At 60.0% G+C, this 115343-nt stretch carries 94 protein-coding genes (2 of these 94 running past the window's edge); 43 read left to right on the top strand and 51 right to left on the bottom strand.

Annotated elements, in window-relative coordinates; genetic code table 11:
• Window positions 1–130: the 3' portion of a L,D-transpeptidase family protein gene (locus tag JFT58_RS04365; RefSeq protein ID WP_054897776.1), read on the top strand. 1472 nt of this gene lie to the left of the window's left edge; 130 of the gene's 1602 nt are visible here — the last part of the coding sequence; the start codon falls outside the window, past its left edge; the stop codon is at window positions 128–130.
• A gap of 123 nt (window positions 131–253) precedes the next feature.
• On the opposite strand, the gene JFT58_RS04360 is transcribed toward JFT58_RS04365, so the two are convergent.
• Together JFT58_RS04360 and JFT58_RS04355 are read right to left on the bottom strand one after the other, a co-directional pair.
• On the bottom strand, window positions 254–1645 hold the full coding sequence (locus JFT58_RS04360) for a sensor histidine kinase (protein WP_034125702.1): 1392 nt from the start codon (window positions 1643–1645) through the stop codon (window positions 254–256).
• Window positions 1623–2306, bottom strand: a complete 684-nt coding sequence (locus JFT58_RS04355) for a response regulator transcription factor (protein ID WP_003191687.1) — start codon at window positions 2304–2306, stop codon at window positions 1623–1625. The genes JFT58_RS04360 and JFT58_RS04355 overlap by 23 nt, the downstream gene beginning before the upstream one ends.
• 375 nt (window positions 2307–2681) lie before the next feature.
• Between JFT58_RS04355 and JFT58_RS04350 the strand changes: the two genes are divergently transcribed.
• Window positions 2682–3587 carry a hypothetical protein gene (locus JFT58_RS04350; RefSeq protein ID WP_054897777.1) on the top strand — a complete coding sequence of 302 codons (906 nt, stop codon included), beginning with the start codon at window positions 2682–2684 and terminating at the stop codon, window positions 3585–3587.
• A 199-nt stretch (window positions 3588–3786) separates the two neighbouring features.
• Here JFT58_RS04350 and JFT58_RS04345 read toward each other — a convergent pair whose 3' ends face one another.
• Window positions 3787–4695 (bottom strand): MurR/RpiR family transcriptional regulator, encoded by a 909-nt coding sequence (locus tag JFT58_RS04345; protein ID WP_054897778.1) that lies wholly within the window; start codon window positions 4693–4695, stop codon window positions 3787–3789.
• 284 nt (window positions 4696–4979) lie between these two features.
• Here JFT58_RS04345 and JFT58_RS04340 point away from each other — a divergent pair, with 284 nt between their 5' ends.
• From JFT58_RS04340 to JFT58_RS04280, 13 genes are all read left to right on the top strand, one after another.
• On the top strand, window positions 4980–6917 hold the full coding sequence (locus JFT58_RS04340; protein ID WP_054897779.1) for a bifunctional 5-dehydro-2-deoxygluconokinase/5-dehydro-2-deoxyphosphogluconate aldolase: 1938 nt from the start codon (window positions 4980–4982) through the stop codon (window positions 6915–6917).
• 148 nt (window positions 6918–7065) lie between these two features.
• Entirely contained in the window at window positions 7066–7953 is an 888-nt protein-coding gene (gene iolE / locus JFT58_RS04335; RefSeq protein WP_019817189.1) for a myo-inosose-2 dehydratase, read from the top strand.
• A 3-nt stretch (window positions 7954–7956) separates the two neighbouring features.
• A complete protein-coding gene (gene iolB / locus JFT58_RS04330) occupies window positions 7957–8745 on the top strand; it encodes a 5-deoxy-glucuronate isomerase (RefSeq protein WP_054897780.1) in 789 nt (262 codons plus the stop codon).
• 26 nt (window positions 8746–8771) lie between these two features.
• Window positions 8772–9593: a TIM barrel protein gene (locus JFT58_RS04325; RefSeq protein ID WP_054897781.1), complete on the top strand. Its 822-nt coding sequence runs from the start codon at window positions 8772–8774 to the stop codon at window positions 9591–9593.
• A 149-nt stretch (window positions 9594–9742) separates the two neighbouring features.
• A complete protein-coding gene (gene iolD, locus JFT58_RS04320; protein WP_054897782.1) occupies window positions 9743–11674 on the top strand; it encodes a 3D-(3,5/4)-trihydroxycyclohexane-1,2-dione acylhydrolase (decyclizing) in 1932 nt (643 codons plus the stop codon).
• A 19-nt stretch (window positions 11675–11693) separates the two neighbouring features.
• The gene (locus JFT58_RS04315; RefSeq protein ID WP_054897783.1) at window positions 11694–12704 is read left to right on the top strand and encodes a Gfo/Idh/MocA family protein; all 1011 of its coding nucleotides are present in this window, start codon (window positions 11694–11696) and stop codon (window positions 12702–12704) included.
• Between the two features lie 150 nt (window positions 12705–12854).
• Window positions 12855–13883: a Gfo/Idh/MocA family protein gene (locus JFT58_RS04310; protein WP_054897784.1), complete on the top strand. Its 1029-nt coding sequence runs from the start codon at window positions 12855–12857 to the stop codon at window positions 13881–13883.
• 126 nt (window positions 13884–14009) lie between these two features.
• The gene (locus JFT58_RS04305; RefSeq protein ID WP_003191673.1) at window positions 14010–14186 is read left to right on the top strand and encodes a hypothetical protein; all 177 of its coding nucleotides are present in this window, start codon (window positions 14010–14012) and stop codon (window positions 14184–14186) included.
• Window positions 14187–14235: 49 nt separating this feature from the next.
• A complete protein-coding gene (locus tag JFT58_RS04300) occupies window positions 14236–15171 on the top strand; it encodes a sugar ABC transporter substrate-binding protein (RefSeq protein WP_034125692.1) in 936 nt (311 codons plus the stop codon).
• Window positions 15172–15235: 64 nt separating this feature from the next.
• On the top strand, window positions 15236–16789 hold the full coding sequence (locus tag JFT58_RS04295) for a sugar ABC transporter ATP-binding protein (RefSeq protein WP_054897785.1): 1554 nt from the start codon (window positions 15236–15238) through the stop codon (window positions 16787–16789).
• A 26-nt stretch (window positions 16790–16815) separates the two neighbouring features.
• Window positions 16816–17838: an ABC transporter permease gene (locus tag JFT58_RS04290; RefSeq protein ID WP_003191668.1), complete on the top strand. Its 1023-nt coding sequence runs from the start codon at window positions 16816–16818 to the stop codon at window positions 17836–17838.
• A gap of 390 nt (window positions 17839–18228) precedes the next feature.
• Window positions 18229–18633: a TraR/DksA family transcriptional regulator gene (locus tag JFT58_RS04285; RefSeq protein WP_003191666.1), complete on the top strand. Its 405-nt coding sequence runs from the start codon at window positions 18229–18231 to the stop codon at window positions 18631–18633.
• A 157-nt stretch (window positions 18634–18790) separates the two neighbouring features.
• Complete coding sequence (locus JFT58_RS04280) at window positions 18791–18994, top strand: hypothetical protein (RefSeq protein ID WP_034125690.1); 204 nt, start codon at window positions 18791–18793, stop codon at window positions 18992–18994.
• On the opposite strand, the gene JFT58_RS04275 is transcribed toward JFT58_RS04280, so the two are convergent.
• From JFT58_RS04275 to JFT58_RS04265, 3 genes are all read right to left on the bottom strand, one after another.
• Window positions 18995–19237, bottom strand: a complete 243-nt coding sequence (locus JFT58_RS04275; protein ID WP_034125689.1) for a DUF2789 domain-containing protein — start codon at window positions 19235–19237, stop codon at window positions 18995–18997. It lies immediately after the preceding gene.
• 68 nt (window positions 19238–19305) lie between these two features.
• Window positions 19306–19536, bottom strand: a complete 231-nt coding sequence (locus JFT58_RS04270; protein ID WP_034125688.1) for a hypothetical protein — start codon at window positions 19534–19536, stop codon at window positions 19306–19308.
• Between the two features lie 110 nt (window positions 19537–19646).
• Entirely contained in the window at window positions 19647–19922 is a 276-nt protein-coding gene (locus JFT58_RS04265) for a hypothetical protein (RefSeq protein ID WP_032872432.1), read from the bottom strand.
• 394 nt (window positions 19923–20316) lie between these two features.
• Here JFT58_RS04265 and JFT58_RS04260 point away from each other — a divergent pair, with 394 nt between their 5' ends.
• The gene (locus JFT58_RS04260; RefSeq protein ID WP_052199932.1) at window positions 20317–20766 is read left to right on the top strand and encodes a hypothetical protein; all 450 of its coding nucleotides are present in this window, start codon (window positions 20317–20319) and stop codon (window positions 20764–20766) included.
• A gap of 131 nt (window positions 20767–20897) precedes the next feature.
• The gene (locus tag JFT58_RS04255; RefSeq protein WP_054897786.1) at window positions 20898–21905 is read left to right on the top strand and encodes an ABC transporter substrate-binding protein; all 1008 of its coding nucleotides are present in this window, start codon (window positions 20898–20900) and stop codon (window positions 21903–21905) included.
• Window positions 21906–22062: 157 nt separating this feature from the next.
• On the opposite strand, the gene JFT58_RS04250 is transcribed toward JFT58_RS04255, so the two are convergent.
• Window positions 22063–24189: a TonB-dependent receptor gene (locus tag JFT58_RS04250; protein ID WP_054897787.1), complete on the bottom strand. Its 2127-nt coding sequence runs from the start codon at window positions 24187–24189 to the stop codon at window positions 22063–22065.
• Between the two features lie 91 nt (window positions 24190–24280).
• Window positions 24281–24670, bottom strand: coding sequence for a DUF2946 domain-containing protein (locus JFT58_RS04245; RefSeq protein ID WP_034125684.1), 390 nt, complete (start codon window positions 24668–24670; stop codon window positions 24281–24283).
• A gap of 93 nt (window positions 24671–24763) precedes the next feature.
• Here JFT58_RS04245 and JFT58_RS04240 point away from each other — a divergent pair, with 93 nt between their 5' ends.
• The 6 genes from JFT58_RS04240 to JFT58_RS04215 all read left to right on the top strand — a co-directional run bounded on the left by JFT58_RS04240 (window position 24764) and on the right by JFT58_RS04215 (window position 33652).
• On the top strand, window positions 24764–25201 hold the full coding sequence (locus tag JFT58_RS04240; RefSeq protein WP_054897788.1) for a DUF3995 domain-containing protein: 438 nt from the start codon (window positions 24764–24766) through the stop codon (window positions 25199–25201).
• Between the two features lie 317 nt (window positions 25202–25518).
• A complete protein-coding gene (locus JFT58_RS04235) occupies window positions 25519–26685 on the top strand; it encodes an efflux RND transporter periplasmic adaptor subunit (protein ID WP_054897789.1) in 1167 nt (388 codons plus the stop codon).
• A complete protein-coding gene (locus JFT58_RS04230; protein ID WP_034125681.1) occupies window positions 26682–29858 on the top strand; it encodes an efflux RND transporter permease subunit in 3177 nt (1058 codons plus the stop codon). Before JFT58_RS04235 ends, JFT58_RS04230 begins: the two co-directional genes overlap by 4 nt.
• A complete protein-coding gene (locus JFT58_RS04225) occupies window positions 29855–31306 on the top strand; it encodes an efflux transporter outer membrane subunit (protein WP_032901662.1) in 1452 nt (483 codons plus the stop codon). The genes JFT58_RS04230 and JFT58_RS04225 overlap by 4 nt, the downstream gene beginning before the upstream one ends.
• Window positions 31307–31888: 582 nt before the next feature.
• Window positions 31889–32995, top strand: a complete 1107-nt coding sequence (zapE, locus tag JFT58_RS04220; RefSeq protein ID WP_198834300.1) for a cell division protein ZapE — start codon at window positions 31889–31891, stop codon at window positions 32993–32995.
• A gap of 165 nt (window positions 32996–33160) precedes the next feature.
• Window positions 33161–33652: a GNAT family N-acetyltransferase gene (locus JFT58_RS04215; protein WP_034127723.1), complete on the top strand. Its 492-nt coding sequence runs from the start codon at window positions 33161–33163 to the stop codon at window positions 33650–33652.
• 100 nt (window positions 33653–33752) lie between these two features.
• Here the strand turns inward: JFT58_RS04215 and JFT58_RS04210 are convergent, their stop codons facing one another.
• The 4 genes from JFT58_RS04210 to JFT58_RS04195 all read right to left on the bottom strand — a co-directional run bounded on the left by JFT58_RS04210 (window position 33753) and on the right by JFT58_RS04195 (window position 38548).
• A complete protein-coding gene (locus JFT58_RS04210) occupies window positions 33753–33965 on the bottom strand; it encodes a hypothetical protein (RefSeq protein WP_034127722.1) in 213 nt (70 codons plus the stop codon).
• A 140-nt stretch (window positions 33966–34105) separates the two neighbouring features.
• Entirely contained in the window at window positions 34106–36343 is a 2238-nt protein-coding gene (locus tag JFT58_RS04205) for a TonB-dependent siderophore receptor (RefSeq protein ID WP_054897792.1), read from the bottom strand.
• A 128-nt stretch (window positions 36344–36471) separates the two neighbouring features.
• Window positions 36472–38214, bottom strand: coding sequence for a phosphoethanolamine transferase CptA (locus JFT58_RS04200; RefSeq protein ID WP_032892095.1), 1743 nt, complete (start codon window positions 38212–38214; stop codon window positions 36472–36474).
• 157 nt (window positions 38215–38371) lie between these two features.
• Window positions 38372–38548 carry a DUF6026 family protein gene (locus tag JFT58_RS04195; protein WP_198834001.1) on the bottom strand — a complete coding sequence of 59 codons (177 nt, stop codon included), beginning with the start codon at window positions 38546–38548 and terminating at the stop codon, window positions 38372–38374.
• A 259-nt stretch (window positions 38549–38807) separates the two neighbouring features.
• Here JFT58_RS04195 and gnd point away from each other — a divergent pair, with 259 nt between their 5' ends.
• The 3 genes from gnd to JFT58_RS04180 are packed head-to-tail and all read left to right on the top strand — an operon-like array spanning window position 38808 to window position 42132.
• Complete coding sequence (gene gnd, locus JFT58_RS04190) at window positions 38808–39791, top strand: phosphogluconate dehydrogenase (NAD(+)-dependent, decarboxylating) (protein WP_019817573.1); 984 nt, start codon at window positions 38808–38810, stop codon at window positions 39789–39791.
• Complete coding sequence (gene zwf / locus JFT58_RS04185; RefSeq protein ID WP_103299562.1) at window positions 39788–41311, top strand: glucose-6-phosphate dehydrogenase; 1524 nt, start codon at window positions 39788–39790, stop codon at window positions 41309–41311. The genes gnd and zwf overlap by 4 nt, the downstream gene beginning before the upstream one ends.
• A complete protein-coding gene (locus JFT58_RS04180; protein ID WP_034127719.1) occupies window positions 41308–42132 on the top strand; it encodes a Cof-type HAD-IIB family hydrolase in 825 nt (274 codons plus the stop codon). Before zwf ends, JFT58_RS04180 begins: the two co-directional genes overlap by 4 nt.
• 66 nt (window positions 42133–42198) lie before the next feature.
• Here the strand turns inward: JFT58_RS04180 and JFT58_RS04175 are convergent, their stop codons facing one another.
• A complete protein-coding gene (locus JFT58_RS04175) occupies window positions 42199–42459 on the bottom strand; it encodes a hypothetical protein (protein WP_034127718.1) in 261 nt (86 codons plus the stop codon).
• A gap of 344 nt (window positions 42460–42803) precedes the next feature.
• Here JFT58_RS04175 and JFT58_RS04170 point away from each other — a divergent pair, with 344 nt between their 5' ends.
• Window positions 42804–44126 (top strand): sigma-54 dependent transcriptional regulator, encoded by a 1323-nt coding sequence (locus JFT58_RS04170; RefSeq protein WP_034127717.1) that lies wholly within the window; start codon window positions 42804–42806, stop codon window positions 44124–44126.
• Between the two features lie 496 nt (window positions 44127–44622).
• Here JFT58_RS04170 and JFT58_RS04165 read toward each other — a convergent pair whose 3' ends face one another.
• The 7 genes from JFT58_RS04165 to JFT58_RS04135 all read right to left on the bottom strand — a co-directional run bounded on the left by JFT58_RS04165 (window position 44623) and on the right by JFT58_RS04135 (window position 50627).
• On the bottom strand, window positions 44623–45930 hold the full coding sequence (locus JFT58_RS04165; protein ID WP_054897484.1) for a hypothetical protein: 1308 nt from the start codon (window positions 45928–45930) through the stop codon (window positions 44623–44625).
• A 49-nt stretch (window positions 45931–45979) separates the two neighbouring features.
• Window positions 45980–46723, bottom strand: a complete 744-nt coding sequence (locus JFT58_RS04160) for a hypothetical protein (protein WP_034127715.1) — start codon at window positions 46721–46723, stop codon at window positions 45980–45982.
• A 37-nt stretch (window positions 46724–46760) separates the two neighbouring features.
• Window positions 46761–47441 carry a C39 family peptidase gene (locus tag JFT58_RS04155; protein ID WP_019817800.1) on the bottom strand — a complete coding sequence of 227 codons (681 nt, stop codon included), beginning with the start codon at window positions 47439–47441 and terminating at the stop codon, window positions 46761–46763.
• Between the two features lie 60 nt (window positions 47442–47501).
• Window positions 47502–48236, bottom strand: coding sequence for a hypothetical protein (locus JFT58_RS04150; RefSeq protein ID WP_003190893.1), 735 nt, complete (start codon window positions 48234–48236; stop codon window positions 47502–47504).
• Window positions 48237–48304: 68 nt separating this feature from the next.
• Window positions 48305–48856, bottom strand: coding sequence for a hypothetical protein (locus JFT58_RS04145; protein ID WP_054897483.1), 552 nt, complete (start codon window positions 48854–48856; stop codon window positions 48305–48307).
• Window positions 48856–49314, bottom strand: a complete 459-nt coding sequence (locus tag JFT58_RS04140; RefSeq protein ID WP_054897482.1) for a hypothetical protein — start codon at window positions 49312–49314, stop codon at window positions 48856–48858. The genes JFT58_RS04145 and JFT58_RS04140 overlap by 1 nt, the downstream gene beginning before the upstream one ends.
• A gap of 314 nt (window positions 49315–49628) precedes the next feature.
• A complete protein-coding gene (locus tag JFT58_RS04135) occupies window positions 49629–50627 on the bottom strand; it encodes a FecR family protein (RefSeq protein ID WP_054897481.1) in 999 nt (332 codons plus the stop codon).
• Between the two features lie 148 nt (window positions 50628–50775).
• Between JFT58_RS04135 and JFT58_RS04130 the strand changes: the two genes are divergently transcribed.
• On the top strand, window positions 50776–51045 hold the full coding sequence (locus JFT58_RS04130) for a PepSY domain-containing protein (protein WP_014718736.1): 270 nt from the start codon (window positions 50776–50778) through the stop codon (window positions 51043–51045).
• A 19-nt stretch (window positions 51046–51064) separates the two neighbouring features.
• On the opposite strand, the gene JFT58_RS04125 is transcribed toward JFT58_RS04130, so the two are convergent.
• Entirely contained in the window at window positions 51065–56206 is a 5142-nt protein-coding gene (locus JFT58_RS04125; RefSeq protein ID WP_054897480.1) for a dermonecrotic toxin domain-containing protein, read from the bottom strand.
• Window positions 56207–56376: 170 nt separating this feature from the next.
• Between JFT58_RS04125 and JFT58_RS04120 the strand changes: the two genes are divergently transcribed.
• Entirely contained in the window at window positions 56377–57411 is a 1035-nt protein-coding gene (locus JFT58_RS04120) for an Ldh family oxidoreductase (protein ID WP_054897479.1), read from the top strand.
• A gap of 31 nt (window positions 57412–57442) precedes the next feature.
• Here JFT58_RS04120 and JFT58_RS04115 read toward each other — a convergent pair whose 3' ends face one another.
• On the bottom strand, window positions 57443–57763 hold the full coding sequence (locus JFT58_RS04115) for a DUF883 family protein (RefSeq protein ID WP_019817806.1): 321 nt from the start codon (window positions 57761–57763) through the stop codon (window positions 57443–57445).
• Window positions 57764–57927: 164 nt separating this feature from the next.
• On the opposite strand from JFT58_RS04115, the gene JFT58_RS04110 reads away from it, so the two are divergent.
• Window positions 57928–58182 carry a hypothetical protein gene (locus tag JFT58_RS04110; protein ID WP_003190904.1) on the top strand — a complete coding sequence of 85 codons (255 nt, stop codon included), beginning with the start codon at window positions 57928–57930 and terminating at the stop codon, window positions 58180–58182.
• Here the strand turns inward: JFT58_RS04110 and JFT58_RS04105 are convergent.
• Complete coding sequence (locus JFT58_RS04105) at window positions 58154–59074, bottom strand: LysR family transcriptional regulator (RefSeq protein WP_054897478.1); 921 nt, start codon at window positions 59072–59074, stop codon at window positions 58154–58156. The genes JFT58_RS04110 and JFT58_RS04105 overlap by 29 nt on opposite strands.
• Window positions 59075–59165: 91 nt before the next feature.
• Here JFT58_RS04105 and JFT58_RS04100 point away from each other — a divergent pair, with 91 nt between their 5' ends.
• Window positions 59166–60092: a carbon-nitrogen hydrolase family protein gene (locus tag JFT58_RS04100; RefSeq protein ID WP_054897477.1), complete on the top strand. Its 927-nt coding sequence runs from the start codon at window positions 59166–59168 to the stop codon at window positions 60090–60092.
• A gap of 117 nt (window positions 60093–60209) precedes the next feature.
• On the opposite strand, the gene JFT58_RS04095 is transcribed toward JFT58_RS04100, so the two are convergent.
• Together JFT58_RS04095 and JFT58_RS04090 are read right to left on the bottom strand one after the other, a co-directional pair.
• Entirely contained in the window at window positions 60210–60671 is a 462-nt protein-coding gene (locus tag JFT58_RS04095) for an LEA type 2 family protein (protein WP_003190908.1), read from the bottom strand.
• Window positions 60672–60683: 12 nt separating this feature from the next.
• Window positions 60684–62114, bottom strand: a complete 1431-nt coding sequence (locus JFT58_RS04090; protein WP_054897476.1) for a nucleobase:cation symporter-2 family protein — start codon at window positions 62112–62114, stop codon at window positions 60684–60686.
• A 233-nt stretch (window positions 62115–62347) separates the two neighbouring features.
• Here JFT58_RS04090 and JFT58_RS04085 point away from each other — a divergent pair, with 233 nt between their 5' ends.
• Window positions 62348–63973: a methyl-accepting chemotaxis protein gene (locus tag JFT58_RS04085; RefSeq protein ID WP_020301098.1), complete on the top strand. Its 1626-nt coding sequence runs from the start codon at window positions 62348–62350 to the stop codon at window positions 63971–63973.
• A 534-nt stretch (window positions 63974–64507) separates the two neighbouring features.
• Here the strand turns inward: JFT58_RS04085 and JFT58_RS04080 are convergent.
• From JFT58_RS04080 to JFT58_RS04060, 5 genes are all read right to left on the bottom strand, one after another.
• Window positions 64508–65485 carry a 2-hydroxyacid dehydrogenase gene (locus tag JFT58_RS04080; protein WP_054897475.1) on the bottom strand — a complete coding sequence of 326 codons (978 nt, stop codon included), beginning with the start codon at window positions 65483–65485 and terminating at the stop codon, window positions 64508–64510.
• Window positions 65482–66774 carry an MFS transporter gene (locus tag JFT58_RS04075; protein WP_054897474.1) on the bottom strand — a complete coding sequence of 431 codons (1293 nt, stop codon included), beginning with the start codon at window positions 66772–66774 and terminating at the stop codon, window positions 65482–65484. The genes JFT58_RS04080 and JFT58_RS04075 overlap by 4 nt, the downstream gene beginning before the upstream one ends.
• 45 nt (window positions 66775–66819) lie before the next feature.
• Window positions 66820–67761 (bottom strand): sugar kinase, encoded by a 942-nt coding sequence (locus JFT58_RS04070; RefSeq protein WP_054897473.1) that lies wholly within the window; start codon window positions 67759–67761, stop codon window positions 66820–66822.
• On the bottom strand, window positions 67754–68536 hold the full coding sequence (locus tag JFT58_RS04065) for a sugar phosphate isomerase/epimerase family protein (RefSeq protein ID WP_054897472.1): 783 nt from the start codon (window positions 68534–68536) through the stop codon (window positions 67754–67756). Before JFT58_RS04065 ends, JFT58_RS04070 begins: the two co-directional genes overlap by 8 nt.
• Before the next feature lie 95 nt (window positions 68537–68631).
• Entirely contained in the window at window positions 68632–69711 is a 1080-nt protein-coding gene (locus JFT58_RS04060) for a LacI family DNA-binding transcriptional regulator (RefSeq protein ID WP_274129321.1), read from the bottom strand.
• A 248-nt stretch (window positions 69712–69959) separates the two neighbouring features.
• On the opposite strand from JFT58_RS04060, the gene JFT58_RS04055 reads away from it, so the two are divergent.
• The 3 genes from JFT58_RS04055 to JFT58_RS04045 all read left to right on the top strand — a co-directional run bounded on the left by JFT58_RS04055 (window position 69960) and on the right by JFT58_RS04045 (window position 76536).
• The gene (locus JFT58_RS04055) at window positions 69960–71909 is read left to right on the top strand and encodes a hypothetical protein (RefSeq protein ID WP_054897471.1); all 1950 of its coding nucleotides are present in this window, start codon (window positions 69960–69962) and stop codon (window positions 71907–71909) included.
• 154 nt (window positions 71910–72063) lie between these two features.
• Complete coding sequence (locus tag JFT58_RS04050) at window positions 72064–74058, top strand: hypothetical protein (RefSeq protein ID WP_054897470.1); 1995 nt, start codon at window positions 72064–72066, stop codon at window positions 74056–74058.
• A 222-nt stretch (window positions 74059–74280) separates the two neighbouring features.
• Window positions 74281–76536: an autotransporter outer membrane beta-barrel domain-containing protein gene (locus JFT58_RS04045; protein WP_306664369.1), complete on the top strand. Its 2256-nt coding sequence runs from the start codon at window positions 74281–74283 to the stop codon at window positions 76534–76536.
• Window positions 76537–76611: 75 nt separating this feature from the next.
• Here JFT58_RS04045 and JFT58_RS04040 read toward each other — a convergent pair whose 3' ends face one another.
• From JFT58_RS04040 to JFT58_RS04025, 4 genes are all read right to left on the bottom strand, one after another.
• Complete coding sequence (locus JFT58_RS04040; RefSeq protein ID WP_140915203.1) at window positions 76612–77955, bottom strand: hypothetical protein; 1344 nt, start codon at window positions 77953–77955, stop codon at window positions 76612–76614.
• Between the two features lie 138 nt (window positions 77956–78093).
• A complete protein-coding gene (locus JFT58_RS04035; RefSeq protein ID WP_054897468.1) occupies window positions 78094–78735 on the bottom strand; it encodes a DUF1345 domain-containing protein in 642 nt (213 codons plus the stop codon).
• A gap of 148 nt (window positions 78736–78883) precedes the next feature.
• Window positions 78884–81973, bottom strand: a complete 3090-nt coding sequence (locus JFT58_RS04030) for an efflux RND transporter permease subunit (protein ID WP_054897467.1) — start codon at window positions 81971–81973, stop codon at window positions 78884–78886.
• A gap of 6 nt (window positions 81974–81979) precedes the next feature.
• On the bottom strand, window positions 81980–83122 hold the full coding sequence (locus JFT58_RS04025; RefSeq protein ID WP_054897466.1) for an efflux RND transporter periplasmic adaptor subunit: 1143 nt from the start codon (window positions 83120–83122) through the stop codon (window positions 81980–81982).
• 171 nt (window positions 83123–83293) lie between these two features.
• Here JFT58_RS04025 and JFT58_RS04020 point away from each other — a divergent pair, with 171 nt between their 5' ends.
• Entirely contained in the window at window positions 83294–83995 is a 702-nt protein-coding gene (locus JFT58_RS04020) for a response regulator transcription factor (RefSeq protein WP_054897465.1), read from the top strand.
• A gap of 3 nt (window positions 83996–83998) precedes the next feature.
• On the top strand, window positions 83999–85300 hold the full coding sequence (locus JFT58_RS04015) for an ATP-binding protein (RefSeq protein ID WP_054897464.1): 1302 nt from the start codon (window positions 83999–84001) through the stop codon (window positions 85298–85300).
• Here JFT58_RS04015 and JFT58_RS04010 read toward each other — a convergent pair whose 3' ends face one another.
• The 3 genes from JFT58_RS04010 to JFT58_RS04000 form a co-directional block, all read right to left on the bottom strand.
• Window positions 85301–85975 (bottom strand): anti-sigma factor, encoded by a 675-nt coding sequence (locus JFT58_RS04010; RefSeq protein WP_054897463.1) that lies wholly within the window; start codon window positions 85973–85975, stop codon window positions 85301–85303. It abuts the gene before it with no gap.
• A complete protein-coding gene (locus JFT58_RS04005; protein ID WP_034127671.1) occupies window positions 85972–86502 on the bottom strand; it encodes a sigma-70 family RNA polymerase sigma factor in 531 nt (176 codons plus the stop codon). Before JFT58_RS04005 ends, JFT58_RS04010 begins: the two co-directional genes overlap by 4 nt.
• A gap of 86 nt (window positions 86503–86588) precedes the next feature.
• The gene (locus JFT58_RS04000) at window positions 86589–87110 is read right to left on the bottom strand and encodes a DUF3455 domain-containing protein (protein WP_054897462.1); all 522 of its coding nucleotides are present in this window, start codon (window positions 87108–87110) and stop codon (window positions 86589–86591) included.
• Window positions 87111–87303: 193 nt separating this feature from the next.
• Between JFT58_RS04000 and JFT58_RS03995 the strand changes: the two genes are divergently transcribed.
• Both JFT58_RS03995 and sfnG read left to right on the top strand, forming a co-directional pair.
• Window positions 87304–88089, top strand: a complete 786-nt coding sequence (locus JFT58_RS03995) for a sulfite exporter TauE/SafE family protein (protein ID WP_054897461.1) — start codon at window positions 87304–87306, stop codon at window positions 88087–88089.
• Between the two features lie 655 nt (window positions 88090–88744).
• A complete protein-coding gene (sfnG, locus tag JFT58_RS03990) occupies window positions 88745–89869 on the top strand; it encodes a dimethylsulfone monooxygenase SfnG (RefSeq protein WP_054897460.1) in 1125 nt (374 codons plus the stop codon).
• Window positions 89870–89906: 37 nt separating this feature from the next.
• On the opposite strand, the gene map is transcribed toward sfnG, so the two are convergent.
• Entirely contained in the window at window positions 89907–90677 is a 771-nt protein-coding gene (gene map, locus JFT58_RS03985) for a type I methionyl aminopeptidase (protein ID WP_054897459.1), read from the bottom strand.
• Window positions 90677–90877 carry a ParD-like family protein gene (locus tag JFT58_RS03980; RefSeq protein WP_003190946.1) on the bottom strand — a complete coding sequence of 67 codons (201 nt, stop codon included), beginning with the start codon at window positions 90875–90877 and terminating at the stop codon, window positions 90677–90679. Before JFT58_RS03980 ends, map begins: the two co-directional genes overlap by 1 nt.
• Before the next feature lie 369 nt (window positions 90878–91246).
• On the opposite strand from JFT58_RS03980, the gene JFT58_RS03975 reads away from it, so the two are divergent.
• Window positions 91247–91516 carry a DUF1652 domain-containing protein gene (locus JFT58_RS03975; protein WP_054897458.1) on the top strand — a complete coding sequence of 90 codons (270 nt, stop codon included), beginning with the start codon at window positions 91247–91249 and terminating at the stop codon, window positions 91514–91516.
• A gap of 70 nt (window positions 91517–91586) precedes the next feature.
• Here the strand turns inward: JFT58_RS03975 and JFT58_RS03970 are convergent, their stop codons facing one another.
• From JFT58_RS03970 to JFT58_RS03915, 12 genes are all read right to left on the bottom strand, one after another.
• Entirely contained in the window at window positions 91587–94187 is a 2601-nt protein-coding gene (locus JFT58_RS03970) for an autotransporter family protein (protein WP_054897457.1), read from the bottom strand.
• 143 nt (window positions 94188–94330) lie between these two features.
• On the bottom strand, window positions 94331–95269 hold the full coding sequence (locus JFT58_RS03965; protein WP_054897456.1) for a carbohydrate kinase family protein: 939 nt from the start codon (window positions 95267–95269) through the stop codon (window positions 94331–94333).
• 12 nt (window positions 95270–95281) lie between these two features.
• On the bottom strand, window positions 95282–96763 hold the full coding sequence (xylB, locus tag JFT58_RS03960; RefSeq protein WP_054897455.1) for a xylulokinase: 1482 nt from the start codon (window positions 96761–96763) through the stop codon (window positions 95282–95284).
• A 138-nt stretch (window positions 96764–96901) separates the two neighbouring features.
• Entirely contained in the window at window positions 96902–98383 is a 1482-nt protein-coding gene (locus JFT58_RS03955; RefSeq protein WP_054897454.1) for a mannitol dehydrogenase family protein, read from the bottom strand.
• A gap of 18 nt (window positions 98384–98401) precedes the next feature.
• Entirely contained in the window at window positions 98402–99505 is a 1104-nt protein-coding gene (locus tag JFT58_RS03950; RefSeq protein WP_054897453.1) for an ABC transporter ATP-binding protein, read from the bottom strand.
• A 23-nt stretch (window positions 99506–99528) separates the two neighbouring features.
• Window positions 99529–100359 carry a carbohydrate ABC transporter permease gene (locus JFT58_RS03945; protein WP_054897452.1) on the bottom strand — a complete coding sequence of 277 codons (831 nt, stop codon included), beginning with the start codon at window positions 100357–100359 and terminating at the stop codon, window positions 99529–99531.
• Window positions 100360–100369: 10 nt separating this feature from the next.
• A complete protein-coding gene (locus tag JFT58_RS03940) occupies window positions 100370–101260 on the bottom strand; it encodes a carbohydrate ABC transporter permease (protein ID WP_034127650.1) in 891 nt (296 codons plus the stop codon).
• 176 nt (window positions 101261–101436) lie between these two features.
• The gene (locus tag JFT58_RS03935) at window positions 101437–102759 is read right to left on the bottom strand and encodes an ABC transporter substrate-binding protein (protein WP_054897451.1); all 1323 of its coding nucleotides are present in this window, start codon (window positions 102757–102759) and stop codon (window positions 101437–101439) included.
• A gap of 434 nt (window positions 102760–103193) precedes the next feature.
• Complete coding sequence (locus tag JFT58_RS03930) at window positions 103194–103628, bottom strand: hypothetical protein (protein WP_034127648.1); 435 nt, start codon at window positions 103626–103628, stop codon at window positions 103194–103196.
• Between the two features lie 146 nt (window positions 103629–103774).
• Window positions 103775–108133: a dermonecrotic toxin domain-containing protein gene (locus JFT58_RS03925; protein ID WP_198834299.1), complete on the bottom strand. Its 4359-nt coding sequence runs from the start codon at window positions 108131–108133 to the stop codon at window positions 103775–103777.
• 151 nt (window positions 108134–108284) lie between these two features.
• Window positions 108285–109214 (bottom strand): AraC family transcriptional regulator, encoded by a 930-nt coding sequence (locus JFT58_RS03920; protein ID WP_034127646.1) that lies wholly within the window; start codon window positions 109212–109214, stop codon window positions 108285–108287.
• A 72-nt stretch (window positions 109215–109286) separates the two neighbouring features.
• Entirely contained in the window at window positions 109287–110576 is a 1290-nt protein-coding gene (locus JFT58_RS03915) for a glycosyltransferase (RefSeq protein ID WP_054897449.1), read from the bottom strand.
• 159 nt (window positions 110577–110735) lie between these two features.
• On the opposite strand from JFT58_RS03915, the gene tpx reads away from it, so the two are divergent.
• The 3 genes from tpx to JFT58_RS03900 all read left to right on the top strand — a co-directional run.
• Entirely contained in the window at window positions 110736–111236 is a 501-nt protein-coding gene (gene tpx / locus JFT58_RS03910; RefSeq protein WP_003190967.1) for a thiol peroxidase, read from the top strand.
• A 231-nt stretch (window positions 111237–111467) separates the two neighbouring features.
• On the top strand, window positions 111468–112766 hold the full coding sequence (locus JFT58_RS03905) for an MdtA/MuxA family multidrug efflux RND transporter periplasmic adaptor subunit (RefSeq protein ID WP_054897448.1): 1299 nt from the start codon (window positions 111468–111470) through the stop codon (window positions 112764–112766).
• Window positions 112763–115343: the 5' portion of an MdtB/MuxB family multidrug efflux RND transporter permease subunit gene (locus JFT58_RS03900; protein ID WP_014718694.1), read on the top strand. It continues 521 nt past the right edge of the window; 2581 of the gene's 3102 nt are visible here — the first part of the coding sequence; the start codon lies at window positions 112763–112765; its stop codon lies off the right edge, out of view. Before JFT58_RS03905 ends, JFT58_RS03900 begins: the two co-directional genes overlap by 4 nt.

The raw sequence follows: 115343 nt of genomic DNA, 5'->3' as shown, positions 1-115343 counted from the left end.
CGCCACGCCGGTACCGGTGCTGTTGGGGTATTGGACGGTAGAAGTGGATCGCCAGGGCGAGTTGGTGTATGCGCCGGATATTTATGCGCGTGACCCGGTGTTGATCAAGGCCATGGGCAGCGTGTTATAGCGTCAGATGGCTTGATATGAATGTAGGAGCGAGCTTGCTCGCGAAAAACGCCAACGATAACGCGTGCTTCCTGAATGAACGCGGCGTCTGTGAGTTTTTCGCGAGCAAGCTCGCTCCTACGTTCTATTCCGGCATCAGTTGCTGGCGGCATTCCAGCACCAGGCGGGCGCCGCCCAACTCACTGGTGCCGACCTCCAGCTTGAAGCCATGCAAGTTGATGATCGCCGCCACAATCGACAGGCCCAGCCCAAAGCCGCCTTGCTGATCACTCTCATCGACCCGATAGAAACGCTGGAACACCGACGCGCGCTCGGCGGCTGGAATGCCTGGCCCGGAGTCGAGCACTTCGATGCGCGTACTCCCAAGGTCGTTGACTGCTCGCAGGATCACCTTGCCATTGGGCGGGGTGAACTTGATCGAGTTACTCAGCAGGTTGGCCAGGGCTTCAAATAACAGCGCACGGTCACCAGTAATCCACGGCAGTGAGTCAGGCGCCTGCAACACCAACTCCAGTTCGCCTTCTTCGGCCAGGGGCAGGTAGAAATCATGCAGTTCGCGTAGCAGCGGCAGCGGGTCCAGCACCAGGAAGCCTGAGCGACGCTGGTGGTCTTCCAGTTCCGAGATGCGCAGCAGCCCGCGAAAACGCGCCATCAGCGTGTCGGTTTCGGCGATGGCGTCATCGAGTTTTACCGCGTGGGCCGAGTCTTCCTCGGCTTGTTGCTTGATGCGGTAAAGCTGGGCGCGCAAGCGAGTGAGCGGGGTGCGCAGGTCGTGGGCGATGTTGTCGCACACGCCCTTGACCTCGTTCATCAGTTTTTCGATGCGGTCGAGCATGGCATTGACGATGGCGGCGAGCATGTCCAGCTCGTCGCGCCGGTTGGACAGCGGCAACCGGTGCGTGAGGTCGCCGGCGACGATGGCCTCGGCGCTGGCCTGGATCCCGCGAATGCGCCGCAACGGGCGGCGGCGCAGCAGGTGCCAGCCGGCAGCGCCAGGAATGATGGTCAAGGACAGCGCCCACAGCAGGGCGTGCCAGATAATCCGCGTTACCCCGAACAACGAGCCGTTGGCGCGTACCAACACCAGCCAGCGGCCGTCTTCGGTGTGGGTGGCCACGGCGTCGCAGCTGTCCTTGGGCAGTTTGGGGTCATCGGATTGCACGCAATTGGTCAGGGCGTAAATCTTGCCATCCAGCGGCAGGTCGGGTGGTACGGCGCGGATCGGCCCGCTCAAGGGGCGAAATTGCTCATCGAACAGGCCATAGGCGTCAACACCCTTCATGTCGAAGGTCATGCTGGTGGTCAGCGCTTCCACCAGTTCTTCGCCGTCGAAACGCTGGAAAAGATGCTGGCGCTGCAACAGGGAATGGCGCGACAAGTCGCTGAGGTAGCCTGAGACCTCGTAGTACAGCACCCCCATGAGGATGCAACTCCACGCCACGAACAACGAACTGTACAGCGCCAGCAAGCGGCTGCTGGAAGAGCGCCAGCCTTTAGAGGGGTTCAGCAATGACATAGCCCGAGCCTCGTACCGTGCGGATCAGCGGCGTGAGGCCCGGTGGGTCGATTTTCTTGCGCAGACGGCCGATGTGCACGTCGATCAGGTTGGTGCCGGGGTCGAAGTGATAGCCCCAGACTTCCTCGAAAATCATCATCCGCGACAGGATCTGCCCGGTGTTGCGCATCAGGAATTCCAGCAGTTTGTATTCAGTGGGCAGCAGCGTCAGCGGCTGGTCGGCCCGGCTGGCTTCGCGGCTGATCAGGTTCAGTTCCAGGTCGGCCACGCGCAGAGCGGTTTCGAATTCCTGAACGGTGCTTTTACGCCGCAGCAGCACCTCGACACGGGCGGCCATTTCATCCGAGGCGAACGGCTTGGTCAGGTAGTCATCACCGCCGGCACGCAGGCCGCGCACGCGCTCGTCGACATCGGAGAGGGCGCTGATCATCAGGATCGGCGTAGACACCCCAATGGTGCGCAACGTGGTGACGATGGCCAGGCCATCCAGCTCGGGCAGCATGCGGTCGAGGGTGATCAGGTCGTAATCCCCACTCACGGCACGGACCAGGCCCTCGCGGCCGTTGTCCACCCAATCTACGTCCAGTCCATGGCTACTCAGCTCGGCGACAATCTCGCGGGCCGTTACGGCGTCATCCTCGATGGTCAAAATGCGGGTCATAGGATTACCTGGTGAGCGTTCACACTAGAAGTGACGACATTTTGCCAAGAAGTTGCTGAATGTTTCCTAAATAAAACTTCATCTTCTTCAAACCGACATCGCCCTGTGGGAGCTGGCTTGCCTGCGATGGCGGCTTACCTGCTGGCATATTCGTTGGCGGTCATGCCGCTATCGCAGGCAAGCCAGCTCCCACAGGGGAGTGCATTACGCCCGCCTAATATCGCCGTTTATTGCAACCTGCATGATCTGGCTAAGTTCAATTTAAATAAATCATTGAAATTAAAGGAATTTAATTTTAATCGCCGCTGGCACGCTGCCTGCACTGTCCGTTTTGAGACTTGTAACATCATTTTTCGTGCCTGGAGCAAAACAACAATGATCACATCCTCAACCACGCTGCAAGAGTCAAGCACGCTCTCCGGGGTTTCCTGGGGGGCGATTTTCGCCGGTGCCGCTGCGGCGGCTGCACTGTCATTGATCCTGGTATTGCTGGGCTTCGGCCTGGGCTTTTCGGCGGTGTCGCCTTGGGCTGACAGCGGTATCAGCGCCAAGGGCCTTGGCATTTCCACAATTGTCTGGCTGGCGTTCACCCAGATCGTTGCGTCGGGCCTGGGCGGTTATATCGCCGGTCGTTTGCGGGTGAAGTGGGCCAATATGCACGGGGACGAGGTGTACTTTCGCGACACCGCCCATGGCTTCCTGGCTTGGGCAGTGGCCACATTGATCACGGCGATGCTGGTGGTTGGCTCGGTCAGCAGTGTGGTCAGCGGCGGCGTGAAAGCTGGCGCCAGCGTGGCATCGGGCGCCGCCAGCGGCCTCACCCAAGCTGCGGGCAGCGCGGCAAAAGGTGCCGACAGTGGTGACTTCGGTTATTACGTCGACAGCCTGTTTCGCGATGATCGCCCAGCGGCGGTCAGCGATGATGCAGCCCACGCCGTGGTCGGTCGTATCCTGACGCGTACGTTGAGCAACGACGGCCAACTGGCAGCGGAAGATCGCGCCTACCTGGCCCAACTGATCAGCCAGCGCACCAACCTTAGCCAGGCCGATGCCGAAGCCCGTATCGACAAGGTCTATGGCGACGCGCGCAAGGCCGTTGAAGACGCCAAGCTCAAAGCCAAACAAGCCGCTGACACCGCTGCGAAAGTAGCGGCCTACACCTCGCTGTGGACCTTCGTGGCCCTGCTCATCGGTGCGTTCTTCGCCAGCTTCGCCGCCACCTTCGGCGGTCGCCGCCGGGATGCCGTGGTGTATGTCGAAACCGAAAACTACGTTCGTTAATTCAAGGAGAACATGATGCGCTCATTACTGCTGTGGTTCCTCGGCGTGCCGATTCCGGTGATCATCCTGATCGCGATTTTCATGCACTAATTGTAGGAGCGAGCTTGCTCGCGAAGAACTGCTGGGCGCCGCGTTCATTCAAAATGGCCGCGGCGTTCTTGCGTTTTTCGCGAGCAAGCTCGCTCCTACAGTTGGAGGTTCAGTCGTCGAACCCGACCTGTTCGTGAATCTCATCCACCTTGAGTTCCAACCGATACGCCACCGCAATAAACAGCGCCTGGCACAGGCACAGCGTGGCGCTCAGCGAGCGGAAAGCAAACGAGGAACCTTCATTGACCAACAACACCGCATTCGCCCGCTTGGCCAGGGGCGACAGGTTGCTGTCGGTGATGATCAGGGTCTTGGCCTGGTGATGCTGCGCGATGCGCAGGCAGTGCTGGGTCTCTTTGCCGTAGGGCGTGAAGCTGATGGCTATCACCAGGTCATTGGCGCGCACGCTGCGCATCTGCTCGCGATAACTGCCGCCTAGCCCCGAGATCAGGTGGATGCGCTTGTTGGTGTGCTGCAGGTTGTAGACCAGGTAGTCGGCCACCGCAAAGGAGCGGCGCACGCCGACCACGTAGATGTTGTCGGCATTGACTACCAGGTCCACGGCTTTCTCGAAGGCAGCGTCGTCCAACTCCAGCCCCAAGCGTTCGATGCCCGACAGGGTGGCGTTGACGCACTCGCGCGCCAGGTCGCCGCCGCTGGCCTTCTGGGACTTGTTGGCGATCATGCTGCGAATGCGCTGCTGGTAGTTTTGCACCGGCGTGGTCTTGTGCGTATACGCCTCGCGAAACAGCGCCTGCATCTCACTGAACCCGCTGAAACCGAAGCGCTGGGAAAACCGCACGATGGCCGAAGGGTGCACTTCGCATTCCCGGGCGATGTCGCTGATCCGGTCGACCATGATCCGGTCACTCTGCTGACTCATGTAGCTGGCGATACGCTTGAGCTGGCGCGGCAGGCTCTCGTATTCGTCGGTGATCAGCTGCAACAGGCGTTCGGCATTGATCGGAGGGCTGGCGATAGTTTCTTCCAGGGTAGTCTCGGGACCGGTGCGGGACATGGGCAATCCTTCTGGCGTGTTCGTCTGATGCGCTGATAGGTGGCGCAAGTCTACAGGGTAGGCACAAAAAAATACCCCGGCATCGCGGCCCGCGTGGCCTGCTGAAACGATGCATGGGCGCTGGCGTGCCACTATCCTGAGGTATTGGAAAAAATATTCCACTAAAAATAATTATGGAATAAATATTGATTGCTGCCAGCGGACGTTCTAGTCTGCTCCCACCAAGAGCGTTTGCCGTCGCCACGGCGGCACAACGCAGGCTGATAAAAATAACAGGAGCCAGCATGGGCCAGACTCGTTTTGCCAGTGGGCGTCAATTGGATCTGATTTGCCTCGGGCGCCTGGGCGTCGATCTTTATGCGCAGCAAGTCGGTGCGCGGCTTGAGGATGTGTCCAGCTTCGCCAAGTATCTGGGCGGTTCTTCCGCCAATATCGCTTTCGGCACGGCCAGGCTTGGGCTCAAGTCGGCGATGCTGAGCAGGGTGGGTGATGACCATATGGGCCGTTTCCTGGTGGAATCCCTGGCCCGTGAAGGCTGTGATGTCAGCGGCATCAAGGTCGACCCGGAGCGCCTCACCGCCCTGGTGCTGCTGGGCCTCAAGGACCGCGAAACCTTCCCTCTGGTGTTCTACCGCGAAAACTGCGCCGACATGGCCCTGCGCGCCGAAGACATCAGCGAAGCCTTTATCGCCTCCAGCAAAGCGTTGTTGATCACCGGTACGCATTTCTCCACCGACGGCGTGTACAAGGCCAGCCTCCAGGCCCTGGATTACGCGGCCAGGCACAACGTCAAGCGCGTGCTGGACATCGACTACCGCCCCGTGTTGTGGGGCCTGGCCGGCAAGGCCGATGGCGAAACCCGTTTCGTCGCCGACCAGAATGTCAGCCAGCATGTGCAGAAGATCCTGCCGCGTTTCGACCTGATCGTCGGCACCGAAGAGGAATTCCTGATTGCCGGCGGCGGTGAAGACCTGCTCACCGCCCTGCGCACCGTGCGTGAACTGACCCCGGCCACCCTGGTGGTCAAGCTCGGCCCCCAGGGCTGCACGGTGATCCACGGCGCAATCCCGGCGCGCCTGGAAGACGGGGCCATCTATCCTGGCGTGCGGGTTGAAGTGCTCAACGTGCTGGGCGCAGGCGATGCTTTTATGTCGGGCTTTCTCAGCGGCTGGATCAATGACGCCAGCGATGAGCGTTGCAGCCAGTTGGCCAATGCCTGTGGCGGCCTGGTGGTATCGCGCCACGCCTGTGCGCCAGCGATGCCGACCCCCGCCGAACTCGATTACCTGTTCAACAGCCCCGTGCCCATCACCCGGCCGGACCAGGACGTGACCCTGCAACGCCTGCACCGTGTCACGGTGCCGCGCAAAGCCTGGAAGCAACTGTTCGTCTTTGCCTTCGACCACCGCTGGCAATTGGTGGAGCTGGCGCAAAAAGGCGGCCAGGCCCCTGAGCGTATCAGCGACATCAAGCAGTTGTTTATCCAGGCCATCGAACGCGTGGAGCGCAAACTCAGCGAGCAGGGCGTCGAGGCGGATGTGGGCCTGCTCGCCGACCAACGCTTTGGCCAGGATGCACTCAACGCCGCCAGCGGTCGCGGCTGGTGGATCGCTCGCCCGGTGGAAGTGCAGAACTCGCGGCCCCTGGCGTTCGAGCACGGGCGTTCGATCGGCAGCAACCTGATTGCCTGGCCCCAGGAACACATCATCAAGTGCCTGGTGCAGTTTCACCCCGATGACGAGCCGATGCTGCGCCTGGAACAGGAAGCGCAACTCAAGGCGGTGTACGAGGCGTCGCTGGTCAGTGGCCACGAACTGCTGCTGGAAGTCATCCCACCCAAGGATCACCCGTCCACCTACCCGGACGTGCTCTACCGCAGCCTTAAACGCCTGTACAACCTTGGCATTTACCCGGCCTGGTGGAAGATCGAAACCCAATCGGCCGAAGACTGGAAAAAGCTCGACGAACTGATCCAGGAACGCGACCCCTACTGCCGTGGCGTGGTGTTGCTGGGCCTGAATGCTTCCCCCGAGTTTCTCGCCGATGGCTTCAAGCAAGCCAGCCAGAGCAGCACCTGCCGTGGGTTTGCCGTGGGCCGCACGATCTTCCACGAGCCGAGCCGGGCGTGGATGGCGGGGGAGATTGATGATGAAACGCTGATCCAGCAGGTGCAGGCGACCTTCGAACAGCTCATCAATGCCTGGCTCAGCGCCCGACAGTAAATACGATCAAATGTGGGAGCTGGCTTGCCTGCGATAGCAATCTATCCGTTGCAAATGTATTGCCTGACACACTGCTATCGCAGGCAAGCCAGCTCCCACACAAAGCAGATCCCAGTGAATTCTGAAGATAAAAACAAAAGGTGCAGCCATGCCCGCAATCCGAATTGGCATCAACCCGATCTCCTGGAGCAACGACGACCTCCCGGCCCTCGGCGGTGAGACCCCGCTGAGCACGGCCCTGAGCGAAGGCAAGGACATCGGCTACGAAGGTTTTGAACTCAACGGCAAATTCCCCAAGGATGCCAAGGGCGTCGCTGACGTGCTGCGTCCTTATGACCTGGCGCTGGTGTCCGGTTGGTACTCCAGCCGTCTGGCCCACCGTTCGGTGGCTGAAGAAATCGAGGCGATTGCCGCCCATGTCGAACTACTCAAACACAACGGCGCCTCGGTACTGGTATACGGCGAAGTGGCTGACTCGATCCAGGGCTCGCGCATCCGCCTGATCGAGCGCCCGCGTTTTCACAGTGAACAGGCTTGGCAGGCTTACGCCGACAAGCTTACCGAGCTGGCGCGTTTCACCCTGTCCCAGGGCGTGCGCCTGGCCTATCACCACCATATGGGCGCGTACGTCGAATCCCCCGAGGACATCGACCAGTTGATGAAACGCACGGGCCCGGAAGTCGGCTTGCTGTTCGATTCGGGCCACTGCTACATGGGCGGCGGCGAACCCATCGAGGTGCTGCGCAAGCATATCGACCGCGTCTGCCATGTGCATTTCAAGGATGTACGCAAACCCGTGGTGCAACTGGCGCGTAACCAGATGTGGAGCTTCCCGGACTGCATCGTCAACGGCACTTTTACCGTGCCCGGCGATGGTGATATCGACTTCGCACCGTTGCTGGATGTGTTGCTCGCGGCGAACTACAAGGGCTGGCTGGTGGTGGAAGCCGAGCAGGACCCGGCCGTGGCGCCCAGCTATATCTACGCGAAGAAGGGTTACGACACCCTGCGTGCGCTTCTCAACCAGAGGACTTGAGTGATGAGCTTGTTGGTCAAAAGCAGCAAACGCGGGCAAACCATGGTTGCCCTGGAGGCGGGTCGCCTGGAGTACGTAGGCTTTGCCGCGTACCGCCTGAGCCTGGGTGAAACCCTGCCGGTCAGTGCGGGCGATCAGGAACTGTGCCTGGTGCTGCTCAGCGGTCGGGTGACGATCGAAGGCTCGGGTTTCAGTTGGCAGAACCTCGGTGATCGCCAGTCGGTGTTCGAAGACAAGTCACCGTTCGCCGCCTATTTGCCGCCGGGCACTGACGCCCGAGTCACGGCCCTGAGCGACGTGCAGATTGCCGTCTGCGCAGCGCCGGGTGCTACGGGTTTTGCCCCGCGTTTGATCCGCCCCGAGCAGTGCAAGCGCAGTGTGCGCGGCAAAGGCGCCAATACCCGTTACGTGTGCGACATCCTGCCCGACAGCGAGCCGGCTCATTCGCTGCTGGTGGTGGAAGTGCGCACGCCGTCGGGGCATTCTTCCAGCTACCCGCCGCACAAGCACGACACCGACGACCTGCCGCACCAGAGCTTTCTGGAAGAGACCTACTACCACCAAGTCAACCCGCCTCAGGGCTTCGTGTTCCAGCGCGTGTACACCGACGATCGCAGCATCGACCAGGCGATGGCCGTGGAAAACAGTGACCTGGTGGTGGTGCCCAAGGGCTATCACCCGGTCAGCGTGCCGTATGGCTACGAGTCTTATTACCTGAACGTGATGGCCGGCCCCAAGCGTGCCTGGCATTTCCATAACGACCCGCAGCACAGCTGGCTGCTGGACCTGTAAACGGTGTTGCACGGAGAACAAAAACAATGAAGTCGCCGCTACGTTTTGCCCTTAACCGCATGGTCGCCCCCAACCTGTCCCTGCCAGATTTCATCCAGTTGGCGGCGGCTCTCAACTGCGAGGCCATTGAGATCCGCAACGACCTCAAGAACCGTGAAATCGAATACGGCACACCCGCCAGCCGCGTGCGTGAATTGTGCGCAGCGCAGGGCATCAAGGTGTTGTCGATCAACGCGCTGTACCCCTTTGATGTGTGGAATGACGAACGCCGTGCCCAGGCAATCGAACTGGCCACCTACGCCCGTGAGTGCGGGGCCGAAGGCTTGGTGATGTGCCCGTTCAATCAGCCTGGCGATACGCGCAACGACGCGCAGCGCGCGGCTGGTTTGCGCACGGCGTTGAGCGAACTGGCGTTGATCCTGCGCGAGTACGGGATTCTGGGTTTCATCGAGCCCCTGGGCTTCACCGTATCCGCCCTGCGCCGCAAGCGCGTGGCAGTGGATGCAATCAAGGCCATCGGCGGCCTGGATGTATTCCGGGTGGTGCACGACACCTTTCACCATCACCTGGCCGGCGAGCATGAGTTCTTCCCGGAACTGACCGGGCTGGTGCACATCTCCGGGGTGGAAGACCGCGAGGCGCCGCTGGACTCGATCCGCGACGGCCACCGCGTGCTGGTGGGCGAGGACGATATCCTCGGGAATGCGGCGCAGATCGACACCTTGCTGAGCACCGGCTACAGCGGCTATCTGTCGTTCGAACCGTTTGCCGAAAGCGTGCACGGGTTGGCGGATATCCGGCAGGCGTTGGGCAGCAGCATGGCGTATTTGCAAAAGCCCTTGCCATAACGCGATCAAAAATGTGGGAGCTGGCTTGCCTGCGATAGCGGTGTGTCAGGCAATACCTGTGCAACTGATAGACCGCTATCGCAGGCAAGCCAGCTCCCACAGTGGATCGGTGTTGAACATTCCAATTGCATTCATACAAGGTGCAAGTGATGACCACAACAAGATTGACCATGGCCCAGGCCCTGGTGAAGTTCCTGGACAACCAATACATCGAAGTCGACGGCGTACAGAGCAAGTTTGTCGCCGGGGTCTTCACTATTTTCGGGCATGGCAATGTGTTGGGCCTCGGTCAGGCTCTGGAGCAGGACAGCGGCGACCTGGTGGTGCATCAGGGCCGCAATGAGCAAGGCATGGCCCACGCCGCCATCGGGTTCGCCAAGCAGCACCTGCGCCGCAAGATCTATGCGTGCACGGCCTCGGTCGGGCCGGGCGCGGCCAATATGCTCACCGCCGCAGCGACTGCCACCGCCAACCGCATCCCGTTGCTGCTCTTGCCCGGCGATGTCTATGCCAGCCGTCAGCCCGACCCGGTGTTGCAGCAGATCGAGCAGTTCCACGACCTGAGCATCAGCACCAACGATGCCTTCCGCTCCGTGAGCAAATACTGGGACCGCATCAACCGCCCCGAGCAACTGATGACCGCGGCGATCCATGCCATGCGCGTGCTGACCGACCCGGCCGAAACCGGCGCAGTGACCCTGGCCTTGCCCCAGGATGTACAAGCCGAAGCATGGGACTATCCCGACTATTTCCTGCAAAAACGCGTGCACCGCATCGACCGACGCCCGGCCACCAGCGCCATGATCGGCGACGCGCTGGCTGCGTTTCGCGGCAAGCGCAAGCCGCTGATCATTTGCGGCGGCGGGGTCAAATACTCCGCCGCCAACCAGGCACTGCAAGCCTTTGCCGAGCGTTTCGATATTCCTTTCGCGGAAACCCAGGCGGGCAAGAGCGCCGTGGTGTCCAGCCATCCGCTGAACGTCGGCGGCATCGGCGAAACCGGCTGCCTGGCGGCTAACCTGCTGGCGCCTGAGGCGGACTTGATCATCGGTGTCGGCACCCGTTATACCGACTTCACCACCTCCTCAAAATCGCTGTTCAAGCACCCCGAGGTGAAGTTTCTCAACCTCAATATAAGCCCCTGCGATGCGTTGAAGCTGGACGGCGTGCAAGTGCTGGCCGATGCAAAAGTCGCCCTTGAAGCACTGGCCGATGCCCTGGGCGATTACCGTTCGGGCTGGGGCGAGCAGATCGCCGACGCCAAGGCGCAACTCGACGCTGAAGTGGACCGCGTGCATCAGGTGCACTACCAGGGCGATGAGTTTGTCCCCGAAGTCGACGACCACCTGGACCGTGCCGTGCTGCGGGAATTCATCGAGCTGACCGGTTCGTGCCTGACCCAGAGCGCTGTGCTCGGCGTGCTCAATGCACGCCTGGCCGATGACGCAATCATCGTGGCCGCCGCTGGCAGCCTGCCCGGCGATTTGCAGCGTGCCTGGCGCAGCAAGGGCGTCAACACCTACCACGTCGAGTATGGCTATTCATGCATGGGCTACGAGATCAACGCTGCCCTGGGCGTGAAGCTGGCCGAGCCAAGCAAGGAGGTGTACGCCCTGGTTGGGGATGGCTCCTACATGATGCTGCACTCGGAGCTGGCCACCTCGATCCAGGAGCGCCGCAAGATCAACGTGGTGCTGTTGGACAACATGGCGTTCGGTTGCATCAACAACCTGCAGATCGGCAACGGCATGGACAGCTTCGGTACCGAGTTCCGCTTTCGTAACCCCGAGAGCGGCAAGCTCGACGGCGGCCTGGTGCCGGTGGATTTCGCCATGAGTGCGGCGGCCTATGGCTGCAAGACCTACAAGGTCGGCACGGTAGAGCAGCTGGAAGCGGCCCTGGCCGATGCGCGCACGCAAACCGTCTCGACCCTGATCGATATCAAGGTGCTGCCCAAGACCATGATCCACGGCTACCTGTCGTGGTGGCGGGTGGGTGTGGCGCAAGTGTCCACCAGTGAACGCACGAATGCAGCGGCAAAAAAACTCAATGAACACCTGGCCAAGGCCCGGCAGTACTAACAACAAGAGGAGTGTTTGCATGTCTTTGAAACTTGGAGTGATTGGTACGGGCGCCATTGGCCGGGACCATATTCGTCGTTGCAGCCAGGCCTTGCTCAACAGCCAGGTGGTGGCCGTCACCGACATCAACCTTGAGCAGGCGGCCCAGGTGGTGGCGGACTTGAAGCTGGACGCCGAGGTGTACCCGGACGGCCATGCGTTGATCAACTCGCCAGAGGTCGAAGCGGTACTGGTGACGTCCTGGGGGCCGAGCCACGAAGAGTTTGTGCTGGCCGCGATTGCTGCCGGCAAACCGGTGTTCTGTGAAAAGCCGCTGGCGGTGACGGCCGAGGGCTGCCGCAACATTGTCGAGGCCGAAGTGGCACACGGTAAGCGCCTGGTCCAGGTGGGTTTCATGCGCCCGTACGACCAAGGCTATCGTGCCCTCAAGTCGGTGATCGACAGCGGCCAGATTGGCGAGCCGTTAATGCTGCACTGCGCGCACCGTAACCCCACGGTGGGCGAGAACTACAACACCGGCATGGCGATCACCGACACCCTGATCCATGAGTTGGACGTGCTGCGTTGGCTGCTCAACGACGACTACGTGTCCGTGCAGGTGGTGTTCCCGCGCAAGACCAGCAAGGCGCTGGCGCACCTGCGCGACCCGCAGATCGTGCTGCTGGAAACTGCCAAAGGCACGCGTATCGACGTGGAAGTGTTTGTGAACTGCCAATACGGCTACGACATCCAGTGCGAAGTGGTAGGGGAGAGCGGCATCGCCAGGTTGCCGGAACCATCTCAGGTGCAACTGCGCAGCGACGCGAAGCTGTCCAACGCAATCCTGATGGATTGGAAGGATAGGTTTATCGGTGCCTATGACGTGGAGTTGCAGGCGTTTATCGACAGCGTGCTGGCCGGGCAGGTCGGCGGGCCGTCGGCCTGGGATGGGTTTGCGGCGGCGGTGGCGGCGGATGCGTGTATTGAAGCCCAGGGCAGTGGGCAGATTGTAAAAGTCAGCCTGCCGGATCGCCCGCGCTTCTACGGCTAACTCACTGCAGAAAAGTGGTTGACACTGTGGGAGCTGGCTTGCCTGCGATAGCGGTCTATCAGTGACAGATTGATTGCCTGACTCACTGCTATCGCAGGCAAGCCAGCTCCCACAGTTGATTGGGTTTCCAAATCAATTCTGGAGTTGAGCATGCGAATCGGACTAGTGGGCTACGGCCACGGCGGGCGCTTTTTTCATGCGCCGTTGATTGCTACCCTGCCTGGCGCCACCTTTGTCGGCGTGGTGACGCGTTCACCCGAACGTCGCAAGCAACTGAGTACTGACCTTCCGGGTGTCAAAGCCTTCGACTCCATCGGCCAGATCGTCGAAGCCGGCGTCGATGCCCTGGTGATTTCCACCACCCTCAAAGGTCGCCCGGCCCTGGTGCTGGAAGCCATCGAGCACGGGGTAGCGGTGGTCAGCGATAAACCCTTTGCCGCCAACGCCGAACAAGCCCAGGCCCTGATTACCGCTGCCGAGCGCCAGGGCTCGCTGCTCAGCGTCTACCAGAATCGGCGCTGGGATTCGGATTACCTGACCCTGCGCAAACTGATCGACGCTGGCGCCCTGGGCACCATCACCCGCTTTGAATCCCGCGTGGAACGTTACAGTCCGCAGGCCGTGGGCAATGCCAGCGGTGGAGGATGGCTGCGTGACCTGGGCAGCCATCTGGTGGACCAGGCGTTGCAACTGTTCGGCCCGGTGGAGCGGGTGTTCGCTCAATTGCACTACACACCAGAACATCCCACGGTGGACCACGGCTTCTTTGTCTCCCTCACCCATGCCAATGGCGTGATTTCGCACCTGTGGGGCAACGCGTTGCAGAACAGCCAGGCGCCGCGATTTCGCGTCAGTGGCAGCCTGGGCTGCTACACCGTCGACGGATTGGATGGCCAGGAAGAAGCGCTGCTGGCCGGCAAGTCACCGAAAACCGAAGGTGAACACTGGGGCGCCGAGGAGCATCGGCGCTGGGGCTGGTTTGAGCAAGGGCCGGAGCGTGAGCGGGTGCCGTCGGAGAAGGGCTGCTGGCCCCAATTCTATCGGCAGTTGCAAGCGGCCGTGGTGGGGCAGGGACCGCTGCCGGTCAATGCCTATGACGCCCTGGAAACCACCCGTATATTGGACGCCGCGCGCCTGAGTGCCGAGCGCCAGCAGGTGGTTTCGACGAAAATAGAATAAAATTCTAAAACATGTTGATATGGAAATTATTTTCTAATACAGTCTTTTCCAGGTTGCATAAAGTACGTCCCGGAACCTACGGGCGACTCAACAAAAACAAGATCAAAAACAACCAGGTACCGTCAGATGAAAATCTTCAACGCTGTACTGCGAGTTTTACGCCCCCTCCAAGCGCCACGCGGACTGCCCCGCGCCCGGCCGTTCTACTTCTCCTTCCTGAATGTGCTGTGCGTCGAAAACCAGGGCGCGCTGGTGTGCTGCATTCCAGGCGCGCCGGTGGTGCGACTGACAGCCGAGTCCTGATCAACGCAACGTCGAAAAAAACCAACAAGAAAGTGGAGACAGACCGTTCATGAAGACCCCGATCCGTTTTACCGCCCTGGCCTTGTCCATGCTGCTGGCCAGTGGTGTGGCCGGCGCCGCCGATCTCAAGGTGGGCGTGACGATGTCCGCGTTCGATGACACCTTCCTCACCTACCTGCGCGAGGACATGGACAAGCAAGCCAAGTCCTATCCAAAAGGTGATGGCGTGCAACTGCAATTCGAAGATGCCCGCGCCGATGTGGTCAAGCAATTGAGCCAGGTCGAGAACTTCATCAGCCAGAAGGTCGACGCGATTATCGTCAACCCGGTCGATACCGCGTCGACCAAGAACATCATCAGTGCCGCCACCAAGGCGGGTATACCGCTGGTGTTCGTCAACCGCCGCCCCGACCAGAAAGACTTGCCCAAGGACGTGGTGGCCGTGACCTCCGATGACGTCGAGGCCGGCCGCCTGCAAATGCAATACATCGCCGAAAAACTCGGTGGCAAGGGCAAGGTCGTGATCCTTTTGGGTGACCTGGCGAACAACTCCACCACCAATCGCACCAAGGGCGTGAAGGAAGTGCTGGCCAAGTACCCGGACATCAAGATCGAGCAGGAACAGACCGGCATTTGGTTGCGTGACAGGGGCATGACCCTGGTCAACGACTGGCTGACCCAGGGCCGGGAGTTCAATGCGGTGCTGGCCAACAACGATGAGATGGCGATCGGGGCGTCCATGGCCCTGAGATCGGCCGGCAAGGAAAAAGGCAGCGTGTTGATTGCCGGTGTCGACGGCACGCCCGATGGCTTGAACGCGATCACCAAGGGCGACATGACCGTGTCGGCCTTCCAGGACGCCAAGGGCCAGGCGGTAGGTTCGGTGGAGGCAGCGCGCAAGATGGCCAAGAAGGAGCCGGTCGAGCAGAACGTGGTGATCCCGTTCCAGTTGATCACCCCGGACAACGTCAAAGACTTCAAGTAGCCCCGACATAACAACAAAAGCTGGCAGGGCGGTCACGGCCGCCCTGCAGATGGAGTACCTCCCTATGCCTGCTCAAGCCGCCACGTCTCAGCCCGCCGCCCACCCGGCGCTGGCGCTGGACGAACCCTACCTGCTGGAAATCCTCAACATCAGCAAAGGCTTTCCCGGTGTCGTGGCCCTGGACGATGTGCAGCTGCGGGTGCGCCCCGGCACGGTGCTGGCGTTGATGGGCGAGAACGGTGCGGGCAAGTCGACGCTGATGAAGATCATCGCCGGCATCTACCAGCCCGACGCCGGCGAAATTCGCCTGCGTGGCAAGCCGATCACCTTTGAAACGCCGCTGGCCGCGCAAAAGGCCGGGATCGCGATGATCCACCAGGAACTCAACCTGATGCCCCATATGAGCATCGCCGAGAACATCTGGATAGGCCGCGAACAGCTCAACAGCCTGCACATGGTCAACCACCGCGAAATGCACCGCTGCACCGCCGAGTTGCTGGCGCGCCTGCGCATCAACCTCGACCCCGAAGAACAGGTCGGCAACCTGAGCATTGCCGAACGGCAGATGGTCGAGATTGCCAAGGCAGTGTCCTACGACTCCGACATCCTGATCATGGATGAACCCACCTCGGCCATTACCGACAAGGAAGTGGCCCACCTGTTTTCGATCATTGCCGACCTCAAGTCCCAGGGCAAAGGCATCGTCTATATCACCCACAAGATGAACGAAGTGTTCGCCATCGCCGATGAAGTGGCGGTGTTCCGCGACGGCCAATACATCGGCTTGCAACGGGCCGACAGCATGAACAGCGACAGCCTCATCTCGATGATGGTCGGGCGTGAATTGAGCCAGCTGTTCCCGGTGCGCGAAACGCCTATTGGTGAGCTGTTACTGTCGGTGCGCGACCTGAGCCTGGACGGCGTATTCAAGGATGTATCGTTCGACCTGCACGCCGGCGAGATCCTCGGTATCGCCGGGCTGATGGGCTCCGGGCGCACCAACGTGGCGGAAACCATTTTTGGTATCACCCCAAGTTCCAGCGGGCAAATCACCCTGGACGGCAAGGCGGTGCGCATTACCGACCCGCATATGGCCATTGAGAAAGGCTTTGCGCTGTTGACCGAAGACCGCAAGCTCAGCGGCCTGTTCCCGTGCCTGTCGGTGCTGGAGAACATGGAGATGGCGGTGTTGCCGCACTATTCGGGCAACGGTTTTATCCAGCAGAAAGCCTTGCGTGCCCTGTGTGAAGACATGTGCAAGAAGCTGCGGGTGAAAACCCCGTCACTGGAGCAATGCATCGACACCTTGTCCGGCGGTAATCAGCAAAAGGCCTTGCTGGCGCGCTGGCTGATGACCAACCCACGCTTGCTGATCCTGGATGAGCCGACGCGTGGTATCGATGTGGGCGCCAAGGCTGAGATCTATCGCTTGATCGCCTTCCTCGCCAGCGAGGGCATGGCGGTGATCATGATTTCTTCCGAACTGCCCGAAGTGCTCGGCATGAGCGACCGGGTGATGGTGATGCACGAAGGTGAACTGATGGGCACTCTGGATCGCGCCGAGGCGACCCAGGAAAAAGTCATGCAGTTGGCTTCCGGGATGACCGCAGTCCACTGATCTACAGAATAAGAAGGTGATGGGTTATGAACGCAATAACAGACAACAAGCCGGCAACCGCGCCGGTCAAGAACCGTCGACGCATGCCCACCGAGCTGAGTATCTTCCTGGTGCTGATCGGTATCGGCCTGGTGTTTGAATTGTTCGGCTGGATCGTGCGCGACCAGAGCTTTCTGATGAACTCCCAGCGTCTGGTGCTGATGATCCTACAGGTGTCGATCATCGGCCTGCTGGCCATCGGTGTGACCCAGGTGATCATCACCACGGGCATCGACTTGTCGTCCGGCTCGGTGCTGGCCTTGTCAGCGATGATCGCCGCCAGCCTGGCGCAGACCTCCGACTTTTCCCGGGCGGTGTTTCCGTCCCTCACCGACTTGCCGGTGTGGATCCCGGTGGCGATGGGTTTGGGCGTAGGGCTTTTAGCGGGGGCAATCAACGGCAGCATTATCGCGGTCACCGGCATCCCGCCGTTTATCGCAACCCTGGGCATGATGGTCTCGGCCCGTGGCCTGGCACGCTATTACACCGAAGGCCAGCCGGTGAGCATGCTCTCTGACTCCTACACAGCGATCGGCCATGGCGCGATGCCGGTGATTATCTTCCTGGTGGTGGCGGTAATCTTCCACATTGCCCTGCGTTACACCAAGTATGGCAAGTACACCTATGCCATCGGCGGCAATATGCAGGCGGCGCGTACTTCGGGGATTAACGTCAAGCGTCACCTGATCATCGTCTATAGCATCGCCGGTCTCCTGGCGGGCCTGGCCGGCGTGGTGGCCTCGGCACGTGCAGCGACGGGGCAGGCCGGCATGGGCATGTCCTACGAGCTGGACGCGATTGCCGCCGCAGTGATCGGCGGCACCAGCCTGGCCGGTGGAGTAGGGCGCATCACCGGCACGGTGATCGGCGCGCTGATCCTCGGCGTCATGGCCAGCGGGTTTACCTTTGTCGGGGTGGATGCGTATATCCAGGACATCATCAAGGGCCTGATCATTGTGGTGGCGGTGGTGATCGATCAATACCGCAACAAGCGCAAGCTCAAGCGCTGAGTACCTAACCCTGTAGGAGCGAGCTTGCTCGCGAAAGCTGCAAAGATAACGCGGGCTATCTGATTGAACGCGGTGTCCTTGAGTGCTTCGCGAGCAAGCTCGCTCCTACAACCGTTTGTCTTCTATATAGCTCCACAACACTGAATTTCTTGCTATAAACGCACTCCGATGACCGTTCGCCAAGCCCGTCCTGGTGCTTTTGGGGGTTGATCGGGAAAAAATGCCTGTCTTTTCAGTTGCTGCGCCCTCAAGTCGGCCTTAGACTGCCGCCCCTCGTAAATTGAGTGCCGGGTGGCGCTTGGAATGGATGGCGCCCTTCCGAGACCTGCACAGGTCGGCCGGAACGCTCCCTAATTCGCCTTAATGCACGTATTTTTTATAGAGAAATCAATGACAAAGGAAAAGTTGCTGGCCATGCCGGCGGATGACTACATGAATGCCGAACAGCACGCTTTTTTCGAGAAGTTGCTGCAAGACATGAAGGTGGAGCACCACGAGCGCATTGAGCAGAACCGTATCGCCATTGAGAGCCTGGACACCCCGGCCGACCCGGCTGACGCGGCTTCTGTCGAAGAAGAGCGCACCTGGCTGGTAAACGCCATTGACCGCGACCAGCGCATGCTGCCGCAACTTGAGCGTGCTCTGGAACGCATCAAGGAAGATTCCTTTGGCTGGTGTGACGACAGCGGCGAGCCTATCGGCCTCAAGCGCCTGCTGATCAGTCCTACCACCAAGTACTGCATCGAAGCGCAAGAGCGCCACGAGCAGATCGACAAGCACCAGCGTCAAGCCTGATGCGGTGAAGGGGGCGGCTCTCTAGCTGGCCGCCCTGGATCGGCATTGTTGCTGTTTATGCAATGAAGCTATTCCGTGGATAGCTTTTTCCAACTGGAATAAAGCCGTAGCATGGCCAACATTGTTAGCCAGCTAACTAATGCTGCGGAGAAGCTCCATGCAAAACAAAGTCGATGTGGCCGTAATGATCGGCAGTGGCGTACCCCAAACCCTGCGAGCCCTGGGCCAGCGAGCTTGCTGGGTGGTGTTGCTCAACGGTGAGCAGCGCGGCACTGCATTCGCCAGCCGGGACGAGGCGCAGGAATGCCAGGCTGCCTGGCAAGCGCTATTGCGCAGGGAAGCGTCAGACAGCCTGCATTGATCAAGCGCGGGGAGGCTCATGCAGCAGCGCATTGAGGTCATCCACTGCGGGAGCCCATTCTGCGTCGACCTGCAATTGTTCCCTGAGGAAGTTCGCCTGCTGTTCGCTCCAGAATGGCGCGTCGATGAGTTTTACATCATCGGGCAGTCGATGTTCGGCGGTAAAACGTTCGATGGCTTCCTGGCTGGAATCCAGCCCCAGTTGTTCGAACAGGGTTTCAAGGGTTGGGGTGGTGGTGTCCATAGCGTTCTCCATGCGGGCTTATCGTCATGCATGTGAGGGGCAGGGCACGCCAGAGTTCTATCGGATTGTCAGGTATTGAGCGCGCCGCAATCCACGGCAGTTTTCAGTGCCTTGGCCGCCTCTTTGCCAGCCACGGCCGCTGCGTCGGCGGTTTTGAACCAGCGGTCTTTCTCCACCTGGTGCGCGGTGACCTTGTTCAGCGGTGGTTTGGCTCGCATGATGATGACCGCTTGAAACTCACCGTCTACTTCCCTCGCATCGCCGTGGATAATAAATTCGCCAATATCAAATTCCGTCACGTATGGCTTTCCCTTCAAGGTAACTGCGTTGATGAAACCTGACCCGCGGGGGGCAAACTTCCATGGACAGGCCAGTATGGCAGTTGTTGAGGGGCAGTGGCGCGGTAAAGTCATCCAGGCGACGAAACGATTCCGCCGCCTGAGGCGTATAGCTTGGCTTCAAGGGACTTGGCCAGTTCGCAGGCTTTGATGTGATCGCTGCGAAACCCCTTGATCTTGCCGCTGGGCACTTCAAGAATATGAAAAAAGTTCTTTCCTGCGGGTACAACTTGGTAAAGCACCGAATTGGAGTACCCATTCAGGTTCAGCAGGCAGTAGTATTGCTGTTCGTCGGGACATGGTGAACGAGTGTGGAAAGACGTAGCGTCGTGTTGACGTCGTTGCATGCTCAGCTCCTGTCGATCGATCCTGATAGCTTGTCTGCATTGTTTCGGGTGGTTTTCACCCTGGTTGCTGTTCTAGTATTGTCGTCGGTAGTTCGTGACTGGTTCCATGCCCAGATGTTTTTTTGTGTTGGGGTGTCGGAAAACTGCATTTTTAACTGGGTTATTCTCTGAAGTCGGCAGACCCGTATTCTCGGGTCGTTGAACCTGTGATTTGCTGTATAGCGGTTGACTTCCCATGAGGTCCGCCGTTGAGGTTTGTACTAGCCTTACGAGTTCTCTTCAGTTTTTTAATGACTCTGTATCGTGTCGTAACGGCCATTTTTTGTGCTGTTCGCTTTGGCGGTCAGTGCTTTTTTGATGTGGGGGCGTTTCCTTGGCAGTCAGTAATCTGGATATGCACGCGTTATTCGTGCTGGGTGATTTGCGCGCAAAGTTGGTCAAGCAGTTTCAATCTCGGTTTGTCTACGTCACTGAACAGACGCCGGAAGGTATTTATATCGCCGAAATCGATACCGAAACGGCGCTGGTCGTGGACGACAAGCCACGTCTGGAACTCAAAGTAGGTGACCATTTTCGCGCAGCGGTATTGCCCAGCCGCGAAGGTGGCAAGTTCGAATTGAGGTTTCGCGATATCAAGTTGACCGTCTACGGCCTCGGCGACTATGCCTTTGTGTCGTCGAACGAAGGCCAGGGTATTGTGTTCAAGGAAGGCCACAGCGTGATGCTGGTATTCGCCGCCCATGAGCAATTGCAGGAAGGGTTGACCAAGACCCTGAAGGCCGTGACTGGCAAAGCCGCCAAGTGGCGCAAGGGTGAACTGGTGACCTTCAAGGCCAGCGAGTAGGCGATAAATACGCTGTGCATCTTTGTCTTTTGGAACCTCTACTACAGTTGAGTTGACTTAACTATTCAGAGGCTTCGCGCATTCGCAGCAAAGCCGTTCGCCATGACTGCGAAAACGCGAGGTGCACAGGCATGAAAGGATTGAAGTCACTGCTGGCGGCGGGCCTGACGACCCTGAGTCTGTCATTGCCGGTATCGGCTGCCCAGGCACCGGTGCATTTTGCCGACCTGAACTGGGAAAGCGGCAGCCTGATCACTGAAGTACTGCGTTTTATCGTCGAGAAGGGCTATGACCTGCCCACCGACACCTTGCCTGGTACCACCATTACCCTGGAAACCGCCCTGGCCAAGAATGACATCCAGGTGATCGGCGAGGAATGGGCAGGCCGCAGCCCGGTGTGGGTCAAGGCTGAAGCCGAAGGGAAGGTGGCGGGCCTGGGCGATATCGTCAAAGGTGCGACCGAAGGCTGGTGGGTGCCGGAATACGTGGTCAAGGGGGACCCCTCCAAAGGGCTAAAACCCCTGGCTCCAGACCTCAAAAGCGTGCAGGACCTGGCGCGCTACAAGGACGTGTTCAAAGACCCTGAATCTCCGGGCAAGGGGCGTTTTCTGAACAGCCCCATTGGCTGGACCTCCGAAGTGGTCAACAAACAGAAACTCAAGGCTTATGGCCTGGACGACAGCTACGTGAACTTCCGCAGCGGTTCGGGGGCGGCGCTGGATGCGGAGATTGCCTCGTCGATTCGCCGGGGCAAGCCCGTGCTGTTCTATTACTGGTCGCCGACCCCGTTGATGGGGCGCTATAAATTGATCCAGCTGGAAGAACCGCCATTTGATGCAGCTGCGTGGAAGACCCTGACTGACGCAGACAACCCGAACCCGAAGCCGACACGCTCATTGGCTTCCAAGCTGAGCATTGGCGTGTCGACGCCGTTCCAGCAGGAACATCCACAGATTGCCCAGTTCTTCGAGAAGGTCGAGTTTCCCATCGAGCCGCTTAACAAAGCCTTGGCGACGATGAGCGAGCACCACACGCCGCCTCGGGAGGTGGCCCAGGCGTTTCTCAAGGAACATCCGCAGGTGTGGAAGGCCTGGTTGACGGAAGATGTGGCGCAGAAGGTCGAGGCGAGCCTCAAGTAACCGGCGGTCTTTGTATCGAGCGAAGATCAAGATGTGGGAGCTGGCTTGCCTGCGATGACTGAGTGTCAGACAACATATTTTTATGCTGACCCACCGCTATCGCAGGCAAGCCAGCTCCCACATTCAATTGCATTTCAAGTCAACGGTCGTTGCAGCGTTAGAACTTGGTCTGTACGGCCAGCTCAAAGGTCCTCGGTGATCCCAGATAGTACGCCGGCGACACATGGGCAAACTCGGCATACACCTCGTTAGTCAGGTTACGTACGCGCCCGGTTACCGAGGTATGCGCATCCACCTTATAGCGCAGGAAGGTGCCGAACAGCGTATAGGCCGGTACGGTCTGGGTGTTGGCATTGTCCGCATACACCTGAGCGACATAACGCGCATCCACCCCGCCTTGCCAATTCTCGGCAAAGTCATAGGTCAACCACAGGTTGCCCACGCGCTTGGGCACGTTGGTTGGCGTATTGCCCTTGCGCGACACCACGGCGCCGCTGGCGATTTTCTCGTTGAACTCATCGTACTGCGCGTCCACCCAGGCGAAGTTGCCTTCGGCCAATAGCCTCGGCGTGATGCGCAACGAACTGGCCAGTTCGATGCCCTTGGACGACTGCGCGCCCACCGGGATGCTGCTGGTCGGGTCCAGCGGGTCGGTGACGGCGAAGTCCTTGCGTTCGATCCTGTACGCGGCGACCGTGGCGGAACCGCGGCCCTCCAGGTAATCGAACTTGCTGCCGATTTCCCATTGCTTGCCGGTGGACACGTCGAACACCTGGGTAGTGGTGTTGGGCTGTTCGACGGCGGTGCTGTATTGCACATAGACGTTGGCGGAGGGGATGAACTGATAGGTCAGGCCCACCCGGCCCGTTACCGGCTCCCAACTGCGCTTGAAGTGTCGCGGGTTGGTGGCGGTGATCGTACGATGGTTGGTCACGTCCAGATCGATGGCGTCATAGCGCAGGCCAGTCAGCAGCGAGAGCTTATCCGTCAGTCCCAGACGGTTTTCCACGAACAGTGCCTTGGTCGTCACCTGGTTGGTCTTGTCCTTGACGAAACCTGGCCGGGTACCGGGAATATCATAGAAGTGCCCCGGGTTGTAGTGGTTCGGGTCTACGGTACTTTTGCCCGGCACGTTCAACGGGCTGTTAGTGGTGCTGTTGATCTTGTACTCAAAACCGCCGGACCAAGTGGTGGCGAGGCCGAAGACGCTCGTGTCATGGCGCAGTTCGAACTGGTTGCCGTTCTGCTCGCCCTGATGCCGCACCTGATAGGCCGTCGAGCGGTTCACCGCGCTGTTGTCGGCGTTGTATTGGTAGGTCTCCAGGTTGCGGTAGTCGCGCTGGCTGTCGAGGTGATAGAGGGTGTTTTTCAGTGTGGTGCTGTCGTTGATCCGGTAGTCGATGATCGAGCGTGCCCAGATCGTACGTTGCTCATAACGGCCGTCGGCAACGTTGTAGTTATTGAAGCGGTTGTGCTTGTCGATCTTCAGCTCACCGGCCTTGGGGTTGAGTACCGGCGTGCCCCAGTACGGGCTGTCTTCATGCTCGTCCTGATACTCCAGCGCCAGGGTGTGGGACAGGTTCGGGGTGAGGTCGCTGAGCAGGGAAAACGCCACGCTCCAGGCATCGCGCTGGTCGCGGTCGATGTAGCTGTGATTGGTGTTGCGGCTCACATCCAGGCGGGCGTAGTGCTGCACCTCGGTGCCGGGTTCGGTCAGCGCATGGTTGAGGCCGAACGCCATACCGGCGGTGTCGTAACTGCCATAGCTCAGTTGGCCCTCGATGGCCTGTTCCTCGCGGCTTGCCAGCTTGGTCACGTAGTTCAGCGAGCCACCCACTGAGCCTGCGCCGTTGATCAGGGAGGAGGGGCCGCCTACCAGTTCGACGCGGTCATAGATCCACGCATCCACCGGTCGCGCCAGGCCCGTGGCGACATTGATGCCGTTGAACATCTGGGTGATCTGGCTGCTGGTAAACCCTCGGTACGAGACAAACCCGCCAAACCCAGGCGGCGCGCTGGCGTTGACGCCGGGCAGGGTATTGGCCGCATCGCGGAAGGTCTTGGCGCCGTGGCGCTCGATATCGTTGCGGTTAGCAATGGCCACCGACGCCGGGGTTTCCCGCACGCTCAGGCCCAGGCGCGAGGCCATGCCGCTGGATTGGTCCAGGGCCAGCCCAGGCTCGGCACTTTGCTCGCCGTCAATGGTGGTTGGCGCCAACTCAAGGGCCGAGGCGCAAACAGGCAGGCAGCCGAACAGGCCCGCCAACAGGGGTAAATGTTTCATGGTTGAATCCTGAAAACTTGGCTCGAAAACAACGCACTGCTCCCCGTACTCCTTACGGAAACGAAGCGGTGCAGATCAGAACGCGCAGGGATCAGGCGAAGGCAGGTGGCGCGCGCGGATTAGCCGCAGGCCAGGTGAAGCGGGCGGGAATGTCGGCGGCGAGCACCACCGCTGCGGGTGGCGCATGGGGTTGCGGCAGGACTGCCACATTCAGGTGGGAGTTGAGCGCCGGGCCCATGCCGCCGGTAGAACACAGCGGGCAACCAAACGCCTTCGACAGCGTTGGCAGGCTCTCATCCGTAGAATTGCTGGGCAGGGGCGCCTGGGTACGTGGGTCCACCGTACAGAACTGGCCGCTGATGCCGTTGAGCTGCATCCCCACCATCTGCCCATGACCAATGCTGCAGGCGAACACATTGAACAGGACGCAGCAGTAGAGCGTCCAGGCAATGAGTGAGCGGTCGGCACGGGCGAGTTTCATGGGGCGGCACTTTATCATCAGCGACCGACGAAATGCCTGCAAAAAAACTCAGGGCGACTATCCTCATTCGCACATTTTTATGGAGCGCCGACCATGAGCTTTGTGATTGCGCGGTGGATCGTCGGGGTATTTACCTTCATCAGCATGGTGCACCTGTATTGGGCTGCGGGTGGCAAGCTCGGCAGCCTGGCCGCTATCCCGCAACTGCCCGGAGAGTTTGCCTGCGGGCCGCGACCGGCGTTCAAGCCGTCGGCGCTGGGTACTTTTCTGGTGGCGATGGGGCTGGTGGCGATTGCCTTGCTCGTGTGTCTGCGCGCCGGGCTGTATTTCTCGCCGGTGTCCCACGGGGCGTTGCAGTGGGGTATCAGCGCGATTGCCGTGCTGATGTTTGCCCGGGCGATTGGGGATTCGGAGCTGGTGGGGTTTTTCAAGAAGGTCGGCGGGTCGAGGTTTGCTCGCCTGGATACCTATTTCTATTCGCCGTTGTGCCTGGTGTTGGGCGCCGGCTTGCTGGTGGTGGCGTGGAGCTGAGCCTGAGCCCACAGATACCTGGCTGACACCGCGCAATCCAAATGTGGGGGCTGGCTTGCCTGCGATGCAGACACCTCGGTCTACCAGCCAAACCGGGTTGATCCCTTCGCAGGCAAGCCAGCTCCCACCTTCAACCACGCTCGACAGGTAAGCCCGAGCGCCACCAAGCCCCTGTGGCCGCCATTTGATTCACCTCCAAGTATTTCCCAGACAAAAACACACCCCCCGGTTTTATAGCGCTTGACCTTCCCAGTATGGCAAGCCGGATAAAAACCCCACGTGTCGGTTTGTCTTGAAAATTCCAAGGAGGGTGAACGATGTGCACCAAACCAGTAAGCCTCATTACCGGGGCGTTGGCCGTAGCATTGATGCTCGGCGGATGCTCGGACAATGCGCCGCCAGCTGCAGCAGCCAAGCCACCCGGCGTGCCGGTCGCCCAGGTGGTGGCGCGTGCGGTGACGCCGTTTGTGGAGTACACCGGTTCGTTGACCGCCATCGACCAGGTTCAATTGCGCCCGCGAGTCAGTGGCTATCTGCAAAGTGTCAGCGTGCCCGAAGGGCAGTTCGTGGCCAAGGGCAGTCAACTGTTTGTGATCGATCCGCGCATGTTCCAGGCGGCAGTGAACGCAGCCAAGGCACGTCTGCGCGAGGCCGAAGCCAATGCGTTGCTGGCCCAGGCCGAGCATGGCCGTGCCGAGCAGTTATATGCCAAGAAGGTGGTGGCACGTGATCGTCTCGACACCGCCGTTGCTTCGTTGAACGCCGGCAGAGCGCAGGTGGAGGCCGCCAGGGCTGCGTTGGATACGGCCCAACTGGACCTGAGTTACACCCGCGTCACCGCGCCTATCAGCGGGCGCATCGACCGCGCATTGGTGACGGAAGGCAACTATGTGACCCGCGGGGAAACACCCCTGACCACGATTGTCTCCATCGACCCCTTGCATGTGTATTTCGATGTGGACGAACGCACTTACCTGCATTCGCTGGCGGCGACGCGGCAGCACGCCGGGTCCAAGGACGACCAAGCCGCCAAGGTCATGGTGGCGATGCTCAACGACACCACCTATGCACGGGCCGGTCGCGTGGATTTTCTGGCCAACTCGGCTGACCGCAAGACTGGCACGGTGCGCGTGCGTGCGGTGGTGGAAAACCGGGATGGGCGCTTGACGCCGGGGCTGTTCGCCAAGGTCAAGCTGGATACCGGCTCGGCGCAACCCCGGGTGTTGATTGCCGACCATTCCATCGGCACCGACCAGGGCCGCCGTTATGTGCTGGTTGTCGGTGAGGGCGACAAGACCGAGTACCGCCCGGTGGAACTGGGCCCGGTGGTCGACGGCCTGCGGGTCATCGAACAGGGCCTGCAACCGGGCGAGCGCATTGTCGTCAAAGGCCTGGTGCGCCCCGGCATGCAGGTAACACCACTGGCTGCCAGCATCGAGGGCAAGCCGCTTGAAGCACCGCTGGCGGTGGGGGGCGTGCAATGAGCTTCCCACGCTTTTTCATTGACCGACCGATCTTCGCCATTGTCCTGTCGGTGTTGATGATGATCGGCGGCATCGTGGCCTTCTTCCATTTACCGTTGAGCGAATATCCCGCCGTCACGCCGCCCACGGTGCAAGTGACGGCGTCGTATCCGGGGGCCAACCCGCAGGTGATTGCCGAGACGGTGGCGGCGCCGCTGGAACAGGTGATCACCGGGGTTGAGGGCATGCTTTACATGACCTCGCAGTCGGCCACCGATGGCCGCATGATCCTGACCGCAACGTTTGCCCAGGGCACCAATGCGGACATGGCCCAGATCCAGGTGCAGAACCGTGTGTCGCGAGCGTTGCCGCGCTTGCCCGAAGAGGTGCAGCGCCTGGGCGTGGTCACGCAGAAAACCTCGCCGGACATCCTCATGGTGGTCCACCTGCTGTCCCCCGACCAACGTTATGACCCGCTCTACATCTCCAACTATGCCTACCTGCAGGTGCGCGATGAGTTGTCGCGCCTGCCGGGGATCAACGATGTGCTGGTGTGGGGCGCGGGTGAATACAGCATGCGCCTGTGGCTCGACCCGGACCTGATCGCCGCCCGTGGCTTGACCGCCGGCGATGTCATCACCGCCGTGCGCGAGCAGAACGTGCAAGTGGCGGCCGGCTCGGTCGGCCAGGCACCGGATTCCACTGCGGCGTTCCAAGTCACGGTCAATACCCTCGGGCGCCTGACGGATGAAGAGCAGTTCGGCGATATCATTATCCGCACCGGCGATAACGGCCAGGTCACGCGCTTGCGCGATGTAGCACGTATCGAGATGGGGGCCGATGCCTATGCGCTGCGCAGCCTGTTGGACGGCGAGCCTGCGGTGGCCTTGCAAATCATCCAGAGCCCTGGGGCAAACGCGCTGGATGTGGCGCAGTCGGTGCGCGATACCATGCAGCGTCTGCAAACCAACTTCCCCGAGGGGTTGGTGTCGCGGATTGCCTATGACCCCACGGTGTTTGTGCGCGCTTCGCTGGAGTCGGTGGCCATCACGCTGATGGAAGCGATCCTGCTGGTGGTGATCGTGGTGGTGGTGTTCCTGCGCAACTGGCGCGCGTCGCTGATTCCATTGATGGCCGTGCCGGTATCGATCATCGGCACCTTTGCGGTCATGCACCTGATGGGCTTCTCCCTCAATACCTTGTCGCTGTTCGGCCTGGTGTTGTCGATCGGCATCGTGGTCGACGATGCAATCGTGGTGGTGGAGAACGTCGAGCGGCATATCGAGAACGGCGAGGAGCCGATGCAGGCTGCGCGACGGGCGATGAGCGAGGTCACCGGCCCTATCATTGCGATCACCTCGGTGCTGGCGGCCGTGTTCATTCCCACCGCGTTTCTCAGTGGCCTGCAAGGCGAGTTCTATCGGCAGTTTGCGCTGACCATCGCGATTTCCACCATCCTCTCGGCGGTCAACTCGTTGACCCTCAGCCCGGCGCTGGCCGGCCTGTTGCTGCGGCCACGGCATGCCGCTGTGGTGCATGACCCGCGCAGCCTGCGTGGTCGTGCCGCACGGCTGTTGGAGGTACTGGGCCGGCCGTTCCAGCGTGCGCCGCAAGCCTATGGCAACACTGTGCGCAAGGTCGTCGGCCGTCGTGGCGTGGCGCTGTTGGCTTACGGCGGCTTGCTCGCATTGACCTGGTTCGGCTTCAACGCGGTACCGGCCGGCTTCGTGCCGATGCAAGACAAGTACTACCTGGTCGGTATCGCCCAGCTGCCGAACGCGGCCTCGTTGGAGCGTACCGATGCGGTGGTGCGGCAAATGTCGAAAATCGCCCTGGATGAGCCGGGGGTCGAGAGTGTCGTGGCGTTCCCGGGACTGTCGGTCAACGGCTTCGTCAACGTTCCGAATGCGGCGGTGATGTTCGTCATGCTTGATCCGTTCAAAGAGCGCACCTCGCCGGATATGGCGGCGGTCGCCATCGCCGGGCGTCTGCAGGCCAAGTTTGCGAGCATCCCCGACGGCTTCCTCGGCGTGTTCCCGCCGCCACCGGTGCCGGGGCTCGGGGTAACCGGGGGCTTCAAGCTGCAGGTCGAGGACCGTGGCGGCGTCGGGCTGGAGGCGCTGGTGCAGCAGACCCAGGTACTGATGACCAAAGCCACTGAGTCAGGCCAGGTAGCCGGGCTGATGACCAGCCTGGACGTCAATGCGCCGCAACTGAATGTCGACATCGACCGCACCCAGGTCAAGAGCCAGGGCGTGCGCCTGGCGGATGTGTTCGAGTCGCTGCAGGTCTATCTGGGGTCGCTGTACGTCAACGACTTCAACCGGTTTGGCCGCACCTACAAAGTCACGGCCCAGGCCGACGCGGACCATCGCATGCAGGCCGAAGCCATTGGCCGCCTGCAGGTGCGCAATGCCGCCGGGGACATGCTGCCGTTATCAGCGTTTGTCACGGTCACGCCGAGCTCCGGGCCTGACCGGGTGATTCACTACAACGGCTATCCCTCGGCGGATATCTCTGGCGGCGCGATGCCTGGGGTCAGCTCCGGGCAGGCGGTTGCGCTCATGGAGCGCCTGGCCCAGGAGGTACTGCCCGAGGGCGTGACCTATGAATGGACAGATTTGACCTACCAGCAAAAGCTCGCCGGGTCATCGGCCCTGTTTATTTTCCCGCTGTGTGTGCTGCTGGCTTATCTGATCCTTGCCGCGCAGTACAACAGTTGGCTGCTGCCGTTGGCGGTGTTGCTGATCGTGCCCATGTGCCTGCTCAGCGCAATCCTCGGCGTGTGGCTGGTGGAGGGCGACAACAACGTGTTCGTGCAGATCGGGTTGGTGGTGCTGGTGGGCCTGGCGGCGAAGAACGCCATCCTGATCGTCGAGTTTGCCCGCAGCCTTGAAGCCGAAGGCGCCAGCCCATTGGAAGCGGTGATCCACGCCTGCCAATTGCGCCTGCGCCCTATTTTGATGACGTCCCTGGCGTTTATCGCCGGCGTAGTCCCGTTGGTGTTTGCCAGTGGCGCCGGGGCCGAGATGCGCCATGCCATGGGGGTTGCGGTGTTTGCCGGGATGTTGGGCGTGACGCTGTTCGGTCTGTTCCTGACGCCCGTTTTCTATGTGGTGATGCGCAGCCTGGCGCTGCGCGTGCAGCGTCAGGGGGCGAGTCCGACGGTGCAGCTAAAGGAGAGCGCATCATGAAACAGGCGTATCCAGCTTTTCTGTTGTCGTTGACCCTGTTGGCCGGTTGCGGCTCGGTGGGGCCGGATTATTCCGCGCCAGTGCTGCCCGCTGCGCAGCGGGCGACGAGCTTCGGCGCGCCCATCGCCGGGCTTGGTCCGGGCGAGGTCGAAGTGCAGTGGTGGCAAGTGTTTGACGAGCCGGCATTGAGCCAATTGATCCAACAGGCACTGGCGGCCAACCACGACATCGGCATCGCCGCCGCACGCCTGGACGAAGCCAAGGCGCTGTTGCGCGAAAGCCGTCAAGGCTTCCTGCCCAGCGGCGGCGCCGCCCTGGGCTACGAGCACCGCCAGCGCAGCGAGGTCGAGACTCCCTTCGGCGAGCAGCGCTCTATTGAAACCACCCGTGCGGCGGTGGATGCAGCCTGGGAAATCGACTTGTTTGGGCGCGTGCGTCGCTCGGTGGAGGCGGCCCAGGCCCAGGCGGGGTCGCGTCAGGCGTTGCTGCGCAGCGTGCAAGCGAGCGTCGCGGCGACGGTCGCGGCAACCTGGTTCGAGCTACAAGGGATCGAAGCCGAACAGGCGGTGGTCGCGGATATCAGCCAGAGCCAGCGCGACAGCCTGGGCCTGGTGGGGCAGATGGTCAGCGTCGGCGCCGCCACCGAATTCGACCGGCTGCGTGCCGAGGCCTTGTTGCGCAATGTCGAGGCGGTAGCGCCTGACCTGGAGCGACGTCGCGCCAAGTCAACCAACGCGCTGGCGGTGCTGCTGGGGCAAGCGCCCCAGGGGTTCAAGCCACCGCTGGCCCGGCCTGGGCGTGAAACCTTGAACCTGCGCACGTTGCAGGTGGGAGACCCGGCCGGCTTGCTGGCGCGCCGTGCCGATATTGCCGCGGCCGAACGCACGCTGGCGGCTGCGACCGCGCAGATTGGCGTGGAAACCGCTGGCTTGTATCCGGATATCCAGGTGCAGGGTTCCATCGGTTTGCTGGCCGGAAGTCTCAGCGCCCTGGGCGATGCGGGCATGCAGTCGAACTTTATCGCGCCGGTGATTCGCTGGTCACTGCTGGACACCGGGCGCGTACGAGCGCGGATTGCCGCCAGCGAGGCACGCACCCAGGCGGCATTGATCGCTTATGACCAGACCGTGTTGCGGGCCCTGCAGGAAACCGATGATGCGTTCCAGGCCAACCGTACGGCCGGCAACGCCCTGGGCTTGCGGCTGTTGGAGGCGGCCGCCAACCGTGAGGCAGCCAGCTTTGCGCGCGAGCGGTTTGCGCAAGGCGAGGGTGTGTACCTGGATGTGCTTGAGGCCGAGCGCGCGGACTTCACCAGCCGCCGGGCGTTGACGGCGGCGCGCACGGAACAGCGCTTGGCGGTGGTGGGGATCTATAAGGCGCTGGGTGGTGGGTGGGAGATCTGTGAGAGGGCGGGGCAGGCGTGCAAGGGGGCTACGGTGTTGCGCTAATGTGGACCTGTGGGAGCTGGCTTGAACTGCGAAGGCGGCCCGCCAGCCGACGCCTATCTACCCGACACCCCAACGATCCAAATGTGGGAGCTGGCTTGCCTGCGATAGCGGCCTGACAGCCGACACAGGTGTCAGACCGAGTACATATCCATTCCTGCGGTAACGGCCACTTAGGGTTCCGCTCTTACAGCGGGTCACTTTTGGAAAAGAGCCCGGAATGCCGGCCCAGCCAAAAGTAACCAAAAGGGCTCTTGCCCCACCACTCGGCACCTCGCCCAGGCTCGGTGTGCCCGTAATCCGCCAGTGATTTGGGGGGCCGCCGCCACGCGCCATCCATGGCGCGGGGCGGCTAAACCGGCATCCCTGCCGGTTTACCCCCCAAATCCCTGTCGAATTCCGGCCAGCGTGGTTTAACGGGGCGCTTAAGATCAAAAGCAGATCAAGAGCAAGATCAAGAGCGGCTCGCTTCGCATCGTGGTTACCGTCTACCGCTATAGCGTTGTGCAAATACTCATCCTCGCCTCAGGCAAACAGGCCAAGATTTCGCGCCTGGACAGCTCTGCGTCCGTCATACTGGCAAGCATGACTTTCGACTCGCCTCTCGCCGCTTACCAACATGCCATCGCCCAGCCAGGTTTCGTCGCCGACGACGCCCAGCGCCGGGCGGTACAAGCCTTGCAAGCCTGTCACGAGGCCTTGCATCAAGGGCGTTCGTCGATTGCCGGCGTTTACCTGTGGGGCCCGATGGGGCGTGGCAAGACCTGGTTGATGGACCAGTTCTACCAAAGCTTGCGCGTGCCTGCGCGGCGCCAGCATTTTCACCACTTCATGGCGTGGGTGCACCAGCGCTTATTCCAGCTCACGGGCACCCAGGACCCCTTGCAGGCGTTGGCCAGGGAGCTGAGCCAGGCGGTGCGCGTGCTGTGCTTCGATGAATTGTTTGTGAATGATATCGGTGACGCGATCATTCTCGGCCGCCTGTTCCAAGTGATGTTCGAAGAGGGTGTGGTGATGGTGTGCACGTCCAACCAGCCGCCCGACCAGTTGTATGCCGGTGGCTTCAACCGTGAGCGTTTCCTGCCGGGTATCGACGCGCTCAAGCAGCATATGCAGGTGGTGGCCGTGGACGGTGGCGAAGATCATCGCTTGCATCCCGGCGTGGGCATGCAGCGCTATTGGGTGAATCAGCCCGAGGCACTGGCGGCGGTGTTCCGACAGTTGAGCCAAGGCCAAACCGTGACCAGCGGGGTGGTAAGCGTAGGGTACCGCACCATCATGACGGTGCAGGCCAGTGACACCGTGCTTTGGTGTCGCTATGCCGACCTGTGTGAGCAGCCCCTGGCCGCGATGGATTTCATGCTGTTATGTGATCGCTTCCACGCCATCCTGCTAGGAAACGTCCCCAACCTCAGTGCACAGAAACGCCCGGGCCGGATTGCGCGTGGCACTGAGGACAGCGCCGAGCGCGTAGTAGCCGGGGATCGAGAGTTGCCACAGTTGTCGGTGCATGACGACAGCGTACGGCGTTTTATCGCGTTAGTGGACGAATGCTACGACCGCAAAGTGCCACTCTTTATCGACGCCGAGGTGCCGTTGCACAGCCTGTACACCGAAGGCTACCTGGAGTTTCCTTTCCGCCGCACCCTGAGCCGTCTGCAAGAGATGCAGTTGGAACGCTTCGCCACCTAGGAAAAATCGCCGCTCCAAAGCTCTTTGCACGCTTTGATGCGCGCAACCTTCGCATTTTCTGTCAGCGATTTGTCGCTTATCTCCTTCATCTACTGCCGACTCCACGCTTACAATCGCAGCTCTCAAAGGGAAACGATTCCCTGGTTGTCGCTATCGAGGAAGGAAATGGACACCCCAGACATCCTGGTGCTGCAAGCCAGCTATACCAACGCCGTGCACGCCGACGCCATTGGCCTGTTGCTCAACCATTACGCTGAAGATCCGATGGGCGGCGGCCACAGCCTGCCAGCCGATCTCTTGCAGCAGTTGCCAGCCGAACTGGCCAAGCGCCCACACGCGTTCAGTGTGCTGGCGTTCGTCGGGGGGGAGCCAGCGGGATTGGTCAATTGTTTCGAGGGCTTTTCGACCTTCGCCTGCCGGCCCTTGGTCAATGTCCATGATGTGGTGGTGAAAGAGCAGTTTCGGGGGTTGGGGTTGAGCCAGAAGATGCTGCAAAAGGTCGAGGAAATCGCCCGGCAGCGCGGTTGCTGCAAGATTACCCTCGAAGTGCTGGAAGGCAATACTCTGGCGCAGGCGGCGTACCGCAAGTTTGGTTTTGACGACTCAGTGTTTGATCCGGCCCATGGGCGGATGTTGTTCTGGAATAAACCGTTGTAATAAATAACCGGCAAAAAAAGGCGCCATTAAATGGCGCCCAATAAACCTTTGCCAACGGAGCAGAATGGCGCAGGGTGCTACGGATTAAGTAAGCATTAACTCAGCTGTTCGGTTGCGCCTGTTCAACCGTGTCGGCCTTGACCGACTTGCCATCGGCGCTGGCAACTTGTTGCTCAGCCTTGCCGTGGGTTTTTTCCTGAATGAAGCTGAAGTTGTTGTAGAACTCCTTGGAGCGCTCTGCGCCGCCCTCTGCAAAGGCAGCGGCAGAGGTCAGGGTCATCAGGCTGGCCAGCATCAAGGTCGAGAGTTTCATAGTGGTATCCCCATTAAAGTGATAGGTGTCTGGTCGCTTCGTGATCAGATCATGGAGCGACTATGGCGTTATCTTATTAAGTGGGAATTAACGGGAGATGCCGTTGAAGTTAACAGTTTTGTTAACTTCAACGTGCGAGGCTATAACTTCCAATCCAACGCCAGCGTGACGGAACGCGGCTCGCCCCAATACACCCCGTTATAAAAACCCACGCGCTCGTAATATTTCTTATCAAAGAGATTATTCACGTTGACCGACGCCGAAACCTGTTCGTCGAATTGGTAGCGCGACATCAGGTTGACCACGGTGTAGCCCTGTTGCGTGATTTTCGCCCGTGTGGTTATTGGCCGGCCTTCGCTGTTGCGCTGCCCGGTCGGGCGGTTGCTGAAGTCGTAGGTTTCGCTCTGCCAGTTCACGGCGCCGCCCACCGTCAGTTTGCGCCAGGCGCCCGGCAGGCGATAGGCGCTGGAGATCTTCACCAGGTTCAAGGGTTGGCTGGTGTTGTTGCGTTTGTCAGAGCCATTGACCGAATGGGTGTAGGTGTAGCCGGCGGACAGGTTCCAGTCCGGCGTGATTTCACCGGCGGCTTCCAGCTCGAAGCCGTTGACCTTGTTACCTTTGCCGCCGGATTTGTAGTACTCCTCTCCCGTGACTGGGTTGGGCGGGACTGAGTCATCCCGCTCGGCGACGTTGTCCTGGGTACTCCAGAAGTACGCGGCGGCCAGGTTCAAACGCTCGTTCAGCACACTGCCCTTGAGGCCCACTTCGTAGTTACTGCCGACCACGGGCTCCAGGTACTTCTTGTTGGCATCACGGTAGTCCTGGGGTTTGAAGATGTCGGTATAGCTGGCGTAGACGGTGTACTGCGGCGTGATGTCGTAGAGCAGGCCGGCGTAGGGCGTCCACATATCATTGTGGGTCTGGCTGGTTTTGCCCGAAGCGGTCAGTTGGTCGTTGGCATCGTATTTGGGCTCTGCGCTTTCCAGCTCCCAACTGCCGTAACGGCTGCCCAGTACGGCGTGCAAGCGGTCCGTGAGGCTCAGCCTTGTGGCCAGGTAACCGGCTTTCTGTTGTTTCTTGCTGTGCTCGCCTTTCAGATCGGTCACCTGGTCGGTGAACTTGCTGATGCCGCCCATGTGCTTCCAGTCCTGAATGGGGTAGTAGCTGGCTGGCAGGTCGCTGCGCATGAAGGGCGAGACATCCCGTTGTGCGGCTTCGCCATAGCCCATCATCAGCGCGTGTTCGCGGCCCAGCAGCGTGTAGCTGCCGGCCAGGTTGAGGTCGATGGCCTCCATGCGCGAAGTGCCGCGCATATGGCTGGCCCAAGCCGTCATGCCGCTGCGGTCGGGGTTGGGGAAACCGGCGCCGCCGTAATACACCTTGCCATCGGTGTCGCTCTGGCGATGGGTATAGGCGGCCTTCAGGTGCCAGTCGCCGCCGAGCCGATGGTCGAGGGTGGCGAAGGTGGTCTTGTCGGTCAGCGGCCAGGAACTCCAGTGCGCCGCCATGTTGGTGGAGCGGGGTAGCCTGGCCTTGCCGCCCTGGCTGTTCCAGTAGGGCACGGTGCCCCAAGACGTGCCTTGCACCTGTTTGTCCTGGTAATCAAAGCCTGCGGCCAGCACGGTATCGTCGGAAAGGTCAGCCTCGAGAATGCCGTAGCCCACCGCCCGCTGCAGCCCATAGTTGTCACGAAAAGACTTGCTGTCGCGGTAAGCCAGCACGCTACGCCCGCGCAGTTTGCCGTCGAACGCCAGCGGGCCGCCCACGTCAACGTAGCTGTAGTAGTTGTCATGGCTGGCGCCACTGATGCCGGTCTTGGCCTGCCACTGGGCGGTAGGGCGCTTGCGCACCATGTTGACGGTGGCCGAAGGGTCGCCTGCGCCCGTGGTCAGGCCCGTCGCGCCGCGCACTACTTCGATGCGGTCGTAGATGATGGTGTCGGCGTCGGTCTTCATGTAGCCGAAAGTGTTGAGCATCCCGTCAACCTGGAAGTTGCTGATGCCATAGCCTCGGGCGGAGTAGTAGACACGATCGGAGTCGTAATGCTGAACGTTGACGCCCGTGGTCTGGCGCAACACATCCGTCAGGGTATTGAGATTGAAGTCGTCCATCTGCTGGCGTGTGATCACCGAGATCGATTGCGGGGTTTCCTTGACGGAGAGGTTCAGCCGCGTGGCGGTGCTCATCGAGCCAGTAGTGTAGGCGCCGGTGTGCTCGGTGGTGGCGCCCAGGCCGTCGGCGCTGATGGTGGTCGCGCCCAGTTCCAGGGCTTTGGCGGGGGCTGTATCGGGGGCGGGGTCGGCCCGCGAATCCGGGCTCAGCGCCAGGCTGAACAGGCCGAGGGTGAAGGTCATGGAACGGGTGAAGGGCGCAAACATCGCTGCAGACTCCTTGTCGTCTTTGATGCCTCCCCAGGCGGGGAGGGCTTGGTTCAAAGACGAAAGGAACTGCGGAACTTTAGGCTCAAACGAGAATGATTGTTATCTTTCTGTTACAAGGCCCTGGCTTACTTGGCCACCACTTCGGCGCCGTCGGCCTTCTTGGGCTTGATCAGGCTGAAGTCGATCAGTGCCTTCTGCTTGGTCTCGTAAGGGTTGCCGATCAACAGGGGGCGTGGCTTGAAGCTGTCGCTCACCAGGCTCTTGCTGTGGTCCAGCTCATCGAAACTCAAGCCTGCCATGTCGGCCCAGGTGTGGATCAACTGCGAACTGCTGTAAGGCCGCTGCAAGTCGCCGGCGAAGCTCCAGTCGTGACTTTCGCGCCATTTTGGCGAGGCGTAGGCCATGAACGGGATGGTGTACATCGGCGCGGTCGGCTTGCCTTCGTTACGGCCCAAAGTGTCGTGGCCGGCCGAGTCGAACACGTCTTCGCCGTGGTCCGAGAGGTACAGCAAAAAGCCGTTGGGGTCGGTCTTTGCGTAGTCCTTGATCAGGCTGGAGACTACGAAGTCGTTGTACAGCACCGCGTTGTCATAGCTGTTATAGGTCGGCAACTGCGCATCGCTGACACCCGCCGGCACGCCCTGGCGGTCGGTGAACTTGTCGAAGGTCTGCGGGTAGCGGTACTGGTAGCTCATGTGGGTGCCCAGCAGGTGCACCACGATGAACTTGCGTTCGGCGGTATCGGCCAGGGCCTTGGAAAACGGCGCCAGTACATCGCCGTCGTACTGACGGGCGTTCTGGTTGCGGTTGTTGTTCAGGTACACCTGCTCGTCGGCCTGTTCGGAAAAGGTCGTGAGCATGGTGTTGCGTTTGGTCATGGTCTGCTGGTTGGTGATCCAGAAGGTCTTGTAGCCAGCCTGTTTCATCACGCTGACAATCGACGGTGTCTTGAGGTACAGGTCCGGGTTTTCTTCGTCAGCGAAGGTCAGCACCTGTTGCAGCGCTTCAATGGTGTAGGGGCGCGGGGTGATGACGTTATCGAACACGGCCAGTTGGTCGCGCAGCTTGTCCAGCTCCGGCGTGGTGTTGCGCGGGTAGCCGTAGAGGCTCATGCGCTGGCGGTTGGTCGACTCGCCGATGACCAAGACAAGTGTGGACGGCTGGCCGGCCATGCTGTCCTTGAGGTTGTTCAAGGGCGGGATCTTGCTTGCACTGGTGAGCATGCCTTGCATGTTGTCCAACTGCTCGGTGTAGCGACGATAGGCGACGATCATCTGCCAAGGCACGGCAGGCTCGATGCGGGTTTCGAAACGATCGATGGCCAATTCCATGGTTTCGCTGGTGGCGATCTGCTTGACCAGTGGGTAGCCCACCACCGCCAGGACGATGGCTATGGCTGCCACGATCGACTGGCCGCGAGGCAGATACACCGGGCGCAAGCGCGTCCACAGGAAGATGGCGAAGGCGGTGTGGGCAATGAACGCCAGCACGATCCACCAGGCAAAGTATTGGGTGGCGTATTCGCCGGCTTCAGAGATGTTCGACTCGAACATGATGAAGATGACGCTCTGGGAGAATTCCTGCTGGTAAATGAAGAAATAACCCAGGCTCGCCATGGAGCAAGCCCACAGCACCACGCCGATCAAGGCGGCGAGCAGGCGCGTACGACGCGGGAACAGCAGCATCGGCGCCAGCCACAGCGCACTCATGAAGAAGGCCTGGCGGAAGCCACTGAAGCCGGAGGTGCCGGTCAGTTGGATAAGAAGTTGGGTAATACCCGAGAAATACCAGAAAAACAGGAATAACCAGCCAAGGCCGGCCCAATCAAAGCCTTTCGCAGTCGTCGTGCTGCGTTTGAACATCGCCATCCAGCGCCCCATCAGAAAAAGATTGTCGCGCGCAGGCGCGCAACATCGGGCCGCCCAGGAAGTGAGCGGCATCGCGGAACGGGAGTATCAAGAGGGGAATGTGAAAACTTTGTGAGTTTTCTGTAGGTATTGCCTTACAACGCGTTCGGCCAAGACTTCAGCACAGGACTGGCTTGGCATCTGACGGCTGATCGAGCTGGGCTTGAAGGTGCAAGCGCAGGCGCAGGACTTCCTGTTGCAACTGATCGCGCTCGTCTTTCAACTGGCGCAGTTCATCGCGACGGAGGGTGACGTAGAGGGTCTGTGGCGGACGGGTCATCTGTGCTGTGCTCATTGCTTACCTCGCAAATAGCCGGTAGATCGCGGTGCCAAAACTGGTTTCTGGCAACAGTCGGAAGCAAGTTTGAATTCTTTTTCGCAGCAAGGGAACTTTTTTATTTTTGGTGGTCGTGTGACTTTTGCCGGGGTGATGGTGAAACGATGGCAACTTTTTTGCCATGAAACTACACGGATCCGCTCTGGACTAACCCTCATTAGCCTCATTGCGCTATAAACTATGTCACACATTTTTTAGAAGTTAGGAGCATCAGCACATGCAACTGGGGATTATCGGACTAGGCCGCATGGGCGGTAACATTGCGCGGCGCCTGATGCTCAATGGGCATACCACCGTTGTATACGACCGTAACGAAGCCTTCGTCAAAGCCTTGAGCGAGGAGGGCGCCACCGGCGTCGCCGACTTGAAAGCGCTGGTGGCCGGCCTGCAAAAGCCCCGTGCTGTCTGGGTCATGTTGCCGGCGGGCGCGCCCACTGAAGACACCATCAACGCACTGAGCGAACTGCTGGAAGACGGCGATGTGATCATCGACGGCGGCAACACCAACTACAAGGACGACGTGCGTCGCGGCAAGGCCCTGGCTGAAAAGGGCCTGCACTATGTGGACGTGGGCACCTCGGGCGGCGTCTGGGGCCTGGAACGTGGCTATTGCATGATGATCGGTGGCGACACCGAGACCGTGAATCGCCTCGACCCGATCTTCAAAAGCCTCGCGCCGGGCCTGGGTAACATTCCGCGCACCAAGGACCGTTCGGCCTCTGCCGACCCACGTGCCGAGCAGGGCTACATTCACGCCGGCCCAGCGGGTTCCGGGCACTTCGTCAAGATGATCCACAACGGCATCGAGTACGGGATGATGCAGGCGTTTGCCGAAGGTTTTGACATCCTCAAGACCAAGAACTCGGAAAACCTGCCGGAAGACCAGCGCTTTGACCTCAACGTTGGCGACATCGCCGAAGTCTGGCGTCGTGGCAGCGTGGTGTCGTCCTGGCTGTTGGACCTGACCGCCGACGCCTTGGCCACCGACCCGAAACTCGACGGCTACTCGGGCTCCGTGGCCGACAGCGGTGAAGGCCGTTGGACCATCGAAGCAGCCATGGAGCAGGCGGTGCCGGTTCCGGTGTTGTCGACCTCGCTGTTCGCGCGTTTCCGTTCCCGCCAGCAGAGCACCTACGGTGACAAAATGCTGTCTGCCATGCGCTTCGGCTTTGGCGGCCATGTGGAGACTTCCAAAAAATGACCGCCAACGGCAAGAAACCCAAGGCCGAACCTGCTCCACCCACCACATTGTTTCTGTTTGGCGCCCATGGCGACCTGGTCAAGCGCTTGCTCATGCCTGCGCTGTACAACCTCAGCCGTGACGGGTTGCTCGGTGATGGCCTGCGTATCGTCGGCGTTGATCACAACGCCATCAGCGATGCGGACTTTGCCAAGAAACTCGAGGACTTCATACGTACCGAAGCCTCCAGCAAAGTCAGGGGCAATGCCGAGAACGCCCTCGACCCCGCGTTGTGGGCACAACTGGCCAAGGGCATCAGCTACGTCGAGGGCGATTTCCTCGACGACAGCACCTATGCCGATATCGCCAGCAAGATCGCTGACAGCGGCACCGCCAATGCGGTGTTCTATCTCGCCACTGCACCGCGCTTCTTCAGTGAAGTGGTGCAGCGCCTGGGCAGTGCCGGTTTGTTGAATGAAACGGACGAGGGCTTTCGGCGCGTAGTTATCGAGAAGCCGTTCGGCTCCGACCTGGCCACCGCCGAGGCGCTCAACGCCTGCCTGCTCAAGGTGATGAGCGAGAAGCAGATCTACCGCATTGACCATTACCTGGGCAAGGAGACGGTGCAGAACATCCTGGTCAGCCGTTTCTCCAACGTGCTGTTCGAAGCGTTCTGGAACAACCACTACATCGATCACGTGCAAATTACTGCCGCTGAAACCGTCGGCGTTGAAACCCGGGGTAATTTTTTCGAAAAAACCGGCACCTTGCGCGACATGGTGCCCAACCATCTGTTCCAGCTGCTGGCAATGGTCGCCATGGAGCCGCCGGCAGCCTTTGGTGCCGACGCGGTGAGGGGTGAGAAGGCCAAAGTGGTCGGTGCGATCCGCCCCTGGTCGCTGGAGGATGCGCGGGCCAACTCGGTGCGCGGCCAATACACCGCTGGCGAAATCGCTGGCAAGCCATTGGCCGGGTATCGCGAAGAAGCCAACGTCGCGCCGGACAGCAGCACCGAGACGTTCGTCGCGCTCAAAGTGATGATTGATAACTGGCGTTGGGTCGGTGTGCCGTTTTACTTGCGTACCGGCAAGCGCATGAGCATCCGCGACACCGAGATCGTGATCTGCTTCAAGCAGGCGCCTTATGCACAATTTCGCGATACCGAAGTCGATGAACTCAAGCCCACTTACCTGAAAATCCAGATCCAGCCTAACGAAGGCATGTGGTTCGACCTGTTGGCCAAGCAGCCTGGGCCGACCCTGGAGATGGCCAATATCGAATTGGGCTTTGACTACAAGGACTTCTTCGAGATGCAGCCGTCGACGGGTTACGAAACCCTGATCTACGACTGCATGACCGGCGATCAGACCCTGTTCCAGCGCGCCGACAACATCGAGAACGGTTGGCGTGCGGTTCAGCCGTTCCTGGATGCGTGGAAGGAAGATGATGGTATCCAGGCCTACAAGGCCGGTGAAGATGGCCCAGCGGCGGCCGATGCCTTGCTGGCCCGCGATGGCCGCGCCTGGCATAGCCTCGGATGAGTGACGTGACGATTCATCCCATCCGGTTTGTCCTCAGTGATGTGGACGGGACGCTATTGCATCCCGACCACAGCCTCAGCCAACGCACCGCCGATGCCATTCGCGCTATGCGTGAGGCTGGAGTGATTTTCAGCCTGGCCAGCGGGCGTCCGCCCAAGGCCATGCGGCATTTGATCGAGACCTTTGGCATCGATGTGCCGGTGGCTGGCTTTAATGGCGGTACGTTGGTCAACCCGGATGGCAGCATCCTGGTTGCTCATCATCTGCCGGCGGAAGCTGCACTCATCACCCTGGCGCTGTTTTCCGCCGAGCCGGACGTGGAAGTCTGGGTGTTTGCCGATGGCGACTGGCTGCGCCGTGATCCGCCCGGGCCCATGGTGCAGCGCGAAGCCGATGGCTTGGGCTATGGGCCGGTAGTGGTGGAGAGTTTCGAGCCTTACCTGGACAGGGTCGACAAGATCGTCGCCGCCAGCAACAACACCCAGTTATTGGTGGAGCTGGAAGCGCAATTGCAGCCGAAAGTGCAGGGGTTGGCCCAGGTGTCGCGTTCGCAGCCGGTGTATCTGGACGTGACCGCGATGCTGGCCAACAAAGGCGAAGCCTTGAAAACCCTGGCTGAACACCTGGGCGTACCGCTTGCACAAACGGCTGCGATTGGAGACGGTGGCAATGACCCGGCGATGTTTCATGTGGCGGGGTTGTCGATCGCCATGGGCCAGGCCGAAGAAACCGTCAAGCGCCAGGCCAATGTGGTGACCGGCAGCAATGTCGAGGACGGCGCTGCCGAGGCGTTCGAACGCTTTATTCTCGCCGCACGTTAAGCGTGCAAGTATGACTGTACAACTTCCAGCTCAAGTTTTACTTGGGCTGGAAGTTGCTGCATTGCATTACTTTGGCATCGCCCAGTGTTGCAACTGGTGGCCATCTTTATCGAGCTCGGCACGGGCCTGCAATAGCAGGTTTTCAAGTTGGGCCGGGTCGGTATAGGCAGTCGACGGCAACTGTTTGCTGCCGATGCGGGTGTTGGTGCGGTCGATGACGCTCAGGCTGAGGGCGCCAACGCCATCGTGCCAGGCCACGCATTGAAAAGGCTGGAAGGCACGGTCTGCAATCAAAAGAGCTTCGTTGATGCGCAGCGGAGCGTTCATTTGGGTCTTCTCTCTGTATGCCCATTCAAGTGAGTACCGGCGGTTGGGCGGACCGTGCGGTGGGTTACTTGTACTGATGCACGATGGTGGGGTGCGGGTCACATGCTAGGGCAAGAAATTTTAACGTTCCCTGATTGACGTCATGTAAGCGGCAGTTTTGAAAGCGCAATAAACCTTTGACTGGCGAGCAACTTCTGGCGCGCTACGAAACAGGCATGGCTTTTTGCCCACGCTTATAGCGAAAGGGTACAAGGTAAGCGTCAAGATCTTGCTAGGGTTACCAACAGTCGACACAAACTGTTGTTTCTAAATAACTTTAACAATATTGGCGCCAAGGAACAGTCATGGTTGCGACACCCGCCCAACGCCGCTTACTGGTGGTCGACCCCTGTGACGATTGCCACGGGTTATTACCCGGCTTACGCACCGCCGGCTGGGAAGTGGACAGCTGTGCCTTGGAGGCGGTAGGTGAGCGCTCCTGCGATGTGGGCCTGCTGCGTTTGCAACGCGATCACTTGGAACGCCCTGAAGCGGTCAAGGAGTTGATTGGTCGCAGCGGCACCGAGTGGATCGCCGTGCTCAGCCAGGATGTACTGCGTTTGCAGAACGTCGGCGATTTTGTCTGCGAATGGTTTTTCGACTTTCACACCTTGCCCTTCGATGTATCCCGGGTGCAGGTGACCCTGGGCCGTGCGTTCGGCATGGCGCGCCTGCGTGGCAAGGGCTACGCCCCGGTGGATGAGCCCCATGAATTGCTGGGCGAAAGCCGTCCCATCCGAGAGTTGCGCAAATTGTTGTCCAAGTTGGCGCCTACTGAGTCCCCGGTGTTGATCCGCGGTGACAGCGGTACGGGCAAAGAGTTAGTGGCCAAGACTTTGCACCGCCAATCCCAGCGGCACGCCAAGCCGTTTGTCGCGATCAATTGCGGCGCCATCCCTGAACACCTGATCCAGTCCGAGTTGTTCGGCCACGAAAAAGGCGCGTTCACCGGCGCCCACCAGCGCAAGATCGGACGTATTGAAGCGGCCAACGGCGGCACCCTGTTCCTCGATGAAATTGGCGATCTGCCGATGGAGCTGCAAGCCAACCTGTTGCGCTTTCTTCAGGAAAAACACATCGAACGCGTTGGCGGCAGCCAGCCGATCCCGGTGGATGTACGCGTGTTGGCTGCCACCCACGTCAACCTCGAGGCCGCGGTGGAGAAGGGCGCTTTTCGCGAAGACCTGTATTACCGCCTGAATGTGCTGCAAGTGGTCACCGCGCCGTTGCGCGAACGCCATGGCGACGTGGCGATGCTGGCCAACCACTTTTCACGTTTCTACAGCCAGGAAACCGGACGGCGCCCGCGCAGTTTCAGCGAAGAGGCTTTGGTGGCGATGGGGCAACACCCGTGGCCGGGCAATGTGCGTGAACTGGCCAACCGCGTGCGGCGCGGCCTGGTGCTGGCCGAAGGGCGGCAGATCGAAGCGGTTGACCTGGGGCTGCAAGGCCAGCAAGTCATTTCGGCGCCGATGGCGACATTGGAAGACTACAAGCACCGTGCCGAACGTCAGGCGCTGTGCGATGTGCTCAACCGGCACAGCGACAACCTCAGTGTCGCGGCCCGCGTGCTGGGGATTTCCCGGCCGACGTTCTACCGGTTGCTGCACAAACACCAGATCCGCTAGGGCGGGTAAACCCAATGTGGGAACTGGCTTGCCTGCGAAGGCGGTGGTTCAGTTAAAGCTTCAGTGACGGACACACCGCCATCGCGGGCAAGCCCGCTCCCACAGGTGATCTGTGCCAGGCGTTGATTCTGTGGGCAATGCATGGCCAATGTGAGAGCTGGCTTGCCTGCGAAAGCGGTGGTTCAGTTAAAGCTTCAGTGACGGACACACCGCCATCGCGGGCAAGCCCGCTCCCACAGGGAACTTGTGCCAGGCGTTGATGTTGTGGGCAATATAAAGCCAATGTGGGAGCTGGCTTGCCTGCGAAAGCGGTGGTTCAGTTAAAGCTTCAGTGACGGACACACCGCCATCGCGGGCAAGCCCGCTCCCACAGGGGATTTGTGTCAGGCGCTGATTCTGTGGGCAATACAGGGCCAATGTGGGAGCTGGCTTGCCTGCGAAGGCGGTAGTGCAGTCACCGATGCAGCAACTGACACACCGCCCGCAGGCAAACCAATCAGAAGTAATACGGGAATTTCAGGCTGAACGTAAAGTCCGGTGCATCATCGGTCATCCCAATCGCCAGGTTCGGCACGATGGTCAGGTTATCCGAGGCGGCAATCGTCATACCCACGTTGAAGTAGCCCGCGTTGGCATCGCTGGACACCACCGATTGCCAGTCGCCGCCATCCGGCTTGAGCTTGCTCTTGCGCTGCACCAGGTCGGAAACCGAGAACGACATGCTCATCTTCTCGTTCAGGGCAAAGGCGACGCCGACCCCAAACTGGAAGCTGTCGCCCAGGCGCACCTTGCCTCCCACCTTCTGATTGACTTGACTGCTGATGTCATCGAACGAGTCTTCAAAGTTATGGGTGTACGACAACGAACCGAACAGCACGGCCGGGTCGAAGGTCTTGACCAGGGAAATGCCCGGTGTGACCGACCAGACCCCGTTGCCCGTAGGCAGGCTTTCAGGCACGTAGAGGTTGTCGTTGTTCGGTTGCTGGACCAGTTTGATGCCAAAAGGCTCCTTGCCCGTCGGTGCCTTGACGCGCACGGATACCACTGCGTCCGGCAAGGTCGAGGTTTCGTCGAGGAACTTGTACGCCACGCCAAAGTTGACATCGCCGATGGTCGGGTCACGAGTCACGGAACCTTCGGAGGTGGCGGTGGCGTCGTTGCCAGCGCCGCCCGACTGGTAGGTGGACTCGCGGTACACCACCGGCACGTTCAGGTCGAACTGCCAGCGGTTGTCGACGTTGTAGCGCCCGGTAAGGTCCAGGGTCCAGCTGTCGGATTTGATCCGGTCCAGGTTGATGTTGCCGAGGAAAATCGAGTCCAGCGCCAGGAAACCATTGAGCGTCAACTGGCGCGCGTCATAACGGGCATAGGTGATGCCGGTTTCCACGCTGAACTTGCCATTGCCGAAAAAGCCGCTGGCTTCGTTGTACAGGTTGCTCACACTTTGCGCAGGGGCCGAGTCGTCCTTGAGGGACTGGCCGTAGGAGCTGCCACCCCCGCCAGCGCCACCGGATGCCGAGGCTGCGCCCGTACCGCTAGCCGCGACAGTGTTAGCGCCGTTCTTGAAGTCAGCCGGTGATTTGGCCAGGCGCCTGGGGGCGGGCGTTGCCGGTTGGTCCTCGACCTGGCGCACACGCTGCTCCAGCACGGCCAAGGCTTTTTGCTGCACGTCGTAGCGTTGCTTGAGTTCCAGGAGTTCCTTCTTCAGGGTTTCGATGTCAGCGTCTGGCGCGGCATACAGCACGGATGCGGGCAAGAGCGTACTCAAACAAACCACCGCACGTAGCGATAACGATCGATGCATGAAATAAGCCGTCCTTTTCTAATGCGTAAGTGTCGAGGGTCAGCGTAGTTCAATAACCGAGCGTGCGTAGGCCTTTGAGTTGATCCAGATTGCAGTTCAACGCGGCGTTATTCAGCCCGTTATTGTTCATCACGACATTGATCTGGGTGATGTTTCTGACAAGGTTGCTATCGCCGGTCAATACCGTGCCCTGCAGCACATTCCCCGCGCCGATCTGTTGCAGGCTGTTGCCCTGGTTGTGATTGGCCTGGATGGCCATCTGCACGCCGCCACTGTTGGCCGATACGCTGACACGGCCCGCGGCGCTGTCCCCGGTCACTGTGCCGCCTGCCACCAGCACCTGGCCGGACTGCAGGTTATTGGCGGGGCTAACCCCATTTTCGACGTTGATGCCCACATTGTTGTAGGCGGCGTTGCCATCGCCGGCGGCGCGTACACTTTGGGTCACGCCCTGGCCGCTGCCGAGGCCGGCACCACCGACCACATTTCCGGTGCCCGTGTTGGGGCGCGTGCCGGTACCGGTCGAGCCGGTGGTTTGCACGTAGAACTGTGGAGTAATGGTGGTCTTGTCGATGTGCATGTTGGCCGTGCCGGTGATGTTGTCACCGACGGCATTGGTCCAGGTGCTGCTCATGACAATGCCAAAGCTGATGATGCGCCCCGGCATCACGTAACGGCCACGCAGCTCGGCCATTTCGGCGTCCTTGAGTTCGATGGGCTTGAACCCCGAGGACGCATAAGCAGGCATTGAGGCGGCCAGACACAAGACCGTCAGCCAACGGGAAGTGTTCATCTGCTGCTCCTGGGGCGTCCTGCCCCTTATTGCGCTTCTAGAAGAAGTCGCTCTGGATAAAACCGAAATCCATCAGCTCGGCATCGCCCACAGGCCGGAACTCATTCATCTGGCTCTTGGCGGTCAGCGGCAGGGGCGGGTCGAGCAAGACGTTGGCCTTGTCGTAACCCTCGCCCAGTACGGCGAAGACAATGCCATTCCAGCCTTTGACGAAATCGTCATGGGAATAGCGCTTGTGGCCCAATACGGGGTCACCGATGTACACCCAGTCCTTGTCGGCCCGTTGCAACACCACGAAGTGCTTGTAGCCGCGGATTTCCAGCAGCACCACCACGGGGATTTTCACGGTCAGCAGGGTCTCGGGCGCGATCTTGTAGCCCCGGGCACGCATGCCGATGCTTTCGAGGTAGCGCTTCATATCCAGCATGGAAAAGCCCTGGGTTCGTACCAGGTCCTGGTCGGCGGTGACCAGCATGCCTTTGATGATGTGTGCTTCGTCGACGTCCAGCCAATAGGCCTGGCGCAGGATGGTGGCGAGTGCCGCGGCACCGCAGCTGAAATCGGTTTTCTGTTCCACCAGGTTGGCGAACCGGCGCTCGCGAATGCTCTCCACCTTCTTGAAAATCACCGCACCGCCGGGCATGGCGGAGATTGCCATGGTGCCTGCCCAGGTCGTGCCGGTGAGTAACATCAGGAGGGTGAGGGTCGCGATACGCATGATCGAATGACCTGTTGGACACTGAAATAAAAAGGGCCTTGTCGCCAAGGCCCCGTTGGATCAGAAGCGCACGCCGCTGGCGCAGACGCTGCAACCTTGGCCGATCGACAGGCTGTTGCTGCCTTGGTTGCCCGCACCGGATTGCAGGTTGACACCTACGTTGCCGGAGTTGCGGTTAACCGAGTTGTCGAGGCTTGCGTTGTTGGACACGTACTGAGGCTTGCCATAACCATGGCTGCTGGCGGCCGTGTTCAGGTAGCTGTTGTTGAGCGAGTTCTGCTCGGTGTTGGAAGCCGCTGCGATGTTCTTGCCGTCAGCGGTGGTGATGGCCAGGTTGTTTTTACCCTGGTTGCCCTGGCCGGCCTGGCCGTTGTAACCCACGTTGCCGGAGTTGCCGGTGATGGAGCCGTCCAGAGAGGCGTTGTTTTGCGTGCCTTTGTTGACGAAGTTGTTATGCGAGCTGCCTTGGTCGACATCAATCACGGCAAACACGGTGGCGAAGTCGCCTTTGGCACTGGAGATGGCGCCGGCGTTGTCAGCCTGGTTTCCGGAACCTGATTGTGCGTTGACCCCGACATTACCGCTGTTGCTATTTACCGAGTTGTCGGCTGATGCATTGTTCTCGGTGTTGGTGTCATCGAATTTGTTGTGTTCGCTTTTTTGCACATCGGTGACGACAGCGGCCACGGTACCGGTGGGTTGTGGGGTTGGATGCCAGCCACCCGCTTGAGCAGCAGCAGCCATGAGTGCGGCGAGAGCGAAAACCATTGGTTTCAGAGCCATTTGAGGTTTCATGGTGTTTCTCCTTGCTTCTAATTAGTTGGTTAAGTGTTGGTACGGTCTAACGAACGTCTACCAAGCGGTTACTTGATAGTGATGCCCAGGGTGTTAGCCACTCGGTTCCCCACCCCGGCACTCTGGTTCACCTGTGTCACTCCTCGGCTGCCGGTGAAGGCCTGGTCGCTGGTCACGACCTGGCGGCTGCCAGTGGTGGGGGTGAGCCCTGAGTCGGTTGCCAGCGTCGTCGTGTTCTGTTGCAACAGGACGCTGTCATCGATGCTCTGCGGGCCAGGGTTGAGGCTGATCCGCACAGCGTTGATGGATTGGTTATTGGCCCCGGCAGACTGGTTGATGCCCAGCACACCGTTGCCACTGCTGAATGAGTTGCCCTGGATCGCGGCCTTGGCGTTCAGGGACGGGTCGACCTTGCCGTCGACGCGCTGGATGTCGAGGTTGGTGGCCTGGCCACCGAGCGCGATGGCGCGGCTGTTGGACATCTGCTGCCCCGTGCCGGCGGCCTGGTTGATCGACAGCACACCGTCGTACTGCTGGCCGCTGTGGTTGATCACCGCGCTGTTGTCGGCCATTGCCGAGGCGCTGCCCAGCAGGGCGAATATCAACAGGGCGCGCTTCATCACTTGCCCCCCATCATGCTGCCGAGGTTGTTGAGCGGCGCCATGCCACGCTGGACCGAGTCGCTGATCTGCCCGCCCATGCTGCCGCCGCTGCCCGCACCGTGGCCGGCCGCTGCGCCAGCGCCAAGTGTCGACATGCTGTTTTGGGTGGCGCCCAGGCCCGACAAGCTGCCATTGGGCTGAAGGGAGCGGGCGAGGCTGGAACCACTGCTGATGCCGCCGATGTCCCTGTCACTGAGTTCGCCGGTCAGGGCGCTGTTGATCTCTTTGCTGGGGTTGGCGTTGGCGGTATTGGGGTAGGGGTCGGGCAGGGAGGTGCGCCCGTACATGTGGCCCTGCACCGTACGCCCGGTCACGATCACACCGTCACCCGCCTGGCTCGTCAGGCTGACACCTGCACTGAGCACGCAACCGATCAGCAGTACGTTTATCGACGAGGTGTGTGTGAGTGTGTTCACGGCGGCAGTCCTTATTCTTAACGCTGACCCTAAACAGCGTTGTCAGGGAAAGAGCAGAAGGCGTGCCGCTTTTTATTAGATGTTGATATTCAAGGGGTTGGGATTAAGTCGGGGCAAAGTGATGGCAACTCTGTTTCAGCGTTGAAACAGTCCTGAGCGCTTGAGATATGCCTGTGCTCGCCTCACGCCGTCTCAGCCATGTAACACTGCCTGTGACAGAACCATGAATCCGCATACGGCGGGCGATGCAGGTGAGGGAGGTGTTTCAAAAATGGACACCCGCGGCCCAAACGTACCGCTTGGCGCGAGCGGGCTCAGCCCTTGGGGGTTTTACGCGGAATGGAATTGAGCACGGGGTTGCCGTCCTGGTTTTGGGTCAGGTAGACCGGCAACACCTTGGGCAGGGAGGGCACGAGGTTGTTGACCTCGTTGATGTTATAGATACCGCCGACGCGAATCGCACCGGTACTGGCGTCTGCAAGCATCACCGGCTTTTTCAGGTAGCGGTTGATCAGGGGCAAGGCGTCCGTGAGGGTCAGGTTGTCGAGCACCAGCTTGCCCTGGCGCCATGCCAGCGCGGTGTCATCGGGATTGATAGCGGCGACCTGCGGGGTGGCGTCACCCTGGCGGAAACTGGCTTGCATGCCTGGGCTAAGCGGCACACTGGCATGCTCGCCGTCGCTGGAGATCTGCACCGAGCCCTCCAGTAACATCACCCGCACCTGATCTTCATATTCCCAGACATTGAACTGCGTGCCGGTCACTCGCACCTGGCCTTCGCCGGCCCGCACGATAAACGGGTGGTTGCTGTCGTGCGTGACGTTGAAGAACGCTTCGCCCTTTTTCAGGGTGACACGGCGCTGGTCCTTGTAATGGCTGTAGACCAATTCGGTACCCAGGTTCAACTCCACTTGGCTGCCATCGCCCAGGGTGACTTTTTTCAAGCCATTGGCTGCTTCGAACCGTTCATATGAGCTGGGCAACCAGCCCGCTTCCCAGCCGGTGAAGGCGGCAAGCGGCAATGCCGCCAGGCACACCGCTGCGGCCACCGCGTAGGTGCGCAAGCGGCGGGCCGGCTTCTTGATTGGGACCACCACCGCCTCAGGCTTGTCGCGGGGCAGGTGGTCGGCCACGTCCCAGATTTCGAGCATGGCTGCATATTCGAAGGCGTGCAGCGGATGGCCATCGTGCCACTGGGTAAAAGCCTGACGTTCGTCCGCCGTGCAATCTGCAGCATGCAGGCGCATGCACCAATGCGCGGCGGCGTCGGTGATGGCGTCATATTCGGTTTCTGAAAGGGGCTTTTCGCTCATTAACTCATCCTGATTTCCCACATTCTAACCTCCCAAGGTAGACGGCGAGAACCGCATCATGGCGATTGCACATCAATTGGAACTTATTCTTGTTTGTGTGCGCCTAAAAAATCAGGAATTAACCTGTCGTCCACTATGGAGTACGAAAATGTTGAAGAAAACCTTGATCGCCCTGTGTGCTACTTCCGCGCTGTTGAGCGCTGGCGCCGCCATGGCCGACAAGCCGGGTGCAGGCTGGATCACCATTGAGAAAGCCATCGAGGTGGCGAAAACCAAGGCCGGCTACATTGAGGTCTACGCCGCTGAAGCGGATGACAATGGCTATTGGGAAGTCAAAGGTCGCAAGTCCGATGGCATCGTGTATGAGGCGCGCATCGACGGCGCTTCCGGTAACGTGCTGCGTGACCAGAAAGACTGATGCACTCGCCGGGGGCCGTTCAGGCCGCCGGCTCCAACTGGCGGCCAAGATGGGTGATCAGGTACGTCACCGAGTCGGCGTTGGCCAGGATGGTGTCAATACGCTTATCAGGGACTGACATGAAAATGATCCTTGCGTCCTGCAGGGTCTTGGCGCCAGTAGCCTTGAAAATTTTCTTTTCAATTGCAGAACCAGGCTTAAAGTCTTCCCACAATTCGGTGAGGCTGTCTTGAGTCTTGAACAACATCGTTGCAGGCGTCATCGTCGATAACGCGGTGCTGCGCAAATCTTCCAAGGTGGTTTTAAGCACTTCGGCGCCGGGCCTTGCGACATTGATCAAGTCTGGGAAGGGTCGCATGCTGTCCAGGTAGGCGATGTCCACGGTGTCGAGCTTCAAGTGCGATAATTCGTGAATCAGCGTGCTGGCCCTGGCGTGCGTCGATATGTTGAACGCCACATTCTCCAGCAGACGGTTCTGGTAGACGTCCAGATTGGGGTCGAAGAATCGGCTCAGCAGATACAGCTTGCGTTCTCTGTCGGCGGGAATCATGAATGCATAATCCGACGCCGGATCCTGTCGGCTGGTGCCCGCGACAAAGCGCATGGAGTTCGGACCGGTCAAGCTGGGGTCGGTGAGTTCATCGATAATCTCGTCGATTATTTTTGTGACTCTCAAGACCTGGTCCGGGGTCAGTGTGACGACACCAAACATTTCCCCTAAAAATCGCCCAACCCGGCTGTCAGGGTCGCGTTGTACAGCAAATTGCGCAACGTTGCGGCGGCAGTTCAGCGCGTAATAAGTCGCAAAGTTCAACGCTTCAGTGATGGCTTGGGCTTTCCAATAGGTCAACGCGCCAATATCGCGGATACCGACCGCTTCAATGTTGATATCCCGTACTTCATTGCGCCACGTCTTGAGGTACGACTGAGCCCTGCCGAAGCGCGGCTCCTGGCCGCCCAGCTCCAGTACCCATATGCTCTGCGCATTACGGCCGATGTACGGCCCCACCTGCTCGTCGTTGGCGAGGCGCCAGTGTTGTGCGGCTTTCTTGACGCTATACACCTTGCCGGCCAGCGGAACATAGTATTTCGAGTTTTCCTGGTCTTCATACACCTGGCTGAGCGTGCTCTTTTTCAGGTCTTGCAACGCCACATCCTGTGCCTCGAACGGCTGCAGCCGGGTGCGCGAAGGGCAGGTGATATGCCAGGTGGCGAGGGTGGTGGCTGCGGGCAGTGACTCATCTGTCAGCTCGGCCAGCGAGCGCTCCTTTTCAGTGGGTGGGGCAATGACGGTGCCGTCCAGCGCACTGCGCAGGGCGGCCATTTGCGCCACGCCCCTGACGAAATCCTTGAATGCAGCCTTCCACTGGTGTAGTTGCAAGGCTTCGGCCGAGCGCTTGAACAAGGTGTAGCTGCGCCATACCACCAGCGGGTAGGCGAGTTTGCCGGCCATGAACTGCACCGCCGTCGGGATGTCCTTGCCGAACAGACGCGTTGCGTGATCCCACAGGGTCTTGGCGCCTTCTTCGAATTGGCTGCCCAGCACCTTGAGCAACATCAATGTGTTTTCACTGAACAGGTAATGCAGCACATTGCCCGTCACTGCCGAAGCGGCCAGGCGGATATCGGGCGGGCTATGCTGGTTGTTTTTCAGCAAGTGGCGGTAAGTGGCCTGATGCGGATCTTCCAGGTGCATAAGCACCCAGTCCTGCAGGGCGCCTGGCCCTTGTATCTCATCCAGTAAGCCCGTTTCATCCGCGTATTCCTTGAACACATGCTGTTCGCTGTACGGCGCGTAGAGCACCCATGGACCCTCGCCGGGAAACTGCGGGCCGATCAGGTACACACCCAGCACCTTGGCGGTACTGGCGCCTTCGGTGGCGATCAGTTCCAGCGGTCGAATCGTCGCCGTGGACCCGCTGAGTGAAGCTCGGGCCACGGCGTCCGGCATATCGAAAATCTGCTGGACCAGGCTCAAGGCTCGCGTGGAAAGCTGCTCCTGCAACCTTTGCTCGTGGGCGTGTTGCAGCGCTTGCCACGGCAACTGACGGCAAAACAGACGCCTGCGTTGGCGTGCATCATCGGTTTGCGCCTCAAGGTGGCTTCGCACCTGTTGCTGATAAGCGCTTTTGAGATCCAGCTGGCGCACCATTTGTATCACGGCACTTGCGTCCAGGGCTTGCGGTAATGGCTTTGCCGTGCGTGAACGCGGGCGGATGTGTTGAACGGTCAGATCTGGCCAGTGCCGCAACGCAAAGTCGGTCAGGTTGTCGACATTCACATCGAGCACTGCATCGGTGGGGATCAGGATGTGATCGGGGTTGAGCGCCTGGCCGGGAAAGCGCGCCTCAAGCAGCGCCATCAGCGTGGTGAAGGCATAAGCACGCAGGGGTTGGATGTCATGCAGGTAGTCGTGTTCATCGTCGGCGTTGTTGCAGTATTGCTCCAGAAGCTCGGCCTGGTGGATTTGGTCCTGGGGCGGCGCCATCCCCAGCCACAGTGGCAGTGCCTGCTGGTTGACCATGGCATCGGCCAGTGTGATTGCCCTGCCAAGGTTGGTGGGCGGAGGCTGTTCGATGACGGCGTCCAACCGGTCCTGCAAGGCACGGGCGCGCAGGCCCATGGATTGCAGGTGATCCACGCCTTCCATGACCGCGTCGTTGTAGCTGTCTACTCGGTCATTCAACAGGTCCTGATCAATACGTTGCAGCGGGCCCTGGCTAAATGCCTGATGGGGCTCGCGCAAGCAGAACGGCAGATTCTCCAGCAGGCTCAAGCTGTTGAGTGGGTGCGCCAGGCGCTGGGTGATTTCATCGCGCAGGGCGTTGATCGAGGCAAAGACTTCGTAGCCCAGGCGCGGGGTCCAGAGCAGCGCCTGGCCCGAGCGCTGCGGGTCGATACCGCCGCGCTCAGTGATCACGAACGTATTGGCCAGCGGTTGTGGCGTATCGACGGCGTTCAAGTCCAACGTCAAGCCATAGGCATCCGGCAAAAATCCGTTAAGGCCATGGCGTGTCAAGCGCGACAGACTGTCGGGCTGAAATAGCGTGTCGAGAATGGCCTGGCTTGTGGGCGCCAGGGTTTTATCCAGCGACCTCAGCTCGGCTTCGCTGCGTAACCCTACCAGCATCGAGTGGGCGTGTTTGGCGTGAGTCTTGACGAGAAACTCATGGGGTTGCTGGCGCATGGCGTGCTTGGAAAACAGCAGCAGGACGCGCTCGATGACGGTGTTGAACGTCTTGAGCGTCATGCTTGGCAATTGCATGAAGACATTGCCTTCGCCCCGTGTATAGAACTTCGTCCTGGACGAGAAGGGCACCGCAGGCGCCTCTTGGGCCAGGCGTTCAATGAAGTGCTCAAGCATGCTCAATGACTGCACTGCCGGACGCTCTTCACGCTCCTGGGCACGCGTGGCGTAGGTATTGATATACACCTCCTCGGCTTTGACTGGCTGTTGCTGCAGTTGCAGTTCAGCGTTGAGCGTGTCAGCGACGATGCTACGTAAGGTCGGGTGATGCGCGCGCTCCATCGCCAGCGCACGCTCAATCGCCCGCAGGTTCTGAAGCTGCAGCCGGGCGCGCTCGGCCTTGACGGTCGAAGGGCGGCCATTACCGCGGGTGACCGGATGCAAGGTCCAGCGCCCGTTGGTCTCCAGTGTGGCCAGTTGATTGTCCAGCAAGGCACGTACGTCCAGGGCACTGTCGAGCAGGGCTGCGAGGTCCACTTGGCCATCGCTGCGCCGGTAGATTTCCAGGGCGTGGTTAAGGTTCTCCGTTTGCTTGCGCGCAATGTCTTGTACCAAGGTCACGAACACATTGCCGGGTATCGGCCTTGCCGCGACGGCGATCGGGTCCAGGCCGAGCAGCGTGTCGCGCTCATCCAATGAGAGGAAGTTGAGCCATTCGTCCTCGTAGCCTTCGGCCTTGAGCATGCTCAATAACAGGTCTTTGAGGTCGTCGAGGTTTTCCAGCACCTGTAACCCGCGCGATTGGGTGTAGAGGTACGCGTGGTGCTCGGTGATCATCAAGGTGCTCGCCGGTTCAACGTAATGTTGATGGGGGGCATAAAGGCGCACCTTTTCCACGCTGAGGTTTTCGGCATGGGCGCTGCGGGCGCTTTGGTCGCTGAGGAGCAGGGCCTGAAATGCGTGGCTTTCCTCGGCGGTAATAATCTCGCCCTGGCGCTTGAGCAACACATCGAGGCGAAACTTCTGCGCCACGACCTGGGCAAAAAAATCCACGCGCGAGGTGCCGCTGTCGATATCTTCATTCCAGTAGGTCTGCAGCAGGCTTTCCAACAGCTTCGAGAAAGTACTGGAGCTTTGTTCGATCAAGGCTTCCCAACGCTGGTGATCTTCTTCCCGTTCGGAGGCAGTGAAGCCAGTGGTGTCATGTTTTGGGTTCGAGTATTCGCGTGTCTGCCCTTTGGGCCACCCATGGCGCACATAAAATTGCAGCAGCGCTTCGCTCAAGGTCAGCGAGTTGACCCAACGTGGCGTTGCTTGCTCAGCTTCGCGGGTGAAGACATTGACCCGTGTGTCCCGTTGATCCAGGTGTTTGAAATGGGGGCGGGCCATGACGCTCAGCAGCGTGTCGAGCATGTCAGGCAAGGTCGGGGTTTTTTGCAGGTGGTCGAGCATGGCCTTGACGTTATCCAGCTGGCAGGCCTGGAGCATGCGTGCTTGCTCCGGCATGACTTCACCCTCGATGAGCTGAGTGGTCAACACCATGGGCGTGTCAGCGCCCAGCGCATTGCGTTGGTCCATCGACAGGTAGCTCAGCAAAGGGGCGCTCTGCAGTGGGTCTTCCAATTGCTCGATCAACTCGCTCAGCAGGGCGGCGTGGCTGTCATAGACCTGTATGCCGTTATCCGGGGTGTAGAGCAACGCCTTGGCGGCGTCGGGTGTCGGGCTGATCGCGAACGCGCCGGCAAGGGGGATGGGGGGCTTGCCGGAAATGTTGATCAGGACCTTTTCAACGCGCATGGGGTGATCGTGCCGGCTTGTGTCCTGCCGAGACTCGTCGGTAGCCAGGTAAAGGTTGTACAGCCAGTCAAGGTCTTTGGCGGTGAGCCCTAGCGTGCGTTCACGAGCGGTGGGCGAGGCTTTGCCTTGGGGTTTGAGAAACTCAGGGAAGAAATACGGGGGGGTTAAGCGAACCACAGCCTGTCTCCGGCGTGCCAGGAAAAGCACAGGGTAGGCAGGCGCCCGTGGTGCAAGGCGGTAAATATTCAGCGCTGCGCACGTTGACAACGCAGAGCGTGCGTGGTGTTTAATCGAGGGTCTGGATGTCCCATTCGTTGCCCCTTCCAATCATAAAAACGGAGCTTCAAATGTCTGCGCAGTCGACAGTTGCCACCGCTTGTGCCTCGATCCGCTTTGCTGAACTGGTGGAGTTACTTCAACAGGTCTTCGTCCGGCACGGCACATCGCCGCAGGTTGCTGCGATTCTTGCGCACAACTGCGCAAGTGCCGAGCGTGACGGTGCCCACAGTCACGGTATTTTTCGCATCCCCGGTTACCTTTCGACGCTGGCCAGTGGATGGGTCAACGGCACCGCCGTCCCCAGCGTGACCGATGTGGCCTCAGGCTTTGTGCGCGTCGACGCGGGCAATGGTTTTGCCCAGCCGGCCCTGGCAGCGGCGCGCCCGTTGCTGGTGGAGAAGGCACGCAGCGCCGGCATCGCGTTGCTGGCGATCCATAACTCCCATCACTTTGCAGCCCTGTGGCCGGACGTCGAGCCGTTTGCCGAGGACGGGCTGGTGGCACTCAGCGTGGTCAACAGCATGACCTGTGTGGTGCCCCACGGCGCGGATCGCCCGTTGTTCGGCACCAACCCTATCGCGTTTGCGGCACCACGGGCCGACGGTGCGCCGATTGTGTTTGACCTGGCCACCAGCGCCATGGCCCATGGCGACGTGCAAATCGCCGCACGCAAAGGCGAGCGGTTGCCACCGGGCATGGGCGTCGATAGCCTCGGTCAGCCGACCCAGGACCCTAAAGCCATTCTGGAAGGCGGCGCACTGTTGCCATTTGGCGGGCACAAGGGTTCGGCACTGTCGATGATGGTCGAGTTGCTGGCGGCAGCGTTGACGGGCGGCAACTTCTCTTTTGAATTCGATTGGACGGACCACCCAGGCGCGCGTACGCCGTGGACAGGCCAGCTTCTGATCGTGATCGACCCGAGTAAAACCGCAGGGCAAAGCTTCGCCCAACGCAGCCAGGAGCTGGTGCGGCAGATGCATGCGGCGGGGTTGCGTCGATTGCCGGGGGACCGACGCCATCGTACGCGGGCGAAGTCGCAGGAAACCGGGATCGAACTGGACGCGCAGGCGTTGCGCGAGTTGAGGGCGTTGGCGACGGGGTGAAACAGGCTGCGCGATGCGCAGCCTAAATGGATCAGTTACGGCGACCCAGCAACAGGCCGACCACCAGGCCAAAGCCTGCGGAAATGGCCACGGTCTGCCATGGGTGCCCACCGATGTAAGTCTCGGTGGCATCCACAACCGGCTTGCTGCGTTCACGCACGTTGGACACCGATTCCAGGGCTTGCTTGAGTTTGATGGCAACCTGCTCGCGCAGGGTTTCACCTTCCTCGCCCACCAGGGATGCGCTGCTTTTAAGCAGTTTGTCCGACTCTTCGATCAATGCGCTCAGTTCGCTGAACGCTTGGTCCTTGATTTGATCTTCGACAGCTTGGGCGGCGGTTTTGCGGGCCATTGAGTGACTCCTTGCAGGTGGATGTGGCAGTGAACAATGGAGTATCGGGCGGTGGCAAAAGTTGCAGTTTTTTTGCCGGCGCGCTCATCCGAGGCAAAATCCGGATCGGGAACTTTGGGCCTACAGTGTAAGATGTCACCTATTTGTGCAGCAGGTAATTCAACATGAGCTTCAATCTCGCCAACAAGACCCTCGCCGAACGCGCCGAGCTGGAAGATGAAAAGTCGCGCCTCTACGACCTGTGGCAAACCAACCTGGGCAAGGCCAAAGGCGAAGCCGCGCGCTTGTTCGGTGAGCGCGCCAAACGCAAGGGCAAGTGGGCCGAATGGGTACGTGCCGAACTCGATGGCATGTCGCCGCCGGAGTTTTCCAACATGGTGCGCAGTGAAGTCAACAAGCTGATGGCGGCGGCAAAGTAAAGCACGCCACAATCGCTTCGCGCACCTTGAGCAGCAACGGGTCCAACTGAGCCTGGGTGCGCCAGCCCAACTCCACCGGGTAATGCGGTAGCGCCAGCGGGCAGGGCAGCACGCGCAGGCCGGTCATTTGCGCAATGGCGTGGGCCGCATGCCCGGGAATGGTTGCTACTGCGGTGCTGCCTTTGAGCAGATACGGCAACGCGGCAAAGTGGCTGGTGGACGCGCACACGTGGCGGCGCAGCCCGTGCGCCGCCAAGCCTTCATCGGTAATGCCGATAAACCCGCCTGACGACACCAATACATGTTCCCGTGTGACAAACCCTTGCAGGTCGATAGTCTCCTCGCCCGGCGCCAGGCTATGGGGGTCTACCAGGCAACGATAGTCACCTTCCCCCAGCACCTGTCGGCTCAGCCTGCGCTCGGTAAAACCGCCGGCGGTAATGGCCAGGTCCAGCGTGCGGTCGAGCAGGGCGGCGGCGACGATCTGGCTGTAGGTCTGGCGAAAGATCACCCGTAGCTTGGGCAGGCGCAGTGCGATGGCCTCCATCAGGCTTCGGCCATAGGCAATCTCGAAGTCATCTGACAGCCCCAGCACCACCGAGCGGCCCTCGTAGTGCAGGTTTTGCGGGCTGATCATCGCCAGGCTCTGGCGGCAGCGATCCAATGCCTCACTGATCACCGGTTTCAACTGGTTGGCACGCAATGTGGGCGCCAGGCCGCGTCCGGTGCGCACGAACAAAGGGTCACCATACAGCTCGCGCAAACGCCGCAAGCCCGCGCTGATCGCCGACTGCGTCACGCCCAAACGCAGCGCCGCACGGCTGGCACTGGACTCGTCGTGCAGGGCTTCGAAGGTTTTGAGCAGGTTCAGGTCAACCTGGGCGATATTCATTTGGCTCATATCATTTAGCACTGAGGTGGGCTTTATTCATGATCGAGTCTGGCCGGAGAATGGGCAACCCCTATCTATCGGAGTGAGCCTGATGCCCGTATCGACTGTCGCAGCCCTGCAAATCGGCGCCTTGCCTGGCGGCAAGGCTGAAACCCTGGCGCAGATCCTGGCCTATGAGGATCAAATCCAGCGCAGTGGCGCGCACTTGGTGGTCATGCCCGAGGCGTTGCTGGGCGGCTATCCCAAGGGCGAAAGCTTTGGCACGCAGTTGGGCTATCGCCTGCCCGAGGGCCGGGAAGCCTTTGCACGGTATTTTGCCAATGCCATTGACGTGCCGGGGCCAGAAACCGAGGCGCTGGCCGGGATGTCGGCGCGTACCGGTGCCAGCCTGGTGCTGGGCGTGATCGAACGCAGTGGCAGCACGCTGTACTGCACGGTGTTGTATTTCGAACCCTCGCACGGCCTGGTGGCCAAGCACCGCAAGCTGATGCCGACCGGCACCGAGCGGCTTATCTGGGGCAAGGGCGACGGCTCGACCCTGCCGGTGATCGACACCGCGGTGGGGCGTATCGGCGGCGCGGTGTGCTGGGAAAACATGATGCCGTTGCTGCGCACCGCGATGTATGCCAAGGGCGTTCAGGTGTGGTGTGCACCCACCGTGGACGAGCGCGAAATGTGGCAGGTGAGCATGCGCCATATTGCCCATGAAGGGCGTTGCTTTGTGGTCAGCGCCTGCCAGGTGCAGGCATCGCCCGAGGCCTTGGGTGTGGCGGTTGCCAACTGGCCGGTGGACCGTCCGTTGATTGCCGGCGGCAGCGTGATCGTCGGGCCCATGGGCGATATTTTGGCGGGGCCGTTAGTGGGCGAGGCGGGGTTGTTGACGGCGCAGATCGATACTGACCAGTTGGTGCGGGCCCGCTACGACTACGACGTAGTGGGGCATTACGCCCGGCCGGATATTTTTGAATTAGTGGTGGACGAGCGCGCCAAGCCAGGCGTTCGCTATATCACTGACTGAACGCAATCAACCTGTGGGAGCTGACTTGCCTGCGATAGCGGCGTGTCATTCAATTCCTCTGTAACTGACGCACCGCCATCGCAGGCAAGCCAGCTCCCACATTTGGTTTTCAGCCACTTACCAGGTGGCGGTGTTCGGCAAGTCCAGGGTGCCACGCTCTACAAAGCGCATGGTGCCAAACAGTCCGCCCGCCAGTTTGCCGCGCAGCACGTAGGGCAGGTTGTTCAGGCTTTGGGTCTGGCTCAGGCCCAGGGTCTGGCGCAACACCGAAAACGCCGAAACGCTGACCGGCACCATCAATACGGTTTCAGAAAAGCGTGGGATGCTGCCAGCCTGATCGCTGACGCCAGAAGCGAGTGGCCGGCCATTGACCTCCAGGTCCAGGGCCACGCCGTTGTAGTCGATTGCCGCTTCATTGGGGTTTTGCACCCGCAGCTTCACGGCAAAGCGCACTTCCAGGTCCTGGCTTTGCAGCGGCTCGATGCCCACCACATTGATGTTCACCGGGTCGCGGTTGGGAAACAGTGCACAGGCGCTCAAGGTCAGCAGCAACAGCGATAGAACCATGAGCTTGCGCATAAAGAAATGCTCCTACTTTTGGGTGACGTCCGGGTCCTGCATGACCTTGAGGGTAGAGGACTCCGGCTCGAATTCATCTTCTTCCAGCTCTATGAACTCTTCGGGCAGGAAAATGTTCAGCAGGATTGCACAGAATGCACCCACGGTGATCGGCGATTCGAAGATGTTGTGCAGCGCCTTGGGCAGCTCGCGCAGCACTTCGGGCACCGCGGCGACGCCCAGGCCCATGCCTAGGGAAATTGCCACGATCAGCACATTACGCCGATGCAGGCCCGCTTCGGCGAGGATCTTGATCCCGGCCACGGCCACGGTGCCGAACATGATCAGGGTCGCACCGCCGAGTACGGGTTTGGGCATCAGTTGCAGCACCGCGCCGATCATCGGGAACAACCCCAGCAGCACCAGCAGGCCAGCAATGAAGTACGCCACGTAGCGGCTGGCCACGCCGGTCAATTGGATCACGCCGTTGTTCTGGGCAAAGGTCACCATCGGCAGGCTGTTGAAGGTGGCGGCCATCGCGGAGTTGAGGCCGTCGGCCAGCAGGCCGGACTTGATGCGTTTGATATACAGCGGGCCCTTGACCGGTTGCTGGGAAATCATCGAGTTGGCGGTCAGGTCGCCGGCGGCTTCCAGGGGCGAAATCAGGAAGATCACCGCCACCGGGATAAACGCCACCCAGTCGAACGAGAAACCGTACTTGAACGGCACCGGCACGCTGATCAGCGGCACCTGGGGCAGGGCGGCCATGTCGACGCGGCCCAGCAGCCACGCCACTACGAAGCCCAGGGTCAGGCCGATCACGATCGAACCCAGGCGCAGGAACGGGTTGTTGAAGCGGTTGAGTACCACGATGGTCAGCAGCACCAAGGCCGCCAGGCCCATGTTGCCTGCGGCGCCCAAGTCGCTGGCGCCATAGCCGCCAGCCATGTCGGTGACTGCCACCTTGATCAGTGACAAGCCCATCAAGGTGATGATGGTGCCGGTCACCACCGGGGTGATCAGTTTACGCAGTTTGCCGATGAACTGGCTGAGCACCACTTCGATAAACGCCGCGAAAAAGCAGATGCCAAAGATCGTCGAGAGGATTTCATCGGTGCCGCCGCCCCGGGCCTTGACCATGAACCCAGCGCTCAAGATCACGCTGATAAAGGAAAAACTGGTGCCTTGCAGGCACAACAGCCCCGAACCCACCGGCCCGAAAGTGCGCGCCTGCACAAAGGTGCCAAGCCCCGAGACAAACAGCGCCATGCTCACCAGGTACGGCACTTCGCTTTCCAGCCCCAGTACGCCGCCGACGATCAGGGTGGGCGTGATGATGCCGACAAAACTCGCCAACACATGCTGCAACGCGGCAAAAATCGCGGCGGTGAAGTGCGGGCGGTCTTCGAGGCCGTACATGAGGTCGGATTTATAGCGCGGGCGGCGGGCTTGAGCGTCAGACAAAATGATGGCTCGGGTCAGAAAATGGAGGCGCAGGATGCCAGAAAGTGCCAGGCGTCTGAAGTGTAAAAAAATATTTATAAAAACCCTGCGCTAAAGCCGTGGCCCAGCCGATATCAAGCATAGGCCCACACTACAACGACAACAGTGGTGACCAAGGTCTGGGCAGCGCGTTGACGCTGACGGATCGTTTCGCGGCAAGGATGCACGCAAACACTACTTCTGAGAGCAGCCCTATGTCCCTCCGTCACCTGAATATTGCCCCTCGCGCGTTTATCGGTTTTGCCTTCATTGCGGTTCTAGTGGTGCTGTTGGGCGTGTTTGCGGTCAACCGTATGACGCAAATGCGCCAATCCTCCCAGGACATGAGCGCGAACCAGCTGCCCAGCATGACTCACCTGGGCACCATCACCGAAAACGTGCTGCGCATGCGCATCCTGTCGTTTCGCGTGCTGGTCAACCGCGAGCCTGCCGCCCTGCAGGAAGCCGAGACGCGCATTGGCGTGCTGGCTGACAAGGTCAAGACCGCCCAGGCCAAATACGCCACGCTGCCTGCAGGCGCGGAGGAGGCTGCGCTGTACAAAGCCTTCGGCGTCACCCTGGACAACTACCTCAAAGCCCAGGCCGAGATGGTGGCATTGTCCAAGCAGGGCAAGGTCGATGAGATGCGCGCCCTGATCAACAGCCGTATCAAGGACGGCACTGACCAGATGGGCGAGCAACTGAACAAGCTGATCGCCATCAATGCGGCCGACGCCAAGCAGGCCGACGAGGATGCCGGGCAAAGCTACGAAGGAGCGATCACCGGTGTGGTGGCGGTCTCCGTGGTGGCGGCATTGCTCACCGTGCTGCTGGCCTGGTTGCTGACCCGCAGTATCGTGACCCCGTTGCGCAAGGCTGTGGAAGTGGCTGAAACCATTGCCGCCGGCAACCTGAGCAAAACCATCGAGGACGATGGCAAGGACGAACCGGCACGGTTGCTCAGTGCGCTGTCGACCATGCAAGCCAGCCTGCGCCAGACCATCCAGCACATCGCCGGCTCGGCCACGCAACTGGCTTCGGCCGCAGAAGAATTGAGCGCGGTCACCGAGGAGGCCTCCCGTGGCCTGCAACAGCAGAACAATGAAATCGACCAGGCCGCCACGGCCGTCAATGAGATGACGGCGGCAGTGGAGGAGGTGGCGCGTAACGCGGTTTCCACCTCCGAGGCGTCCGGGCAGTCCAACCAGGCGGCGCGGGAAGGCCGTGATCGGGTGATGGAAACCGTCGGCGCGATCCAGACCATGACTCAGGACGTGCAGAACACCTCCGCGATGATCGAGGGCCTGGCCGCTCAGGGCCGGGATATCGGCAAGGTGCTGGATGTGATCCGCGCGATCGCCGAGCAAACCAACCTGCTGGCGCTCAACGCAGCGATTGAAGCCGCCCGTGCCGGCGAGGCCGGACGTGGATTTGCGGTGGTCGCCGATGAAGTGCGCGCCCTGGCCCATCGCACCGCGCAGTCGACCCAGGAAATCGAGAAAATGGTCGCCGGCATCCAGAACGGTACCGGGGAGGCGGTGCAGTCCATGCAACAGAGCAACCAGCGCAGCCAGACCACCCTGGAAATGGCACGTGCAGCCGGCGCCTCACTGGAGCAGATCACTGCGTCTATCAGCCTGATCAACGAACGCAACCTGGTGATTGCCAGCGCTTCGGAAGAACAGGCCCAGGTCTCCCGCGAGGTGGACCGCAACCTGGTCAACATCCGCGACCTGGCCACCCAGTCGGCGGCGGGCGCCAACCAGACCAGCGCGGCCAGCCATGAACTGTCGAGGCTGGCGGTGGATTTGAATGGGATGGTGGCCAGGTTCGTCGTCTAACTGCTGCCACAACACCCTGTGGGAGCTGGCTTGCCTGCGATAGCAATCTTACAGTCGGCACATCATGGGTTGGCTTACCGCTATCGCAGCATAGGGATCTACACAACTTGGGCCGGTGCTGGACCTGTGGCGAGGGCGCTTGCTCCCGTGACGGACTGACAGCCGACGCTGATCTAACTGACGCGCCGCAATCCAAATGTGGGAGCTGGCTTGCCTGCGATGGCAGCCTTACAGCCGACCAGGATGTTGGATCTGACCGCGTACATATCCGTTCCTGCGGTAACGGCCACCTATGGTTCCGCTCTTACAGCGGGTCACTTTTGGAAAGGCCCAAAAGTAACCAAAAGGCCTTCGCCCCACCACTCGGCACCTCGCCTGCGTTCGGCCAGCGTGGTTTGACGGGGCGCTTCAGTTCAAAAGCCAGATCAAGAGCGGCTCGCTTAGCATCGTGGTTACCGTCGATCGCTTCAGAGTTGTGTAGATACCTATGGCTATCGCAGGCAAGCCAGCTTCCACCTTTGCTCTTGTGTTGTGTCAGTGCCGCCATGCCCCTGGATTCACCAGGTTTACCGGCTTTTCGCCAGCCAATGCCGCCAAAAGATTATCCACCGCACACTTGGCCATCGCCTCCCGCGTCTCATGGGTGGCCGAACCGATATGCGGCGTAGCTACCACATTGTTCAACCGCAACAACGGCGACGCGTGATCCAGCGGCTCCTTCTCAAACACATCCAACCCCGCCGCGCGGATAGTGCGTTGCTGCAACGCCTGCACCAGTGCCGCCTCGTCCACTACCTTGCCTCGGGAGATATTGATAAAAATCGTCTCCGGCCCCATCAGCGCGAATTCCTCGGCGCCAATCAACTTCTCGGTCTCAGCGGTCAACGGCAGGGTCAGGCAGACAAAATCAGCCTCTTTGAGCAAGTCCTGCAAGCTGCGGTACTGCGCGCCAAAGCGCGCTTCAACCGCCGGCTTGGGCGAGTGGCTGTGGTAGATCACTGGCATGCCGAAGCCACAATGCCCGCGTTGGGCCAGGGCTTCGCCGATACGGCCCATGCCGATAATGCCCAGGGTCTTGCCATGTACATCGCTGCCAAAATGCGCCGGGCCGATGTTTTTGTTCCATTGGCCGGCGCGCACCATGTCGGCCAGCTCGACCACGCGCCGGGCGGTAGCCAGGATCAGTGCAAAGCCGGTGTCGGCGGTGGTTTCGGTGAGCACGTCCGGGGTGTTGCTGAGCAGGATGCCGCGTTGGGTCAGGTAATCGATATCGTAGTTGTCGACGCCCACCGAGACGCTGGCCACTGCTTCCAGCTTGGGTGCCAGGTCGAGCAACTGGGCATCCAGGCGCAGGCTTGCCCCCAGCAGGCCGTGGGCGTTAGGGAGGGCATCGCGCAGGTTGGCCAGGCCGGTTTCATCCAGAGCGTCAATCAGCGTGACATCGACCTGCTCGTGCAGGCGAGCCATGAGCGGCGTGGACAGTTTTTTGTACAGCACGACAGATTTTTTCATGAGGTTTTTACCTTCAACTCCAGGGTTGGCGTCGGCGAGCGGTCACTGGCGCCGGGCTTGAGGAAAATCGTCAGCACCACGGAAAGCAGCAGCGCTCCGCTCATCAGCAGGTACGAAGCGCCGGGCGAGCCGGTGCTGCTGTTGAGGTAGCCCACCAGGTACGAACCACCGAACGAGCCCAGGGCGCCCATGCTGTTGATCAGCGCCATGGCGCCACCGGCGACGTTGGCCGGGAGGATTTCCGGGACGATGGCGAAAAACGGGCCGTAGGGTGCATACATGCAGGCCCCGGCGATCACCAGCAGGGTGTAGGACCACCAGAAGTGTTCGGCGCCCAGCACGTAGGACGCGTAGAAGGCAATCGACGCAATCAATAGCGGCGGCCAGACAAAACGCTTACGTTTCTGCAGCTTGTCCGAACCCCAGGACACCACGAGCATGCCAATCACCGCCGCCAGATAGGGCAGGGCCGAGAGCCAGCCGGCTTCGACCATGTCCATCTGCAAACCGGCCTTGAGGATTGATGGCAACCACAGCACGAAGCCGTACACGCCAATGCTCCAGCAGAAAAACTGCAACGCGAGAATGATCACCTTGGGCGAACGGAACGCCTCGGCGTAGTTTTTCACGGCCTTGATCCCCACCTGCTCGGCGGCGAGGGCGGTTTCCAGGCTGTGCTTTTCGGCGTCGCTCAGCCACTTGGCATCCTTGGGGCGCTCATCGGCCAGCTTCCACCAGATAAACGCCCACAACACCGCCGGCAGGCCCTCGATGATGAACATCCAGCGCCAGCTGAAATGCTGCACCAGGTAGCCCGACACCACCGACATCCACAGCATGGTGACCGGGTTGCCGAGGATCAGGAACGTGTTGGCCCGTGAGCGTTCGGCACGGGTGAACCAGTGGCACAGGTACACCAGCATGGCCGGCATCACGGCGGCCTCGACCACCCCGAGCATGAAGCGGATGACGATCAGCATGTAGGCGTTGGACACCACGCCAGTCAGCGTCGCCAAGCCGCCCCAGAGGATCAGGCTGACGAAGATCAGTTTCTTGACGCTGCGCTTTTGCGCGTAGATCGCCCCCGGCACCTGGAAGAAAAAGTAGCCAAGGAAAAACAGCGCACCGAGCAGCGAAGACATGCCTGGCGTGATCATCAGGTCTGCGGCCATGCCGGACGCGGCGGCGAAGCCGTAGTTGGCGCGGTCGAGGTAGGCCAGGCTGTAGGTGATAAACACGATAGGCATGATGTACCACCAGCGACGGGTGGCGAGTTTCACGGTTTCCATGGGGTTGCTCCTGAGCTTGTTGTAGTTGTGGCAACAGGTAATGGGTCACGCAACGGATCGGGTGGGTAATTCAGCGCGGGTCGGCAAACCTTCCATATCGCCACGGCTCTGCACGGCGCGGCTGCCGATCCAGTTACCGCGCTGTACGGCCTCGGGGAAGCTCAAGTTTTCCAGCAGGGCGCTGATCATGCCCACGGCAAAGCCATCGCCGGCGCCCACGGTATCCACGACCTTGGCCACCGGTACGGCGGCGACAAAACCCTGGTCCATATGGGTGCGGTAATAGGCGCCCTCGGCGCCGAGCTTGATCGCCACGGCTTCGGCGCCCTGGTCGAGATAGAACGCGGCGATGTCTTCCGGGTCGTCAAAACCGGTCAGCAGGCGACCTTCGCCCAGGCCCGGCAGGACCCAGTCGGCCAAAGCGGCCAGCGCATTGATTTCGCGGATCATCTGCGCCTGGCTGGCCCACAGGGACGGGCGCAGGTTCGGGTCGAACGACACACTGCGTCCGGCCTTGCGCATTTGGGTCATCAGCTCGAACGACAGTGCGCGAGTGGCATCGGACAGCGCTGGCGGAATGCCGGTGGCGTGCAGATGGCGGGCTTGCAGCAGCGTCGGATGGATGGCATCGATGGACAAGTGGCTGGCCGCCGAGCCTCTGCGAAAGTACTCCACTTGAGGGTCGGCGCCGGCCTCTTCCCGGGATTTGAGTTGAAAGCCGGTGGGGTTCAGCGGGTCGACGGCCACATGGTGGCAATCGAGTCCTTCTTTTGTCAGGGTATCGACCACAAAACGCCCGAGGGAGTCGTTACCCACGCGGCTCAGCCAGGCCACGTTGAACCCCAGGCGCGACAGGCCGATGGCGACGTTGCTGTCGGCGCCGGCAATGCGTTTGTGAAACTGCCCGACCTGCGCCAGGTCGCCGGTCTGTTCGGCGACAAACATCGCCATGGTTTCGCCAAACGACAGGATATCGAGCTCAGACATGGGCGTTCTCCACATGGGGTTGGCCAAGGCGGGCCAGGGTCGCGACCTGTTGCGCGGTGACTTCGGTCAGGTCATCGCCCTGCAACGGAAATTCCACTGCCCGGGTAATACCTTGAGTCATGTGTTTAAGCAGTTGTTCCCACAGATGCAGGTCGGTGGCGCCCGGCGGCAAGGCGACGAGCTTGCCATCGGCGCGACGGGCCACGGCCTTGCAGTGCAGGTAATCCACATGCCGGCCCAGCAACCGCGCAGCAGTGAGCGCGGACTGGTCTTGCCACTGCCAGTTACCGATGTCGAAGGTCATTTTCACCGGCAGGCCGAGACGTTCGACTTCAGTGAAAAACCGTTGCATCGGTTCAATGCGCCCGCCGTGCAGGGTCTGGTCGTTTTCCACCAGCAGCTTGACCGGGTGGCGGTTGAGCAGGGCGTGCAGGCTTTCCAAGTCGTTTGTGTCGGTGAAGTAACCGAGGGACACCTTCAGCCAACCCGAGCCAAAGGCCTGGGCGCGGTCCAGGGTAGCGGCCAGCTCGGCATTGGGCTGGGCACGGCCGGCGACCCAGAGTTCCAGGGGCGAGGAAAACACGCTGTCCAGGCCTTGCGCGGCAGCGGCCTGGGCCAGGGTGGCGGGGTGTTCGTCGGTCAGCAGCTCCTCACGCCATTCAATGCGCTGGGCACCGGCAGCGCTAAGCAATGCGACAAAACTCAATTGGCCCTGCTGGCGAACCAGGTCGGCGCCGTAGCTGGAAAGGCTGATGGAGACGGGGTATTTATGCATTGTTGTTTACCTCTGAAACCGGTTTCATTTTTATCGACAAGAACACACTGACTGCTTGTGGCGAGGGAGCTTGCTCCCGTTTGACTGCGCAGCAGTCACCGGCTCTTGGCGGCGCTTCGCACCGTAGCGGGAGCAAGCTCCCTCGCCACAGTAAAGCCAGGGTCATAAGGGGGCGTCGAGCCGCGGATAATCAGCTCGGGTAAAAAATCCAGGGTGCGGGTGGGGGCGGTATCGCCGCGCAGGCGCTTGAGCAAACAGTCGAAGGCGCTGGCGCCAATCGCTTGCGTCGGTTGGGCGAGGGCGGTGATGCCGTTGCCCACCAGCGGGTACCAGTCCAGGTCATCCAGGGCGATCAAGCCCACCTCGCCGAACAGGTCGCAGCCCAGCGCCTTGAGCACCCGGGTGCAGGCCAGTGCGGCCACGCCGTTGGCGCAAAACAGTGCCTTGGGGCCGGGTTTGGCGAGAAAGGCTTGCAGACGCTTTTCCAGGTTGCCATCCAGTTCAACCACGGCGCCTGTCAACGCCGGGCGCTTGGCAATTTCGTGATTGAAACTCTCCAGGCGCTCCAAACGTGAACTGGTGCCGTCGGTGGTCTCGCTTACGAGCAGCACGTCGCGGTAACCCTGCAGCTCCAGGTGTCCCACCGCCATGCGCACCGCCGCCGGGTTATCCAGGCCCACCAGGTCGCTGTGCAGCGGCGCGACCTTGCGGTCCACCAGCACCAGGGGCATTTCCTGTTGCAGCTCCAGCAGTTGGTCGAGGTGATGGCCCAGGGTGTTCACGATCAAGCCTTCGATGTTGTACGAGCGCAGCGCCGCCAGGTGTTGGCGCTCTTGCTCGTCATCACGGTCGGTGTTGCACACCACCAGGCTGTAGCCGTGCTGACGGCAGGCGGTTTCGACGCCGTGCATCACGGCAATGGAATAGGGGTTGCGGATATCGGCCACCAGCATGCCGATCAGGCGGGTGCGGCCACGTTTCAAACCACGGGCCATCTGGTTGGGGCGGTAGCCAAGCTGTTCGATGGCTTGCTCGATGCGCAGCGCGATCGCGTCGGAGAGCAGGGCGCGGTCATCGCCGATAAAACGCGACACGCTGGCTTTGGACACGCCGGCGCGTTGAGCGACGTCGAGCATGGTGACACGGGTGCGCTGGGCGGCGGAAAAAGGAGTCACGGTCGCGGGCCTTTCTTATTGGAGTTTTCTGGGCCTCAGTCGGGAATACCCAGGCTGAAACCGGTTTCAGGAAACCTCAAGTCAACCGTTTCGTCAAGCATCCGATGTGGGTGGAATCAGCTACCAAGCGACGAATGGCAGTGCCTACCTGTTAGTTCTGACAGTATTCGATACCGCAGATTGCGCGTTTAATTGGTCGCAGGCACGCCTTTGGGGTGTAGGTACAAGCGGTCTGACGGGAGAGTCTGATGAGCGCTCAAAAAACCACTGGAAGTAGACTTTCACGCAACGGCATTTTCCGATTGGTCGATATAGAGGTGCCCATCCTGGATGATGCTAATCCGCCGATTCCTGAGGGTTATATACCTCATCAATATCTTGATACCGATCTTGTTGTGCGCATTCCGCAACTGTGGGATGACGCTGCGCAGGCCGGTGAATTCAATATTGTCGAAATCGTTTGGTCACGCAGCGGAGGCGAAGGTGTCCCTCCTTTCAAGGAGCGGTGGGATGGCCCCATTACCAAGCCTTTCCCTTTTTCCGTCACCGTGCCGCGCGACTATCTGGAAAATGACGGTACCGTCCGGCTGGCTTATCGGATCACCGACGAAACCGGTATACCCACAACCTCGGACTTCCGTACCCTGGTAATTGACCGGACGCCGCCAAACAATAACGTTACGCCGCCAACGCCGGCCTTCCCGGTGGGTACGATAGATGAGGACTACGCGGCCCGGCATCGCACAGTCGATTTGGTATTGTCTGCTTACCTCGGCCGGCGGGCTTATGACAGGGTTTATTATTATATTTCGGACCAAAGTCCTCCACCTGATAGTGCACCGAGTGGCTATGTAGAGTTTCCCGACGAAAATAGCCCACTTGTTATTCCCATTCTTGTGGATTTGTTTCGCCTGTACCGCAACGGAACTCAATACGTTCACCTGCGCCTTCAAGATCGCTCCGGTAATCGAGGCCCCAGGTCCGACCAGTCGCCCGTTGAAGTCCGATTAAAGGAAGCGCCCTCAGACCTCAAACCTCTTGTCATCCCTGCCATGGCAAGTGGCTTGATCAATCGGCACGATGCACGGATTGGTGTGGTGGCCAACGTTCAGTATGACAACTGGAATGCTCGCGATCTTGTCACCATTCGGTGGGGCAGTACCCTGCTTGATGCGCAGGAGGTTACCGAGATGCCGTTCGGCGCCGGTATCCCGTGGTCGAAGTTGATAGCGATGGGCATGGGGTTTGCAGAAGGTTCGGCCACCTACACCATTACACGGTACGGCAGCAATACGCCGACGTTGCCCAGCCCCCCTACGTTAATCCGTTGGGACTTCAGGGTGGCAGGGCAAGACCATATCAACGCCCCCGCGTTGCTTAACCTCGACTTGCCAACAGTGACTGTGTTTGGCGAGGGCTCGAAGACGGACAACCATATTGATATACGTGATAAGGATCAGCGCGTATATGCCAGCGTCCTGCTTTATCACCAGCCTCGTGATGGTGAGGTGTTGGAGTTGTTCTGGGGGGGCTTCCCCAGTATGGATAAGCCGGTGGCAAGTTATATTGTGGATACCGGTAGTGGCGATGCTGAAGGCGTACGCGTGACGTTCAGTGATATTCCCTGGCAGGTGATTGTCGATGCAGGGAATGATGAAAAACTACGAGTGTACTACTCGACATTCAACGGCGTTAATGAGCAGCTTTCCAATTTTACTGAAGTCATGGTCGATGTTGTACCTCCACAGGTATTAAGGCGTGTTGAGTTTCCAAGTGCCAATAGCAATATGTTTATAGGCTGTGACGCTAACCCGGCTATGTGGGATCACATACCTGTCCAGATTCTTCCGGAAACGGTCTTTCGCAAAGATGACGATCTTGTCGTGGAGTGGCAGGGCTATGAAGAGTTTGCGGGAGGGGGACAGGCGATTACATCAACTGCGGATACCCTGACGCATCGGCTGACTGAAGAAGAGGCGAAAAAAGGTTATACCTTCGAACAACGCAACTATGACGAGAAGATTAAACCCATCAAGTCACCAGATCCCCAGAGCCCGGGAAGTTCGGTGTCGGTTATCTATACGTTGTGGCGCAAAAACAGAGTGATAGGTTCCTCAAGATTACGCTATGCAAAAATTGATCGTAAAAGAGTGGGCAATATCTATTGCGGGCCGAATGGTGATGGCCCTGAAGACTAGAGGTATAAGCCGACTTGAGTAGTTGGTCGTCGATGTAAGTTGCAGCGTTTGGCAGTGGCAGCGCAACAGTTGTTCTATTTGAAACGTGTCTTTTTTCGAAGGCATGTGTTTGTTCGATTGTCTTGGTGTTACTCAGTGCAAAAGGAGAATACAGATGGCAACGTTGAGTAAGAAACAAAAGGCCGCCATTGCATCGCGCAAGGCCAATAAAGAACTGCTGTGCCAGCGCAGGGCGGGTGTGCTGGCGATGCCCCTGCCCACGTTTGATGCGTTGAATAATGATGGGTTGATTACCAAGGAGGCGTCGAAGAAACCGCTTACTGTAACCTTCGATATTGGGCAGTTTGCAGATGACGAAGGCATTGACCCGGCAATCACCAGACTCGCAGTGCATATGCGCGGTAAAGGCGCAACGAACTGGGGTGCGCCGATGCACATGGTAGACTTCAATACAGCTTCTCCTGTCCACGAGCCTATTGATCAACCGTTCACCCGTGATATTCCGGCGGCCCGTTTGGTGGAAGGGGAGCATGAGGTCGGCTATGTCATTCATGAAGGTAACTCGCAGACGGGATTGTTAAGAGGTGCTCCCCTGGAGGTCGACCTTACCCCGCCAGAAGACCCCAGGCACCCGGCAGCGCCCTTGTTCCCTGCTTATTTGGAGTCGAAAGGTGAAATTACTGAGCAGGATGTGGAGGATCACCCAGCCGGGATGGAATGTACATTTCGCGACTATCCCATCTCTCGGCGCGCCGGTGATGATATCGAAGTCTTTTTTTCATCGGAATTTTCTTCACAGCTGTCTGAGCCTATTGACACCTTTCCTGTGGACGACTCGTTGAGTTTTACGCTGCCGTGGAACCTGATTACTGGTAATAAAGGAGGGCAGAACTACTTGTTCTACCGCCTGTGGGATCTTGCAGGGAATGTCAGCAAAGACTCGGTACCTGCGCGAATTGAGTTGAACCTGACACCAGCTCCTGATCCGCAGGAAGCCTATGTGCCGTTGGCGCTTCTTCCTGGTGACGGGCTGCTTGATTTACAAGACCTTTATGAGCCGAACGGGGTTTTCATTGCTATTCCAGAATATGAAAATAATTTAACCGACATTGACGTGATCGAATTGACCATCGGCACGCAGGCTCCGGAACGTTTTGACGTTAAGCTTTATCTGCCTTTTCCGTTAATGCTGCCTGTCGGCAGTGATACTCTTTTGGCCCATTATGGTGGAGGTGCTGGCGAGATTCCCATGACCATCGACTATTTTGTTGATCGCAATGGGACATCAACCGATGCGCCTACTCACACTATTGATGTCGATTTTTCTGCGCCTGGCCCTGCTCCGGGTGAAGATCCGGAAAACAGTTTGCTCGCGCGCGTGCGGGTCTTCGGCGTTGACCCGACTAAGGAAAATGAGCTCACAGACGCTGACTTCAATAGGGACGCGACTATCGAGACCGTGCTTTGGAGCACCCCTCTTCCCGCGCCGGGTACGATAATCAAATGGTATTGGGGGGATCTGGCCCACAAGTTTGATGAGTTGACACTGACGAACGAAGGGGGCGGTGACACTCTTACGCGAACGGTGCCTTGGTCAATCATTCGTGAAGTCGGCAATAGAACGCTCCCAGTGTTTTATACGCTGGGATGGCCGACTAATGACAATACCCAGCGCTCACTTGCGCAGAATGTAGTTGTGGCGGCCAACAAAGTCGTATTGGAAGAGCCAAGGTTCGTCAAGGCGACCGCATTTTTGGCGTGTACCGACCTCAATCGAGCGACTCGCGAGGCGACGGTCAGGGTTCCTGGTAATACAGTGTATTTCCAAGAGCACATGGTCGTTCGATGCGAATTCCGCGTATTCAGTGACATTACCGGAGACACTCAGTTGGGCAATACACTGGCCCTAAGCTCGTTGCCGCTGACGCCCGATATGGTTTCCAACGGTTTCGACATAAAGATCCCCTATACGGCCCTTCGGCCAGCGGCGCGCAATTCGGTGGACTTTCACTATTTTGTGTCGATCCCGGGAGAAGGAGAGCAGCCTTCGGTAAGAGCCTGGACCCGTACACGGTTCACCGACTTGAACGGGTTTTTTTGCGAGGAGCAACCACCCACTGCATTGGAAGACGGCCTGGTAGAACAATAGACTGCGGACTGCGGGGTGCTTCGGCACCCTTCGGTTGCACTGCACGCGCTTTGCACTTTCACACAGCTAATCTCCCCATCTCTACCCTTATGTTCGGATTAATCCTACATATTAGGGTAAGCCTGATCTGTAACTTTGCGGCCTTGAATGGCCTGGCTCCACCCCTCTGGAAATAGGCCGAACAGTTCCGTTCTGGAATGCCTGTTAAATGAGTGGTGTCTTGTGAAGATCAATTCGTACTTTAAATTAAAACCCTTGGTTGCAATGATGCAGGTGCCATCTGTTGTGACCTTGTTGCTTCTGGCGCCAAATGCTCATGCTCGGTTGATCGAAAATGGCACCGAAACCATCCGGCACGATGATTATATCGATACCTTTGAATTGCAAAATGCCACGCTTAACGTCATACGGGGCTGGACGCAGGCCATTTATGCTAATGCCTCGAACCTGAATGTCAGCGCGGACAGTACGATCCTGGGGACGGTTGTCGCTCAGAACGGCTCTAATGTGGCTGTCGATAACAGTCGTATCACTGCTTCCGGGGCTTACGAAACTGGCGTAACGCTGCTCAGCAGCGCTGCGCAGATCAACGACAGTATGATTTCCAGTGCCGATTACCATGGTTTACTGGTGAGCAAATTTACAAACTCAACCGATATATCCACCGCGACGGTCAATGGCAGTGTCCTGGTGGGAGCAACCGGTGGTGCAGTTGTTACTGGTGGCAGTGCGTTGGAGTTGGTGCGCAGTCAGTCAATCGGCACGGGCGCCGACAGCTTTGGGTTGAGGTTGGAGAGCTCGGCGGCACGGGCGTCTGGGAGCAATATTTCAGGCGGACGTAACGGTATTGAAATGTCGTTTGACCGGCATGCGCCCGGGCCTAATACCCTTATCCTGGACGATTCTCATGTCACCGGTACCACAGGTGCTGCGTTGCTCGTAGACGGTGCTCGGGGCCAGGGTGCGGTGGCGAATATCGAGGTACGCAACGGTTCGACGCTCACCGGTGGTAATGGCAACTTGCTGGAAGTCAAAGGCGGCTCGACGGCGAATATGAATATCGCCAATAGCCAGCTCAAGGGCGATGTCGTTGTCAGCAGTGGTAGCCAGGCTCACCTTCAGCTCACTGATCTCGCCTCATTGACTGGCCGCCTGGAAAACGTTTCGTCGTTGAGTCTTGGCGAGCAATCCATGTGGGTCATGACCGGCAATAGCCAGGTGGGTGATTTGCGCCTTGCCGATAGCACGGTCAAGTTTGGGGATAGCGATGCGTTCTATCAACTTGACCTCAAGAGCTTGTCGGGCCAAGGCACTTTTGTCATGGGCACTGATTTCGCTCAGGGCCTGACGGACTTCCTGAATATTACGGGTGACGCAACCGGCCATCACGACCTGTTGCTTACCAGCAGCGGTACAGAACCGGTAAACCCAGGTGATGTGCATATCGTTCACACGGGTGGCGGTGACGCACAGTTTGCGCTGGTAGGCGGTAATGTGGATGTTGGGGCCTGGTCCTATGGCCTCCGGCAAGACGGTAATGATTGGTTCCTTGACCCGAATAATCGCACTGTCAGCCCAGGCACCCGGTCGGTATTGGCCTTGTTCAACACTGCACCAACCGTGTGGTATGGCGAGATGACATCTTTGCGTAGCCGCATGGGAGAGATTCGGCATAACGGCGCCGCAGCCGGTGGTTGGTTGCGTGCCTATGGCAATAAATATGAGGTCAGTGGTGGTGATGCGGGTGCCTATGAACAAAGCCAGCGCGGGTTCTCCTTGGGGGCGGATACCCCCTTGGGAGAAGGCCAATGGCTGCTGGGGGTAATGGCGGGCCATAGTACTTCTGATCTGGATCTCAGTCGGGGTACTTCGGGTAGTGTGCAGAGTTACTACGCAGGTCTGTATGCCACTTGGTTGGATGAGGAGAGTGGTTACTATTTTGACGGCGTCATCAAAGCCAACCGCTTGAACAATGATTCCACTGTCGGTTTGAGCGACGGCAGGCAAGCGAAGGGCAAATACAGTACAAATGCCTTGGGTGCGTCTGTGGAAGCGGGCCGTCATATCAAGCTGGATAATGATTTCTTTATCGAGCCTTTCGCCCAAGCGTCCGTGGTTACAGTACAAGGCAAGAGCTATAGCCTGGACAATGGTCTCAAAGCCAAGGGTAGCCACACCGACTCCGTGCAGGGCAAGTTGGGGGTGACAGTAGGCCGCGACTTTATGTTGGATGACGGCAGTATGCTTCAGCCTTACTTGCGTGGTGGCGTTGCCCACGAATTTGCCAAGAGCAACAAGGTGTCGGTCAATAACCAGACATTTGACAATAATCTGTCGGGGTCTCGTGTCGAGGTCGGCGTGGGTGTCGCCCTGACACTGTCCCAAAATATGCAATTGCATGCAGATTTTGACTACGGCCAAGGCAAGCACGTGGATCAGCCATGGGGGGCAAATTTCGGCGTGCGATATAGCTGGTAATCAGGCAGTGCCACTGGATTTCAACGATGCTTGAAAACGCCCCGAGGTTCGGGGCGTTGACTTTCATGCCGGGGTTTATCGAGGTTGAACGGTATTGACACGGGTAGGTCTGCGCCGCGTGGTTCTATCGAGGCTGAACAGCATTTGCACACGCAGTTCTTGGTTGTTGACATCCATAAGATAGACGTCGAGTGCGCCCGTGACCGTATGGTCGTCGGAATTATGAAAGAATTCGACGGTGCCTCGATGTGCTTGATAAGCCGGGAGGGGCGTTTCATTAATGGTCATCAGGATGACGGCTAACTGATGTTCGTCACTGTCTTTCTCCAACTGATAACGGCCGGAGTCCGTGGTAGTGGGGTACTTGAAAATGACCACCTGTCTTGACGTTTCTGTGGGCGGTATCTTCATGGCGCCTTCCGCCAGCCAGAAGTTGTTTTTCAATTCATGTTTGCGAAAGTCCGCCTTGAAGTTTTCGCTTCCGATCGAACCTTGAAAAAAACGTTCTGCGGATTTCTGGCGGGCAGCTTTTCGGGCATTGGCATTGCTCATGGTACGGTTCTCCTGCGATGGGCGGTACGTGTGTGTGCGATGAGGGCGGTTTTGATTAATCGTTGGCACGGGGGCTGATTTCAGGGACAGGTTGTCAACCACGAGGAAGGTGGTGCCTATCACTTCTAAGGTGATTTCAGTCACGCCTGCAGGGATGGTCAGCGACGACGTGTAATTATCCCAGTCGCCACCCCCCCGAAGTTCTATCTGTGGCGTGTTACCGGGTGCAATATGGAACATCGCGAAACCGTGCCCTCCGGTTGGCGTCATGGCATCGATGGAAAAATCATAGGTCTGGCCGGGTGTGACCGCGATCTTTTGTTCGATGGATCCCCCCTGGTTTGCCTGGCACTCGTTGTCGGAAAATGTCACGGAGGAGCCCACTGGCCGGTTGGCTATCCAATGATCGCTGTTGTCGGCGAAATCACCGTTACGGATCAACTCGACAGGGATGACCACGCCGCCGTCTTCCACCAGTTGGAGGCTATCGAACCAGACGTCGCCAGCATTACCCATCAGTTGTAGCGTCAGGCCGGTTGTGCCGGTAGGTGGGCGAAAGGTGCTCACATGATGGGTCCAGCCATGGTTCCCTGTTAGCGTGATTGTTTCAGTCGCCCCCGAGGGCTGCCATACCAGTCGGGCTGACCCGGCGCCGTTATAGGTAATCAACGTGTACAGGCTGAAGGAGTAGGAGGCGGTATCGGAAACCGATATGTCTTGTTCCGCCCGGCCTCGCCCCGTGATCACGCAATGCTGGCGGGAAAAATCAACTCGGCCTGGAGCGGTGGCAGTAACGTTCCAATAGCGTTCACGATGGGCGAAGTTGCCATTGAGCACCAAGTTACTGTTCATTGGTTGTGTTGACATGGATCAGCCCCGTGCCCTTGGATGGGTTGGTTGTGAGCGATTCAATTCAGCGCCATAAGCACGCGCTGCACAACTGTCAGAACTAACAGGTTTGCCGGTCCATTCGTCGGTTTTCTTTACCCATACGCTTAGCCAGGCCTAGCCAAACAACCCTGCCGCAATATTGATTGAGAACCCCAGGATCGCGGTATTGAACAGAAACCCGATCAACGATTGCCCCAGCACCACTTTACGCAAGCTACGGGTGGCAACACCCACGTCCGATGTCTGCACGGCCACGCCGATGGTGAAGGAGAAATACAGGAAGTCCCAATAATTGGGGGTGAGCAAGCCCTCGGCAAAGCGCAGCGCCGGCTCCTTGCCTTGCCAGGTGTAATAGAGCCTGGCGTAGTGCACGCTGAAAATCACCCCGATCAGCAGCCAGGAGCCGATCACTGTCAGCCCGGTAAAAGCGTAATGCAGCAGACGTTCGGAAGTGGCCAGGTCCTTGCTGCCCACCAGTTCGAAGGTGATGGTGGCCAGGCTGGCGATGGCGGCGATGCACACCATGAACAGCACCAGGCCGGCGTTCTCGTCTTCGACTTCGGCGATGCGCTTGACGTCTTCGGCCTTGGCGCGAATGGTCAACCAGAGCATCAGTATCAGGTAGGTCCAGACCCCGGCGTTCCAGCCGATCAGGATTTTGCTGGCAAGGGTGTCGGCCGGCACCAGGAGGCCGACCGCAAGGCCCAGTACGGCGGCGGATGAGAGGCGAGGGTGGGTGCGGGCGAGGAAGGGCATGGTGGCTCACAAAGAACGCTGGAAACCATAGCCTATCCCTGTAGGAGCGAGCGTGCTCGCGAAAAACTTCAAAACACCGCGTGCATCCAGACGGCCCGCGTTATCGTTGACGATCTTCGCGAGCAAGCTCGCTCCTACAGTGTGGGCATTACTGGCGCTTGCGCACCAGCTTCATCACCACCACGAAGAACACCGGCACAAACACCACCGCCAATGTCGCCGTGATCATTCCGCCAATCACACCGGTGCCAATCGCCTGCTGGCTGGCCGAGCTGGCCCCCGTAGCAATCGCCAATGGCACCACGCCGAGGATGAATGCCAGGGACGTCATGATGATCGGGCGCAGTCGCAACCGTGCCGCTTTCAAGGTGGCGTCGATCAAATCCTCGCCCTGGTCATACAGGTCCTTGGCGAACTCGATGATCAGGATCGCGTTCTTCGCCGACAGGCCGATGATGGTGATCAAGCCGACTTTGAAAAATACGTCGTTGGGCATCCCGCGTAGCGACACGGCCAACACCGCACCCAGTACCCCCAGCGGCACCACCAGCAACACTGAGGTGGGAATCGACCAGCTTTCATACAGCGCGGCCAGACACAGGAACACGATCAGCAGCGACAGGCCCAACAGCAGCGGGGCCTGGGAACCGGACAAGCGCTCCTGCAACGACAAGCCCGTCCATTCCTGGCCCAGCCCGGCGGGCAGTTGGCTGACCAGACGCTGGATTTCGTTCATGGCCTCGCCAGTGCTGTGCCCCGGCGCCGCTTCGCCGCTGATGGCGATGGCCGGGTAGCCGTTGTAACGGGTCAACTGCGTGGGGCCCTGGGTCCACTTGGCTTCGACGAAGGCTGAGAGCGGCACCATCTTCCCGGCGTTGTTGCGCACGTGGATTTTCATCAGGTCGGCCACCTGGCTGCGCTGGTCGCCTTCGGCTTGCACCACCACGCGCTGCATACGGCCCTGGTTGGGGAAGTCGTTGATATACGCCGAACCTATCGCCGACGACAGCACGTTGCCTACGTCGGCAAACGACACACCCAGGGCGTTGGCCTGCTTGCGGTCCACTTCCAGCTGCACTTGTGGTGCTTCAGCCAAGGCGCTTTCACGCACGTTGGCCAGGATCGGGCTTTTCGCTGCAGCGTCCAGCAATTCGGTACGTGCGGCCATCAACCCGGCGTGGCCGACGCCACCGCGGTCCTGCAAACGGAACTCGAAACCACTGGAAGTGCCCAGGCCGTCTACCGGTGGCGGCAGGATTGCATAGGCAATCGCGTCCTTGAGCTCGCTGAAGGCTATGTTCGCGCGATCGGCGATCGAGGAAGCGGAGTCATCGCTGCCACGTTCTGACCAGTCCTTGAGCGTGGTAAACGCCAGCGCGGCGTTTTGCCCGGAACCGGAGAAGCTGAAGCCCATGATCATGGTGGTATCACCCACCCCAGGCTCGCCTGCGTTATGTGCCTCGATCTGTTCGGCCACCTGCACCGTACGGTTCTTGCTGGCGCCCGGCGGCAACTGGATATCAGTGATGGTGTAGCCCTGGTCTTCCACCGGCAGGAACGAGGAGGGCAGGCGGCTGAACAACAGGCCCATGCCCACCAGTAATACCAGGTAGATCAGCAGGTAGCGGCCGCTGCGCTTGAGGGCATAGGCCACCCAACCTTCGTAACGGTTGGTGAGTTGGTCAAAGCGCTGGTTGAACCAGCCGAAGAAACCACCCTTGGCATGGTGCTCGCCCTTGGCAATCGGCTTGAGCAAGGTGGCGCACAGTGCCGGGGTCAAGGTCAGGGCCAGGAAAGCGGAGAACAGGATCGAGGTGGCCATCGACAGTGAGAACTGCTGGTAGATCACGCCCACCGAACCCGGCATGAAGGCCATCGGCAGGAACACCGCCACCAGCACCAGGGTGATACCGATGATGGCCCCGGTGATCTGGCCCATGGCTTTCTTCGTCGCCTCTTTGGGCGACAGGCCTTCGGTGGCCATGATGCGCTCGACGTTTTCCACCACCACGATGGCATCGTCTACCAGGATGCCGATAGCCAATACCATGCCGAACATGGTCAGCACGTTGATCGAGAAGCCCAGCAGCAACATGGTGGCGAAGGTGCCCATCAGCGCGATCGGCACCACCAGCGTGGGAATCAAGGTGTAGCGCACGTTCTGCAGGAACAGGAACATCACCGCGAATACCAGCGCCATCGCCTCCAGCAAGGTGTAGACCACCTTGGTGATCGAGACTTTGACAAAGGGCGAAGTGTCGTAGGGAATCTTGTATTCCACATTGGCAGGGAAGTAGCGCGACAACTCGTCCATTTTCGCCCGCACCAGCGTTGCGGTACTCAATGCATTAGCGCCGGGCGACAGTTGCACGCTGACGGCGGTGGACGGCTTGCCGTTCAGGCGGGTGGAGAACTGGTATTCCTGGCTGCCGACTTCAACCCGTGCCACATCGCCGATGCGCACGGTGGAGCCGTCGGGGTTGGCCTTGAGCACGATGTCGGCAAACTCCGCCGGGGTGGACAGTTGCCCCTTGACCAGCACCGCCGCGGTGATCTCCTGGGTGTGGGTGCCCGGCAAGTCACCGATGCTGCCCGCTGAGACTTGGGCGTTCTGGGCGCTGATCGCGGCGTTGACGTCGGCCGGCGTGAGGTTGAAACCGATCAGCTTCTGCGGGTCGATCCAGATACGCATCGCTCGCTCGGCGCCATACAACTGGGCCTTGCCGACCCCGTCCAGGCGCTTGAGCTCGTTCATCACGTTGCGCGCCAGGTAATCACTGAGCGCCACGTCGTCGAGTTTGCCGTCGTTGGACGTCAATGTGACCAGCAGCAGGAAACCGGCGGAGACTTTTTCCACCTGCAAGCCTTGCTGAGTCACGGCCTGGGGCAGGCGCGGCTCGACGACCTTGAGGCGGTTCTGCACATCCACCTGGGCCATTTCCGGGTCGGTGCCCGGCTGGAACGTGGCGGTGATCGTCGCCGAACCCAGGCTGCTCTGGGATTCGAAATACAGCAGGTGATCGGCGCCGTTGAGCTCTTGCTCGATCAGGCTGACCACGCTCTCATCCAGGGTCTGGGCCGAGGCACCGGGGTACACCGCGTAGATTTCCACTTTGGGTGGCGCGACGTTGGGGTATTGCGCCACCGGCAATTGCGGGATCGCCAGGAAGCCCGCCAGCAGGATAAACAGGGCCACCACCCAGGCGAAGATAGGGCGGTCAATAAAGAACTGCGGCATGACGGGTTATTCCTTTACGAGCGGGCTGTCGTCCACTTCAACTTTTTCACCGGGGCGTGCGTGTTGCAGGCCCTCGACGATGATGCGGTCGCCGGGCTTGAGGCCGCTGGTGACGATCCAGCGGTTGTCGATCACCGCACCCAACTCCACCGGTTGCTGGCTGACGGTCTGTTCGGCGTCCAGCAGCAACACCATCGGGATACCGGCGCTGTCACGGGTGATGGCGCGTTGCGGCACGCTGATACCTTGTTTGTCCACGGCCTGTTCCACGCGCACCCGCACAAAGCTGCCGGGCAACAGGTCGAGGTCCGGGTTGGGGAACTCGCTGCGCAGGATGATCTGCCCGGTGCCCGGGTCGACGCTGATGTCAGCGAAGAGCAATTTGCCTGGCAACGGGTACAGGCTGCCGTCGTCCTGGATCAAGGTGGCCTTGGCCTGGTCCTGGCCGACCTGCTTCAAGCTGCCGGCACGAAAGGCGCGGCGCAGGTCGTTCAGCTCACGGGTGGACTGGGTGAGGTCGGCGTGGATCGGGTCCAGTTGCTGGATAATCGCCAGCGGCGTGGCTTCGTTCTGGCCGACCAGCGCGCCTTCGGTCACCAGGGCGCGGCCAATGCGCCCGGAAATCGGTGCGGTCACGGTGGCATAGCCCAGGTTCAGCCTGGCACGCTCGACGGCGGCCTTGTTGGCGGCCACTTCGGCGTTGGTCTGGCGCAGGGCGGCGCGGGCGTTGTCGTACTCCTGGCCGCTGATGGCGTTGCCTTCGACCAGTTGGCTGTAGCGCTGTTCTTGCAGGCGCGCCTGGAACGCATTGGCCTCGGCCTTGCTCAGGTTGGCCTGGGCACTGTCCAGGTCGGCCTTGAACGGCGCCGGGTCAATACGGAACAACACGTCGCCTTGCTTGACGTCGTGGCCTTCGTTGAACACCCGCTGCATGACCACCCCGGCGACCCGGGCGCGTACTTCGGCGATACGCGGTGCGGCGATGCGCCCGCTCAGTTCGCTGGTAATTGAGAGGGGCTTGGCCTGCAGGGTTTCGATCCGCACTTTGGCCAGGGGCATTTGTGGCGCCTCGTCTGCCGACTGACCACACGCGCTCAGCGCCAGTGTGAGGGCCAACAGGCAAAACGGCGCAAACAGATTCTTCGACATGCTCTTATCCCAATATTGACTGGCGCATCCTAGGGGCACCTGCGCCGTGGTGCTGTGAAGCTGTGTAGCGGGTCTGTGAAGAAGTGTAAGGTACGGCGCGCAGGGCGTCGGGGGCGTATATCCTTGCACAATCCTGCAACACACCAACAAACAGCATTATTTGGAAACACCATGCCCAACATCCTCCTGGTGGAAGACGACGCCGCACTCTCCGAGCTGATTGCCAGCTACCTGGAACGCAATGGCTACCACGTCAGCGTGCTCAGCCGCGGCGATCATGTACGCGAACGTGCACGCCTTAGCCCGCCGGACCTGGTGATCCTCGACCTGATGCTGCCGGGCCTCGACGGCCTGCAGGTATGCCGTTTGCTGCGCGCCGACTCGGCGGGGCTGCCGATCCTGATGCTGACCGCCCGCGATGACAGCCACGATCAGGTTCTGGGGCTTGAGATGGGCGCCGACGACTACGTGACCAAACCCTGCGAGCCGCGCGTATTACTGGCCCGGGTGCGCACATTGCTGCGTCGCAGCAGCCTGTCCGAACCCCAGGTGGCCAGCGACCAGATCGTCATGGGCAACCTCTGCATTGATCTGTCCGAACGCACCGTGACCTGGCGCGAACAGGCGGTCGAGCTGTCCAGTGGTGAATACAACCTGCTGGTGGTGCTGGCCCGGCATGCCGGCGAAGTGCTCAGCCGCGATCAGATCCTGCAACGCCTGCGCGGTATCGAGTTCAACGGTACCGACCGTTCGGTGGACGTGGCTATCTCCAAGCTGCGACGCAAGTTCGACGACCATGCGGGCGAGGCGCGCAAGATCAAGACGGTGTGGGGCAAGGGGTATCTGTTCAGCCGTTCCGAGTGGGAATGCTGAACCATGTTTCGCGTACTGCTGCGCCTCTACCTGATCACCATCGTCACCTACAGTGCGGCGATTTACCTGATTCCCAAGCTGGTGATCCAGCTGTTCGAACACCGCTACATGGACTACAACATCGAACAGTCCCGCGGCCTGCAAAAACTCATGGTCAAGCAGTACCAGCGCGCACCGGTGGAGCGCTGGTCCCAGGTGACCGACCAGTTGAGCCACGATTTTGCACCCTTGAAAGTGCAACTGTTGCTGCGCCAGGACGCCCGCTACACCCCTGAGGAAGAACAGCTGCTGGAGCAAGGCAAGCCAGTGATCCGCCTGGGCGAATGGGGCTGGATGGAGGAAATCAGTTCGCCGATCAACCAGCAGTTCGCGGTCAAGCTGACCGTACCACCAGACCCGTTGGACATGAACCTGCTGTACTGGTCGATGAACGTGCTGGTCGGTGCCGCCTTGCTGGCGTGCCTGCTGGTGTGGCTGCGTCCGCACTGGCGTGACCTGGAGCGTTTGAAAAGTACCGCCGCGTTATTGGGCAAGGGCCATCTGGAGGCGCGTACGGGGCTCGCACCCAGCTCCAGCATCGGCGGCCTGGCGGCGGTATTCGACACCATGGCCGACGATATCGAGCGCCTCTTGAACCAGCAGCGCGATTTGCTCAATGCGGTCTCCCATGAACTGCGCACACCGCTCACCCGCCTGGATTTCGGGCTGGCCCTGGCGCTTTCCGAAGACTTGCCCCCGGCCAGCCGCGAGCGCCTGCAAAGCCTGGTGGCGCATATTCGGGAGCTGGATGAGCTGGTGCTGGAATTGCTGTCTTACAGCCGCCTGCAAAACCCGGCGCAATTGCCCGAGCGGGTAGAGGTGGCGCTCGACGAGTTTATCGACAGCGTGTTGGGCAGCGTCGACGATGAGCTGGAGAACCCCGATATCGTCATCGATGTGGTCCTCGATTGTGCCGTGGAGCGCTTCAGCCTCGACCCGCGCCTGACTGCCAGGGCCTTGCAGAACCTGCTGCGCAATGCGACGCGCTACTGCGACAAACGCATCCAGGTGGGCGTGCGGGTATGCCCCAAAGGCTGTGAAATCTGGGTGGACGACGATGGCATCGGCATACCGGCGGAGCAGCGCGAGCGCATCTTCGAGCCGTTCTACCGCCTGGACCGTAGCCGCGATCGCGCAACCGGTGGCTTTGGCCTGGGCCTGGCGATCAGCCGGCGCGCCCTGGAGGCCCAGGGCGGCACTTTGACGGCCTTGGCGTCTCCCTTGGACGGGGCGCGGTTTCGTGTGTGGCTACCTAACCTTTCGTGATCAAAGCACTTTGACTGCGCGGCCGATCCCGTGAATCGGCCCGGTGGGTTTGCCGGTGGGCGAGCCATTGGGCCCTTCCAGCGTCAGTTCAAACAACTGGTTCGGCGCCAGTGGCGGCAGCTTGTCCAGCGGCACCGACAAGGTCTGCCCCGGTTTGACCAGCCCCAGGGATACGGGCCCCTGCCAGCCATCGCCCTTGGTCCAGAACTCCAGGGCTTTGTCGGCAGGAATCTCGATCACCCCCAGTGGAATCAACTGGATCTGCTGATTATCACTGGCCTGCACCACCCAGCCCGGTGCCTGGCTTTGTGGCGCCATCAACACCACCACGAAGCTGGGTGCGGGCATGGGCGGGCGCGTCAGTAATAAAGCCGCCAGCACCACGCTTGCCATCAGGCCCGCGGCAGAGAGCCCGCGCCAGAACGCCAGCAGGTTCCACCACGCCACGCTCGTTTCGGGGGCTTTGATTCCGCGTTCAATGCGCCGCCACAGCTGTGCCGAAGGCGGCACCGGTTGTGCCAGCGCGACCAGAGGCAACAGACGCTGCTCCCAGGCATCCACCGCTGCACGCAGTGCCGCATCATGGGCCAGGCGTTGTTGCACCTCTGCGCGCTGTTCGGCGGGCAGTGTCCCCAGCACGTATTCACTGGCCAGTTCATCCAGGCTGTCGTTCATGCCATGCACTCCCGCAAGGCGGCGAGGCTGCGTTTGATCCAGGCTTTGACGGTACCCAGAGGGGTACTGAGTTTTTGCGCAATTTCGCTGTGGGAGTAACCGTCCACATAGGCGTGCAGGATGCAGGTGCGGCGTGTCGGGTCGAGCTGCTCCAGGCACTGGTGGATCTGCCCGGAGCGTGCCGCAAACTCAACGGTCTGGGCAGGCTCTGCCATCGGTTCATACTGGTCGTCCAGTGGCACGTCACGCCCGGCGCTGCGTACAACGTCCAGGGCCAGGTGGCGAGTCACGCTGAACACCCAACCCCGTGCGGAACCTCGCAAGGGGTCGAAACTGCGCGCGCCGTGCCAGATCTTGATAAAGGCGTCATGCACGATGTCCTCGGCCAGTGCCTTGTTGCGGGTAATGCGCAGCGCCACACCGAGCAAGCGGCTGCTGTCCTGCTCATAGAGTTGGTGCAGGGCGCGATGATCGCCGCGGGCGCAGGCTAACAGGCACACTTCATAATCAAAGATGATTTCAGCCAAACCAGAATTCCTGCCACTGAGGAGACGTCTACGCGTGGTAGGCGCGAGGTTGCTCGCACCTACCTGGCCAGCGTAGCTGAGTTTGCTCAGTTGGCGGCCCAGAAGATGTAGTCCGCCTGGTATTTCACCACTTCCTTGGCGCCTTTGTTCGCCGTGGTGCATGGCGTAGCGGGAGCGACTCCGCCCTTGAGCGCAACCCGCTGGATATACGCCACGCCACTCATCGCACCTTTGCCCTCGGCCGGGTTGGCCTTGACCAGTTGATAGGGCAGGTTACCGGGGCTCGACGGCGCCACGGCCAATTGCGTGCCGGTGATGGTCGAGCCGTCCTTGGCCTGCCACGTGGCAGGTGGGCCGAAGTAGGTGCCGACCTGCTGGCCATTACGGTCGTTCAACACGGCTTTGGGGCCGACGAAGGTCCACTCGGTCTGGCCGGCAGCGCTGGCCTTGTCGCGGCATTCATAGGTGATTTCGCCGACCCCGGTGGTTTGCATCGCCACCTTGTGGCCATCCGGCACCTTGATGCTGTCCGGCAGGCCCGCCTGGGCAAACGCCGACGGTGCGGCGAGGAGCAAGCTGGACAGGCACAGCAGTGTTTTAGCGTTCATGGTGTTTCTCCATTGGGTAGAACAGCAGGGTTACGTTGATGACTACGGCCCAGGCCCGCCCATTGGATGCAGGGCTTTGCGAAAAAAGTGAAGATTTCCAAAAAAGCATAAACTCAGATCGCATCGGTATAAGTGGTTATAAGAAAAATCGCTATCCTGCGGCCAGAAATTTATAAGGCCTCGGGTAGCTGGAATGGATGTAGGTAATATTGGTTTCGTGGTTGCCGGCCTGATCGTGGGTTTTATCGTGGGCATGACGGGGGTGGGCGGCGGTTCGCTGATGACCCCGATCCTGCTGTGGTTTGGCATCAACCCAGCCACTGCGGTGGGCACCGACCTGCTGTACGCCGCGATCACCAAGTCCGGTGGTGTGCTGGTACACAGCAAGAACAAGAACATCGACTGGACCATCACCGGCTGGCTCACCCTGGGCAGCGTGCCGGCGGTGTTGCTGACGTTATGGTTCCTGGCCAGCCTGCACACCGACCCCAGCGCGATGAACGCGGTGATCAAGCAGGCCCTTGGCGTGGTATTGCTGCTGACGGCCCTGGCGATCCTGTTCAAGAAAAGCCTGTTGGCCTTTGCCCAGCGTCATGCTGGCGATTCCTACCATCTGCGCCCGCGCAATCTGAATGCGCTCACTGTTGTGACAGGTGCGATCCTGGGCACCATGGTGGCCCTGACCTCGATCGGCGCCGGCGCCCTCGGCACGGTGGCGCTGTTTATCCTGTACCCGTTCCTGGCCACGCGGCGCCTGGTTGGCACCGAGATCGCCCATGCCGTGCCCCTGACCTTGGTGGCGGGCCTGGGCCATGCCAGCATGGGGAACATGGACTGGCATCTGCTGGGCTTTTTGCTGATGGGGTCGCTGCCGGGGATCTATGTGGGCAGCCACATGACTGGCAAGATTCCCGACGGGGTACTGCGGCCGTGCCTGGCGGTGATGTTGATGGCGGTGGGTTATAAGTTGGCGTTCTGAGCACGTGGCCTGCCACCCCGCGCTCCAAATGTGGGAGCTGGCTTGCCTGCGAAGGCGGCCTCACAGCCGACGCCTGCTAACCTGACACCCCACGCTCCAACTGTGGGAGCTGGCTTGCCTGCGAAGACGGCCTCACAGTCAACGCAGCTGGATTGTGTACATATCCATTCCTGCGGTAACGGCCACTTAGGGTTCCGCCCTGACGGCGGCTCACTTTGCAAAAGCGGCAAAGTAAGCAAAACGCTCTTGCCCCACCACTCGGCACCTCGCCTAGGCTCGGTGTGCCCGTAATCCGCCAGTGATCTGGGGGGCCGCCGCCACGCGCCATCCATGGCGCGGGGCGGCTAAACCGGCATCCCTGCCGGTTTACCCCCCAAATCCCTGTCGAATTCCGGCCAGCGTGGTTTAACGGGGCGCTTAAGATCAAAAGCAGATCAAGAGCGACTCGCTTCGCATCGTGGATACGTTTGACGGCGCTGGTCGCAACTGTTGCTCCAGCAACAGCAGATCCACAAACTGCTGCGATCCCAGACACTGGCAAGCCATCGCTTCAATCCCCCTTTTTTTCCGCAACCCCCAGGCTACGGGCATTTGCCTGCCCCTGGCACGCTTGCTGCGTAAGCCCTTGTAAATCCCCTGTACGAGGTACCGTCCGATGAGTCAGCAAGCCGTGAAATTTGCCTATTGGGTGCCCAACGTCAGCGGTGGGTTGGTCGTCAGCAAGATTGAACAACGCACCCACTGGGGTATTGATTACAACCGCAAACTGGCGCAACTGGCGGAGGCGGCGGGCTTTGAATATGGCTTGACGCAAATTCGCTTCACCGCAGGCTACGGCGCCGAGAACCAGCATGAGTCTGTGGCGTTCAGCCATGCGTTGCTGGCGGCGACCACCACCCTCAAGGTCATCGCGGCGATCCTGCCCGGGCCGTGGCAACCGGCGTTGGCGGCCAAGCAATTGGCGACCATCGACCAACTGACCAATGGCCGTATTGCGGTGAATATCGTCAGTGGCTGGTTCAAGGGCGAGTTCCAGGCCATTGGCGAGCATTGGTTGGAGCATGATGAGCGCTATCGGCGTTCCGAAGAGTTTATCCGTGCTCTCAAAGGCATCTGGACCCAGGACGATTTCACCTTCAAGGGCGATTTCTATCGGTTCAACCAATACACCCTCAAGCCCAAACCCCTGGGCCAGCCGGAAATCTTCCAGGGTGGCAGTTCGCGGGCGGCTCGGGACATGGCGGCGCGGGTGTCGGATTGGTATTTCACCAATGGCAACACGCCTGAAGGGGTCAAGGCCCAGGTCGATGATATCCGCGCCAAGGCCGCTGCCAACCAGCATTCGGTGAAGGTGGGCGTGAACGCCTTCGTGATCGCCCGCGACACGGAGGAGGAGGCACGGGCGGTGCTGGCGCAGATTATCGACCAAGCCGACCCGGAGGCGGTCAACGCCTTTGGTGACGCGGCCAGGCAAGCGGGCAAGGCGTCGCCGGAGGGCGAGGGGAACTGGGCCAAGTCCAGCTTTGAGGACCTGGTGCAATACAACGATGGCTTCAAGACCAACCTGATTGGCACCCCGCAGCAGATCGCCGAGCGCATCGTGGCACTCAAGGCCGTGGGTGTGGACTTGGTGCTTGCAGGCTTTCTGCACTTCCAGGAAGAAGTGGAATATTTCGGCAAACGCGTATTGCCGCTGGTGCGCGAGCTTGAAGCCAAGGCCACTGTAGGAGCGAGCTCGCTCGCGAAAAACGTCAACGAAGAAGTGGGTAGCCTGGTTTAACGCGCAGTCCTTGAGGCCTTCGCGAGCAAGCTCGCTCCTACAGGGTGTGAAGGTTTTGAGTGGCTTGCAAGGTCAACACCTCAAACCCGTCCGCCGTCACCGCCACGGTATGTTCCCATTGCGCCGAGAGGCTGTTGTCCTTGGTGACCACCGTCCAGCCGTCTTTCAGGCTGCGGGTTTTGGCGCTGCCCTGGTTAAGCATCGGTTCGATGGTAAACACCATGCCTTCGCGCAGTTCCAGGCCGGTGCCAGGCCGGCCGAAGTGCAGAATTTGCGGTTCTTCGTGCATTTGTCGGCCGATGCCGTGGCCGCAGTATTCGCGCACCACGCTGTAGCCGTTGGCTTGCGCATGGCTCTGGATAGCATGGCCGATATCGCCCAGGCGCGCCCCGGGCTTGACCTGGCGTATACCGGCCCACATCGCCTCGAAGGTCATGTCCACCAGGCGCCTGGCCTTGGGCGTCACGTTGCCGATCATGTACATCTTGCTGGAGTCGGCAATGAAGCCGCCTTTTTCCAGGGTGATGTCGATGTTGATGATGTCGCCGTCCTTGAGCAATTGCTTGGCGCTGGGCATGCCGTGGCACACCACTTCGTTGATCGAGGTGTTGATGCAGAAGGGGTAGTCGTACTGCCCAAGGCTGGCAGGGCGGGCCTTGAGGTCATTGCGGATGAAGGCTTCGACGGCGCTGTCCAGCTCCAGGGTAGAGCGGCCGGCGGCGACGAAACCGTCGAGCATGTCGAAGACTTGCGCCAACAGGCGCCCGGCTTCACGCATTACGACCAACTGTGCGGGAGTCTTGATCATCAGCTGCGCCCTCGGATCAGGTCGGGTTTGTCCAGCAACAGCTTGTTGATCAGCTCGTTGTAGGGCAGGTGCGGGTTGAGTTCGGCGAGCAGGCCGATCTTGATCCAGAACTCGGCCTGGGCGTTGATGGAGCGGTCCATGGCGGCGCTGGCCAGGCGCAGTTGTTCGTGCAGCTGATCGGTGATCTTGACGATGCCCATAAGGTTCACTGTGTTTAATTGATATACGAATCGTATATGTTTCGTATGTTTATCGCAAACCGCCTTCGGCTGAACGGTGATGGGTTGATTGGTTGCGATAGGTTGCCGAAAAAAGGATTTCCACATAAACGCCGGTCCCCACGCTGCGGGTTAAACGTTTAATCGATGTAGTTCGACGATGATGCCAAACAGGTTGTCTTCTTTAATATGAGCAAGCGGTTTGCTTATGAGGAAAGGTTACAACCACCACAGTTTTTGCCGAGTAGGCTTACTGATTGAAAGCGTCTTCCAGGGTTGGCAAGACGTGGCAGGCAAGTGCCTGTCGGATACATATAACTGTTGGCAGTCTCAAAAAAGGAGAGGTTAGCCATGCTTTCAGAACTAGAGCTTCGCAGCATCATTGAAGGAAGTTTCCTGCCTAAACGGTGCGAATGCACCAAAGCCGAAGATGCCTCGTTGACGATCAAGGTCTACGACGACCGCGACCGGGACCGGGTGGATTTGGAAGTCAAAGGTATACACCCTGACAAGCTCGACAGCAGTCGAGCGATTTGCAACCTGATCACCGGGTTGCGTGAGGACCTCAAGCAAAGCCACGCACCGGTACTGCAACGAGCCGGCGCGCGCGGTTATTACTAGCGGATGCTTGAGTGTAAGTTGACCCCATGGGCCTGGTAGTTGCCAGGCCCAATGTTGACGTCCTTCCTGTTTACCAGCGCACTCTTACGCCGAGATTGCCACTGACACCCTCAAAGTTGTTGTCGTCCAGTTGGGTGCCATAGTTACCCTCCATATAAACGCTGAACGCGGATGACAATTGAGCTACAACACCGACACCAATATCAGCCGTGGAGGACTTGTGATCGCTCTTGATCCGGTCCACCTTGTCGAACGTCACCGTGTCGCTACCGCCGAAGGTGTGCCAGACATTCGCCCGTAGGTACGGCTCCACGGGTGTGTTGCTGACCAGATAGCGGCCCTTGAGGCGTGCGCCGATGCGGCCGGTCCAATACTCCTGGGAGTCGAAAGAGACCTTGGAAATGCCATCGTGCTGACTGTCCAGATCGATCTTCTGGCCGATGACTTGGGCCTGAGGTTCCATCTCCCAATGCTCGGACAGCCTGAACGGGTAGCCGGCCTCGGCGGATAACGCCAAGGCGTGGCCCTTGGTATCCATCTTCACCCCTCGGTCGGACTTGTTGTCGCCATCCAGGCGGGTACCCATGGCCACCAGGTCGACGTACCAGCCGGTCGGATCGGTGAGTGTCCAGTAAGCGCCGAAGTTGTCGCCGTCGAGTTTGACCCGCCCGGAGCGATGGTTCTGCCAGCCCATTGCAAAGCCCTTCACGTCGCCGCGCAGGCGGCTCTGGCCGATAAAGAGGCCAAGGCGTTGCGTCTGCCCGCCGCTGGTTTCGGCGGCGTAAAGGTCATGGCCAACCTGATAGCCCTTGACCGTGCCGTCAAAACTCGGCGCCACGGTGCCCGACCAGCTTTTGTTGAAATCACTGCCATAGGCGCGGACCCAACCTGCCGGCACTGCACCGGTCTCGGTCAGCAGGCTTTGCTCGCCCTGGCGTTCATGGAAGGTGCCCAGAGCCTGCAACGTCATCAGTTGCGCAGCGGGGATGTCTACGGAGTAGACCGGAACTTCCAGGCGATACAGTGGAATCGGCGCGGCACCTGCCACGGCGGTAGGAAGCACAGGGTTACTCGCCGCCGATTGCGGCGACGTGGCCGCGGCGACTTGGCTGGGCGGTGGCGCGGTAGGCTCGATCGGGGGCTGCGGTTGCGCAGTGGGCGGTTCCACGGAGGGTTCATCCGAATCCACTACAGGGGGAGTGGCGGGGACCGGCGGCACCGGCACCACCACGGGCGGTGTCGGCGGTACGGGCGGGACCGCGGGCGGTTGCACGGCCACCACCGAGGAACGAAGGAACCAGCTGTTTTCTGTATTGGCGGTGGTGCCGCCCTTGAACAGCAGGTATTCATAAGCTCCGGCGGAGACCGAGCCCTTCAAGGCGAATGCATCGTTGGTGCTGACGGCGCCGTTGAGTGCCTGGACCACTTCGATACCGTTGTTCTGGGTCAGCCCGCCGATACCGCCGAGGTTGCTGACGCTCAATTGGGTGTGACCGCTGATGTTGCCGTCGGACACTACCAGCTTGTCGGTGGCAGAGTTTTCGTCGCCCAGTACGGTCTGCAGGTGCAACTGGCCGTTGTTGCCCACGTAGTTGCCATGCACCGTCAATACGCTGGTCGCGCTGTTGTCGGTGGTCATGTCGACAGTGCCGGCGTTGTTGAGCGTCGCCAGTTGTCCGGCGGTGTAGGGGCGGATGCTGCCTTGGGTCACGGCCAGGGCACTGCTGCCGTCGATGTTGAACGTGCCGGTATTGCTGCCACTGTCACCGAGGAAAAAATCCCCGGCCAGGTCCAGGCGTGAGTGGTTGGTGAGGTTGACGGTCTCCCAGCCGATATAGCGGGCCGCGGTGCTGGATGTCGTTGTGTCGAAGGTCAATTGATCGTTGCCCAGGCCACCATCGACGGAGGGTGTGGTGGCCAGCAGGCTTTCATTCAAGCCGCGCAGCAGGGCGGTGTCGTCACCATCGCCCATCAACACCGAGGACTTGATCTGCCCACCGTCAAGCCACCGGAAAGTGTCGTTGCCGACGCTGGCACGGATCTCACCACTGATCACGCCGCCACTCACGGTAATGCTGTCGTCACCACCGCTGGTGCTGATATTGCCGCCGATGCTGCCAGCGGAAATGATGATGGTGTCAGTATCAAAACCGGTGACCAGGTTGCCCAGGATGGCGCCTCCGGACATGTCATAGAGGTTCTTGTCCAGCTTCATATTCACTCGGCCAATGGTGCCACCGCTCTGGTAGGCCACATCGCCGTCCTCAAAGGCATCGACGATGGTGCCTCCCTCCATCCTGAAGGTGTCGAGCCCATCGCCCTGGAACAGCGCCTGTATTTGCCCACCGAGCATGACGAAGTCATCGATGCCAGCCCCTTGTTGCACCGCGCCGGTGATCTGCCCGGACTCTATGCGCACCGTATCCACGCCAGGGCCAAAGGTGACATTACCGTTGATGGTGCCGGTGCCGCCTGCAGGGAGGGTCAGATGGTTATCCCCGGAAAGGTCGGTAAGGCCGGGACTGCTGCCGCTGTCGCACGTATAGGTATCGTTACCGGTTCCCGGGGTGAGAACGCAGGCGGCATGAGAGGGTTGAGGGATCATGTACTGCAGTGAGATGAGGCCGACAGCTAAAACGGCCCGGGTCGAGAAACCACTGGGCTTTTGCATGGGTGTGTCCTGGGTTTGTTGTAATAACTGCTCCTGTTTTTGGGTTTAGCACAGTTTTCCAGTAGCGCAATTTTTTATGCATGGCGCGCAGGCCACGGAATACGTGGCCTGCGTGATGGCACTTTGAGTTTTGGCCGCTCAGCTCAAGCCAGTTGTTGACGATAGGGCAGGTCTGGGCCGGTCTTGCCGCAGGTCAGTGCGGCAGCCCGAATCGCGAAGCCCAGCATGGCGTCGATCTGCTCGCGACTGAGGCTTTGCAGCCCCTCAACCGAATCCAACTGCTGTTCCGTGAGCCACGCAATCAGCGCCGCCTGGAAGGTATCACCAGCGCCCACCGTATCGGCCATCACCACCTTGACCGCAGGTTGCGACCAGGTGCCATGTTGGCGGCTGTACACCGATGCACCGTCGCCACCACGGGTGAGGAACACCAGTTGGCAGCGGTGGTGTAGCCAACCTTGCAGCACGCTTTCCGGTGTCTGGTCGGGGTAGAGCAGGTGCAGGTCTTCGTCGCTGACCTTGATCAGGTCGGCGTGCTGCACCAGCTCTGCGACGCGTGCGCGCCACAGGTGAATATCGGGCTGCGGGTTAAGGCGCACGTTGGGGTCGAGGCTGATCAAGCGCTTGCCGCTTTCACGCTTGACCAGGCTGAGCAGTGTGTCACCAACCGGTTGCACCACCAGCGAAAACGAGCCCACATGCAGCCCGCGAATCTCGTCGCCCAAAGGTGGCAAGTGGGTCAGTTGCAATTGCCGGTCGGCACACCCTTCGCCGCGAAAGCTGTACTGCGGCGAGCCATTGGCGCCCACGGCTACCATCGCCAGGGTGGTCGGCGCGTCGAACTCAACCAGAAAGCGTTCGCTGATACCTTCGTCTTTCAGTACTTGCTGCAAGCGCCGTCCAAGGTAATCGGTGGACAGGCCGGCGAAGAACCCCGACTCGATCCCCAGGCGGCGCAAACCCACCGCGACGTTGAACGGCGAGCCACCGGCAATCGCCTTGTAATTGAGCTTGGCGGCCTGCCCGCTGGCATCCTCCTCGCTGAAGAAATCAAACAGCGCTTCACCACACACCAGATACATAGTTGCTCGCTCTTAAAGGGTTGCCACGTGCTGTTGATAACGCTGATACGCCTGTTGATAGGCACTGACATTGGCGGCCACGGGTAAGGTGCGGCTGGCCGGGTCAATGCTCACGCATTTGTCGCACAGGCTGGCCAGCGGTTCGCCGCTCTGGCACCACGCCGCCTGGATCGCCGCGCCCAGGGCGGCGGCCTCGCTCTGTTCGGTACACACCACTTCGGTGTGCATGATATCGGCGACCATCTGCCGCCACAGCGGGCTTTTCGAGCCGCCACCGATCAGGCGGATGCTCTGGCTTTGCAGGCCGGTCTGGCGCAGCAGGTCCAGGCCATAACGCAGGCCGAAGGTGGTGCCTTCGACCACCGCGCGGCACAGGTTGGCGCGGGTCAGGTTGGTCATGGTCAGGCCCTGCAGGCTGCCGGTGGCGTGGGGCAGGGCGGGTACGCGTTCGCCGTTGAGGAACGGCAGCATGCTCACGCCATCGGCGCCGATGGGTGCCTGTTCGATCAGGGCGTTGAAGGTGTCGAGGTCCAGTTCGAACAGCTCGCGAATCACCCCGGTGGCGTTAGTCAGATTCATGGTGCAGATCAGCGGCAGCCAACCGCCGCTGGAGGAGCAGAAGGTCGCCACCGAGGCTTGGGGGCTGACGTTTGGCTGGTCGGCAAAGGCATACACGGTGCCCGATGAGCCCAGGCTCATGGTGATCACGCCTGGGGCGATATTGCCGGTGCCAATGGCGCCCATCATATTGTCGCCGCCACCACTGGACACTACCGCGTCAGGGTTGATCCCCAGGCGCTCGGCAATGGCCGGCAGGATCGTGCCCACCGCTTGGTCGGCCTCGATCAGTGTCGGCAAAGCGGCTTGCAGGCGGCCACTAGGGTCGATGTGCTGGAGCAACGCCACATCCCATTCGCGGCGGCGCACGTTGAAGTAACCGGTACCCGACGCATCGCCATACTCGGCGCAGGCGCGGCCGGTGAGCCAGTAGTTGAGGTAGTCGTGGGGCAGCAGGATATGGGCAATGCGCGCGAAAACGTCCGGGTGCTGCTCGCGGGTCCAGAGCAGCTTGGACACCGTGTAGCCTGGTGCGATGGCCACGCCCAGGCGCTCCAGAGAGCCGCGTTCGCCGCCCAGATGGTGCAGCAGCCGGTCGTTCTCCGGCGTGGTTTCGGTGTCGCACCACAGCTTGGCCGGGCGCAGCACTTGGCCTTGATCATCCAGCAACACCAGGCCGTGTTGCTGGCCGGATACGCCGATGCCGAGGATGTCCTGGCCATCCACGCCGGCCTGTTGCAGGGCGCGATGGGTGGCAGCGGTGAAGGCGTCCAGCCATTCCTGGGTGTGTTGTTCACGACGGCCATTGACGCCGCTGATCAAGGTGTGCGCCGCGGCGCCCAGGCCCAGCACCTTGCCGCTGGACGCATCGAGGACGATGGCCTTGGTGCCCTGGGTGCCGCAGTCGATGCCGAGGTAGAGGTTTTGCTGGGTCATGATGGAGTGCTCAGCAGTCTTATTGTTGGATTGAAAATACGGTCAATGTGGGAGCTGGCTTGCCTGCGATAGCGGTCTGGCAGTCACCGCAGGGTTGACTGGACCACCGCTATCGCAGGCAAGCCAGCTCCCACATGTTTAATCCGGTTTGTTCAAGAGGTTTTGCAGTGTGGCGGTGACGCCTTTGTCGCGCAGGCTTTCATAGCAACGCTGGAACGCTGCCACAAACGCCGCCGACTTGGGAATAGCCGTGCCAAAAATCTCTTCCACCCCCAGCAACCGCTGGCTGATCAGCGCGTCATCGCTCACCAGCTCCTGGCAGAACGCTGCCCGTGGGTCCGGGATGCTGTAGCGCGCGCCGTTTTCATCCACGCCTTTCAAATACAGCGCCCAGGCCGCCACCACCAGGGCGGCACGGTCCGTGTCGCGGCCGTCGGCAATCAGGCGGTTGATGGTCGGCACGGTGAACTTGGGAAACTTCGATGAACCATCGGAGCATACGCGCTCCAACTGGTCGGCAATCGCCTGGTTGGAAAAGCGATCCACCAGGGTCTGCTTGTATTCGGTCAGGTCGATACCAGGTACCGGCGCCAGGTTCGGCGTGACATCCAGGTCCATGTAGGCGCGCATATACGCCACGAACAGGGGGTCGTTCATGGTCTCGTGAACGAACCGATAGCCCTTGAGGAACCCCAGGTACGTGAGGGCCAAGTGGCTGCCGTTGAGCAGGCCGATCTTCATTTCTTCATAAGGCGTGACGTCATCGGTGAACTGCACGCCGACCTTTTCCCAGGCCGGGCGGCCGTTGACGAATTTGTCTTCCAGCACCCACTGCACAAACGGCTCGCACACCACCGGCCAGGCATCGTCGATCCCGTGCTGGTCGTGCAGTTGCAGGCGGTGGGCGGTGCTGGTCATTGGCGTGATGCGGTCAACCATGGCATTCGGGAAGCTCACGTTGGCCTTGATCCAGTCATGCAGGGCCGCGTCGTGCAGGGCGGCGAAGGCCAGCAAGGCCTTGCGGGTGACGGCGCCGTTGTGAGGCAGGTTATCGCAGGACATCACCGTAAAGGCCGGGGTGCCAGCGGCGCGGCGCTGGGTGAGCGCAGCGCAGATAAAGCCGAACACGGTTTTCGGCACTCTCGGGTGCGCCAGGTCATGCTGGATCTGCGGCAGGTGAGCCATGAACTCGCCGTTGCTGTCGTCGATGCAGTAACCGCCTTCGGTGATGGTCAGCGAGACGATGCGGATCTGGGGGCTGGCAAGTTTATCGATCAGCGCCTGGGCGCCGTCTTCGGCCAGCAGCATGTCGCTGATCGAGCCGATCACGCGCACTTGCGTGTCGTCGGTGTCGCCCAGTTCATACAGGGTGAACAAATAATCCTGGCCGGCCAAGTCATCGCGGGCCTTGCGGTCTTCACTGCGCAGGCCGACGCCGCAGATGCCCCAGCCCAGGCCCTCGCCGGTGTTCATCAGGGCATCGGTGTAGAACGCCTGGTGCGCACGGTGGAAACCGCCGACGCCGATGTGCGCGATGCCCTGGCGGGTGTCGGCAAGCGCGTAGGTCGGCACCTGCACTTCGGGCGCCAGTTGGGTGAGGTTGGCTTTATTCAGTTTCATCTGGAAATACTCACGAAATCAGGCGGCAGCGCGCAGTGGACGGGCCACGGCTACGCCATCGGTGTCGAACAGATGGCAGTGCGCCGGGTCCAGGTGCAACTGCAGCGTTTCGCCGTATTGGCTGGCCATGTCGCCACGGATACGCATGGTCAGCGGTTCGCCGTTGCGGGTGATGACGTGGCAGAAGGTGTCGCTGCCCAGGCGTTCGCCAACGTCAGCGGTCACGGTCAGGGTGGTTTGCCCTGGCGCGGCGATTTCCAGATGTTCCGGGCGAATGCCCAGGGTTACCGCGCTGCCCACGCTCAGGGCGGCGCCGCTCAACGGCAGGCTGATCAGGGTGCCGGCGTCCAGTTGCACCTCGCAGCCTTGGCTGTCGACGCGGGTGACCTGGCCCTTGAGGAAACCCATCTTCGGCGTGCCGAGAAAACCGGCCACAAACAGGTTGGCTGGCTGGTGGTACAGCTCCAGCGGCGAACCGACCTGTTCGATGCGCCCACTGTTGAGCACCACCACCTTGTCGGCCAGGGTCATGGCTTCGACCTGGTCGTGGGTCACGTAGATCATGGTCGCTTGCAGTTCTTTATGCAGGCGCGCCAGCTCCAGGCGCATCTGCACGCGCAGTGCCGCGTCGAGGTTGGACAGCGGTTCGTCGAACAGGAAGATCTTCGGGTTGCGCACAATCGCCCGGCCAATCGCCACGCGCTGGCGCTGGCCGCCCGAGAGTTGCTTGGGCTTGCGCTCCAGCAAAGGCCCCAGCTCAAGGATGCGCGCCGCTTCGCTGACTTTGCTCTCGACCAGCTTCTTGTCGACGCCCGCCAGGTCCAGGGCAAACGACATGTTCTTGCGCACGCTCATGTGCGGGTACAGCGCGTAGGTCTGGAACACCATGGCCAGGTCGCGCTTGGCCGGGGTGACTTCGGTGATGTCGCGGCCATCGAGTTCGATGGTGCCGTCGCTGACTTCTTCCAGGCCGGCGATCAGGCGCAGCAGGGTGGATTTGCCACAGCCCGACGGGCCGACGAACACCACGAATTCCTTGTCGTTCACTTCCAGGTCGATGCCCTTGATGATGGAAAAACCTTCGAAGCCTTTTTGCAGATTCTTGATTTTCAGGTTGGCCATGATGGGCCCTCCGCTGGGAATTATTATTTGACGGCGCCGAAGGAAAGGCCACGCACCAGTTGCTTCTGGCTGATCCAGCCAAAGATCAGGATCGGCGCGCAGGCCAGGGTCGAGACGGCGGACAGCTTGGCCCAGAACAAGCCTTCGGGGCTGGAGTAGGAGGCGATCAAGGCGGTCAACGGCGCGGCGCTGGAGGAGGTCAGGTTCAGCGACCAGAACGCCTCGTTCCAGCACAGGATCAACGACAGCAGTACCGTGGACGCCAGGCCACCCTTGGCGATTGGCAGCAGCACGCGCACCATTTCCTGCCACAGGGTGGCGCCGTCCAGGCGGGCGGCTTCGAGGATGTCCTTGGGGATGTCCTTGAAGTAGGTGTACACCATCCACACCACAATCGGCAGGTTGATCAGGGTGTAGATGATGATCAGCGCAATGCGCGTATCCAACAGGCCAAAGCTCTTGGCCAGCAGGTAGATCGGCATCAGTACGCCCACCGGCGGCAGCATCTTGGTGGACAGCATCCACAGCAGCGTGCCCTTGGTGCGCTGGGTTTCGTAGAACGCCATGGAGTAGGCGGCCGGTACCGAAATCAGCAGGCACAGGGCGGTGGCGCTGAACGAAATCACCACCGAGTTCCAGGCGTAGGCAAAGTAGTTGCTGCGCTCGTTGATGTGCAGGTAGTTCTCCAGCGTCGGCGTGAAGATGAACTGCGGCGGCGTGGCGAACGCGTCGATTTCGGTCTTGAAACTGGTCAGCACCATCCAGAAGATCGGGAAGAAAATCAGGATCGTAATGGCCCAGGCCAGCGTGCCGAGCAACAGGCTTTGCAGGCGGCGGGATTGTTGAAGCGTCATGGCGCGGCCCTCAAGGTTTGTCAGTCAGATTTTTGCCGATCATCCGCACCAGGATGATCGCGGCGATATTGGCGATGACCACGGCAATCAAGCCGCCGGCCGAGGCCATGCCTACGTCGAACTGCACCAGCGCCTGGTTGTAGATCAGGTAGGCGAGGTTGGTCGAGGCGTAGCCGGGGCCACCGTTGGTGGTGGTGAAGATTTCGGCGAACACCGAGAGCAGGAAGATGGTTTCGATCATCACCACCACGGCAATCGGGCGGGCCAGGTGGGGCAGGGTCAGGTGCCAGAAAATCGCAATGGCGCCGGCACCGTCCAGGCGTGCCGCTTCCTTTTGCTCTTGGTCTAGCGACTGCATCGCGGTCATCAGCAGCAGGATCGCAAAGGGCAGCCATTGCCACGACACAATGATGATGATCGACAGCAGCGGGTAATGCGCCAGCCAGTCCACCGGTTCGGCGCCGAAGAACTTCCACACCGCGGCGAGAATTCCCGACACCGGGTGAAAAATCAGGTTCTTCCAGATCAGCGCACCGACGGTGGGCATGATGAAGAACGGCGAAATCAGCATCACCCTCACGATGCCGCGGCCCAGGAATTCACTAGCCTCCAGCAGCGCACTGATCAACACGCCGAACACCACGCTGATGAGCAATACGCTGCCTACCAGCAACAGGGTATTGGTGGCGCCAGGCAGGAACCCCGAGTCGGTGATGAAGTAGCTGAAATTTTCCAGCCCAACGAATTGGTTTTCGCCAGGGTAGAGCAGGTTGTAGCGGATCAGCGAAAAGTACAGGGTCATGCCCAGCGGCACGATCATCCACAGCAGCAGCAAGGCCACCGAGGGGCTGACGAGAAACCAGCCGGGGTTGGCCAGGCGGTTTTTTGGAGGTGTATTCATGGTGATCAGAACCAGTCAGATGCCTACAGAACCTGCGTCGGAGCGCGGTCACTGTGGGAGCTGGCTTGCCTGCGATGGCATCGCCTCGGTGCTACTGATAGACCGAGTTGTTTGCATCGCAGGCAAGCCAGCTCCCACAAAAGCCCAGCGCCTACATGTGCGGTGGTGTGGCAGGGTTATTTGGGGTAACCGGCCCGCTTCATTTCCCGCTCGGTGGTGGTCTGCGCGGCGGTCAATGCAGCCTCGACGGTCTGCTGACCGGTCAGCGCACCCGAGAAGAACTTGCCCACCTGGGTACCAATCGCCTGGAATTCAGGAATGGTCACCAACTGGATACCGATATACGGCACCGGTTTCTCGGTCGGCTTGGTGGGGTCGGCCACTTTCAGCGATTCCAGCGTCACCTTGGCGAACGGCGCGGCCTTCATGTACTCCTCGCTGTAGGTCGAGGTGCGTGTGCCCGGTGGTACGTTGGCGATGCCATCGGTCTTGGCCACAAGTTGGCCGTATTCCTTGGAGGTGGCCCAACTGGTGAATACCTTGGCGGCATCCTTGGCTTTGGAGCTGGTCGGGATCGCCAGGCTCCAGGAATACAGCCATGACGTGCCCTTGTCGGTCTTCTCGTGAGGCGCAAACGTGAAGCCGACATGCTCGGCGACCTTGCTCTGGCTCTTGTCGGTAACAAACGAGCCCGCCACGCTGGCATCCACCCAGATCGCGCACTTGCCGCTGTTGAACAGTGCCAGGTTCTCGTTGAAGCCGTTGCTGGAAGCACCCGGCGGGCCGGATTTCTTCATGTTGTCGACGTAGAAATTCAGCGCGTTCTTCCACTCGGGGCCGTTGAATTCCGGCTGCCACTTCTCATCGAACCAGCGCGCGCCGAAGCCGTTGGCCAGTGTGGTGATCAGCGCCATGTTCTCACCCCAACCGGCTTTGCCGCGCAGGCACAGGCCATATTGTTCTTTGGACTTGTCGGTGAGCTTGGCGGCGAATTCGCCGATCTGGCTCCAGGTCGGGTGCTCAGGCATGCTCAGCCCGGCGTCCTTGAACAGGTCGGTGCGGTAATAGGTGATCGAGCTTTCGGCGTAGAACGGCAGGGCATACAAGGAGCCTTTGACGGACAAACCGTCACGCACCGAAGGGAACACGTCATCAAGGTCATAGGAAGCCGGCAGGTCTTTCATCGGCTCCAGCCAACCCTTGGCGCCCCACAGTGCGGCTTCGTACATGCCGATGGTCAATACATCGAACTGCCCGCCCTGGGTAGCGATGTCGGTAGTCAGCCGTTGGCGCAACACGTTTTCTTCGAGCACCACCCAGTTCAGCTTGATCTCCGGGTGCTCGGCCTCGAAGGTTTTCGAGAGCTTCTGCATGCGGATCATGTCGCTGTTGTTGACGGTGGCAATGGTCAGGGTTTGCGCGCCAAGGCTGACGGCGCTGAGGGTCATGCATGCAGTCATGCAAGAACAGGCAAGCAGGGTTTTTACTGTGAACTTCATCGCGCACTCCATTTCCGCGCCCAGGGGGCTACAGAAGGACGGTTATTGTTGTTGTGTCTTCCTACAAGGAGTCAGGAAGAGTGTGCGTTGATTACAGCCTTCAAAAGCGGCGGTGACAAATCCTTGGGAGCACTGGGACTGATACTTTTTTGCACTGAGAATCTTCGAGCGCGGATCAGGCACCCGAAGAGGGGTAATGCCTATTTGCTATTTATAGGCACTCCCCAGCCAAACGGCTGACGATGTATCCGATACAAAGCCTTCCAGCACAGGCCCATAACCTGCCTGTGCTTTCGCGTCATAGGCATACCAGCTACCGTTCTGGCATACCGCATTGAGTTCGACCGGCTCGTTGGCTCCGGAGCGCAGAATGCCTTGCGCCATATTGGCCTGCTGAGCAAATTGCTCGCCCAGTTTGCGTGGTGAACAGACCGTCAGGGGTGTATGGGTGCTTTAGTGGTTTTTTTTCGAACGGGCCCCAGCACGCTGATGCTCTCGATCACCATTTTCCGGTTGGAGTCAAATTTGAAGCTTACCCACACCTCGCCAGTCGCCGTGGACCTGATGTAGAACCGATAAAGGCTTGGCTTTTCGACTGATATGTCGTTGAGCCGTCCTGTTCCTTCCGGATGAGCGGCGATGAGTGTTTCACCGGCTTGTTCGCCGCGCAGCCTGATGACCACTTCAACGTCGGCGGCCCCGGTCAGCGCTTTGCCCCAGTCTCTATTGACCGATGTCGAGAACCAGCGACTTTGTTTGTCGTAATTGTCGATATGTATCTGGCCTTCGCCGGTCCAGCCGAAGGTCTCTCCGGGTATTTCAAAGCGGCTGAACTCATTGATTGCACGAGGGGTGGCTGTTTTCTTCATGACGGGGCTCCAATGGACTATTCACAGAGCCAGAGTTCACAATCGCCGTGATCCAGGGAACTGTCACATCTACCAGTTCAGACGGGTGGGCGCTTGCTCAAGCCAGGCTCTGCTCAGTCAACGGGTGCGCCGCCCTGCGCGCGGGCTCATAACCTCAAAGCTCGCGAGCTGGCGGAGGCGGGGGGAGTAAAGATTTTCCACTCATGGTCATGGGGTCGACGTGGGTTGGGGAGCTTTTCCAAAATCCAATACCTGTCCTTCATGACTTCGAACTGTGTGACAGTACCGACGGGGGCCTTCACGGGAACGTTCAAGCGTTTGGATAACTCTTCAGCGAAACCTGTACTGCCGGATTTACTACTGATCATTCTGATTTGGGTAGCGCTGGTTTTTTCCAGCATGGGCGCGATCAGTCCAACGAACGCTTCGGGTGAATAAGACTGCGCATTTTTCAATTCGCTTTTGAAGGTCACTCCACCTTTGTCGCCATGCCCAATGATGTTTAATCGGATTTCATTACTGCCCGCTGGTCGATCCAGGAAGTACTCATACTGGCCGTCTTCAGAGGGGGTAAAGGCAATACTGTTTTTGATTTTTTCAGGCTCGGGTAGATCCTTGAAATCCTTGTACTCACCCAGGGCGTTGAGTTCTTTCGAGGGGCTTTGAATTTCGGCAGGGGCCGCACTTGTTCGTTTCTTGGACGAGCCGAAGCGCTTGGGCCGGTAATCGACTTCGATCTCCTCCCAAAGAGGTTTTTTAATAGTGCCCCAGTTAACATTTACTTTTTTGCCACTCTGTTTTTCCACGTGGGTAAATATATCAACGTCTTTCAGTTGTTTGTTTAACTCCATCTCTGCCAATTCGATAATGTCGGCTTTAGAAAATCTTGGGTACTTTGCCTTGTATTTTGCAAGGGCAGTTTTGTAGATATCCTCAGGATCTATGTCCGCATTGGATTTGTAGCCCACGACTACCGAGCCTTCATAACCCTTGACCGGCACGCCAGTAAGCGCGTGCAGTTGTGATGCCAGTGAGTTATCACCGCCCTTGGCGGAGTAACAGACCAGCAAACGCACTTCCGGATAGTCCCTGATATCAATGCCACGGGCGACAAGTTCATTATAAACGTCTTCAGCAGTAAGGAGTTTTTCATCCTCCCCGACAATCATCGCTCCTTGCTCGCCTTCAGGCTTGGCCGCGTGACCGACGATATTCAAGCGTTTAACTTCCTCACCTTTACGATTGTAAGTATCTACATTGGTCTGGATCTCACCGTCCACAGGTGTGATCTTTTCCAGCGGGCCTCCCATTCGAAAGCGTTGTGGCGGCGGGGTAAGGCGTGAATCGCCGTCGATCAATACGCTGGTGTTGGTTGCCGGCCTGTTTGAGGTGACGGCTGAAGGCTCCGACAATGAGCGCTCCTTGAACTGGGCGAGCAACGTCGTCAGGTTGACCAGCAGGTCCGTCAGGGCCGCCTCTTTATTTTGCGCGTCATCATCGAGCAGGACGCCCAGGTCATTGATTATGCCCTGGGACTGCATCATCAAGCCGAGCATGGCACCGGGCCCGCGCAATACTGGCAGGACAGAATTGAGCAACAGGAAGCCACCTTCCTTGAGGCTCGCCCAGCGGCTTTGTGCGTCGGATGTCGATTGCTGTCCGGCCAAGGTGATCAAGCTGCGGGCGTTGGCTTCGTACAGGTGGTTCATCAATGTTCCCGCCTGCAGCGTCTGTTGCAGGCGGGTATCCATGGCCAAGGGAATAGTTTTGTTCATCGGGATAGAGCCCAGGTTTAAACCGAATATCACCAGGTTTGGATGTTTGAAACCGTTGCCACTGTAGGTGTTGCGGGTCTGTTCGTCAGGCAACCAGGCGAGGATGTCGTTTTGCAGCTTGCCTTTGTTCTGTATGGCTTCCAGCAGCGCCTGGCGGGTTGGAAACTGCATCAACGACGCATCGCCCATCAGGGGGCGGTACAGGATGTGCGGGCCGTTCGTGCTGTCCTTGGGTTCGATCAGATAGGCGCCTTCGACCACATCGGTTTTCCCATTGGCCCGGTTATCGAACGCCAGCGGTCGGATCACGATTTCCTGGCCATCAACGATCCTGGGGCCAGGGCCTGGCTTGAATAGCTCCTGAACGTAGCGAAAACCCGTGGTGTTGAAACCGGACTCTGCCTTGATGCTCAGTTCCAGCGCCTTGAACTGCAGCTCCAGCGGTACCTGCTGAGCGAACAGTGCCTGGCGCCGGGCTTTTTCGGTTTGGTCCTCAAGCAGTTTTTTCCTCAGCAAGTCAGGGTAGGTTTTGCCGATATCAAGGTCGTCGACCAACTGCTTGAGTACGCCTTCTTTCTCTAGCTCCGGCACCCTGACTTTGAAGTCAGAGCCTTTATACTTGAGCCCTGTATTGTAAAAGACCTCAATCTGGCCGCTGGGTAATCCTGACAAGTTATTGAGGAGCATGTCTGTCAGGCTCATGGTCTGGCGGACGATTTCCCCGGCGGTACCCTGTGCCCCATAAGCGACTTTGAAGACCACCTCGAGTTTAGCCGCGGGGTGCGCCGTGAGTTTTTTGCTTCTGGGCAAAAAGTCGAATTGCTGCTGGGCGAACGTGTGGATGTCCTTGATATCGCTGTTGTAGCTGCGGCCTTCGTTCAGTTGGTTGAAACTGGCCAGTCCCAGGCTGAGTTCATGCATGATGAAACGCTCGGCCTCGCCTGCGTTGCTCATCCAGTCGGGCAGTGTGGGCGGCGCCTGCACCGAACTGTCCGGGCCACGTGGGGAGGCAGGGGAAATCAGACTGCTGCCGAGATGCCGATTGATGAGGACGTCGGCCTGGCCATCGAACAGATTGCCGGTCATCTCTTCCTTTGAACCGCCCAGGCTTTCGAGCTCATCCCAACTGTTGAAGGGAGTGATTTTGCCGTTGGGCTCCACCAGCAGCAGGATGTCGCGATTGGCTTGCGCCAGGTAGCGATGAAACACCATGTTCGGTGCGGAGTCGGCCAGGCTGTAGACGGTGGCGCCCGATGAGTTGGGGTCAAGTGGGGCGGGGCGCGTGGCGCCTTCGGGATGCCTCACGACCATGTCGATGGTCTTGCGCTGTTCATCATCCAGGCCGGATTGTTTAAGGCTGGCCAGTTGCAGGTTGCTTTTCAGAATGCGGCTGACCAACGTCCGGTGACTGCCGCTGAAAACGGCACCGGTATCAATGCCCGTGTTGAACGCAGGTTTGGCCCAGTACTCACGCAAATTTGCCTCATAGGCCTGGTTCAGTCGGTCTGGCAGCGCACCCATGACGCCGCTCAGAGCTGAAAAGTCGAGGTCTAGCGGAGTGTCGGCAGCGGTGCCTGTGCGTGCCAGTCGATCGGGACGCGTGTCAAACGCCCTGGCGGAATCGAGGAAGTCTGGGGCGTCACCGCCAGTCAGGTAGTCGAAGGCAAGTGCCATCAATTGTGTGCGCTTGGGTTTGGAGGGATTGTCCGGATCGGGCGTTTCAATGGCAATCTGGTTGATGTCGAAATCCAGCCCTGGAGAGGCTTCCTTCAGCCTGTCGCTGAGCACTCGAGCGACCACCGAGTAAACGTTGGGCTCACCGGCAAACTGGCGACGGGCAATATCTGCGACGGGGTCAGTGGTGGCGCTCGAGGTTCCGATCGGTGTGGTGGCCGGTTCTGCGCTGCCGGGCGGCGCCGGCGGCTGCACGACGTCCGGGCGTTGTGCCTGGGGGAACTTGCCAGGCTCAAGCATGACCTGCAGCGCAAGGTTCTGTATGGCTTCATCCCGCATATGCCTGACGTGCTGAACGTCCTGTCGGTGGGGCCGCGCAGCATTGCCTTCAGGAGCAAGTAGCGATGGGAATGTCTTGATATCCTGCAACACCCGGATTTGCTCGAGTGCCTCGGCCTTCGTCGTCGGAACCCTCATGGCGTAAAAAGCACCGACGGCATGGGTGGTGGCGGTGTGTTCGCCGATATACACAATCGGGACGTTGTTCGTAGAGAGTTTGCGCACAACCTCGAAGACGTTGACAGCGGCTTCCTCGAAGCCATCGTCGTATTTGGAAAAACTGCTGCGTTTGCCGTTAATAGTGCCATCCAGAAATCCGGAAGGCGTTAGTTTCAGGTTTGAAATGTTGATGTTGTTATTCTTCGCAAACGTCGCGAACGGCTCGTTTTTGAGTGCGTGCGTCAGCTGTGACCAAAGCTGCCCGAATGTTGAGTGAGTTGGAATGTCATGGACTGTGCCGAAGGAAGACGGCATGTAACGGCTGGTAGCGTGTACATTGACCTCCTCCATCAAAGCGGTGGCGAGTTTATCTGCCATGTCCGCGTCAGCCTGACTCACCAACGGCTCGGCTGTGTTTCGGCCTTCCAGGGTCACTACACCGGCCGATGGGCTGCGTGGGGTCCGAATCAAGCTGGTTTGTGCGCCCACTGTTGCAGGGGATGGAGGCAAATTTCGGGGCGGGGTGGGTAAGGGCGAGTGCGTTGCAATAATGCTCATGGGGGCCTCATGGGTACGATAAGAAAGCGCGTGGTCAGCAACTGACTTGTAGCTTTTTGGTCATACACAGGGAGGCGTTCCGCCCCAGCTATTACGGGATGTGATCGGGACAGGCGTGAGAGCGTTCGCCAGATGGCCAGCTTGCGGTTTTTTAACTGAAGTGCGAGGTGTCTACCGGCATCAGGTTCTGCTCCGTCAACCGCTGCATCGCCAACCGTCGATAGTGGGAAGGGGTCATGCCCTTGAGTTGCTGAAAGCGTCGGTTGAAGTTGGAGATATTGTTGAAGCCTGACTCAAAGCACACATCCGTGACGGCCTTGTCACCGTCCGCGAGTAATTCGCAGGACTTGCTGATGCGCAGCCGGTTGACGAATTCGATAAAGGTGCGACCGGTCGCCTGCTTGAACACCCGCGAGAAGTAGGTCGGCTTCATCCCCAGGTATTGCGCCACTTCTTCCAGCGGCAGCTCGCGGGCGTAATGTGCAAAGATGTAATCCACTGCCCGGTTGGTGCGGTCTATGCTGTGCTCGTCGGCCAATTGCGGCGTGGTTACGCCGGACAGCAATTGGTAGTCCTCGCACACGCTCAACACGTCCAGCAAGATAAAAAACTGCCCCAGGCGCGCCATGCCCTTGGCGTCCTCGATGTGTTGCATCAAGGTCATGGCCTGGGTGATGGTTTTTTTGCAGCGAAATTCGATGCCGTACTGCGCGCGCTCCAGCAGCGGTGCGAGGTTCTTGAGTTCAGCAAAAATATGGCTGCCGCTCTCGAACAGGTCATCGGTGAAGTTCACCAGCATGTCACGCTTGGGCACCACTTCGTCTTCTTCCACCTGGCTGATCCAGTTATGGGGCAGGTTGGGGCCGGTGAGGAACAGGCTTTCGGGGTAGAAGTTGCCGATGTAGTCACCGATAAACACCTTGCCAGAGCTGGCGACGATCAGGTGCAGCTCGTATTCCTTGTGGAAGTGCCAGCGCACCAGCGGGCAGGGGAAGCCGTGTTGGCGATAGATGATGGACAGGCCGTTGTGGTCGTCCATCAACTCGTAGGAAGGGTCGGTGATGCGCGTTGCTCGGGTCATGCTGCCGTCGCTTTATTGTGATCGCTGCGTAGGATAATGCCCCGTCACGCACGTCCTCGCCAGCAGCAGTGTTTACAGGGTGCGGTTTTTCGCCTCGATCCACTGGGACATATATTGGGTACTTTTATGCGCGTGGTGGCGCAGCATGCCGCCGGTGAAGTTGTCCCTGCGATGGGCAGCGAGGTTGCGGCGACAGCGTTCCAGGCATTCCACCAAGGCGGCCCCGTGGATGTTCTGGTCATAGCGCCGGGCCAGCAGTTGGCGCCCGTGTTCCTGGGCGCGGGTCCAGCGCTCACGGTCCTGATAAAGGGCCACGGCAGCGGCAGCCAGGGCCGGGGCATCCTGTGCAATCACGCCTGGCCAGGGCTGGTCATCGCCCATGGCCTCGGCGCCGATTGGGGTCGTGACACTGGGCGTGCCGCACAGCATGGCGTCGACCAACTTGCCCTTGATGCCCGCGCCAAAGCGCAACGGTGCCAGGCAGATGCGCGCGGCGGTCATGACTTGCAGCGCATCTTCGGCCCAGTTCATTACATGGAAACCCTGGGCCTGATTGTGCAGGGCGGTGGCCTTGGGCGGGGTGTAGGCGCCGTAGATATGCAATTGGGCGCCTGGCAGTTGTTGGCGGATCAGTGGCCACAGGCGGTGCTTCATCCACAGCACCGCATCCCAATTGGGCGCGTGGCGGAAGTTACCGATGCTGAGGAAATGCGCACGGTCGTCAAAGGGCGCAAATGCGTCGGTGGGCGGTTGCAGCATCAAGGGGCACCAGTGGAGCAGGGCGGCAGGCACCTTGAACTGTTCGGTGAGCAGGCGGATTTCCACGTCGGAGATCATCAAGCTGATGTCACAGCGGTAAATGGCGGCGATTTCGCGTTTGGCCAGGTCGGTGTCGGCCATGCGTTGGAACTCGTCTTCCAGCGCCGGCGCGAACAGGGCGCTGAAGTCGTCGCTGTCGGGTTGGGCTTTCACCTGCTCTTTGAGCCGCTGGTGACGGGCGTCGCGCAGGCTTTGCAGGTCGGAGGTTTCCAGCACGCGCAGGGCGTCGGGGCAGCATTGTTCTACGCGCCAGCCGAATTGCTCCTCCATCATGAAACGGTCGAACAGCACGATATCCGGGGCCAGTTCGCGAATAAAGTCGTCGAAACTGCTGTTATTCAGTTCGATGGTGCGTTCGGCGATCCCGAGTGCCGGCAAGTCGGCCTTGTGCTCGCCAATGGTGGCCGGGCTGCTGAAGGTAATGTCCCAACCTTGCGTAAGAAAACTCTCAAGGATTTGCATCATATGCCCGCCCGCGGCCGAGGAGCGGGGCTCCGGCCAGACGTAACCAATGACCAGGACTTTGGTGACAGGCTGATTCATCGACGACGGTTTCCTTGAAGGGCGGGCGAAAAGCGCGCAATTAAACCACAACCTGACGACATGACAATTTGTGTCTGGCGGTAGGTAGCGTCGGCACTTTGTGGTTAACTTCCGCCTCTCGAATTTGTTTAACCAAAAACCAGCATAAGGATTCCGTTCATGGCTCAAGTCACCCTTAAAGGCAACCCGGTCCAGGTTGAAGGCGAACTGCCGAAAGTCGGCGCCAAAGCTGCAGACTTCACCCTGACCGCCGGCGACCTGTCCAACGCCACCCTGGCTACCTTTGCCGGCAAGCGCAAAGTGCTGAACATCTTCCCAAGCGTTGATACCCCAACCTGCGCCACTTCCGTGCGCAAGTTCAATGCCCAGGCCAACGATGTGGCCAACACCGTGGTCCTGTGCATCTCCTCCGACCTGCCATTCGCCCAAGCGCGTTTCTGTGGCTCCGAAGGCCTGGAAAACGTTAAGAACCTGTCGGATTTCCGCAATGCCGACTTCGCCGTTGACTACGGTGTTTCCATCGCTGACGGCCCGCTGCAGGGCCTGACCGCTCGCGCTGTCGTGGTGCTGGATGAAAACGACAACGTGCTGCACAGCGAGTTGGTCAAGGAAATTGCTGAAGAGCCAAACTACGACGCCGCCCTGGCTGTGTTGAAGTAACTGTTTCTACGTATGACTGTCGTTTGGCAGTAACACGTATGATGCATGATTGCGGCCTGGCCTAGTCCAGGCCGTTTTTATTTGAGCGTCAGCGGTTTAGCGAAATAGCCGGTGGACTAAGATCAGAAGTTAAACGTTGTAAGCCCAAAGTAAATAGCCGGTAAAGGTGCTTTTCTTAAGGCCCCCCAGTGCTTATCTTTCAGCCTCCCAAAGTAGAAGCTCTCGCGCCCAATGGTTGATCACTCCATGCAATCCTCCCCCCGCAACTCCCGCCGCTGGCTGTTTGGCCTGCTCGTGCTGCTGGTTATCGCCGGCCTGTGCTGGAAATTCTGGCCCAGCGGCGCGGCCCATAAAGACGCTCCGGCCGGGCACACGGGTAAAACCGGCATGGCGCGCCCGGGCTTCGGCGGGTCCACTGGCCCAGTGCCGGTGCGCGTGGCCCCTGCAGTGCTGGGTGAGTTCCCGGTGTACTACAAGGCGCTGGGTACGGTCACGGCGCTGAACACCATTAATGTGCGCAGCCGGGTGGGCGGCGAGCTGGTCAAGATCGCCTTCGAGGAAGGGCAAATGGTCAAGGCCGGTGACCTGCTGGCAGAAATCGACCCGCGCAGCTACCAGAACGCCTTGCTCCAGGCCCAGGGCACCTTGCTGCAGAACCAGGCCCAGTTGAAGAACGCCCAGGTCGATGTACAGCGTTATCGCGACCTGTATGCCCAGGACAGTATCGCCAAGCAAACCCTGGACACCGCCGAAGCGCTGGTGTTGCAGTACCAGGGCACGGTCAAGACCAACCAGGGCGCGGTGGACGACGCAAAGCTCAACCTGGAATTCACCAAAATCCGCGCGCCCATCAGCGGCCGGGTCGGTTTGCGCCAGCTTGACGTCGGCAACCTCGTCGCCGCCAACGACACCACCGCCCTGGCGGTAATCACCCAGACCCAGCCAATCAGCGTGGCCTTCACCCTGCCGGAAAATACCCTGGAAACCGTGCTGGCTCGTTACCACGCCGGTAACAAGTTGCCCGTGGAAGCCTGGGACCGTGGCGACGTGAAAAAGCAGGCGGTCGGTGTACTGCAAAGCCTGGACAACCAGATTGACGTCACCACCGGCACGCTGAAGTTCAAGGCGCGTTTCGATAACAAGGACCAGGCGCTGTTCCCCAACCAGTTCGTCAATGTGCACCTGCTGGCTGATACCTTGAAGAACGTGGTGCTGGCGCCATCTGCGGCGATCCAGTTCGGCAACAATGGCACCTTTGTCTACAAGCTCGACGGCGACAAGAAGGTCAAGGTCCAGCCCTTGGTGGTAGGTGACACCGATGGCGAAAACACCGTGATCAAGGAAGGCCTGGTCGCTGGCGACCGCGTGGTGCTGGAAGGCACCGACCGCCTCAAGGACGGCAGCGAGATCGAAGTGGTCAACGCCAGCAGCGAGGTGCCGACCACGCCGCCCGAGCACCTGCAAGGCAAGCCCGCAGCGAAAGGGGAGACCGGGGCTGACGCCGGCAAGGCGCAAAAGGTCGGTTCATGAACCTGTCGCGCCTGTTCATCCTTCGCCCGGTCGCCACCACGCTGAGCATGCTGGCCATTGTCTTGGCCGGCATCATTTCGTACCGCCTGCTGCCGGTGTCGGCGTTGCCCCAGGTGGATTACCCGACTATCCGGGTGATGACCCTGTACCCCGGCGCCAGCCCCGATGTGATGACCAGCGCGGTCACCGCACCGCTGGAGCGCCAGTTCGGGCAGATGCCCGGGCTGACCCAGATGGCCTCTACCAGCTCCGGCGGCGCCTCGGTGCTGACCCTGCGTTTCAACCTCGACATCAATATGGATGTGGCCGAGCAACAGGTGCAGGCCGCGATCAACGCCGCCACCAACCTGTTGCCCAAGGATCTGCCGGCGCCGCCGGTGTACAACAAGGTCAACCCGGCGGATACCCCGGTGCTGACCCTGGCAATCACCTCCAAGACCATGTTGCTGCCCAAGCTCAATGATTTGGTCGACACACGCATGGCGCAGAAAATCGCGCAGATCAGCGGTGTCGGCATGGTCAGCATCGCCGGTGGCCAGCGCCAGGCCGTGCGTATCAAGGTCAACCCCGAGGCCCTGGCGGCCAATGGCTTGAACCTCTCGGACGTACGCGCCCTGATCGCCGCCTCCAACGTCAACCAGCCCAAAGGTAACTTTGACGGCCCCACCCGCGTTTCGATGCTCGACGCCAACGACCAACTGGTCTCGCCCGAGCAATACGCCGAACTGATCCTGGCCTACAACAATGGCGCTCCGCTGCGGCTCAAGGATGTCGCGCAGATCGTCGACGGCGCCGAAAACGAGCGCCTTGCCGCCTGGGCCAACGAGAACCAGGCCGTGTTGCTCAATATCCAGCGCCAGCCGGGCGCCAACGTGATCGAGGTGGTAGACCGTATCAAGGCCCTGCTGCCGAGCATCACCGACAACCTGCCGGCCGGCCTGGACGTGACGGTGCTCACCGACCGCACCCAGACCATCCGCGCCTCGGTCAAAGACGTACAGCACGAGCTTCTGATCGCCATTGCCCTGGTGGTCATGGTGACGTTCCTGTTCCTACGCCGGGTCAGCGCCACGATCATCCCGTCCATCGCCGTGCCGCTGTCCCTGGTGGGCACCTTTGGTGTGATGTACCTGGCCGGATTCTCCATCAATAACCTGACGCTGATGGCCCTGACCATCGCCACCGGGTTTGTGGTGGACGACGCCATCGTGATGCTGGAGAACATTTCGCGCTATATCGAGGAAGGCGAGACGCCGATGGCGGCCGCGCTCAAGGGCGCCAAGCAGATCGGTTTCACCCTGGTGTCCCTGACGCTGTCGTTGATCGCGGTATTGATCCCGTTGCTGTTCATGGCCGACGTGGTCGGGCGGCTGTTCCGTGAGTTCGCCATCACCCTGGCAGTGGCGATCCTGATTTCCCTGGTAGTGTCCCTGACCCTCACGCCCATGATGTGCGCGCGCCTGCTCAAGCGCGAACCCAAGGAAGAAGAGCAGGGCCGCTTCTACAAAGCCAGCGGCGCCTGGATTGATTGGCTGATCGAAGCCTACGGCCGCAAGTTGCAGTGGGTGCTCAAGCACCAGCCGCTGACGTTGCTGGTGGCGATCGCCACCCTGGGGCTTACGGTGGTGCTGTACCTGGTGGTGCCCAAGGGTTTTTTCCCGGTGCAGGACACAGGGGTGATCCAGGGTATTTCCGAGGCGCCGCAGTCGATTTCCTTTGCGGCCATGAGCCAGCGCCAGCAGGAACTGGCGAAGATCATTCTCGCCGACCCTGCGGTCGAGAGCCTGTCGTCCTACATTGGCGTGGATGGCGATAACGCCACCCTCAACAGCGGCCGCTTGCTCATCAACCTCAAGGCTCACGGCCAGCGCGACTTGAGCGCAGCCGAGGTCATCACCCGCCTGCAACCGCAGATTGACAAGCTGGTGGGTATCCGCCTGTTCATGCAACCGGTGCAGGACCTCACCATCGAGGACAGGGTCAGCCGTACCCAGTACCAGTTCAGCATGTCCTCCCCGGACGCCGAGTTGTTGGCGTTATGGAGCGGCAAGCTGGTACACGCCCTCAGCCAGTTGCCGGAACTCACCGACGTGGCCAGTGACCTGCAGGACAAAGGCTTGCAGGTGTACCTGGTGATCGACCGCGACGCGGCCTCGCGCCTGGGCGTAAGTGTCTCGACCATCACCGATGCGCTGTATGACGCCTTCGGCCAGCGCCAGATCTCCACCATCTACACCCAGGCCAGCCAGTATCGAGTGGTGTTGCAGGCCCAGTCCGGCGAAACCCTCGGCCCGGCGGCCCTCAACCAGATCCATGTGAAAACCACTGACGGTGGTCAGGTACGGCTGTCGAGCCTGGCCCATGTGGAACAGCGCCAGGCGCAATTGGCAATTGCCCATATCGGCCAGTTCCCGGCGGTGATGATGTCGTTCAACCTGGCGCCCGGCGTAGCGTTGGGCAAAGGCGTGGAACTGATCAACCAGACCCAGAAGGACATCGGCATGCCGGTGGGCGTGCAAACCCAGTTCCAGGGCGCGGCCCAGGCGTTCGAAGCCTCGTTGTCGAGCACCTTGCTGT

Source organism: Pseudomonas sp. MF6767, assembly GCF_016405475.1.
Lineage (GTDB): Bacteria > Pseudomonadota > Gammaproteobacteria > Pseudomonadales > Pseudomonadaceae > Aquipseudomonas > Aquipseudomonas paracarnis.
The sequence above is the reverse complement of the archived record's forward strand: the minus strand, read 5'-3'. Positions and strand labels throughout refer to the sequence as shown.

What these genes read in the sequence shown, in the direction of transcription:
- JFT58_RS04360 (WP_034125702.1), bottom strand. Translation starts at nt 1,645, where the DNA reads ATGTCATTGCTGAACCCCTCTAAAGGCTGGCGCTCTTCCAGCAGCCGC.
- JFT58_RS04355 (WP_003191687.1), bottom strand. Translation starts at nt 2,306, where the DNA reads ATGACCCGCATTTTGACCATCGAGGATGACGCCGTAACGGCCCGCGAG.
- JFT58_RS04350 (WP_054897777.1), top strand. Translation starts at nt 2,682, where the DNA reads ATGATCACATCCTCAACCACGCTGCAAGAGTCAAGCACGCTCTCCGGG.
- JFT58_RS04345 (WP_054897778.1), bottom strand. Translation starts at nt 4,695, where the DNA reads ATGTCCCGCACCGGTCCCGAGACTACCCTGGAAGAAACTATCGCCAGC.
- JFT58_RS04340 (WP_054897779.1), top strand. Translation starts at nt 4,980, where the DNA reads ATGGGCCAGACTCGTTTTGCCAGTGGGCGTCAATTGGATCTGATTTGC.
- iolE (WP_019817189.1), top strand. Translation starts at nt 7,066, where the DNA reads ATGCCCGCAATCCGAATTGGCATCAACCCGATCTCCTGGAGCAACGAC.
- iolB (WP_054897780.1), top strand. Translation starts at nt 7,957, where the DNA reads ATGAGCTTGTTGGTCAAAAGCAGCAAACGCGGGCAAACCATGGTTGCC.
- JFT58_RS04325 (WP_054897781.1), top strand. Translation starts at nt 8,772, where the DNA reads ATGAAGTCGCCGCTACGTTTTGCCCTTAACCGCATGGTCGCCCCCAAC.
- iolD (WP_054897782.1), top strand. Translation starts at nt 9,743, where the DNA reads ATGACCACAACAAGATTGACCATGGCCCAGGCCCTGGTGAAGTTCCTG.
- JFT58_RS04315 (WP_054897783.1), top strand. Translation starts at nt 11,694, where the DNA reads ATGTCTTTGAAACTTGGAGTGATTGGTACGGGCGCCATTGGCCGGGAC.
- JFT58_RS04310 (WP_054897784.1), top strand. Translation starts at nt 12,855, where the DNA reads ATGCGAATCGGACTAGTGGGCTACGGCCACGGCGGGCGCTTTTTTCAT.
- JFT58_RS04305 (WP_003191673.1), top strand. Translation starts at nt 14,010, where the DNA reads ATGAAAATCTTCAACGCTGTACTGCGAGTTTTACGCCCCCTCCAAGCG.
- JFT58_RS04300 (WP_034125692.1), top strand. Translation starts at nt 14,236, where the DNA reads ATGAAGACCCCGATCCGTTTTACCGCCCTGGCCTTGTCCATGCTGCTG.
- JFT58_RS04295 (WP_054897785.1), top strand. Translation starts at nt 15,236, where the DNA reads ATGCCTGCTCAAGCCGCCACGTCTCAGCCCGCCGCCCACCCGGCGCTG.
- JFT58_RS04290 (WP_003191668.1), top strand. Translation starts at nt 16,816, where the DNA reads ATGAACGCAATAACAGACAACAAGCCGGCAACCGCGCCGGTCAAGAAC.
- JFT58_RS04285 (WP_003191666.1), top strand. Translation starts at nt 18,229, where the DNA reads ATGACAAAGGAAAAGTTGCTGGCCATGCCGGCGGATGACTACATGAAT.
- JFT58_RS04280 (WP_034125690.1), top strand. Translation starts at nt 18,791, where the DNA reads ATGCAAAACAAAGTCGATGTGGCCGTAATGATCGGCAGTGGCGTACCC.
- JFT58_RS04275 (WP_034125689.1), bottom strand. Translation starts at nt 19,237, where the DNA reads ATGGACACCACCACCCCAACCCTTGAAACCCTGTTCGAACAACTGGGG.
- JFT58_RS04265 (WP_032872432.1), bottom strand. Translation starts at nt 19,922, where the DNA reads ATGCAACGACGTCAACACGACGCTACGTCTTTCCACACTCGTTCACCA.
- JFT58_RS04260 (WP_052199932.1), top strand. Translation starts at nt 20,317, where the DNA reads ATGCACGCGTTATTCGTGCTGGGTGATTTGCGCGCAAAGTTGGTCAAG.
- JFT58_RS04255 (WP_054897786.1), top strand. Translation starts at nt 20,898, where the DNA reads ATGAAAGGATTGAAGTCACTGCTGGCGGCGGGCCTGACGACCCTGAGT.
- JFT58_RS04250 (WP_054897787.1), bottom strand. Translation starts at nt 24,189, where the DNA reads ATGAAACATTTACCCCTGTTGGCGGGCCTGTTCGGCTGCCTGCCTGTT.
- JFT58_RS04245 (WP_034125684.1), bottom strand. Translation starts at nt 24,670, where the DNA reads ATGAAACTCGCCCGTGCCGACCGCTCACTCATTGCCTGGACGCTCTAC.
- JFT58_RS04240 (WP_054897788.1), top strand. Translation starts at nt 24,764, where the DNA reads ATGAGCTTTGTGATTGCGCGGTGGATCGTCGGGGTATTTACCTTCATC.
- JFT58_RS04235 (WP_054897789.1), top strand. Translation starts at nt 25,519, where the DNA reads ATGTGCACCAAACCAGTAAGCCTCATTACCGGGGCGTTGGCCGTAGCA.
- JFT58_RS04230 (WP_034125681.1), top strand. Translation starts at nt 26,682, where the DNA reads ATGAGCTTCCCACGCTTTTTCATTGACCGACCGATCTTCGCCATTGTC.
- JFT58_RS04225 (WP_032901662.1), top strand. Translation starts at nt 29,855, where the DNA reads ATGAAACAGGCGTATCCAGCTTTTCTGTTGTCGTTGACCCTGTTGGCC.
- zapE (WP_198834300.1), top strand. Translation starts at nt 31,889, where the DNA reads ATGACTTTCGACTCGCCTCTCGCCGCTTACCAACATGCCATCGCCCAG.
- JFT58_RS04215 (WP_034127723.1), top strand. Translation starts at nt 33,161, where the DNA reads ATGGACACCCCAGACATCCTGGTGCTGCAAGCCAGCTATACCAACGCC.
- JFT58_RS04210 (WP_034127722.1), bottom strand. Translation starts at nt 33,965, where the DNA reads ATGAAACTCTCGACCTTGATGCTGGCCAGCCTGATGACCCTGACCTCT.
- JFT58_RS04205 (WP_054897792.1), bottom strand. Translation starts at nt 36,343, where the DNA reads ATGTTTGCGCCCTTCACCCGTTCCATGACCTTCACCCTCGGCCTGTTC.
- JFT58_RS04200 (WP_032892095.1), bottom strand. Translation starts at nt 38,214, where the DNA reads ATGGCGATGTTCAAACGCAGCACGACGACTGCGAAAGGCTTTGATTGG.
- JFT58_RS04195 (WP_198834001.1), bottom strand. Translation starts at nt 38,548, where the DNA reads ATGAGCACAGCACAGATGACCCGTCCGCCACAGACCCTCTACGTCACC.
- gnd (WP_019817573.1), top strand. Translation starts at nt 38,808, where the DNA reads ATGCAACTGGGGATTATCGGACTAGGCCGCATGGGCGGTAACATTGCG.
- zwf (WP_103299562.1), top strand. Translation starts at nt 39,788, where the DNA reads ATGACCGCCAACGGCAAGAAACCCAAGGCCGAACCTGCTCCACCCACC.
- JFT58_RS04180 (WP_034127719.1), top strand. Translation starts at nt 41,308, where the DNA reads ATGAGTGACGTGACGATTCATCCCATCCGGTTTGTCCTCAGTGATGTG.
- JFT58_RS04175 (WP_034127718.1), bottom strand. Translation starts at nt 42,459, where the DNA reads ATGAACGCTCCGCTGCGCATCAACGAAGCTCTTTTGATTGCAGACCGT.
- JFT58_RS04170 (WP_034127717.1), top strand. Translation starts at nt 42,804, where the DNA reads ATGGTTGCGACACCCGCCCAACGCCGCTTACTGGTGGTCGACCCCTGT.
- JFT58_RS04165 (WP_054897484.1), bottom strand. Translation starts at nt 45,930, where the DNA reads ATGCATCGATCGTTATCGCTACGTGCGGTGGTTTGTTTGAGTACGCTC.
- JFT58_RS04160 (WP_034127715.1), bottom strand. Translation starts at nt 46,723, where the DNA reads ATGAACACTTCCCGTTGGCTGACGGTCTTGTGTCTGGCCGCCTCAATG.
- JFT58_RS04155 (WP_019817800.1), bottom strand. Translation starts at nt 47,441, where the DNA reads ATGCGTATCGCGACCCTCACCCTCCTGATGTTACTCACCGGCACGACC.
- JFT58_RS04150 (WP_003190893.1), bottom strand. Translation starts at nt 48,236, where the DNA reads ATGAAACCTCAAATGGCTCTGAAACCAATGGTTTTCGCTCTCGCCGCA.
- JFT58_RS04145 (WP_054897483.1), bottom strand. Translation starts at nt 48,856, where the DNA reads ATGAAGCGCGCCCTGTTGATATTCGCCCTGCTGGGCAGCGCCTCGGCA.
- JFT58_RS04135 (WP_054897481.1), bottom strand. Translation starts at nt 50,627, where the DNA reads ATGAGCGAAAAGCCCCTTTCAGAAACCGAATATGACGCCATCACCGAC.
- JFT58_RS04130 (WP_014718736.1), top strand. Translation starts at nt 50,776, where the DNA reads ATGTTGAAGAAAACCTTGATCGCCCTGTGTGCTACTTCCGCGCTGTTG.
- JFT58_RS04120 (WP_054897479.1), top strand. Translation starts at nt 56,377, where the DNA reads ATGTCTGCGCAGTCGACAGTTGCCACCGCTTGTGCCTCGATCCGCTTT.
- JFT58_RS04115 (WP_019817806.1), bottom strand. Translation starts at nt 57,763, where the DNA reads ATGGCCCGCAAAACCGCCGCCCAAGCTGTCGAAGATCAAATCAAGGAC.
- JFT58_RS04110 (WP_003190904.1), top strand. Translation starts at nt 57,928, where the DNA reads ATGAGCTTCAATCTCGCCAACAAGACCCTCGCCGAACGCGCCGAGCTG.
- JFT58_RS04105 (WP_054897478.1), bottom strand. Translation starts at nt 59,074, where the DNA reads ATGAATATCGCCCAGGTTGACCTGAACCTGCTCAAAACCTTCGAAGCC.
- JFT58_RS04100 (WP_054897477.1), top strand. Translation starts at nt 59,166, where the DNA reads ATGCCCGTATCGACTGTCGCAGCCCTGCAAATCGGCGCCTTGCCTGGC.
- JFT58_RS04095 (WP_003190908.1), bottom strand. Translation starts at nt 60,671, where the DNA reads ATGCGCAAGCTCATGGTTCTATCGCTGTTGCTGCTGACCTTGAGCGCC.
- JFT58_RS04085 (WP_020301098.1), top strand. Translation starts at nt 62,348, where the DNA reads ATGTCCCTCCGTCACCTGAATATTGCCCCTCGCGCGTTTATCGGTTTT.
- JFT58_RS04080 (WP_054897475.1), bottom strand. Translation starts at nt 65,485, where the DNA reads ATGAAAAAATCTGTCGTGCTGTACAAAAAACTGTCCACGCCGCTCATG.
- JFT58_RS04075 (WP_054897474.1), bottom strand. Translation starts at nt 66,774, where the DNA reads ATGGAAACCGTGAAACTCGCCACCCGTCGCTGGTGGTACATCATGCCT.
- JFT58_RS04070 (WP_054897473.1), bottom strand. Translation starts at nt 67,761, where the DNA reads ATGTCTGAGCTCGATATCCTGTCGTTTGGCGAAACCATGGCGATGTTT.
- JFT58_RS04065 (WP_054897472.1), bottom strand. Translation starts at nt 68,536, where the DNA reads ATGCATAAATACCCCGTCTCCATCAGCCTTTCCAGCTACGGCGCCGAC.
- JFT58_RS04055 (WP_054897471.1), top strand. Translation starts at nt 69,960, where the DNA reads ATGAGCGCTCAAAAAACCACTGGAAGTAGACTTTCACGCAACGGCATT.
- JFT58_RS04050 (WP_054897470.1), top strand. Translation starts at nt 72,064, where the DNA reads ATGGCAACGTTGAGTAAGAAACAAAAGGCCGCCATTGCATCGCGCAAG.
- JFT58_RS04040 (WP_140915203.1), bottom strand. Translation starts at nt 77,955, where the DNA reads ATGTCAACACAACCAATGAACAGTAACTTGGTGCTCAATGGCAACTTC.
- JFT58_RS04035 (WP_054897468.1), bottom strand. Translation starts at nt 78,735, where the DNA reads ATGCCCTTCCTCGCCCGCACCCACCCTCGCCTCTCATCCGCCGCCGTA.
- JFT58_RS04030 (WP_054897467.1), bottom strand. Translation starts at nt 81,973, where the DNA reads ATGCCGCAGTTCTTTATTGACCGCCCTATCTTCGCCTGGGTGGTGGCC.
- JFT58_RS04025 (WP_054897466.1), bottom strand. Translation starts at nt 83,122, where the DNA reads ATGTCGAAGAATCTGTTTGCGCCGTTTTGCCTGTTGGCCCTCACACTG.
- JFT58_RS04020 (WP_054897465.1), top strand. Translation starts at nt 83,294, where the DNA reads ATGCCCAACATCCTCCTGGTGGAAGACGACGCCGCACTCTCCGAGCTG.
- JFT58_RS04015 (WP_054897464.1), top strand. Translation starts at nt 83,999, where the DNA reads ATGTTTCGCGTACTGCTGCGCCTCTACCTGATCACCATCGTCACCTAC.
- JFT58_RS04010 (WP_054897463.1), bottom strand. Translation starts at nt 85,975, where the DNA reads ATGAACGACAGCCTGGATGAACTGGCCAGTGAATACGTGCTGGGGACA.
- JFT58_RS04000 (WP_054897462.1), bottom strand. Translation starts at nt 87,110, where the DNA reads ATGAACGCTAAAACACTGCTGTGCCTGTCCAGCTTGCTCCTCGCCGCA.
- JFT58_RS03995 (WP_054897461.1), top strand. Translation starts at nt 87,304, where the DNA reads ATGGATGTAGGTAATATTGGTTTCGTGGTTGCCGGCCTGATCGTGGGT.
- sfnG (WP_054897460.1), top strand. Translation starts at nt 88,745, where the DNA reads ATGAGTCAGCAAGCCGTGAAATTTGCCTATTGGGTGCCCAACGTCAGC.
- map (WP_054897459.1), bottom strand. Translation starts at nt 90,677, where the DNA reads ATGATCAAGACTCCCGCACAGTTGGTCGTAATGCGTGAAGCCGGGCGC.
- JFT58_RS03980 (WP_003190946.1), bottom strand. Translation starts at nt 90,877, where the DNA reads ATGGGCATCGTCAAGATCACCGATCAGCTGCACGAACAACTGCGCCTG.
- JFT58_RS03975 (WP_054897458.1), top strand. Translation starts at nt 91,247, where the DNA reads ATGCTTTCAGAACTAGAGCTTCGCAGCATCATTGAAGGAAGTTTCCTG.
- JFT58_RS03970 (WP_054897457.1), bottom strand. Translation starts at nt 94,187, where the DNA reads ATGCAAAAGCCCAGTGGTTTCTCGACCCGGGCCGTTTTAGCTGTCGGC.
- JFT58_RS03965 (WP_054897456.1), bottom strand. Translation starts at nt 95,269, where the DNA reads ATGTATCTGGTGTGTGGTGAAGCGCTGTTTGATTTCTTCAGCGAGGAG.
- xylB (WP_054897455.1), bottom strand. Translation starts at nt 96,763, where the DNA reads ATGACCCAGCAAAACCTCTACCTCGGCATCGACTGCGGCACCCAGGGC.
- JFT58_RS03955 (WP_054897454.1), bottom strand. Translation starts at nt 98,383, where the DNA reads ATGAAACTGAATAAAGCCAACCTCACCCAACTGGCGCCCGAAGTGCAG.
- JFT58_RS03950 (WP_054897453.1), bottom strand. Translation starts at nt 99,505, where the DNA reads ATGGCCAACCTGAAAATCAAGAATCTGCAAAAAGGCTTCGAAGGTTTT.
- JFT58_RS03945 (WP_054897452.1), bottom strand. Translation starts at nt 100,359, where the DNA reads ATGACGCTTCAACAATCCCGCCGCCTGCAAAGCCTGTTGCTCGGCACG.
- JFT58_RS03940 (WP_034127650.1), bottom strand. Translation starts at nt 101,260, where the DNA reads ATGAATACACCTCCAAAAAACCGCCTGGCCAACCCCGGCTGGTTTCTC.
- JFT58_RS03935 (WP_054897451.1), bottom strand. Translation starts at nt 102,759, where the DNA reads ATGAAGTTCACAGTAAAAACCCTGCTTGCCTGTTCTTGCATGACTGCA.
- JFT58_RS03930 (WP_034127648.1), bottom strand. Translation starts at nt 103,628, where the DNA reads ATGAAGAAAACAGCCACCCCTCGTGCAATCAATGAGTTCAGCCGCTTT.
- JFT58_RS03925 (WP_198834299.1), bottom strand. Translation starts at nt 108,133, where the DNA reads ATGAGCATTATTGCAACGCACTCGCCCTTACCCACCCCGCCCCGAAAT.
- JFT58_RS03920 (WP_034127646.1), bottom strand. Translation starts at nt 109,214, where the DNA reads ATGACCCGAGCAACGCGCATCACCGACCCTTCCTACGAGTTGATGGAC.
- JFT58_RS03915 (WP_054897449.1), bottom strand. Translation starts at nt 110,576, where the DNA reads ATGAATCAGCCTGTCACCAAAGTCCTGGTCATTGGTTACGTCTGGCCG.
- tpx (WP_003190967.1), top strand. Translation starts at nt 110,736, where the DNA reads ATGGCTCAAGTCACCCTTAAAGGCAACCCGGTCCAGGTTGAAGGCGAA.
- JFT58_RS03905 (WP_054897448.1), top strand. Translation starts at nt 111,468, where the DNA reads ATGGTTGATCACTCCATGCAATCCTCCCCCCGCAACTCCCGCCGCTGG.